The 115343-nt window shown below is 55.4% G+C and carries 94 protein-coding genes, 2 tRNA genes and 2 pseudogenes (1 of these 98 cut by a window edge); 57 read left to right on the top strand and 41 right to left on the bottom strand.

Annotated elements, in window-relative coordinates:
• Positions 1-1507, bottom strand: the 5' portion of a protein-coding gene (locus BG910_RS10740) for a tetratricopeptide repeat protein (RefSeq protein WP_089036834.1). The gene continues 368 nt to the left of window position 1, outside the view; 1507 of the gene's 1875 nt are visible here — the first part of the coding sequence; it begins with the start codon at positions 1505-1507; its stop codon lies off the left edge, out of view.
• 251 nt (positions 1508-1758) lie between these two features.
• Between BG910_RS10740 and BG910_RS10735 the strand changes: the two genes are divergently transcribed.
• Complete coding sequence (locus BG910_RS10735) at positions 1759-2376, top strand: NUDIX hydrolase (RefSeq protein WP_089036833.1); 618 nt, start codon at positions 1759-1761, stop codon at positions 2374-2376.
• 220 nt (positions 2377-2596) lie between these two features.
• Here the strand turns inward: BG910_RS10735 and BG910_RS10730 are convergent, their stop codons facing one another.
• Both BG910_RS10730 and BG910_RS10725 read right to left on the bottom strand, forming a co-directional pair.
• Positions 2597-3427, bottom strand: coding sequence for a GIY-YIG nuclease family protein (locus BG910_RS10730; RefSeq protein WP_157694077.1), 831 nt, complete (start codon positions 3425-3427; stop codon positions 2597-2599).
• 350 nt (positions 3428-3777) lie between these two features.
• Positions 3778-4416 (bottom strand): phosphoribosylanthranilate isomerase, encoded by a 639-nt coding sequence (locus BG910_RS10725; protein WP_089036831.1) that lies wholly within the window; start codon positions 4414-4416, stop codon positions 3778-3780.
• A gap of 82 nt (positions 4417-4498) precedes the next feature.
• Between BG910_RS10725 and mnmC the strand changes: the two genes are divergently transcribed.
• On the top strand, positions 4499-6127 hold the full coding sequence (gene mnmC, locus BG910_RS10720) for an FAD-dependent 5-carboxymethylaminomethyl-2-thiouridine(34) oxidoreductase MnmC (protein WP_089036830.1): 1629 nt from the start codon (positions 4499-4501) through the stop codon (positions 6125-6127).
• Positions 6128-6305: 178 nt separating this feature from the next.
• Here mnmC and BG910_RS10715 read toward each other — a convergent pair whose 3' ends face one another.
• A complete protein-coding gene (locus BG910_RS10715) occupies positions 6306-6887 on the bottom strand; it encodes a superoxide dismutase (protein WP_089036829.1) in 582 nt (193 codons plus the stop codon).
• Positions 6888-7042: 155 nt separating this feature from the next.
• On the opposite strand from BG910_RS10715, the gene dnaB reads away from it, so the two are divergent.
• From dnaB to BG910_RS10685, 6 genes are all read left to right on the top strand, one after another.
• Complete coding sequence (gene dnaB, locus BG910_RS10710) at positions 7043-8449, top strand: replicative DNA helicase (RefSeq protein ID WP_089036828.1); 1407 nt, start codon at positions 7043-7045, stop codon at positions 8447-8449.
• Between the two features lie 227 nt (positions 8450-8676).
• On the top strand, positions 8677-9330 hold the full coding sequence (locus BG910_RS10705; protein WP_089036827.1) for a GspH/FimT family pseudopilin: 654 nt from the start codon (positions 8677-8679) through the stop codon (positions 9328-9330).
• A 24-nt stretch (positions 9331-9354) separates the two neighbouring features.
• Entirely contained in the window at positions 9355-9996 is a 642-nt protein-coding gene (gene pilV / locus BG910_RS10700) for a type IV pilus modification protein PilV (protein WP_089036826.1), read from the top strand.
• 5 nt (positions 9997-10001) lie between these two features.
• Entirely contained in the window at positions 10002-10949 is a 948-nt protein-coding gene (locus BG910_RS10695; RefSeq protein ID WP_089036825.1) for a PilW family protein, read from the top strand.
• Complete coding sequence (locus BG910_RS10690) at positions 10928-11497, top strand: pilus assembly PilX family protein (RefSeq protein WP_089036824.1); 570 nt, start codon at positions 10928-10930, stop codon at positions 11495-11497. The genes BG910_RS10695 and BG910_RS10690 overlap by 22 nt, the downstream gene beginning before the upstream one ends.
• A gap of 10 nt (positions 11498-11507) precedes the next feature.
• The gene (locus BG910_RS10685) at positions 11508-11963 is read left to right on the top strand and encodes a PilX family type IV pilin (RefSeq protein WP_089036823.1); all 456 of its coding nucleotides are present in this window, start codon (positions 11508-11510) and stop codon (positions 11961-11963) included.
• Positions 11964-12050: 87 nt separating this feature from the next.
• Here BG910_RS10685 and ribA read toward each other — a convergent pair whose 3' ends face one another.
• Together ribA and BG910_RS10675 are read right to left on the bottom strand one after the other, a co-directional pair.
• Positions 12051-12647, bottom strand: a complete 597-nt coding sequence (gene ribA, locus BG910_RS10680) for a GTP cyclohydrolase II (RefSeq protein WP_089036822.1) — start codon at positions 12645-12647, stop codon at positions 12051-12053.
• Complete coding sequence (locus BG910_RS10675; RefSeq protein ID WP_089036821.1) at positions 12640-13305, bottom strand: hypothetical protein; 666 nt, start codon at positions 13303-13305, stop codon at positions 12640-12642. The genes ribA and BG910_RS10675 overlap by 8 nt, the downstream gene beginning before the upstream one ends.
• A 156-nt stretch (positions 13306-13461) precedes the next feature.
• Here BG910_RS10675 and BG910_RS10670 point away from each other — a divergent pair.
• The 13 genes from BG910_RS10670 (at position 13462) to purF (ending at position 23837) form a co-directional block, all read left to right on the top strand.
• Positions 13462-13546, top strand: a tRNA-Leu gene (locus tag BG910_RS10670).
• A 142-nt stretch (positions 13547-13688) separates the two neighbouring features.
• Entirely contained in the window at positions 13689-14087 is a 399-nt protein-coding gene (locus BG910_RS10665; protein WP_089036820.1) for an HIT family protein, read from the top strand.
• Positions 14088-14241: 154 nt separating this feature from the next.
• Positions 14242-15429, top strand: a complete 1188-nt coding sequence (locus BG910_RS10660; RefSeq protein WP_089036819.1) for an LD-carboxypeptidase — start codon at positions 14242-14244, stop codon at positions 15427-15429.
• Between the two features lie 129 nt (positions 15430-15558).
• On the top strand, positions 15559-16338 hold the full coding sequence (gene rsmA, locus BG910_RS10655; RefSeq protein WP_089036818.1) for a 16S rRNA (adenine(1518)-N(6)/adenine(1519)-N(6))-dimethyltransferase RsmA: 780 nt from the start codon (positions 15559-15561) through the stop codon (positions 16336-16338).
• Between the two features lie 14 nt (positions 16339-16352).
• Positions 16353-16922, top strand: a complete 570-nt coding sequence (locus BG910_RS10650; RefSeq protein ID WP_089036817.1) for a nucleotidyltransferase family protein — start codon at positions 16353-16355, stop codon at positions 16920-16922.
• 29 nt (positions 16923-16951) lie between these two features.
• Positions 16952-17395 (top strand): YecR family lipoprotein, encoded by a 444-nt coding sequence (gene yecR, locus BG910_RS10645; protein ID WP_089036816.1) that lies wholly within the window; start codon positions 16952-16954, stop codon positions 17393-17395.
• Between the two features lie 12 nt (positions 17396-17407).
• Positions 17408-18136, top strand: coding sequence for an amino acid ABC transporter ATP-binding protein (locus BG910_RS10640; protein ID WP_089036815.1), 729 nt, complete (start codon positions 17408-17410; stop codon positions 18134-18136).
• Between the two features lie 72 nt (positions 18137-18208).
• A complete protein-coding gene (locus BG910_RS10635; protein WP_089036814.1) occupies positions 18209-18568 on the top strand; it encodes a hypothetical protein in 360 nt (119 codons plus the stop codon).
• 83 nt (positions 18569-18651) lie between these two features.
• A complete protein-coding gene (locus BG910_RS10630) occupies positions 18652-19107 on the top strand; it encodes a protein YgfX (protein WP_089036813.1) in 456 nt (151 codons plus the stop codon).
• A 135-nt stretch (positions 19108-19242) separates the two neighbouring features.
• On the top strand, positions 19243-20517 hold the full coding sequence (gene folC, locus BG910_RS10625; RefSeq protein WP_089036812.1) for a bifunctional tetrahydrofolate synthase/dihydrofolate synthase: 1275 nt from the start codon (positions 19243-19245) through the stop codon (positions 20515-20517).
• Positions 20518-20592: 75 nt separating this feature from the next.
• Complete coding sequence (locus tag BG910_RS10620; RefSeq protein WP_089036811.1) at positions 20593-21654, top strand: SPOR domain-containing protein; 1062 nt, start codon at positions 20593-20595, stop codon at positions 21652-21654.
• Positions 21647-22168, top strand: a complete 522-nt coding sequence (locus tag BG910_RS10615; RefSeq protein WP_089036810.1) for a CvpA family protein — start codon at positions 21647-21649, stop codon at positions 22166-22168. The genes BG910_RS10620 and BG910_RS10615 overlap by 8 nt, the downstream gene beginning before the upstream one ends.
• A gap of 124 nt (positions 22169-22292) precedes the next feature.
• Positions 22293-23837, top strand: a complete 1545-nt coding sequence (purF, locus tag BG910_RS10610) for an amidophosphoribosyltransferase (RefSeq protein ID WP_089036809.1) — start codon at positions 22293-22295, stop codon at positions 23835-23837.
• A gap of 278 nt (positions 23838-24115) precedes the next feature.
• Here purF and BG910_RS10605 read toward each other — a convergent pair whose 3' ends face one another.
• Positions 24116-24370: a hypothetical protein gene (locus tag BG910_RS10605; protein WP_089036808.1), complete on the bottom strand. Its 255-nt coding sequence runs from the start codon at positions 24368-24370 to the stop codon at positions 24116-24118.
• Between the two features lie 194 nt (positions 24371-24564).
• Here BG910_RS10605 and BG910_RS10600 point away from each other — a divergent pair, with 194 nt between their 5' ends.
• The 5 genes from BG910_RS10600 (at position 24565) to holA (ending at position 27708) form a co-directional block, all read left to right on the top strand.
• Positions 24565-24765 (top strand): hypothetical protein, encoded by a 201-nt coding sequence (locus BG910_RS10600; protein ID WP_089036807.1) that lies wholly within the window; start codon positions 24565-24567, stop codon positions 24763-24765.
• A gap of 56 nt (positions 24766-24821) precedes the next feature.
• Complete coding sequence (locus BG910_RS10595; RefSeq protein WP_157694076.1) at positions 24822-25112, top strand: LysR substrate-binding domain-containing protein; 291 nt, start codon at positions 24822-24824, stop codon at positions 25110-25112.
• 121 nt (positions 25113-25233) lie between these two features.
• Complete coding sequence (pgeF, locus tag BG910_RS10590) at positions 25234-26019, top strand: peptidoglycan editing factor PgeF (protein WP_089036805.1); 786 nt, start codon at positions 25234-25236, stop codon at positions 26017-26019.
• 221 nt (positions 26020-26240) lie between these two features.
• A complete protein-coding gene (locus BG910_RS10585; RefSeq protein ID WP_089036804.1) occupies positions 26241-26714 on the top strand; it encodes an LPS-assembly lipoprotein LptE in 474 nt (157 codons plus the stop codon).
• Between the two features lies 1 nt (position 26715).
• Positions 26716-27708 carry a DNA polymerase III subunit delta gene (holA, locus tag BG910_RS10580; protein WP_089036803.1) on the top strand — a complete coding sequence of 331 codons (993 nt, stop codon included), beginning with the start codon at positions 26716-26718 and terminating at the stop codon, positions 27706-27708.
• A 185-nt stretch (positions 27709-27893) separates the two neighbouring features.
• Here holA and BG910_RS10575 read toward each other — a convergent pair whose 3' ends face one another.
• Positions 27894-28502, bottom strand: coding sequence for a Maf family protein (locus tag BG910_RS10575; protein ID WP_089036802.1), 609 nt, complete (start codon positions 28500-28502; stop codon positions 27894-27896).
• Between the two features lie 305 nt (positions 28503-28807).
• On the opposite strand from BG910_RS10575, the gene BG910_RS10570 reads away from it, so the two are divergent.
• Positions 28808-30037 (top strand): SLC5/6 family protein, encoded by a 1230-nt coding sequence (locus BG910_RS10570; RefSeq protein WP_089036801.1) that lies wholly within the window; start codon positions 28808-28810, stop codon positions 30035-30037.
• Between the two features lie 16 nt (positions 30038-30053).
• Positions 30054-31436, top strand: coding sequence for an L-serine ammonia-lyase (locus BG910_RS10565; RefSeq protein ID WP_089036800.1), 1383 nt, complete (start codon positions 30054-30056; stop codon positions 31434-31436).
• Between the two features lie 127 nt (positions 31437-31563).
• On the opposite strand, the gene BG910_RS10560 is transcribed toward BG910_RS10565, so the two are convergent.
• From BG910_RS10560 to BG910_RS10545, 4 genes and pseudogenes are all read right to left on the bottom strand, one after another.
• Positions 31564-32097, bottom strand: coding sequence for a gamma carbonic anhydrase family protein (locus BG910_RS10560; RefSeq protein ID WP_089036799.1), 534 nt, complete (start codon positions 32095-32097; stop codon positions 31564-31566).
• Positions 32098-32228: 131 nt separating this feature from the next.
• The gene (gene tehB / locus BG910_RS10555; RefSeq protein WP_089036798.1) at positions 32229-33092 is read right to left on the bottom strand and encodes an SAM-dependent methyltransferase TehB; all 864 of its coding nucleotides are present in this window, start codon (positions 33090-33092) and stop codon (positions 32229-32231) included.
• 183 nt (positions 33093-33275) lie between these two features.
• A pseudogene (locus BG910_RS10550) lies at positions 33276-34339 on the bottom strand (2,3-butanediol dehydrogenase).
• A gap of 214 nt (positions 34340-34553) precedes the next feature.
• Positions 34554-35594: a histone deacetylase family protein gene (locus BG910_RS10545; protein WP_089036797.1), complete on the bottom strand. Its 1041-nt coding sequence runs from the start codon at positions 35592-35594 to the stop codon at positions 34554-34556.
• 184 nt (positions 35595-35778) lie between these two features.
• On the opposite strand from BG910_RS10545, the gene yajC reads away from it, so the two are divergent.
• From yajC to BG910_RS10515, 6 genes are all read left to right on the top strand, one after another.
• Positions 35779-36039 carry a preprotein translocase subunit YajC gene (gene yajC, locus BG910_RS10540; RefSeq protein WP_089036796.1) on the top strand — a complete coding sequence of 87 codons (261 nt, stop codon included), beginning with the start codon at positions 35779-35781 and terminating at the stop codon, positions 36037-36039.
• Between the two features lie 148 nt (positions 36040-36187).
• A complete protein-coding gene (gene secD, locus BG910_RS10535) occupies positions 36188-38041 on the top strand; it encodes a protein translocase subunit SecD (protein WP_089036795.1) in 1854 nt (617 codons plus the stop codon).
• Between the two features lie 3 nt (positions 38042-38044).
• The gene (gene secF / locus BG910_RS10530; RefSeq protein WP_089036794.1) at positions 38045-38983 is read left to right on the top strand and encodes a protein translocase subunit SecF; all 939 of its coding nucleotides are present in this window, start codon (positions 38045-38047) and stop codon (positions 38981-38983) included.
• A 271-nt stretch (positions 38984-39254) separates the two neighbouring features.
• Complete coding sequence (locus BG910_RS10525; RefSeq protein ID WP_089036793.1) at positions 39255-40091, top strand: shikimate dehydrogenase family protein; 837 nt, start codon at positions 39255-39257, stop codon at positions 40089-40091.
• Positions 40092-40282: 191 nt separating this feature from the next.
• Entirely contained in the window at positions 40283-41623 is a 1341-nt protein-coding gene (locus tag BG910_RS10520) for an MFS transporter (RefSeq protein ID WP_089036792.1), read from the top strand.
• A gap of 248 nt (positions 41624-41871) precedes the next feature.
• The gene (locus BG910_RS10515; protein ID WP_089037243.1) at positions 41872-43197 is read left to right on the top strand and encodes an MFS transporter; all 1326 of its coding nucleotides are present in this window, start codon (positions 41872-41874) and stop codon (positions 43195-43197) included.
• A 103-nt stretch (positions 43198-43300) separates the two neighbouring features.
• Here the strand turns inward: BG910_RS10515 and BG910_RS10510 are convergent, their stop codons facing one another.
• From BG910_RS10510 to BG910_RS10490, 5 genes are all read right to left on the bottom strand, one after another.
• On the bottom strand, positions 43301-44767 hold the full coding sequence (locus BG910_RS10510; protein WP_089036791.1) for a DASS family sodium-coupled anion symporter: 1467 nt from the start codon (positions 44765-44767) through the stop codon (positions 43301-43303).
• Between the two features lie 192 nt (positions 44768-44959).
• Positions 44960-45580 (bottom strand): glutathione S-transferase N-terminal domain-containing protein, encoded by a 621-nt coding sequence (locus BG910_RS10505; RefSeq protein ID WP_089036790.1) that lies wholly within the window; start codon positions 45578-45580, stop codon positions 44960-44962.
• 88 nt (positions 45581-45668) lie between these two features.
• Entirely contained in the window at positions 45669-46463 is a 795-nt protein-coding gene (locus tag BG910_RS10500) for a DeoR/GlpR family DNA-binding transcription regulator (RefSeq protein WP_089036789.1), read from the bottom strand.
• Between the two features lie 70 nt (positions 46464-46533).
• Positions 46534-47433 carry a lysine exporter LysO family protein gene (locus BG910_RS10495; RefSeq protein ID WP_089036788.1) on the bottom strand — a complete coding sequence of 300 codons (900 nt, stop codon included), beginning with the start codon at positions 47431-47433 and terminating at the stop codon, positions 46534-46536.
• A gap of 269 nt (positions 47434-47702) precedes the next feature.
• Entirely contained in the window at positions 47703-48548 is an 846-nt protein-coding gene (locus BG910_RS10490) for a PhzF family phenazine biosynthesis protein (protein ID WP_089037242.1), read from the bottom strand.
• 121 nt (positions 48549-48669) lie between these two features.
• Between BG910_RS10490 and BG910_RS10485 the strand changes: the two genes are divergently transcribed.
• Positions 48670-48746 (top strand) — tRNA-Pro (locus BG910_RS10485).
• 110 nt (positions 48747-48856) lie between these two features.
• Here the strand turns inward: BG910_RS10485 and BG910_RS10480 are convergent.
• The gene (locus BG910_RS10480; protein ID WP_089036787.1) at positions 48857-49663 is read right to left on the bottom strand and encodes a cation transporter; all 807 of its coding nucleotides are present in this window, start codon (positions 49661-49663) and stop codon (positions 48857-48859) included.
• Positions 49664-49861: 198 nt separating this feature from the next.
• Between BG910_RS10480 and BG910_RS10475 the strand changes: the two genes are divergently transcribed.
• From BG910_RS10475 to BG910_RS10440, 6 genes and pseudogenes are all read left to right on the top strand, one after another.
• Positions 49862-52000 carry a TonB-dependent siderophore receptor gene (locus BG910_RS10475; protein WP_089036786.1) on the top strand — a complete coding sequence of 713 codons (2139 nt, stop codon included), beginning with the start codon at positions 49862-49864 and terminating at the stop codon, positions 51998-52000.
• Between the two features lie 573 nt (positions 52001-52573).
• Complete coding sequence (locus BG910_RS10465) at positions 52574-53653, top strand: siderophore-interacting protein (RefSeq protein ID WP_089036784.1); 1080 nt, start codon at positions 52574-52576, stop codon at positions 53651-53653.
• 290 nt (positions 53654-53943) lie between these two features.
• Positions 53944-54978: an iron-siderophore ABC transporter substrate-binding protein gene (locus tag BG910_RS10460; RefSeq protein WP_089036783.1), complete on the top strand. Its 1035-nt coding sequence runs from the start codon at positions 53944-53946 to the stop codon at positions 54976-54978.
• 293 nt (positions 54979-55271) lie between these two features.
• Entirely contained in the window at positions 55272-56300 is a 1029-nt protein-coding gene (locus BG910_RS10455; protein ID WP_089036782.1) for a FecCD family ABC transporter permease, read from the top strand.
• Positions 56297-57291, top strand: a pseudogene (locus tag BG910_RS10450) (FecCD family ABC transporter permease). The gene BG910_RS10455 and the pseudogene BG910_RS10450 overlap by 4 nt, the downstream one beginning before the upstream one ends.
• Positions 57292-57364: 73 nt before the next feature.
• Complete coding sequence (locus BG910_RS10440) at positions 57365-58153, top strand: ABC transporter ATP-binding protein (protein ID WP_089036780.1); 789 nt, start codon at positions 57365-57367, stop codon at positions 58151-58153.
• Positions 58154-58412: 259 nt separating this feature from the next.
• Here BG910_RS10440 and recG read toward each other — a convergent pair whose 3' ends face one another.
• From recG to BG910_RS10395, 9 genes are all read right to left on the bottom strand, one after another.
• Positions 58413-60452, bottom strand: a complete 2040-nt coding sequence (gene recG, locus BG910_RS10435) for an ATP-dependent DNA helicase RecG (protein ID WP_089037240.1) — start codon at positions 60450-60452, stop codon at positions 58413-58415.
• Positions 60453-60698: 246 nt separating this feature from the next.
• Positions 60699-62711, bottom strand: coding sequence for an O-linked N-acetylglucosamine transferase, SPINDLY family protein (locus BG910_RS10430; protein ID WP_089036779.1), 2013 nt, complete (start codon positions 62709-62711; stop codon positions 60699-60701).
• 89 nt (positions 62712-62800) lie between these two features.
• Entirely contained in the window at positions 62801-63670 is an 870-nt protein-coding gene (locus BG910_RS10425) for a BPSS1780 family membrane protein (protein ID WP_089036778.1), read from the bottom strand.
• Between the two features lie 109 nt (positions 63671-63779).
• Entirely contained in the window at positions 63780-64595 is an 816-nt protein-coding gene (gene hpnC / locus BG910_RS10420; protein WP_089036777.1) for a squalene synthase HpnC, read from the bottom strand.
• A 139-nt stretch (positions 64596-64734) separates the two neighbouring features.
• Entirely contained in the window at positions 64735-66936 is a 2202-nt protein-coding gene (locus BG910_RS10415) for a LysM peptidoglycan-binding domain-containing protein (protein ID WP_089036776.1), read from the bottom strand.
• A 240-nt stretch (positions 66937-67176) separates the two neighbouring features.
• Positions 67177-68406, bottom strand: coding sequence for an HlyD family type I secretion periplasmic adaptor subunit (locus tag BG910_RS10410; RefSeq protein WP_089037239.1), 1230 nt, complete (start codon positions 68404-68406; stop codon positions 67177-67179).
• Between the two features lie 74 nt (positions 68407-68480).
• Positions 68481-70685 (bottom strand): type I secretion system permease/ATPase, encoded by a 2205-nt coding sequence (locus BG910_RS10405; RefSeq protein ID WP_232462203.1) that lies wholly within the window; start codon positions 70683-70685, stop codon positions 68481-68483.
• A 37-nt stretch (positions 70686-70722) separates the two neighbouring features.
• Positions 70723-71931, bottom strand: a complete 1209-nt coding sequence (locus BG910_RS10400; protein WP_123805187.1) for a TolC family protein — start codon at positions 71929-71931, stop codon at positions 70723-70725.
• A 426-nt stretch (positions 71932-72357) separates the two neighbouring features.
• A complete protein-coding gene (locus BG910_RS10395; protein WP_089036775.1) occupies positions 72358-73143 on the bottom strand; it encodes an inositol monophosphatase family protein in 786 nt (261 codons plus the stop codon).
• 193 nt (positions 73144-73336) lie between these two features.
• On the opposite strand from BG910_RS10395, the gene BG910_RS10390 reads away from it, so the two are divergent.
• From BG910_RS10390 to pepN, 4 genes are all read left to right on the top strand, one after another.
• Positions 73337-74146 (top strand): RNA methyltransferase, encoded by an 810-nt coding sequence (locus BG910_RS10390; RefSeq protein WP_089037237.1) that lies wholly within the window; start codon positions 73337-73339, stop codon positions 74144-74146.
• Between the two features lie 79 nt (positions 74147-74225).
• Positions 74226-75086, top strand: a complete 861-nt coding sequence (locus BG910_RS10385; RefSeq protein WP_089036774.1) for a DUF1853 family protein — start codon at positions 74226-74228, stop codon at positions 75084-75086.
• Between the two features lie 347 nt (positions 75087-75433).
• Entirely contained in the window at positions 75434-76699 is a 1266-nt protein-coding gene (locus BG910_RS10380; protein ID WP_089036773.1) for an RsmB/NOP family class I SAM-dependent RNA methyltransferase, read from the top strand.
• Between the two features lie 361 nt (positions 76700-77060).
• A complete protein-coding gene (gene pepN / locus BG910_RS10375; RefSeq protein ID WP_089036772.1) occupies positions 77061-79775 on the top strand; it encodes an aminopeptidase N in 2715 nt (904 codons plus the stop codon).
• 205 nt (positions 79776-79980) lie between these two features.
• Here pepN and BG910_RS10370 read toward each other — a convergent pair whose 3' ends face one another.
• Positions 79981-80553, bottom strand: coding sequence for an opacity family porin (locus tag BG910_RS10370; protein ID WP_157694074.1), 573 nt, complete (start codon positions 80551-80553; stop codon positions 79981-79983).
• A 371-nt stretch (positions 80554-80924) separates the two neighbouring features.
• The gene (gene hemC / locus BG910_RS10365; RefSeq protein ID WP_089036770.1) at positions 80925-81860 is read right to left on the bottom strand and encodes a hydroxymethylbilane synthase; all 936 of its coding nucleotides are present in this window, start codon (positions 81858-81860) and stop codon (positions 80925-80927) included.
• Between the two features lie 118 nt (positions 81861-81978).
• Between hemC and ybeY the strand changes: the two genes are divergently transcribed.
• Together ybeY and BG910_RS10355 are read left to right on the top strand one after the other, a co-directional pair.
• Positions 81979-82491, top strand: coding sequence for an rRNA maturation RNase YbeY (ybeY, locus tag BG910_RS10360; protein ID WP_089036769.1), 513 nt, complete (start codon positions 81979-81981; stop codon positions 82489-82491).
• 58 nt (positions 82492-82549) lie between these two features.
• Positions 82550-83383, top strand: coding sequence for an HlyC/CorC family transporter (locus BG910_RS10355; protein WP_089036768.1), 834 nt, complete (start codon positions 82550-82552; stop codon positions 83381-83383).
• Positions 83384-83462: 79 nt separating this feature from the next.
• Here the strand turns inward: BG910_RS10355 and BG910_RS10350 are convergent, their stop codons facing one another.
• Complete coding sequence (locus BG910_RS10350) at positions 83463-83900, bottom strand: type IV pilin protein (RefSeq protein ID WP_089036767.1); 438 nt, start codon at positions 83898-83900, stop codon at positions 83463-83465.
• A 324-nt stretch (positions 83901-84224) separates the two neighbouring features.
• Between BG910_RS10350 and BG910_RS10345 the strand changes: the two genes are divergently transcribed.
• The 3 genes from BG910_RS10345 (at position 84225) to BG910_RS10335 (ending at position 88904) form a co-directional block, all read left to right on the top strand.
• Positions 84225-85400 (top strand): efflux RND transporter periplasmic adaptor subunit, encoded by a 1176-nt coding sequence (locus tag BG910_RS10345; RefSeq protein ID WP_089036766.1) that lies wholly within the window; start codon positions 84225-84227, stop codon positions 85398-85400.
• 102 nt (positions 85401-85502) lie between these two features.
• Positions 85503-87440, top strand: a complete 1938-nt coding sequence (locus BG910_RS10340) for a MacB family efflux pump subunit (RefSeq protein WP_089036765.1) — start codon at positions 85503-85505, stop codon at positions 87438-87440.
• A gap of 75 nt (positions 87441-87515) precedes the next feature.
• The gene (locus BG910_RS10335) at positions 87516-88904 is read left to right on the top strand and encodes a TolC family protein (RefSeq protein WP_089036764.1); all 1389 of its coding nucleotides are present in this window, start codon (positions 87516-87518) and stop codon (positions 88902-88904) included.
• A gap of 57 nt (positions 88905-88961) precedes the next feature.
• Here BG910_RS10335 and secB read toward each other — a convergent pair whose 3' ends face one another.
• Positions 88962-89396 (bottom strand): protein-export chaperone SecB, encoded by a 435-nt coding sequence (gene secB / locus BG910_RS10330; protein ID WP_089036763.1) that lies wholly within the window; start codon positions 89394-89396, stop codon positions 88962-88964.
• A gap of 31 nt (positions 89397-89427) precedes the next feature.
• Positions 89428-89685 carry a glutaredoxin 3 gene (gene grxC, locus BG910_RS10325; protein WP_089036762.1) on the bottom strand — a complete coding sequence of 86 codons (258 nt, stop codon included), beginning with the start codon at positions 89683-89685 and terminating at the stop codon, positions 89428-89430.
• Between the two features lie 254 nt (positions 89686-89939).
• Between grxC and rng the strand changes: the two genes are divergently transcribed.
• The 4 genes from rng (at position 89940) to BG910_RS10305 (ending at position 96233) form a co-directional block, all read left to right on the top strand.
• Entirely contained in the window at positions 89940-91433 is a 1494-nt protein-coding gene (rng, locus tag BG910_RS10320) for a ribonuclease G (RefSeq protein WP_089036761.1), read from the top strand.
• A 135-nt stretch (positions 91434-91568) separates the two neighbouring features.
• Positions 91569-92669, top strand: coding sequence for a tRNA 2-thiouridine(34) synthase MnmA (gene mnmA / locus BG910_RS10315; RefSeq protein WP_089036760.1), 1101 nt, complete (start codon positions 91569-91571; stop codon positions 92667-92669).
• A 148-nt stretch (positions 92670-92817) separates the two neighbouring features.
• A complete protein-coding gene (locus BG910_RS10310) occupies positions 92818-94491 on the top strand; it encodes an AMP-binding protein (protein WP_089036759.1) in 1674 nt (557 codons plus the stop codon).
• Between the two features lie 116 nt (positions 94492-94607).
• Positions 94608-96233, top strand: a complete 1626-nt coding sequence (locus BG910_RS10305; RefSeq protein ID WP_089036758.1) for a CTP synthase — start codon at positions 94608-94610, stop codon at positions 96231-96233.
• A gap of 229 nt (positions 96234-96462) precedes the next feature.
• On the opposite strand, the gene BG910_RS10300 is transcribed toward BG910_RS10305, so the two are convergent.
• From BG910_RS10300 to ilvD, 3 genes are all read right to left on the bottom strand, one after another.
• On the bottom strand, positions 96463-97194 hold the full coding sequence (locus BG910_RS10300) for an LOG family protein (protein WP_089036757.1): 732 nt from the start codon (positions 97192-97194) through the stop codon (positions 96463-96465).
• Between the two features lie 111 nt (positions 97195-97305).
• On the bottom strand, positions 97306-97440 hold the full coding sequence (locus tag BG910_RS13050) for a hypothetical protein (protein WP_267897787.1): 135 nt from the start codon (positions 97438-97440) through the stop codon (positions 97306-97308).
• Between the two features lie 85 nt (positions 97441-97525).
• On the bottom strand, positions 97526-99391 hold the full coding sequence (gene ilvD / locus BG910_RS10295) for a dihydroxy-acid dehydratase (protein ID WP_089036756.1): 1866 nt from the start codon (positions 99389-99391) through the stop codon (positions 97526-97528).
• A gap of 262 nt (positions 99392-99653) precedes the next feature.
• Between ilvD and BG910_RS10290 the strand changes: the two genes are divergently transcribed.
• Positions 99654-100172 (top strand): hypothetical protein, encoded by a 519-nt coding sequence (locus BG910_RS10290; RefSeq protein ID WP_089036755.1) that lies wholly within the window; start codon positions 99654-99656, stop codon positions 100170-100172.
• A 47-nt stretch (positions 100173-100219) separates the two neighbouring features.
• Here the strand turns inward: BG910_RS10290 and BG910_RS10285 are convergent, their stop codons facing one another.
• A complete protein-coding gene (locus tag BG910_RS10285) occupies positions 100220-101359 on the bottom strand; it encodes a methyltransferase (RefSeq protein ID WP_089036754.1) in 1140 nt (379 codons plus the stop codon).
• 229 nt (positions 101360-101588) lie between these two features.
• Between BG910_RS10285 and BG910_RS10275 the strand changes: the two genes are divergently transcribed.
• The gene (locus BG910_RS10275; RefSeq protein ID WP_089036752.1) at positions 101589-103379 is read left to right on the top strand and encodes a 2-isopropylmalate synthase; all 1791 of its coding nucleotides are present in this window, start codon (positions 101589-101591) and stop codon (positions 103377-103379) included.
• A gap of 194 nt (positions 103380-103573) precedes the next feature.
• Complete coding sequence (locus BG910_RS10270) at positions 103574-108811, top strand: RecQ family ATP-dependent DNA helicase (RefSeq protein ID WP_089036751.1); 5238 nt, start codon at positions 103574-103576, stop codon at positions 108809-108811.
• A 210-nt stretch (positions 108812-109021) separates the two neighbouring features.
• On the opposite strand, the gene BG910_RS10265 is transcribed toward BG910_RS10270, so the two are convergent.
• The 5 genes from BG910_RS10265 to BG910_RS10245 all read right to left on the bottom strand — a co-directional run bounded on the left by BG910_RS10265 (position 109022) and on the right by BG910_RS10245 (position 114879).
• Positions 109022-109651, bottom strand: coding sequence for a hypothetical protein (locus BG910_RS10265; RefSeq protein ID WP_089036750.1), 630 nt, complete (start codon positions 109649-109651; stop codon positions 109022-109024).
• Positions 109652-109995: 344 nt separating this feature from the next.
• A complete protein-coding gene (locus tag BG910_RS10260) occupies positions 109996-110883 on the bottom strand; it encodes a peptidoglycan DD-metalloendopeptidase family protein (protein WP_089036749.1) in 888 nt (295 codons plus the stop codon).
• A 166-nt stretch (positions 110884-111049) separates the two neighbouring features.
• Positions 111050-111799 carry a 5'/3'-nucleotidase SurE gene (gene surE, locus BG910_RS10255; protein ID WP_089036748.1) on the bottom strand — a complete coding sequence of 250 codons (750 nt, stop codon included), beginning with the start codon at positions 111797-111799 and terminating at the stop codon, positions 111050-111052.
• 175 nt (positions 111800-111974) lie between these two features.
• Positions 111975-113507 (bottom strand): pyridoxal phosphate-dependent decarboxylase family protein, encoded by a 1533-nt coding sequence (locus tag BG910_RS10250; RefSeq protein ID WP_089036747.1) that lies wholly within the window; start codon positions 113505-113507, stop codon positions 111975-111977.
• A 1-nt stretch (position 113508) separates the two neighbouring features.
• Positions 113509-114879 (bottom strand): diaminobutyrate--2-oxoglutarate transaminase, encoded by a 1371-nt coding sequence (locus BG910_RS10245; RefSeq protein WP_089036746.1) that lies wholly within the window; start codon positions 114877-114879, stop codon positions 113509-113511.
• Positions 114880-115343: the final 464 nt, after the last annotated feature.

The following is a 115343-nucleotide window of genomic DNA, read 5'->3' as shown; positions in this document are numbered from 1 at the left end:
TGTAGCCCAAAGCATTCATGCCCGCGGCGCCGTTGGGATTGAGCTGAACCACGCGGCGTAAATCGGCCACCGCTTTTTCAGGCCGGCCGAGCTGTTCGTAAACCATCGCGCGCTGGTAGAGAATATCGGGCAGAAGCTCGTTTCCGCCCCGCTGTTTGGCTGCTTTCGCCGCGAGGCTGTTGAGTTCGGACAGCGCTTCCTGCGGTCGGTCGCTTTTTGCCAGGGCAAACAGGTAAACGCGCTGCAAATCCGCGCTGCTGAAAAAACGCCCCTGCTTCTCGGGCAGCTTTTGCGCGCGGCGCGTTTCCGCCAGTGCGGTTTTCACATCGCCCTGCTCGCCCGCCAGCGAGGCTTTTAAAACGGCTTTGTCAAACACAAAACCCGGTGCCGTGATGCGGCCAACCCAAGTTTGCGCCTGTCTGTACTGTTTCAAATCGGCATAACGCATCGCGCCGACCACCGCCGCACGGCTTTTCTGCTCGCTGTTACCCGCGTTATACGCCTTGTCCAGATAGCCGCTGATGACGGAAATGTCTTCCTTGCGGCTGTTGGCCAACAAGGCCGCCTGAATATACAGATCCGCATTGGGATTGTCGGCCAAGAGTTCCTGCAAACGCGCATAAGCTTTATCGGTCTGCTTCGCCGCCACCAGGCTGCTGATTTCCATTTCCTGCCACACCGGCGAGAGTTTTTTCGTATCCGTATCTTTAAAGAAACGTTGAAGGATTCCGGGATTCTGCTGCGCAACCAAACGCAGCGTCAGCGCAGTCGGCGGCAGGATTTCCGCGTCCACTCTCGCCAGCCGCTGCAAGGCTTTGACCGCGTGGCGCTCGTTGCCTTCCTGCGCACTGTAAATCACATCGGCAATCGCCGCCTCGGGCATTTGCGGATATTTGCCCGCAACTTTGTGCACTTCTTTGCTCGCTTTTTTCGCCAAGCCCTGCTGCTGCACCGCCGCCTGCGCCAAAAGCAGAAAAATGCGGCGGGTCTGTTCTTCCGAAGCGTTTTCCAACACATCGTCCAAACCGCTCAACTTCGCATCGGCCTTACCCAGCAGCAGATTGCGCATCCAGCCCATACGCCGCTGCGCCTCGCCCGGCACAGGCTCGATTTCCTGCCAGCGGCGGTAAATCGCCTCCGCCTGTTCAAACGCATTGAGCGCCACCGACATTTCCAGCGCGCGCTCCGCCACTTCGGGCGATCTCGTGCGCTCGAGCATGACCATGTGCGTCATCAGCGCCACAGCCGCATCGCCTTTCTGCAAAGCCATTTCGCCACCCAACAGCGTAAACACATTGTTCGCACGGTTCACCACAGCGATACGCCGCTGCTGCTCCCGCTCGCGCAACTGCGCAGGCGTCAATCCGGCATCTTTCTCAACAATTCTGACGAAATCTTTGGCAGAATAAGGTTTGGCCAACGGCTGATCCGCCGCGCGAACCTGCCCCGCAAGCAGCAGAACGGCTGCCGCTACCGCAGCACGCAGACGGGAATGTGCAAAAAACATAATAATTCCTCTGATGGTAAAACCGCCGTTTTCAGACGGCCTGAGCAAGGCATAACTTTACCATACCGCACGGCGTTTGTTGATTTAAGCGACCGTAAACCTAATGTAATCGTGAAACCGCACGAACGGCTGCGGCGTTGCTGCACCTTGTTGTACGACCCGTAGTACCATCTACGGCTTGCTGCCTTGCATCCGTTTGCACGGTTTCACGATAAACACCAGCCCGAAATCCAATCCGAAACCCCGAAACCATGACCCGCGACCACCTCACCGACTTCCTCTCACACGCCGCCGCGCTGCCCAGCCCCACCCAGATTCTGCGCAACAGACTGTTTGAACAGCCGCATTTCAAAAAAGCCGCCGTTTTGCTCGCCGTCGTTCCGCAAAGCGGCAGGCCGTCTGAAAACGAATGGGGCATCCTGCTGACCCGCCGTTCCGCAAACCTGCAACACCACGCCGGCCAAATCTCGCTGGCCGGCGGCGGGTTCGAGCCACAGGATGCCGACCTGACCCAAACCGCGCTGCGCGAAACCGAAGAAGAAACCGGCATCCCCGCCCGCCTCTGGCAAACCTTCCTCGCCTTGCCCGCCGGCTTTACCCCCTCCGGTTACGAAGTCCATACCATACCTGCGCTCTGCCGCAACGTTCCCGAAATCCGCACCAATCCCGACGAAGTCGCCGAAGCCTTTTTCCTGCCACTGCCCCTCGCCCTCAATCCCGAAAACTACCAAACGCGCCGTTTCAAGCACAACGGCCAAAGCATGGAAACGCCCGTGTTACCGTATCTGCACCACGACATCTGGGGGTTGACCGCCGTGATTCTATATGGCTTGGCGGAGCGTTACGCAGCTTATAGCCGGAGAAATTAAGTTCTGCTACAGCGTTGGCTCACCTTGCTCAAAGAGGTGCTTGACTAAGCTGCTAAGGCAGCAAGTCAGCCACCCCGTACTACCTGTACCGTCTGCGGCTCGCCGCCTTGTATCAGAACTTAATTTCTCCGGCTATATTCGGCCGGAAACTGAACATGCCGTCTGAAAAATATTTTCAGACGGCATGTTTCAGACGGCATGTTGTATATAAAACCCATTTTTAAAACAACGCATCCAACACATTTTCGTCAGCCCTTGCCTTTCTGACGTCATACAGGTTTGCGGCAAAAATCCAGCCCTCCGCTGCTTTTTCTTCCGTCCGCTTCGCGCAAGCCTTTCCTGCCGCGCCCTCCGGATAGCATGCTTCTCCCGAAAAACGCGCACGGACCCAGCCGTCGCCGGTACGTGTTTTCGGCTGGATTTCAACCGGCCGACCGGCCGGCAAGACCGCGACCGCAGCGCAGCTTGTCGACGGGCAGTTACGCAGTTTGATGTCGGACGCACCGATTTTTTCCATACGGTATTGCGGCGGCTTCACGGCGGAGGCAGAAACGGGTGCAGCATCAAAACCGGTTGCGGCGCCGCTTTCGGCCTCGGCACCGCCGTTGTCCAGCAACCCGAAAACAGCAACAAGCAGGATAGCCAGCACCAGAGCGCCTATCGCCAGATCCCAAGGTCGGGATGCCTGCGTATTGCTTTCAGACGGCATTTCAGGCGGGACGACAGCATCGGAAGACGGCCCTGCCTGCGGATATTCTTCCGAGCTAAAACCGCCGACCGTGCAGGCGCGTATTTCCACCGCTGCCTCGATAACTGTGCAAGCGAAAAAATTCTTCCCGCCGGCTTTCTTTCGGGCCAGGCTCTCGTGTGCTGCGCGTTCAACCTCCTGATAAGCGTTGCAGCAAATCTGATACGCCACGTCAAACAGACAGGTTTTGCCCGTATCCGTCCGCCACCGCATCCGTTTCTGCGGCTGCTTGGCGGAGGCTGCAATTTTAATCAGCCCGGGCATCTGCGGGCTGGTCAGGATATACACCCATCCTTGTTCCAAAATACTTCCTTTCTGATGTCAGGCGGCGGCTTTTTTCCTGTATTTGTTGTCAGCCGGAAACCCGTTGGATTTTCGATATGTAAACAGACGCAAAAGAGACGCAAAAGCGGCTTGGGCTTTACTTTGCCGCGCCATCCGTACCGGCTCTGGCGCACCGCCCTGTATTTTTTATTTTATTTTGCCATACTGCATTATTTTAATGTGCAATTTCCTTATTTTACACATTTACGGCACAATATGCCGAAACCAGCTAGCGGAAGACCGCCTGAAACAGATGCTGCGCAATATAACCTGCTGCCGTTTTCTTTCAGACGGCCTTTTCGTCAGAGACTATTGGCAGCGAAGCGATGTCAACAGCCCCTATCGCCCTCCGAATCCGCCAATGCGCCCAAAAAGGCGGCAAGCAGGGATTCGTCTTTGATTCCGCCCGCGCTTTCCACGCCGCCCGATACGTCTACTGCCGCCGCACCACTGATGCACACGGCATCCGCCACGTTTTCCGCCGTCAGCCCGCCCGCCAAAACCCATGGTTTGCCCGAATAATTTTTCAGCAACGACCAATCGAAACTCAGACCTGTGCCGCCGTATGCGTCTGGATGGTAGGCATCAAACAGAATCGCGCGCGCATTCGGAAAACGGCTCGAGGCCGTCTGAATATCTTCCGCACATTTCACGCGCACGGCTTTCAAATACGGGCGGCCGAACTGCGCACAAAATGCGTCGTCTTCATCACCGTGAAACTGAATCAGATCGACCGGCACTTCGCGCAACACCGCGCGTATCCGCTCTGCCGTCTCATTGACAAACAGCGCCACCACGCTGACAAACGGCGGCAGCGCCGCCACCACTGCTTTGGCCTGCGCCGCCGTTACCGCACGTTTGCTTTTCGCGTAAAACACCAAGCCCACCGCATCCGCCCCCAGCTCCGCCGCCGCGCGCGCGTCTTCGGGGCGGGTAATGCCGCAGATTTTGCTTCGGATTTTGGCCATAACGGTTCTCACTATGATGCTTTCAGACGGCCTATTATAGCGGTTAAAATACCGTCTCCCCCACTTTTCAGACGGCCTTATCGTGAACATTCCCGCCTGGCAAACGCTGCCTCCCCTCGCCGAACTCGCCGCCGCCATGCAAAACCGCGCCCGTCCGCTGCATTTGCTGGTTTGCTTAAACAACCGGAAAATTCCCGAATTTACCGTTTCAGACGTCCTCGACGACACGCAATGCCGTCTGAAAACCGCGCTCGACGAATCCTTAAAATGTATTCAATTCAACAGCATAAATGTGTTTGAACAGCTTCTGCCCGATGTCACGCTCTGGCTCGCACCGCCGAAAACCGTGCCGCGCTTGCAGGAGCATTTCGGCGGGCATAATTTGGATTGGCAGACTGATGCGCCTAAGCAAATTGAAGCCGAAATTCCCGCCCTGAGCAGCGCCGAAGAGGTAAAACCCTGGTTCAGGCCGTCTGAAAACCGCATTCCGCCTGAAAACGTGCTCATCATCGGTGCGGGCATTGCGGGCGCGGCAATGGCGCGGCTGCTGGCGGAACAGGGCGTGCGCACGACTGTTTTGGAAGCCGGCGCGGCGGCGCGGGGCGGTTCGGGCAACCGTCAGGGGTTGCTTTACGCGAAAATTTCGCCGCACAACACCGAACAGACCGAGCTGCTGCTCGCGGGCTACGGCTACACCCGCCGCCTGCTTGCGCGGCTGCTGCCCGGTTCCGACGCGTGGGGCGGCAGCGGCGTGGTGCATCTGAATTACGACGTGGCCGAGCGCAAACGCAATCAGGCGCTGGCGTTGCAGGCACACCATGCCCACCTCTACCGCGCCGTTTCCCAAGCCGAAGCCGCCGAAATCGCGGGTGTGGAACTGTTTTCAGACGGCCTCTACTGGCCTCAGGGCGTGTGGCTCAACCCGCCCGCCGTCGTGCGCGCGCTGCTCGACCACCCGCTGGTTTCGCTGCATGAACACACGCCGCTTCAGCGCGCTGAGTTCGACGGCGAAAACTGGACGGCGCACACGCCGCAAGGCCGTTTCAGCGGCAGCCATATTATTTATTGCACCGGCGCCGACAGCCCCGCCGCGCCCGAACCCAACGCCGCCGCCCTGCCCTACCGCCAAATCCGCGGGCAGACCGGCGTGGCGCAGGCGACGGCGTTTTCCGAACGGCTCAAATGCGCCGTTTCCGGCGAAAGCTACATCAGCCCCGCGTGGCAGGGCAGCCATTGCTACGGCGCGACGTTTGTGTTGAACAGCGCCGACAAAAGCTGGCGAACCGACGAAGAAGCCGCCAACCGCGCCGCTTTGGCACAGCTCAACCCGCCGCTGGCGCAATCGCTGTTTTCAGACGGCCGCAACGGTTTGGAAACCGCAACCGGCCACGCCGCCCTGCGCTGCGACAGCCCCGACCACCTGCCGCTTGTCGGCGCACTCGGCGACATCGCCGCCATGCAGACCGTTTACGCCAAACTCGCGCTCGACAAAAACTACCGCCTCACCGCCCCCTGCCCCTACCTGCCCCGCGCCTATCTCAACACCGCCCACGGCACGCGCGGCCTGGCCACCGCTCCGCTCTGCGCCGCCGCCCTCACCGCCGAAATCCTCGGCCTGCCCCACCCGCTCTCCCGACGCCTGCGCACCGCGCTCCACCCCAACCGAACCGTTATCCGCGCGATTGTGCGCGGGCAGGGTTTGCTTAAATGAAAAAGGCCGTCTGAAAACTTTAAAGTTTCAGACGGCCTTCCGGTATGAAATGTTACCGAATATTCACGCTATAGTTGATTAAAATAAAAATGAGACGAGGCGGCAACGCCCGCAGTGTACGGATAGTACATAAGGGCGTTGGCAACGCCGTATCATTGCGATTTTAATCAACTATATATTAAGCGGCAAAGCGTTTGGCCACTTCGTCCCAGTTGACAATGTCCCAGAAACCTTTCAGGTAGTTGGGACGGCTGTTGCGGTAGTCGATGTAGTAGGCGTGTTCCCAAACGTCGCAAGTCAAGAGCGGGGTGTTTTCGGTGGTCAGCGGGGTTGCGGCGTTGGAAGTGGAAACCAAGTCCAATTCGCCGGCGGGGGTTTTCACCAGCCATGCCCAGCCTGAGCCGAAGGTGCCTGCGGCGCAGGCGTTGAAGGCTTCTTGGAACTTCTCGAAGCTGCCCCATTTGGCGTCGATCGCGGCGGCCAAGTCGCCGGCGGGTTTGCCCTGGCCTTTGGGGGTGAAACCCAGCCAGTAGAAGGTGTGGTTCCAGGTTTGCGCGGCGTTGTTGAAAATGCCGCCTGAAGATTTTTTCACAATCTCTTCCAAAGAGGCGTTTTCAAATTCGGTGCCTTTGATTTGGTTGTTGAGATTGGTGATGTAGGTTTGGTGGTGTTTGCCGTAGTGGTATTCCAATGTTTCTTTAGACAAGTGCGGTGCCAAAGCGTCTAATTCATACGGCAGTTGGGGTAATTTGTGTTCCATTTTTCTTGCTCCTGTGGTCGGTTTGTGTTTTATCGTCCGCCTGTTTAGGGACGGTCTGCGAATTGTACCTGCGCGGCCTTTAAAAAACCAATTAAACTTGCCCTGCGCTATAATAGCCGATTCTTATTCTGCGTCATTTTTTCAGGAAAAACGCCATGAACGACTATACCGATATGCCGTCTGAAGACCGCGAAGTCAGCGCGCTGTCGCTGCCGCCGCATTCGATGGAAGCCGAGCAGTCGGTATTGGGCGGGCTGCTGTTGGAAAACGCCGCCTACGACCGCATCGCCGACGTCGTGACCGGCGAAGATTTCTACCGCCACGAACACCGCCTGATTTTCCGTACCGTTACCGCGCTGATTAATGAAAGCCGCCCTGCCGACGTAATTACCGTGCAGGAAGCGCTGGAGCGCAACGACGAGCTGGAAGCCGCAGGCGGATTCAACTATCTGATTTCACTGGCGCAAAACACGCCATCTGCCGCCAACATCCGCCGCTACGCCGAAATCGTGCGCGAACGTTCCATCATGCGCCAGCTTGCCGAAGTGGGCACGGAAATCGCCCGCAGCGCCTACAATCCGCAAGGCCGCGATGCGGGGCAGCTTCTCGACGAAGCGGAAAACAAAGTGTTCCAAATCGCGGAAAGCACCTCCAAATCCAAACAGGGCTTTTTGGAAATGCCCGCGCTTTTGGAAGAAGTCGTCCAGCGCATCGATATGCTCTATTCGCGTGACAATCCCGACGAAGTTACCGGCATTTCCACCGGCTTCGTCGATCTCGACAAAAAAACCTCCGGCCTCCAGCCGGGCGACCTGATTATCGTCGCCGGCCGCCCGTCTATGGGTAAAACCGCGTTTTCCATCAACATCGCCGAACACGTCGCCGTAGAAGGCAAACTGCCCGTTGCCGTGTTCTCAATGGAAATGGGTGGCGCGCAGCTTGTGATGCGTATGCTCGGCTCGGTCGGCCGCCTCGACCAGCATGTGCTCAAAACAGGCCGTCTGCAAGACGAACACTGGGGGCGCCTCAACGAAGCCGTGGTCAAACTCTCCGACGCACCGATGTACATCGATGAAACCCCCGGCCTGACCGCACTCGAGCTGCGCGCCCGCGCCCGCCGTCTCGCCCGCCAATACAACGGCAAACTCGGCCTGATCGTCATCGACTACCTGCAATTAATGGCGGGCTCCGGCCGCAGCGACAACCGCGCATCCGAACTCGGCGAAATTTCCCGTTCGCTCAAAGCCTTGGCCAAAGAGCTGCAAGTGCCCGTGATTGCGCTTTCCCAGTTGAGCCGAACCGTCGAACAGCGTACCGACAAACGCCCGATGATGTCCGACTTGCGCGAATCCGGCGCCATCGAGCAGGATGCCGACCTGATTATGTTTATGTACCGCGACGAATACTACAACCCCGAGTCCCCCGTCAAAGGGCTGGCCGAATGCATCATCGGCAAACACCGTAACGGCCCCACCGGCAAAGTCTTCCTGACATGGATGGGACAATTTACCAAGTTCGACAACGCCGCCTACATCCCCGAATCCGCGCTGATAGAAGATTAGGCCGTCTGAAAATGCCACGCCGCCGTCTCTTGCGAAACGGCGGCCTTTATTTTTCAGACGGCTGCGTTTACAAACTGTACCGAAATGTAAACACTTACTAAGCCGATTACATAATTTACTATGTGCCGTCCGAACATTTCTATTAGAATAACGCCGATTTAAGCAGGTTCGCAGAAACCCGCACCCGATATACCACATTACCCCAACCCAACGTCGCAAAACCACTCATGAACATCAAACAACAAGGCTTCACCCTTATCGAGCTGTTGGTGACCATCGCCATCGCCGCCATCATGGCCACCATCGCGCTGCCCAACATGACCGAATGGATCGCCTCCCGCCGCGCCGCCTCACAGGCCGAGCAGGTCGCCAACCTCCTGCGCTTCGCCCGCAGCGAAGCCGTCCGCCTCAATCTTCCCGTTTACGTTTGTCCCGCCCAAATTAAAAAAGACGGCAATCCCGACAATGCCTGCAATACAAAATATTCAGGACAAGGCATCGTCGCATTTGTCGATACCAACAACAATAAAATATATGAACGCAGTAAAGATACCGACTTACGCTTTACCGCCATCAATGTCCACAATCAACCCAAACGGCTGAATAACTTCATTTTTACGACTGACTTTAACGGCAACAAAACAAGCGATCAGCAAATCTGGCAGTTCCGTCCGAATGGCACTTTCGGTCATTCAGCATCAATGAGCGATAAATTTACCTTTTCAGACGGCTACGTCAAGATCGTCCTGACCGACGTTTCCGCCCAAGATGACGCCGCCAAAAAAAACAGAGCCACTGTCGTTATCATCGATCCGAGCGGCCGGGCTGAAGTATGTGCCAAATCAGACACCCGCAAAGTTTGCGGATATTCCGAATCCTAAAACCACAAAACTTCTCTGACAAACATGAAAACATTACGACAAACGTCCCACATATCAGGCCGTCTGAAAACCACACAGACAGGTTTAACCCTGATTGAAATCCTGGTCTCTATGATTGTACTCGCCCTCGGTGTATTAGCTTTGCTTTCCGTACAACTCCGGGCAGCATCTAATGTCCGCGAAGCTGAAGGACAAACTGTTGTTTCACAAATTACACAAAACCTGATTGAGGGCATGCTGATTAATCCGACACTGGAAAAAGATAAACAAAAAGAGGCTTGGACAAAAAAACACTATACCGCTTATGAAACAACCGAACGTCAGGTCTCTGCCGCCTGCAACGACACTGCAAGCGGTTCAGATATTAAAAAAGCAGATTTAGCCAAAGCCCAAATCTGTGATTTCCAAAAAAACTTGCGTGCTGCAATGCCTGAAGCCGATATTTACTTTGCCATTTGCAAAGACAATAAAGCAAACCCTCCGGAGATGAAAAGTGGCAGGCGCGAATGGAATTGCGGCGCAAGTACTGACACCGTTACCGTTATTAAAGTTCTTTGGACGGTTGACATGGAAACAGACGCCGACGAAACAACCAAAGCTGCCAACAGCCTCTCCACATCAGACAACAAAGCCGTTTTCACCTACCAAGCGCGTGTAACGGAGTAAAACAAATGAAAAGTAAACGTCTCCCTCAATTTACCCACATGCAGAAAATGCACGGCTTCAGCCTGATTGAATTTCTGGTTGCCAGCGCATTGAGCATGATTGTTTTGATAGCCGCCACATCAGGCTATTTCAGCACGCGCACGCTGAATAATACCGCTTCCGAGCGCATGAATGCCCAACAGGATTTGCGTAATGCCGCCAATATGATTACCCGCGATGCACGCATGGCCGGCAGCTTCGGTTGTTTTAATATGGCAACGCATGAAGCAAAAGACGTTCTCCAAGATAAAGGAGCACAATTCTTCTCCCTGAAAGACCCTTTCCTGCCTGTTAAAGAAGTTGGCAGCTCAGGCTTTACAGAGGGCGGATTTGTTCCGGATACCAAGAATAAGGCTTTGATTTTCCAATACGGCACCGATGACTCTGCAAATGATGCCACCCGGGTGGTTAGCAGCTGCAACGTCCTTGCCCGTACTAACACCGCCATTAAAACCATTGCAGATGCCCGCGCTGCCGACGCATTGAATATTGCAACTGATGATGAAGACGGCACCATCTCAATCATGCGCCATACCGTCAATGCCTACGTTATCGGCACAGCAGGCTCTCAAAAAGGACTGTTCCGTTTCCAGCTTGACGATGACGGCACGTGGAGCAACCCACAATTGCTGATGAAAGGGGTGGATTCTTGGACAATCAACTACACCTATATCAGCCAATGCCCGACAGGCACTGTACCTGAGGAAAAATTTGAACAAACAAACACCTTTAAAAAGACCAATCCAACCGGCTCAACCGTAACCACACCACCCACGCCCGTATTGATCAGCCTGAAACTGAAAGGAAAAGGCACAAACGGTGATATAGCCGCAGGAACAGACAACAACGTCCAAATTTACAACATCAACGCCAACGTAAGGGGAGGCAACACATGCGCAGACCGTGCCGTTTAAACCCACCCAAAGCCTCGTCTCAACAAGGCTTTGCACTCTTTATCGTACTGATAGTGATGATTGTCATCGCCTTACTGGTAGTCGCCGCCGTTCAGGCATACAACACCGAATACCGTATCAGCGCCAACGACTCCGACCGCAAATACGCCATGAGTATTTCCGAAGCAGCCTTGCGCCAAGGCGAACAAGATATTGTTGATTTTGAAACAAAAGCCGCACTGACATTCAAAGACAACTGTGAAGAAGGCCTGTGTCGCGCCGTGGGCGCAACAAATTCCAATGCAGGCAATACCAAAATTACCGTTGACGGCAACTCCACCGAATCCGCATGGAAGAGAACTTGCACAGGCGAAAAACTCTGCATGGAAGAAAACGGCAGAGTTTACCCAAAAAATGCTCAACCGTCAGATGTCCAAGCCCACTACATCATTGAATTTGTCAAAACAGACAAAGCAACCGGCACATCATATTACCGCGTAACCGCCAAAGCGAAAGGCAGAAACGACAATACCACCGTAATCACCCAATCATACGTTGCAGCAGAGTAAGGATAAGGCCATGAAAAGACAGACCGTTCACGGCTTTACCTTGGTCGAGATGATGATCACCATTGCGATTATCGGCATCCTCGCCAGCATCGCCCTGCCCTCGTACAACCGCTACATCGAGCGCGGCTACCGCGCCCAAGCGCATTCGGAACTTGTGGATATTAATAACCAAATTAAAACCTGGTTGTTGAAAAATCCTTCGTCTCTTCCGGCTGACGTACAAACCAAATTGGGAGCGTTCAAAGACTTTAACGACCCACAGTTAAAGACCAAATATACGCTGACTGCGGCCATGGAAGATGTCGCAAAAGGCCGTCGCTATCGTTTATCAGCAACACCGAAAGCCGGCAGCGGCTACAAGTTGTCCGTATGGATGGACAGTAACGGCAATGCCTATTTCTGCGATACTGCTGCCGGTGCAACGGATTACAAAAAAACAAAAACCGACGGCTGTGAACCAAAATAATCCACTGCAAAACCATACCGTTTGTTTTAAAACACGAGGCCGTCTGAAAATTTTCAGACGGCCTCCTCGTTCTCATGCTGCCAATTCCTACTCTTTGCCTAACATATGCCCCAGTTTTTCCGCTTTAGTTTGCAGATACTGCTCGTTTTCCGCATTTTCGCCCACCTGCAAGGCAATGCGTTCGGAGACGTTGATTCCCGCATCCGAAAGCGTTTGGATTTTTTCGGGATTATTGGTCAACAGCTTGACCGCACGCACGCCCAGATAATCGTAAATATGCTTGGCCAAAGTAAAATCGCGGGCATCGACGGGCAGGCCGAGTTTCAGATTCGCCTCAACCGTATCCGCGCCCCCGTCCTGCAAATGGTAGGCACGGATTTTATTAATCAGGCCGATGCCGCGCCCTTCCTGACGCAGATAAACAATTACCCCGCGCCCCTCCTGCTGCACCGCCTGCATAGCCGCCTTAAGCTGCGGCCCGCAATCGCATTTTTTGGAAAACAGCGCATCGCCCGTCAGACATTCCGAGTGGATGCGCGACAAAACCGGCAGGCCGTCTGAAAAATCACCCATCGTCAGCGCAATATGTTCCTGTCCGCCCGGCTCTTCAAAGCCGTGCATGGTAAACACACCCCATTCTGTCGGCAGACGGCAGGCAGCTATAAATTTTAAAGCCTCAGTCATTTTGTATTTCCTCTTCGATGCCCAACAGGGTTTTCAACGGCTCCGACAAAGCCAGCGCCAGCGCCACCCATTCCGTTTGAGCCACCTCATCAGTCTGTTTTTTATCATTAAATTCAACGTGCAACACGCCCAACACCGCGCCGCTTTCCGTGCAGACCGGCGCCGAAAGCTGGCTTTTTCCGCCCTCGTTGCGGCTGCCCTCGATTTCGCCCAAGTCCAGCCAGTAGGGCACATCGTCGGCAAGGTTCAGCCAGCCGCTCTGCGCCGTGCGGCAGGCCAGATAAACACGGCTGTTGTCGTCATTCACATCCAAAAGCGGCTCCAGCATCTCGCCCTGTCGGGTCAGCTGCACCAGTTTCGCGCCGTTTTCAGACGGCATCTGCGCATAAAGCGCCGCGCTGCGGACATTCGCCGTGCGGCTGTATGCCGAATCCAACGCCATAAAAATCTGCCTGAGCAAAGCCTCGTTGGCCGCATCGGCCGCCACATGGTCGGCAAGCCGCCAGCCGCCGTGTTCCGGCCACAAAATCCCACGCTCGATAGACGCCGAGCCCAAATTCATTACCGCCTGCGCCGCCAGATACGCTGCCCGAACATTGTCCGCCGGCAATTTCAAGCCCTGCGTCTGCAAATAATCTTTAATCAGTAAAGCCGGCATCGCCGCTCCTTTATACAATCGTGATGCCGCCTGAAAACCCGTTTCCAAGCATTTCAGACGGCCTTGCCAACAGCCGCAATATCGGGCAAAACCGCCGTATTTCAAGCCTGCCGGTTTGCAGTTTTCATGAAAATGTGTATAATCCCGCTTTCTCACGCGGACGTGGCGAAATTGGTAGACGCACCAGATTTAGGTTCTGGCGCCGAGAGGTGTGAGAGTTCGAGTCTCTCCGTCCGCACCATACTATAAAAATCAGCAGCCTTCGGGCTGCTTTTTTACGTCTGCAACGCCGATCATAAATTTATGTCAAATGCCGTCTGAAAAGATGATTCAGACGGCCGTTTCGCTTAAAATAGCTGTTTCCCAATTCTTGAGGAACTGCCGTGAGCTGCCCCGTCTGCCGTGCCGAAAACGAAGAAATCCTGCTGCAAACGCCCAATCTGCGCGTGATTGCCGTGCACAACGAAGCGGGTGCGCCGGCGTTTTGCCGTGTGATTTGGCAGGCGCATGTGACGGAAATGACCGACCTGCCGTCTGAAAGCCGCGCCGAGCTGATGGATATGGTTTACCGTGTCGAAGCCGCGATGCGCAAAGTGTTCCGCCCCGCCAAAATCAATCTGGCGAGCTTGGGCAACGTCGTGCCGCACCTGCATTGGCACGTCATCGCGCGTTTTGAAAACGACGCCAACTTCCCCGCGCCGATTTGGGTGCCCGCCGTGCGCAACCATGAAATGACACTGCCGGAAAACTGGCCGGAGCAGGTTAAGGCTTTGATTCAGTAGTTTTTCAGACGGCATAAAACTTTTGTAAAATCAAAAAGGCCTCACCGATGTCATTCCCGCGCAGGCCTGCAATCCCGCCTGACAACAAACCTTTTTCAGACGGCCTCTGCCAGGATCATGCCGTCTGAAAACAAACATCAAAAAAGGAAACCCTATGACTTGGCAAACTTCCCGCCGCCGTTTTCTCCAAGCCGCTTCCGCCATTGCGGGCGCGGGTCTGCTTCAGGCCTGCGGCAGCGGCGGTTCTTCTTCTCCTTCCACCAAATCCGCCAATCAGAAAGAAAAACCCGTGCCCCCAAGAAGCACCAACACCGTCCGCTCGGGCGACAATGTTTTGCGCGTCGTCGCGCCCTCCGGTTTTGCCGAATCGGCCGAACGCGCCAACCTCGGCCTGACCCGCCTCTACAACGCAGGCTTTACCGTGACCAACCAGCAGGCCGCTTCGCGCCGTTACCAGCGTTTTGCCGGCACGGATGCCCAGCGCACCGCCGACTTCCAAGACGTCGCCGCAGGCCGCGTGCAAACACCGAAAGTGCTGATGGGCTTGCGCGGAGGCTACGGCGCAGTGCGGCTGTTGGCCGGCATCGATTTCGCGAGTTTGGGCGCACGGATGCGCGAGCGCAACACACTGTTTTTCGGCTTCAGCGACGTTTGCGCCATCCAGCTTGCACTGCTGGCCAAAGGCAATATGCCGAGTTTCGCCGGCCCGATGGTGTACAGCGAATTCGGCAAACCGCAGCCCAGCGTTTACACGATGGACTCCTTTATACGCGGCACAACCAATTCCGCCAACATCGTCGATGTCGCCGCTATACAACGCAAAGACGTGAATGTCGAGGGAACGCTTTGGGGCGGCAACCTGAGCGTATTGGCTTCATTGGCCGGCTCACCCTATCTGCCTGATATTCAAGGCGGAATCCTGTTTCTCGAAGACGTGAGCGAGCAGCCCTACCGCATCGAGCGCATGCTCAACACGCTGCACCTGGCCGGCGTATTGAAAAAACAGCGCGCGATTATTTTCGGCGATTTCCGCATGGGCACCATCCGCGACACCTACGATTCCAGCTACGACTTTACCGCCGTCGTCAACCAAATCCAGCGCGTAACCCAAGTGCCCGTTCTGACCGGTTTCCCGTTCGGCCACATTACCAACAAAACCACCTTCCCGCTGGGCGCGCACGCCAAAGTAAAGTCCACGGGCAACGGCGGTTATACCGTCACCTTCAGCGGCTACCCCACCCTCGCCGCAAACACCCTCAACCTCAACGCACTGCTGCCGCAGCCCGCGTTTGACGGCACGGTTTATACCGCCCCCGCCACGGCAGACGAAGTCAGCGAATAAACCGATTGCCAAAGCACGCCAAAGGCCGTCTGAAAACCGCCGAAACGTTTTTCAGACGGCCTTTCCAATCACAATCTGCGCCGTTTTTCAGTTACAATACCGCCTGAAAAAATTTATTCATTTAGAAGCATGAAAGAACACAAAGCCCGCAAGCGGTTCGGGCAGAATTTTTTGCAGGACACGCGCATCATCGCCGACATCGTCAACGCTGTGCGCCCGCAGGCCGGCGATACCGTGATTGAAATCGGCCCCGGTTTGGCTGCGATTACCGAGCCGCTGGCGAAAAAGTTGGACAAACTGCACGTTTGCGAAATTGACCGCGACATCGTAGGCCGTCTGAAAACCCTGCCGTTTGCCGACAAACTCGTGATTTACGAAGGCGACGTGCTGCAATTCGATTTCAGAAGCGTGGCGGGCAAAAAGAAAATCGTCGGCAACCTGCCGTACAACATTTCCACGCCGCTGCTGTTCAAACTGGCCGACATCGCCGACGAGGTCATCGATATGCACTTTATGCTGCAAAAAGAAGTGGTCGAACGCATGGTGGCCGAGCCGAAAACCAACGACTACGGGCGGCTGGGCGTGATGCTGCAATATTTTTTCGACATGGAAAGCCTGATTGACGTGCCGCCCGAATCATTCGACCCCGCGCCGAAAGTCGATTCCGCCGTGGTGCGCATGATTCCGGTCAAACACCGTATTGGTAAGGCCGACGATTTCGAGCATTTCGCCAAACTGGTGAAACTCGCGTTCCACCAACGCCGCAAAACCATCCGCAATAATCTGAAAGAGCTGGCCGACGATGCGGATTTGCAGGCCGTCGGCATCAACCCGCAAGACCGCGCCGAACACATCGCGCCCGAGCTTTATGTGGCGTTGAGCAATTATCTGGTGAAGAAGGCCGTCTGAAACGGAGCAGGGCAATGGAAAGCAATCTGCACAAAACCGAACGTTTAATCCGCGAAATCAACCGCATCCACGCGCAGTATTCGCAGGACTATTTCGAGACCGGCAAAGTCGAAAAAATCAACCTGAGCCATACGTTGTGTAGCGTGCCGACCGAGCATATTTTGTCTTACCGCCTGAATCTGCACGAAGCGATTAACGATTATTTGGCATTTGCCGATACGCGCGGCATCGACTTTTTCTACCGCGTGAAAACCGCCGAAAGCATACGCGACAAAATCAGCCGTTATCTCGCGCGTGAAAACCAATATCCGGTAAATAATATTCTCAACGACATTTTCGGCGCACGCCTGATTTGGCCGTCTGAAACCGTGTCGGAAATTTTGGAAAAACTCGACGACTGGAAAACCGGATATGGCTTGAAAAACTGGTATTTGCGCGATATAGACGGCTACATCGGCGTGCATATCTATTTCAAAAACAGCAGCAATTTCTACTATCCGTGGGAATTGCAGATTTGGGATGAAAAAGACGCCAAAGCCAATATCGAAAACCACATGGCGTACAAACGTGATTTTGTGCGCTGATATTTCACTTAAAATAAGGAAAACGTAAAATGAAAAAAATGATGGCATTGCTCTTTGCTTTTGCGGTAGTCGGTTGTGCGACACATAAAACAATGGTTCCTATTAGTGGCAGTAAGGCCGATGGAATTGTTAAAATGGCCTATGAATATACTCCATATGAATCTCCTATTGTGAATCAAGATGCTTCACGATTACAGGCTGCAAAGCGTTGTCAGGCATGGGGTTTTTCTGAAGCTGAAGCATTTAGTGCCGGCAGTAAGCAATGTGTTCTCAATTATGGTTTTGGATGTGAAAAATACCGTGTAGTAACAGAATATCAATGTACGGGTCAAAGAACATCGCATACAACCGTTTCTCAGGCTGGATATCATGTGCAAAACCAAAGTCAGCCGATGCAGCAAATTATCATCAATATTCCGAATCCTGCGGTTACTAAAACTGAAACAGCAGTTCAACCTATTAATAGGCACTAATTTTTTAAAAACATGATTAAATTCAAAAACGTACACAAATATTTCAAAGACCTGCATGTCATCAACGGCGTGAATCTCGAAGTAAAACAGGGCGAAGTGGTCGTGGTCTGCGGCCCCTCGGGCAGCGGAAAATCCACGCTGATCCGCACGGTCAACCAGCTCGAAAGCATCGAAAGCGGCGAGATTTGGGTGGACGGCGTCAACGTGGCCGACCCGAAAACCGATTTGAACAAAATCCGCGAGGAAGTCGGCTTTGTGTTCCAAAGTTTCAATCTATATCCGCATCTGACCGTGCTGGAAAACATCATTCTTTCGCCGATGAAAGTGAAAAAGCAAAGCCGTGAGCAGGCGGAGCAAAAAGCGTTGGAACTGCTGGAGCGCGTGGGTTTGGCACATAAAAAAGACGCGCTGCCGAGCCAGCTTTCCGGCGGTCAGCAGCAGCGTGTGGCGATTGCTCGCGGTTTGGCGATGGAGCCGCGCGTGATGCTGTTTGACGAACCGACTTCCGCGCTCGACCCGGAAATGGTGGGCGAAGTGTTGAAAGTGATGAAGGATTTGGCGGTGAGCGGCATGACCATGATGTGTGTGACCCACGAAATGGGGTTTGCCCGCGAAGTGGCCGACCGCGTGATTTTCGTCGATCACGGGCAGATTATCGAAGAGGCAACGCCGGAAGAATTTTTTACCAGCCCGAAACACGAACGCGCCAAGCAGTTTTTGCAGCAGGTAATGACGCATTAATCCACATAAGGCCGTCTGAAAAATCCGCCGTATTTTTCAGACGGCCGAACCATTCATCAAGATTGGAACACTATGTATTTCGTTGACCGCACCGCCGTCGTTTTAAAACCCGCCGCGCCCTTTCTGGCCTGGCTGAAATCGCTCGACGACGGGATTCCCGATTTGACGCTTGAGCAGTTGCGCACCAACTGTTCGGTGTTTTTAATCCCTGAATTTAAAGAGCCCGAAGATGCCGTCGCCTATTTCGACGAGCGCTATCAGGAAATTTTCGCCGCCGAACTTTCCGGCTGGGAAGACGATGAAAAAAAATGGCCGCAAGACATGAGCCTGCAAGCGTTTTGGGAATTTTTCGACATCGAAATCCACGATACGGTTTTGGACATGGAAGACGCCGAAATCAGCGTCGAGCCCGTGTTGGACAACATGAGATAAGCCCCGCCCCAAGCCGGCAGACGGTAAAGTATTAACAGACTATAACCTGCCGCATAATTATTTAACCGATAAAAAACGCTACAATGAACCACCGTTTTATCCTGAAACCGTCAGGCCGTCTGAAAATTCTGGCCGCCGCGCTGCATTTGGCGGCATTGTCGGTATGCATAACGGCTTTTTACGGTTGGATGATGTGGGCGGGTTTGGCCGCAGTTTTATTGAGTTTTGCCTACGCTTGGCAGACGGCAGATTTACGGCGAAAAGATGCCGTTATCCGCATCGACATTGATTTGAACAACCGCGCTTCGCTGCTTTTCCGTAACGCCGCGGAAGACCAAGCCGCTGCGCTTTGCGGCGCTTCCGCCGTTTCGCGCCACGCGCTGTTTCTGCAATGGGATACGGGCAGCCGCAAGGTTTGGCAGGCGGTATTTCCCGATATGCTCGGGCGCGACGATTACCGCCGTTTACAGGTTTGGGCAAGGTGGCATCAAACCAAGGAAAACAACAGGCCGTCTGAAACCGGTTCAAAAATAACCTGACCGCGTTGGCACCGCCTTGCCGTACCACCGTACTGTCTTCGGCGCGCCGCCTTGTCATCTTAATTTTTTTAGACCGGTATAACCAAAGAACGACGGCAAAACCGCCCCCCCTTTTTTCAGACGGCCCCAAACAAAATGAAATCATTAAACGACTGGCTTTCACATTTGGAAACCGCCCACTCGGGCGGCCTGATCGATATGGGTTTGGCGCGCGTCGGCGAAGTGAAAAACCGTATGAATTTAGTGCCGCAATGCCCCGTCGTCGTCGTCGCGGGAACAAACGGCAAAGGCTCGGTCTGCGCCTATCTGTCGCACATTTACGCGCAGGCGGGCTTCAAAGTCGGCACGTTAACCAGCCCGCATTTACTGCGATTCAACGAACGCATCGCGGTAAACACACAGCCCGTTTCCGACGAAACCGTCGTCGCCTCGTTTGAGCGCATCGAAGCGGCGCGGCAGGAAATTTCGCTGACTTATTTTGAATTCAACACCTTAGCCGCCGTAGATATTTTTATCCGCGAACAGGTGGACGTGATGATTTTGGAAGTCGGCTTGGGCGGACGTTTGGACGCGGTCAATGTCTTCGATGCCGACTGCGCGGTCGTCACCGGCGTGGATTTGGATCATCAGGCGTTTCTCGGTGATACGGTCGAACAGGTCGGTTTTGAAAAAGCCGGTGTGTTCCGCAGCGGCAAGCCCGCCGTCTGCGGCCAAAACCCGCCGCCGAAAACGCTGGTGGAACACGCGGAAAAAATCGGTGCGGATTTATTGCTGGTCAAACGCGATTTCGACTACACCACGCTGGAAAACATGCAGTGGACCTACCGCTTCCACCCGCAGCGTTCAGACGGCCTCGCGCGCAACCGTAACGCCCTGCCCTTCCCCGCGCTGCGCGGCAGCTACCAGCTCAACAACGCCGCCTGCGCACTGACCGTGCTGGAATGCCTGAACGACAAACTGCCCGCCGACATCGGCGCGATTAAACGCGGTTTGCTGACGGTGGAAAATCCGGGGCGCTTTCAGGTTTTGCCCGGCCGCCCGACCACCGTTTTGGACGTCGGCCACAACCCCCACGCCGCGCGCGCGCTGCGCCGCAGTCTGATCAATCTGGCCTTTGCGCAAAAGCGCACGGCGGTGTTCAGCATGCTGTCCGACAAAGACATCGGCAGCGTTTTGGAAATCGTCAAAGACCAATTCGACGAGTGGAACATCGCCCCGCTCGATTTGCCGCGCGGCATGGGTGCCGCCGATTTGCAGAATATTTTGGAACATCACGGCATCAGCAAAATCAAGGTATTCGATACCGTCGCCGCCGCCTACCGCGCGGCTGTGGAAACCGCTTCCGAAAACGACCGCATTGTCGTGTTCGGCTCGTTTCATACCGTTGCCGAAGTGATGGCCGTTTTATAAAACCCCGAATACCGTTTTTCAGACGGCCCGATGCCGTCTGAAAAACGGTGTTCACAGCCATAGAGAGGGATTTTTATGTCTGACGACAAACAAAAAGATGTATTGGGCGGCTACGAACAGCTTAAACGCCGCAACCGCCGCCGCTTGGTCACGGCCACAGGCTTGGTCGCCGTATCTGGCGTGATTTTGGCCGCCGTGTTAAACGGCGGTTCTGACAGCAAACCTGCCGGCCAGACCGTTACCATCAACAATCAGGCCGCTTCCGCCGCTTCAATGCCGGCCGGCGAGCCCGCGCCGCAGGTCGAAATGCTGCAACCGCAGTCCGCCGCAGCCTCTATGCCCGCCGGCTCGGACGTGCCTGCCGTAACCATCAACAACGACAGGCTGGACGACAGCGACATCAATGTCCAGCCCGCTTCCGGTGCTGCTTCGCAAACCGCGCAGGCCAAGCCGTCTGAAACGGTGCAAACCGCGCAGACAAGCGCCGCGCAGGAAACCGAACCTTATGTCGAAACCGAAGCGCCGCCCGCAGCTGATGAGCACGATGTCGGCGAAGACGATGCTGCCGCCCAAGCCGCGGCGGCGGCGCAGCGCGCGAAAGCCCGGGAAGCCGAGCAACGCGCCGAACGCCGCAGAGCCGCAGAGCGCAAAGCCGCTGCCGAGCGCAAACAGGCGCAGGAAAAAATCCGTCAGGAAATCGCAAAACGTAAAAAACAGCAGGCCGAAAAAGCTGCCGCAGCCACCGAAAAAAAACGCATTCAGGCTGACGCGGCAGAAGAGCGTGCGGCCAAACTGCTTCAGGCCGAGCGCGTGAAAGACATCGACACGCAAAAAGACAAAACCGCTTGGAAAAAAGCAGACAAACCGGCTGAAAAACCGGCAAAAACTGCCGCCGCGCCTGTCGCAAAAGGCAAACGCGCCGTGATTTTGGCGGGTTATCCCGAAAAAGAGCGCGCCTTAAGCCTGCAGCGCAAAATGAAAGCTGCCGGCATTCAGGCGGGTATTATTGAAATCAACACCGACAAAGGCAAAGTTTACCGCGTGAAAAGCGGTAAATATCCCAACCGCGCCGCCGCCGAGCGCGATTTGAACAAACTGCGCGTACACGGCATCGCCGGACAGGTGATTGATGAATAACCTTCCCATCGCCGATTTGCTGGCGTTCGGCGTCATCGGTATCTGCGCCGTCATTTCCATGATGCGCGGCGCGATTGCCGAAATCGGCTCGCTGCTGACTTGGGTCATCGCCTTTATGGCGGCAAAATGGTTCGCCATCCCCGTATCGGGAATGGCTTTCCAATCAGTCAACCCCGAAGCGCTGGCGCTGGCTTTGGGCTTTGTCAGCGTATTTTTCGGCGTATGGCTGGTTTTGGGGCTGCTGCGTTCGCTGTTGAACGGCGCGGTTTCCGCCGTCGGACTCGGCCCGCTCAACCGCCTGCTCGGCGGCGCGTTCGGCGCAGTCAAAGGCGTGGCGATGGTGACGCTGGCGGTGATGGTCGGTTCGCTGACCGATTTGCCGCACACCGAAGGCTGGCGTTCGTCGGTGAGCATTCCGTATTTCGAATCGCTGGCCGAAATCGCCAAACCCTACCTGCCGTTTGGCGGCAGAAACAGCAACGGGATTACCGATTCGGATACTTCTTCCCTATAAAACGCCGTTTTCAGACAGCCTGATTCAATGCAAGGCCGTCTGAAAACGGTTTGAACTTTTTGATTTGATTTAATTGTTTTAATTTAATCATGCCGTCTGAAAAGCGGCAGCAGGAGAAAACAAAATGTGTGGTGTATTAGGTTTGGTCAGTCATGAGCCGGTCAACCAGTCTTTGTACGACGGATTGCAGATGCTGCAACACCGCGGGCAGGACGCGGCGGGCATCGTCACCGTCGAGGGCAGCACGTTTCATATGCACAAAGGCAAAGGCATGGTGCGCGAAGTATTCCGCACCCGCAATATGCGCGACCTCACCGGCAACGCCGGCATCGCCCACGTCCGCTACCCCACCGCCGGCAACGCCGGCAGCAGCGCCGAGGCGCAGCCGTTTTACGTCAGCTCGCCCTTCGGCATCGTCTTGGCACACAACGGCAACCTGACCAACACCGCCGAACTCTACGAAAACGTCTGCAACAAACACCTGCGCCACATCAACACCAGCTCCGATTCCGAAGTATTGCTCAACGTCTTCGCCCACGAATTGCGCCACGAAGTGTCCGGCAATGCCGGCAAACGCCTGAGCGTCGATAATATTTTCAACGCCGTCGGCGTCGTCAACCGACTCGTGCGCGGTGCCTACGGCGTCGTCGCCATGATTGCCGGCTACGGCATGGTCGCCTTCCGCGACCCCAACGGCATCCGCCCGCTGGTATTGGGCAGCCAAACAGATTCAGACGGCCGCAAATCCTACGCCGTCGCCTCCGAATCCGTGGCCTTCAACGCACTGGCCTTTGATTTGGAACGCGACATCGCCCCCGGCGAAGCCGTCTTCATCACCCTCGACGGCCAGTTTTTCTCACGCCGATGCAGCGGCAAAACCGCCTTAAACCCATGCCTCTTCGAATACGTTTACTTCGCCCGCCCCGACTCCGTCATCGACGGCGTATCCGTGTACCAAGCCCGCCTCGACATGGGCGTTTCGCTGGCCGAAAAAATCAAACGCGAGCTGCCCGTCGACGACATCGACGTCGTCATGCCGATTCCCGACACCAGCCGCCCCAGCGCGATGGAACTCGCCGTCCACCTGCAAAAACCCTACCGCGAAGGTCTGATTAAAAACCGCTACATCGGCCGCACCTTCATCATGCCCGGCCAAGCCACGCGCAAAAAATCCGTGCGCCAGAAACTCAGCCCGATGGAAAGCGAATTCAAAGGCAAAAGCGTGCTGCTCGTCGATGATTCCATCGTGCGCGGCACCACCAGCCGCGAAATCGTCGAAATGGTACGCGCCGCCGGCGCCCGCAAAGTCTATATCGCCTCCGCCGCGCCCGAAGTCCGCTACCCCAATGTGTACGGCATCGACATGCCGACCCGCGAAGAACTCATCGCCAACGGCCGCACCACCGCCGAAATCGCCCGCGAAATCAGCGCCGACGGCATCGTCTTCCAAGACCTGAACGACCTCGAAACCGTCGTCAAAGCCCTCAACCCCGCCATCCAAGCGTTCGACTCCTCCTGCTTCAACGGCGTGTACCTCACGGGTGACATCGACGAAGCCTACCTGCAACGCCTCTCCGCCGAAAAAGCCGGCTGCGGCGGATTGAAAATCCACCCGAGCAAAATGGAACACAGCATCAGCGGCAACGAAAGCGACGACGGCGAAGAATAGTGAAGCAAATACCGTGGAGCTTAATACCTGCAATTCCGCCGCCCCATACGGCCGGTTTTGACCGAACGGCATTTGATGTTTCAGACGGCCTCTGCGCCCTCCGGCGGTTTGGATACAACCGTTTCCAGCAGATGAAACAGAATCAGGCAGGCCGGATATCCTGCAAAAACAGACAAAGGCTGTCTGAACCCCCGCTACATCGGATTTTCAGACGGCCTTTGCCTGTATCAAACCAATTTGAATCTGGACGGACGGCTGTCCCGCCCAAATCAAGCCGCTTAGTCGTTGTTGATCAAACGGGCATGGGTGTCGTTGTAACCGATGTCGCCCGGAGTGCGCACGCCGGTCGGGGTAACGGTAAATTCAACACGGTCGTCTGCTTTGGCAGAGTGGATGGTGGTGTCGTATTTCACTTCGGTCAGACCGGCGATTTCACCCGAGTCATTGGCGTGATTCCATTCGGGCATTGGAGAATCGGCTGCGGCAATGGAAGCGGCTGTTGCGATGATGGCGGCGAATGCAAATTTTTTCATGATGTTCTTTCCTGTAAATAAAGTGTGGTTGTTGAAACAAGGTGCTGCTGTTTGAATCAATGAGTGTATTCTAGGCTGATGCACCGGCGGGGTAAACCGCCATCCGATTAAAACACCATTAACCAAAAGGAAATAATACCCAGTAAAAAATAGATAATTATTGCTTTTATAAACCCTTCGATTAAAGAAAAGCAATGATGTCTGTCCGAACACTCCGAAAAGCGCTTTCAGACGGCCTATTTACCGCCATCGTGCAGGCGGGCAGTTTGCCGGCAGCGGGTGAGAAAACGGGTGTCCGTTTCGACCTTGAGCCGGAAAATGAGCGAATTGGAGCGGGATTTGCAGGTGCAGCTGCCTTTTCCGCCCAATACGGCATGCCGCGTGCACCCGCGTAACTGGCGGCTTTCCTGCTCTACTGGCGGGCCGGGCAGATACCGACGGCAGCCGCTCGGTGCGCGAATTCGGCGCGCAGAAAATCAAATCCGAATATCTGTTTTCCAGCAACGCCAACCGCGCCATTTGGCACTACACGCTGGCCGGTATGGCAATCGGCAAGCTGAGCGACTTGATGGCCGCGCCCTATCTGGCGCGCGGCGAGCTGGTACAGGTGCTGCCCGATTACCCGCTGCCGTGCTATCCGCTGCACCTTATCTACGCCGCCTACCGCCATCCTTTGGCAATTGTGCGGGCGTATGTGGATTTTTGCGCAGCGTGGTTTGAAGAAAACGGCCATGCCGTCTGAAAAAAGCGGCAATCTTAGCAGCACAACTGGCCGGATGTTCCCGACAACACCGTCCGCCGCCCGATATAATCCTTTACACCATCAGGCAATACCGCCCCGTTTACACAAAAGACTCCTGACTATGAGACCCCTATCCCAAAGCCCCGGCATTTCCGCTGCCCAAACCGCCTTTCTCCGAGCCGAATGGCCGGCGCCTGCGAACGTCAAAACGCTGATCACCACCCGCAACGGCGGCGTCAGCGAAGGCGTTTACGCCAGCCTGAACCTCGGCAGCCATGTCGGCGATCTGCCGGAACACGTCGCGCAAAACCGCGCCCTCGTCGAAGCGCAAACCCGCCTGCCCGTCGCCTACCTTAACCAAATCCACAGCACCACCGTCGTCAGCGCCGCCGACGCGCTGGAAACGCTGTTTGACGCCGACGCAAGCGTCGATACCACCGGCCGCGCCGTCTGCGCCGCCATGACCGCAGACTGCCTGCCCGTATTGTTCTGCGACAAAGCCGGCACTGTCGTTGCCGCCGCACACGCCGGCTGGCGCGGCTTGGCCGACGGCGTTTTGCAGAACACCGTTGCCGCCATGCGGATCAATCCGATCAAAATCATGGCCTACCTCGGCCCCGCCATCGGCCCCGACGCATTTGAAGTCGGCCAAGACGTTTACGACCGCTTCTGCGCCGTTCTGCCCGAAGCCGAAAGCGCGTTCACGCCCATCGGCAACGGTAAATACCTCGCCGACATCTACGTCCTTGCCCGTATGGTTTTGCAGCGCGAAGGCGTCGGCATGATTTACGGCGGCACGCACTGCACCGTGCTCGAACGCGACACTTTCTTTTCCTACCGCCGCGACGGCCAAACCGGCCGTATGGTCAGCTTAATTTGGCTGGACAACGGCGCGGAAGCGGAATAACGGCGTATAGGCCGTCTGAAAATCTAAGACGTTTTTCGGCGGCATAGATCAGATTCGGTTGGTCAACACCGTAGGCCGGGTTTTATTGGCGTAGGCTGGGCTGAAGCCCAGCCTACGCCATTCCCCCGCACCGTTCCCTCATTTTCCATCCCCCCCGTTTTTCAGACGGCCTCACAATCCGCTATAATCCCCGCAAGACCCACACCCATGAAAGAGACGCCATGAACAAAATCCTTCTGACCGCCGCCGCATTACTGCTTTCCGCCTGCGGGTTCCACCTCAAAGGCAACGGCGGCATCACCAAACCGCTGCCCTACCAAACCTGGTCGGTCAACGGCAACGTCTTGCAGGAAGCGCTGGAAAACGCGCTGCGCCGCGCCGACGGCAAGCCCGTGGAAACCGGCGCCGAAGCCGGTGTCACCGTAACCGGCATCGAAACCCGCCGCGACATCTACACCATCACCCGCACCGCCCACGTTAACGAATACCTGCTGATTCTGCGCGTCGAAGCACAAGCCACCCGCAACGGCGCCCCCGTCGGCCCCAAACTGAGCGCCTTGGTACAGCGCACCATGGACTACGCCGACAGCGAAGTCTTGGGCAAAGCCGAAGAAGAACAGACCATCTGGTCGGAAATGCGCACCGACGCCGCCGAACAAATCGTCCGCCAGCTCACCTTCCTGCCCAAACAATAATATGAACATCGAGCACATCAGCCCCGACGCCCCGCTTGCGCCGCTCTACGTCATCCACGGCGAAGAAGAACTGCTGCGCATCGAAGCCCTCGACGCGCTGCGCCAATCCGCCAAAGCGCAGGGTTATCTCAACCGCGAAGTCTATACCGCCGACAACAGTTTCGACTGGAACGAACTGCTCCGGTCCGCCGGCAGCATGGGGCTGTTTGCCGATTTAAAACTGCTCGAAATCCACATCCCAAACGGTAAACCCGGCAAAGCCGGCGGCGACGCCCTGCAAGTCCTCGCCGAACGCCTGCCCGAAGACACCGTAACCGCCGTCATGCTGCCCAAGCTCGAAAAAGCGCAACTCCAGGCCAAATGGTTTACCGCACTCGCCGCCAAAGGCCGTGTCTTGGAAGCCAAAGCCGTTACCGCCGCCGCCCTGCCCCAATGGATATGCGGCCGTCTGAAAAAATGGGATTTGGACATCCAACCCGACGCCCTGACCCTCTTTGCCGAACGCGTCGAAGGCAACCTCCTCGCCGCCAAACAGGAAATCGACAAACTCACCCTGATCCACCCCAAAGGCAGCATTTTAGACATCGCCGCCGCCGAAGCCGCCGTCGCCAACGTCGCCCGTTTTGATGTCTTCCAACTCGCAGGCGCATGGATGAAAGGCGACGTCCGCCGCACCGCCCGCCTGCTCGAAGGCTTGGAAGCCGAAGGCGAAGAACCCGTTTTGCTGCTCTGGGCAGTCGCCGAAGACATCCGCACCCTCATCCGCCTCACCGCCGCCCTCAAACAAGGCCAAAACATCCAATCCCTGCGCAACAGCCTGCGCCTCTGGGGCGACAAACAAACCCTCGCCCCCGCCGCCGCCAAGCGCATCCCCGTCTCCCGCCAAATCGCCGCCCTGCAAACCTGCGCCAAAATCGACCGCATCATCAAAGGCGCAGAAGACGGCGACGCCTGGTCGGAATTCAAACAACTCGTCGTCTCCCTCGCCGCGTAAGTTTTTGTCGGAAACGGGTTTTCAGACGGTCTTGAACTTTTTTACCCAAAATTAAAAAAGCCGTCTGAAATCTTTGTCGGCATCGTTCCTACCTAAGCGTGAATGACCGATTTAAGCATTTCAGACGGCCTTTGGCCGGCATTTCAGATTTTCTCGAAGACTCGGATTTTTACCTTTCCAAATCCTCACGCGCCGAATGGCGGCGTTTCCCGGTCCATCGCCCGCAACAGCACGACGGTTTCGAATACGGGCAGCCCCATCACGCCGGTGAAGCTGCCGCGCAGATCTTCCACAAACACGCCGCCCACACCCTGGATGCCGTAGGCGCCGGCTTTGTCCAGCGGTTCGCCGCTCCCGACGTAGGCGCGGATTTCAGCGGCAGACAGAGTTTTGAAGCGCACGTCGCTTTGCTGCATCACGATTTGCGTATCGCCCCGCCAATGGACGCCAACCGCCGTCAACACCTGATGCGTGCGCCCCGAAAGCTGCGCCAGCATGGCTTCGGCATGGGCGGCGTTGTCGGGTTTACCCAAGATGCGGTTGTCCAGCGCAACGGTGGTGTCGGCGGTCAAAACAGGAAACTCGGGCAGGCTGCTGTGTTGCGCGTTCCACAAATTTAACGCGGCGGCGTTTTTCTCGCGCGCCATGCGCTGCACATAATCGGCGGCGTTTTCATCGGGCAGCGGCGTTTCGTCAATATCGGCACTGAGGCGCACGACGGTGTAGCCGAGATTTTCTAAAATCTCGCGGCGGCGCGGGCTGCCGGAAGCGAGGTAGAGAATTTTTTCATTCATATTAACCCTTAAATGATCAAAATTTTATCGTGTTTCGCCTGCTTACCAGCAATAATATTTTCACCTGCATTCTTGCTAATTTCATATTACAAAATAACGGAATATACCATTTTCTAAATAATTATTTTCAATTTACACTTTGCTGTTTATCAATCTTTTATTGGTTTTATGTTGCCGCATTTTCATTATCCATTACTATATCATTGCTTGATTTTGTATAAATGAAAGATTTTCATCTTTAGTGGATTTTTCATTTAAAGTTTGTTCAATCAACAAGGAGATTGAAAATGGCAAGGAGATTGAAAATGGCTACGGACTCACGCAAATTCTCCCTAACATGGGTATTGAGCCTTTTCGGCACCGCAGTAGGTGCCGGCGTTTTGTTTTTGCCGATTAATGCGGGGATGGGCGGTTTTTGGCCGTTGGTCATCATGGCTGTTTTGGTCGGCCCGATGACTTATCTGGCACACAGGGGGCTGATGCGGTTTGTACTGTCTTCCGGACACCCGGGCAACGACATCACCTACGTCGTCCGTGAGGATTTCGGTGAAAATGCGGGTCGTCTGATTACGCTGCTGTATTTCTGCGCCATCTTCCCGATTCTGTTGATTTACGGCGTCGGCATGACCAATACTGTGGCTTCTTTTATGGAAAACCAGCTCCACATCGCCCCGCCGCCGCGTGTCATCCTTTCAGGCGTTTTGGTTGGTCTGATGGTCAGCGTCATGTTGTTCAGTGAAGCCGTAATGCTGAAAATCACCACTTGGCTGGTTTATCCGCTGGTGTTTATTTTGGTAGGCTTATCGCTTTATCTGATTCCCCATTGGAATGGTGCGGCTTTTCAGCAGATTCCAACCACAGGGGATTTTGTTTCGACGCTGTGGCTAACCATCCCCGTGTTGGTGTTCTCGTTTAACCATTCGCCTGCCATCTCGTCTTTCTCACTCTCACAACAGAAATTCTACGGCGATGCGGATACTGCCGAAGCAGCTGCAAGCAGGGTTTTGCGCGCAACATCAACCATCTTGGTGCTGTTTGTGATGCTGTTCGTATTCAGCTGCGTACTGACGCTGACGCCTGCCGAACTGGCCGAAGCCAAATCGCAAAACATTTCCATCCTCTCTTATCTGGCCAATAAATTCGACAACCCGATTATCTCCTACCTCGGCCCACTGGTCGCATTCCTGGCCATTAGCAGCTCGTTCTTCGGCCACTATCTTGGCGCGCGCGAAGGTTTGGAAGGTTTGGTCAACCGCTTTACCGCCCAACCGATTGCCCCCGAACGTTTCAAAAAATATACTGCGGCCTTTTTCTTCCTGACCGTATGGCTGACCGCCGCGCTCAACCCCAGCATTTTGGGGTTTATCGAAAGCCTGGGTGGTCCGGTAATTGCGGTGATTCTGTTTATTATGCCGGTGTATGCCGTGTATAAAGTGCCTGCCCTGCAAAAATACCGTAAACAGGTTTTCAGCAATACTTTCGTCATCGTTACCGGATTGTTTGCCATCTCCGCCATTCTTTACGGTTTTTTCTGAGACTCGGAGCAATACCATGATCAGCATCTTCGACATCTTCAAAATCGGCATCGGCCCCTCCAGCTCCCATACCGTAGGGCCGATGAAAGCCGCCAAACAGTTTTTGGACAGCCTGATTTCAGACGGCCTGCTGGCGCAAACCGATCGCATCATTATCGACGTGTACGGCTCACTTTCTCTTACCGGCCGCGGCCACAACACCGACACCGCCATTGTAATGGGAATGATGGGCTACCTGCCTGACAACGTCGATATCGAGCGCATCGAAGCGGCAATCGCCAACATCAAGCAGCAGCAAACGCTGACGCTGGCCGAAGCCGACAGCAGCGCGGCGAAGACCATCGCCTTTGATTTTTACCGCGATATGCCGTTTCACAGCACTTTTCTGCCGAAACACGAAAACGGCCTGACGTTCCATGCCTTTGCAGGCGAAACGCTTTTGGCTGAAAAAACTTTTTATTCCACCGGCGGCGGTTTTATCGTTGACGACGAACATTTCGGCGAAGAAAAAACCAACACGGCCGAGGTTCCCTTCCCCTACTGCAACGCGGAAGACCTGCTGCGACACTGCAAAGAACAGGGTCTCCCCCTTTCTTCACTGGTGCTGCGTAACGAGCTGGCGTTGCGCAGCCAACAGGAAATTTCCGATTATCTCACGCTCATCTGGAAAACAATGGACGACTGCATCAACCGCGGCCTCCACACCGAAGGGCTGCTGCCCGGCCCCTTGAAAGTCGTCCGCCGCGCCGCCACCCTGCGTTTCCGCTTGGAATCGACAGACATCCTCTCTGACGATCCAATGCAGATTATCGACTGGATCAATATGTTTGCGCTGGCAGTCAATGAAGAAAACGCCGCCGGCGGGCGCGTTGTTACCGCTCCGACCAACGGCGCCTGCGGTATCGTTCCGGCCGTATTGGCCTATTACCGTCATTTCATCTCACCGCAACTGCCACAGGAAGCCTTCGAACGCTTCTTGCTGACCGCGGGCGTCATCGGTACGCTGTATAAAATGAACGCCTCCATCTCCGGCGCCGAAGTCGGTTGCCAAGGCGAAGTCGGTGTTGCCTGTTCGATGGCGGCTGCGGGACTTGCCGAAATAATGGGCGGCACACCCGAACAAGTCTGCATCGCCGCCGAAATCGGCATGGAACACAACTTAGGGCTGACCTGTGATCCTGTCGGCGGACAAGTCCAAGTACCCTGTATCGAACGCAACGCCATCGGTGCCGTCAAAGCCATCAATGCCGCACGTATGGCATTGCGCCGCAGCGGGACACCTCGCGTTTCGTTGGATAAGGTCATTGAAACCATGTACGAAACAGGTAAGGATATGAATGCCAAATACCGCGAAACCTCTACCGGTGGTCTGGCCATTAAAGTTGTACCTTGCAGTTGAATTTGTTGTTTACTGCAAAACAGGCCGTCTGAAAATTTCAACGGTTGGTGGGTGCAGTGGGTTGACTACGCCCACCAACCGTTGAAATTTTCAGACGGCCTGTTTGATTCTGACAACAGCTCCGGCCTCAACCCTCCCCGCCGTGCGCTTTCGCAAGCTTGATGTAATGCGCCGAAGAATAAGTCAGAAACGCTTTTTCTTCGTCGGTCAGTTTGCGCACTTGTTTCACGGGCGAGCCGACGTATAAATAGCCGCTTTCCAGCCGTTTGCGCGGCGGCACGAGGCTGCCGGCGCCGATCATTACGTCGTCTTCGATAACGGCATCGTCCAGAATAACCGTGCTCATGCCGACCAAAACGCGGTTGCCGATGCGGCAGCCGTGCAGCATGACTTTGTGGCCGATGGTGACGTCTTCGCCGACAATCAGCGGCGAGCCGTCGGGCTTTTGCGCGTTTTTATGGGAAACGTGCAACACGCTGCCGTCCTGCACATTGCTGCGCGCGCCGATGCGGATAAAGTTCACGTCGCCGCGCAACACGGCCAACGGCCACACGGAAACGTCTGCCGCCAGCTCGATTTCACCGATGACGACGGCGGTCTCGTCGATAAAGCAGCTTTCGTCAATCTGCGGGGCGTGTTTTTGAAAGGTTCGGACGGTCATGGTTTCTCCTTCGGTATGTTTTTGGTTTGACGGCGTATCCTGGCGGTTTCAGACGGCATCTGCAAAGATTGGGGCCGTCTGAAAAACAGCGGGGGGTTTTCCAGACGGCCTTCAGACTTTATGGCTTTTCTTCACGGCTTTTTCGCCAGCATCGTGACGAATTTAAACTGTATCGGATTACCGAATTCGTCTTTCGCGTGCATAGAGCCGAGTTCTTCTTTGTATTCAACAAGTTCCCAATCTTTGTAATATTCGCGCAACTCGCCTTCCTGAAATTTAAACGGGAACGGCATCGGGCAGGGAAAATCTTCCGTATCCATCGCGGAAACAATCAGGTTGTAGCCGCCAGGGCGGGTGTGTTGCTGCATATTTTCAATGACTTGCGGCACGAATCGCGGTTGCAGAAACATAAACACGACGGTGGCGACGATGTAGTCGAAATCGTCTTGCAGGTTGGCGGCGTTTAAATCGTATTCAAACGCTTTGACGTTCAAATCCTCGATGCGGGCGAGTTCTTCGACATTTTGCACGGCGTGGGGATTGTTGTCCACGGCGGTAACATCGAAGCCTTTCAAACCTAAAAACAAAGCATTACGGCCTTGTCCGCAGCCCATATCGAGCGCTTTGCCGACAGGCACGGTGCCGTCTGCGGCGCGGACGGCGGAATGGGTGGCGCTCATGCCGTATTTTTTGTTGAAATAGTCGGCGGCTTCACAGTAAAACTCAAGCTGGATGGCGGTATCGTCGGTTTGCGGCGTGATTTTGTGCCACTGCTGCGGCTGAATCAGCCATGCTTCGCGCTCGGGCGTCAGCTCGTGTGTTTCCAGCGTATTGCCCGATTCGTCGAGCGCTTCAAATTTCAGACGGCCTGTGTGGACACTCAAACAACCCCATGTGCCCTCGGCGGTATTGTGTTTCGCCAGCAGCGCCTCCGGAATTTCGGCGGCCTGCCATACCGGCATTTGTTTGTAACAGAAAAGCTGCTGCCCGATCATAACGGGCTCCTTGTTTGCGGTTTTAAAGATTCGGATTATAGCAGCTGCCGGTGCCGCTGTCGGATATATTTGACGGGCCGGTTGAAGATCCTTGTTTTGTGAGACATGCGGTAATGTATCCGCAAATAAATCAGGCCGTCTGAAAAAATCATTTTCAGACGGCCTCTTGCTACTCAAAAACCTTTACAGATTAGGGTTCACAATAATCTTAACCGCAGATTCGTTGTTGTGGATCAGACGCTCGAAGCCCTCGGAAACCAGCTCGTCGAGCTTGATGCGCTGGGTGATGAACGGTTCGAGGTTGATTTTGCCTGCTTCCACCAGTTTGATGGTTTCCTGATGGTCGTTGCAGTAGGCGATGGTGCCGCGCACGTCGAGTTCTTTCATTACCACGCTGTGTACGTTAATCGTAGCCGGATGGCTCCAAATCGATACAATCACGAGGTTGGCCGCGGGTTTGCAGGCTTCGACCAGCGTATCCAGCACTTTGTTGACGCTGGTGCATTCAAACGCCACGTCCACGCCTTCGCCGTTGGTAAGTTTCTTCACTTCGGCCACAACATCGACTTCGCTCGGGTCGAGAATGTGGTCGGCCACGCCGGATTCTTTGGCTTTGTCTTTGCGCGCCTTGCTCAATTCAGTGATGATGACTTTGATGCCTTTGGCTTTCAATACCGCCGCCAATAGCAGGCCAATCGGACCCGCGCCGCCGACCAAGGCCACATCGCCTTCTTTTGCGCCGCTGCGTACATAGGCGTGGTGACCGACCGACAACGGCTCAATCAGCGCGGCCTGGTCGAGCGGGATTTTGTCGGAAATCGGGTGTACCCAGCGGCGTTTTACGGCGATTTTTTCCGCCAAACCGCCGCCGCAGCCGCCCAAGCCGATGAAGTTCATGTCTTTGGAGAGATGGTAATTCTGCCCCGGGCCGGTGTCCACATCGTCGCGGATGATGTAGGGTTCGACCACAACGTGCTGGCCGACCTGAATATCGTTCACGCCCTCGCCCACGGCATACACCACGCCGGAGAATTCGTGTCCCATCGTTACCGGCGCCGATTCGCCGGAAATCGGGTGCGGATGGCCGCAGGGCGGAATGAAAATCGGGCCTTCCATAAATTCGTGCAAATCCGTGCCGCAGATGCCGCACCAAGCCACTTTCACGCCGACCGTACCCGGCGCGACCGTCGGCTCGGGAATGTCTTCGATGCGGAGTCGCCTTTATCGTAGAAACGTGCTGCTTTCATGCTAAATCTCCTTAGTTTTGAGACGGGTTGGAAATTAAATTCGTCACGACTTACACCGTCTAAATCTTAACAACGTCCTCTTTTTATTTTTATTTCAACGGGTAAATTTAAGAATCAGACGATTAATTAATAGTGAAACAATCAATCCGATCGTTCATTCTACTGCAACGGCAGGCCAAGATAAACCGCAGGAGTGTAAAGGCCGTCTGAAAACTCACGTCCGCTGCTTCAACCGCCGGTTGTACCGCATCACGTCCACCCCCCTGCCCTTGCCCGCCAAAACGCGGATGTGGGCAGCGGCGGATTTGCCCAGCGGCGTGAGTGTGTAGCCGCCTTCCAAAACAGAAACGATGCGCCCGTTGCAACTTGAGGCCGTCTGAACGATTTTGTGCGTCAGCCATGAGAAATCGGCTTCGTGCAGATTCAGACGGCCTGTTTCGTCGTCGCGGTGGGCGTCGAAACCGGCGGAAAACAGAATCAGCTCGGGTTTGAACGACCCCAGCACGGGCAGCCATTCGTTGCGGATGCGGCGGCGGAAAGTCAGGCTGGAGGCGCCGCGTTCAAACGGGGTATGCAGCATATTCGGGCTGCTGCCGCGTTCTTTTTCCAAATCGGGAAAGGGGAAAAGGTCGGCTTCGAAAACGTTGAGAAACAGGATGCGCGGGTCGTCTTTGAAGATTTCGGTAGTGCCGTCGCCGTGGTGGACGTCGAAATCGATGACGGCGATGCGTTGCAGGCGGTATTCGGCGATGGCGTACATGGCGCCGACGGCGGTGCTGTTGATTAAGCAGAATCCGCCTGCGCTGCCGCTTTTGGCGTGGTGCCCGGGCGGGCGGGCGGCGCAGAAAGCGTTGTGGGCTTTTTTCGCCATGACCATATCGACGGCGGCCACGACGGCGCCGGCTGCAAAACGGGCGGCGGTCATGGAGTCGTGGCTCATCACGGTATCGTCGTCGATTCGGTAGATTTTGCCTTCGGGCGGCTGGTTGGCTTCGAGAAAATGCAGATAGCGGCGCGAATGCACCAGCGCAAGCTGTGTGTCGCTGACTTCGCCGGCTTCTGCGGTTTGCAGGTGGCGCCAGATATTTTGGGCTTTGAGTTCGGCCTCGACGGCGCGGATGCGTTCGGGCGAATCGGGATGACTGCCGCCCGGCTCATGTTGCAGGAAAACGGGATGCGTAAGCCAAACCATGCGGGGCTTGATGCCCAGCAGGCGGCGGATAAAGCGGCGCAGGCGGCGTAGGATTTTTTTCATGAAATGGGAATGCGCAATACCTAATCGGGATTTTCAGACGGCCTTTGGGAAAACTGCTGTCAAATAGCGTTAATCAGTCAGGAAATGCTTGGAAATTTTTCAGACGGCCTTTAGAATAGCCTAATTTTGCGGGCAGGCTCAAGCCCGCTTCTTTCAACTGATTTTTAGAGAACGGAAAAAAACAATGCAACAGGCTTTTGCTCAATTCGCTCCTTTGGTGCTGATTATGGTGGTGTTCTACTTCTTGATCATGCGCCCGCAACAGAAAAAATTCAAAGCCCACCAAGCCATGCTGGCCGAACTGAAAACCGGCGACAAAGTGGTGTTGGCCGCAGGTTTCAAAGGCCGCGTAACCAAAGTCGGCGAGCAGTTTTTTACCGTTGAAATCGGCCGCGGCGTGGAAGTGGAAGTCGAGCGCAACTCGATTGCCTCCAAAGTTGACTAACAGTTTGTTTGAAACGGGCCGCCTTCGGGATTTTTCCGAAAGCGGCTGTTTGTCTTTCATTACTTTCAATTATTTTTAAAACAAGCCGTCTGATACTTCGGCTACGCTCAGTAACCGTTTTTCAGACGGCCTGCAACAAAGGTTTGCCATGAACCGTTATCCTTTATGGAAATACCTGCTGATTGCGTTCACGATTGTATTGGCGATGATTTATTCGCTGCCCAATATTTTCGGCGAAACGCCCGCCGTACAGGTATCGACCAACCGCCAGTCCATTGTGATCAACGATCAAACCCAAGCGCGTGTCGCCTCTGCCCTTCAGACGGCCGGCATTGCCGACGACGGAATGTTTGTCGTCGATAATTCGCTGAAAATCCGTTTTAAAGACGCGGAAACCCAGCTCAAAGCCCGCGACGTGATCGAAAACACGCTGGGCGAAGGCTACATCACCGCCCTCAACCTCTTGGCCGACAGCCCCGAATGGATGGCGAAAATCAAGGCCAATCCGATGTTTTTGGGTTTGGACTTGCGCGGCGGCGTGCATTTCACCATGCAGGTCGATATGAAAGCGGCAATGGTCAAAACATTCGAACGCTATTCGGGCGACATCCGCCGCGAGCTGCGCCGTCAGAAAATCCGCATCGGCAGCATCGCGCAAAACGGCAACAGCCTGACCGTGCCGTTTCAAGACGCGGCCGATGTGCAGAAAGCCCTGCCCGCGCTGAAAAACCTCTTTCCCGAAGCCACGCTGGCGCCGCAGGGCAGCAGCTTGGTGCTTTCGCTTTCCGAGGAAGTGATCAATAAAGTACGTACCGACGCCGTGAAGCAGAACATCAGCACGCTGCACAACCGCGTCAACGAATTGGGCGTGGCCGAGCCGGTGATCCAACAGGCCGGCGCCGACCGCATCGTCGTGCAACTTCCGGGCGTACAGGATACCGCCAAAGCCAAAGACATCATCGGCCGCACCGCTACGCTGGAAGTGCGCATGGTCGAAGACGATCCGGCCAAAGTTCAGGCGGCCTTAAACGGCAACGTCCCCGCCGGTTTCGAGCTGCTTTCGAGCGCCGGCGAGAATCCCGAAAAAGTTCTGGTCAACAAACAGGTCGAGCTGACCGGCGACAACATCAACGACGCGCAGCCGAGTTTCGACGAAAACGGCGCACCCGCCGTCAGCATCAATCTGGACGGCTCAGGAGGCACGATTTTCGGCGAGCTGACCGCGCAAAACGTCGGCAAACGCATGGCGATGGTGTTGATTGATCAGGGCAAATCCGAAGTCGTCACCGCACCCGTGATCCGCTCCGCCATTACCGGCGGCCGAGTGCAGATTTCCGGCAGCATGAGCACCGCCGAAGCCAACGACACCTCGCTGCTGTTGCGCGCCGGTTCGCTGGCCGCGCCGATGCAGATTGTCGAAGAGCGCACCATCGGCCCGTCTTTGGGTAAAGAAAACATCGAAAAAGGCTTTGATTCGACCCTGTGGGGTTTTGCCGTTGTGGCCGTCTTTATGGTGGTTTACTACCGCCTGATGGGCTTGTTCTCAACCATTGCGCTGACGACCAACATCTTGTTTTTGGTAGCGATTCTCTCCGCCCTGCAAGCCACGCTGACCTTGCCCGGCATCGCCGCACTGGCGTTGACGCTGGGTATGGCGATCGACTCCAACGTCTTGATTAACGAACGTATCCGTGAGGAACTGCGTGCCGGCGTGGCGCCGCAGCAGGCCATCAACCTCGGCTATCAGCACGCTTGGGCAACGATTGTCGATTCCAACCTGACCTCGCTGATTGCCGGTATCGCCCTGCTGATTTTCGGTTCCGGCCCCGTGCGCGGCTTTGCCGTGGTGCATTGCCTGGGCATCGCCACTTCGATGTACTCTTCCGTCGTCGTTTCCCGCGCACTCGTTAACCTGTGGTACGGACGCCGCCGCAAACTGCAAACCATTTCCATCGGCCAGGTTTGGAAACCTGAAAACGGTGCGGCTGCCGCCAAGGAGTAAAACATGGAACTGTTCAGAATCAAACGTGACATCCCGTTTATGAGCTACGGCAAACTGACCACGTTTATCTCACTGGTTACGTTTATCGCCTCCGTCTTCTTCCTCGTGACCAAAGGGCTGAATTTCTCGGTGGAATTCACCGGCGGTACCGTGATGGAAGTGCAGTATCAAAAACAAGGCGCAGACGTCAACCAAACCCGCGCCAAACTGGAAACGCTCAAGCTCGGCGAAGTGCAGGTGCAGGCATTGGGTACCAACAAACACCTCATGATCCGCCTGCCCAACAAAGAAGGCGTCGCATCCGCCCAGCTTTCCAACAACGTCATGAACCTGCTCAAACAGGACAACCCCGACGTTACCCTGCGCCAAGTCGAATTCATCGGCCCGCAGGTCGGCGACGAATTGGTCAGCAACGGCCTGATGGCGCTGGGCATGGTGGTCGCCGGCATCATCATCTACCTTTCCATGCGTTTCGAATGGCGTTTTGCCGTTTCCGCGATTATCGCCAATATGCACGACATCGTGATCATTCTCGGCTGCTTCGCCTTTTTCCAATGGGAATTTTCGCTGACTGTCTTGGCCGGTATTCTCGCGGTATTAGGCTATTCCGTGAACGAATCGGTGGTTGTGTTCGACCGTATCCGCGAAAACTTCCGCAAACCCGCCATGCGCGGCCACAGCGTTCCTCAGGTGATCGACAACGCCATCACCTCAACAATGAGCCGCACCGCCATCACCCACGGCTCGACCGAAGCGATGGTATTGTCCATGCTGATTTTCGGCGGCGCCGCCCTGCACGGCTTCGCCATGGCGCTGACCATCGGCATCGTGTTCGGCATTTATTCTTCGGTATTGGTCGCCAGCCCGCTGCTGCTGATGTTCGGTCTGAACCGCGACAACATCGCCAAACCGCAGAAGAAAAAAGAAGAAGCCGTGGTTTGATCCCCTGCCGTCTGAAAAAGAAAGGCCGTCTGAAAGTTTCAGACGGCCTTTTACTATTTTGAAAACCGTTCCCGCTTGGGAATGTATTCAGGCTGTTGCGACAGCATTTTTTATGACAATATGTATAAAAACAGAAATTAATTGCGCAAAACTTCCGATTTAATGCTAAATTACCGAATTACGGCAAAACTTTAACAAACCCGTTTTCAGACGGCCCAAACACTCCCACCGAAGCGTAAGGCCGTCTGAAAACCCGCAGAGGACAAATTTCATGAACATCAACGGCAACACCCAAGTCATCGCCCACATCGGTTACCCCACCCAAACCTTCAAATCGCCGATGATTTACAACCCCTATTTCGAAGCGGCGGACATCAATGCGCTGGTGGTGCCGTTTTCCTCGCAAGCACCTGTTTATCCTGATTTTTTACACGCAGTTTTTAGCTGTGACAACGTCATCGGCGCGCTGATTACCATGCCGCACAAAGTCACCACCGTTTCATTGGTTGACCGCCTCACGCCGACGGCGCAGATTGCCGGCTCGTGCAACGCCGTGCGCCGCGGTGCGGACGGCAAGCTCGAAGGCGATATGTTTGACGGCGAGGGTTTTGTGCGCGGCATCCGCCGCAAGGGATTCTCACCCGAGGGCAAAAGCGCGCTGGTCGTCGGCAGCGGCGGTGTGGGTTCGGCGATTGCTGCCTCGCTGGCGGCGGAGGGCGTGGCGCGGCTCGCACTGTTTGACGTGAACACGGCAGCGGCCGATGCGCTGGCAGGCCGTCTGAAAAAGCATTATCCCGATCTGGTTGTGGAAACCGGCCGCAACGACCCCGCGGGTTTCGATTTGGTATCGAACGCTACGCCGATGGGCATGAACGACGGCGACCCGATGCCGACCGACGTTTCCCGCATCGCGCCGGAAACCTTCGTCGGCGAAGTGGTTTTGAAACACGAAACCACCGCGTTTTTGGCGGCGGTGCAGGCCAAAGGCTGCAAAACGCAAGTCGGCACGGATATGCTGTTCGAGCAAATTCCCGCCTACCTCGAATATTTCGGCCTGCCGACGACGACGGCGGAACATCTGCACGAAGTGGCGCGGGTGGAATATTGATTTTCAGACGGCATCAATAGGCCGTCTGAAAATCCGCCAATCATTTCAAAATTCAATAACCATCTGTTTTAAAATTATTTAGCCCAAAACATCCGCACTCCGAACGTGAGAAGCGGTTTGCTTTTTCAGACGGCCTTGACGGTTTTTGCCAAGCAAAAGGCCGTCTGAAAAAACGGTGACAGGAGAACCCCATGCCGCAAACGCCAAACAACGAAATCAACGTCCGCGCCCTGCTCGACCACCGCGGCGTCAGCCGCTATCAGAAAACAGTCATTTTCCTCTGCTTCCTGATCGTTCTGATGGACGGCTTCGACGTCGTAATCATGGGTTTCGTTGCCCCTTCGCTGAAGGCGGCCTGGAACCTGAGCAACAGCGACCTTGCGCCCGTATTGAGCGCGGCGCTGTTCGGCCTGACGTTCGGCGCGCTGGGCACGGGGCCGCTCGGCGACCGTTTCGGGCGGCGCAAAGTGCTGATTGCCTGCGTGTTCACGTTCGGGCTGTTTACCCTCTTGGTGGCCTTGGCCGCCGAAGTCCGCCAGATGATGGCGTTCCGTTTTATCGCGGGTTTGGCGATGGGCGGCATCATGCCGATGGTGGCGACTCTGGCTAAAGAATATTCGCCGGTCCGGCGCAGCGCGCTTTTGGTTACCGTCGTTTTTGCCGGATTTACCGTAGGCGCTGCGGGCGGCGGTTTTTTAGCGGCCTGGCTGATTCCGCATTGGGGCTGGCACAGCGTCTTCGTCTTCGGCGGCGTGATGCCGGTTTTATTGAGTGTGTACATGATGTTCAAGCTGCCTGAATCGCTGGCATTTATGGTGCACAAAGGGACAGACCGCGCCGAAATCCGCAAAATCGTCGAAGCCTGCGCACCGGGCAGCACCAACGAAAACAGCGTCTTTACCCTGCCCGCAGCGGCTGTACAGACCGATGCCAATCCGATGAAGACCGTGTTCAACAGCCATTACGCCAAAGGCACGCTGCTTTTGTGGATTATTTATTTTTCCCACCTCTTTCTCGTGTACCTCTTGGGCAACTGGATGCCGACCATGATTAACGAATCAGGCATGACGGCGGAACAGGCTTCGGTCATCTCGGCGATGTTCCAACTCGGCGGCCCGCTGGGATCAATCATGCTCGGCTGGTTTATGGACCGTTTCGAGGCGCACCGCATTCTGGCACTCTCCTACTTCAGCGGCGCCGCCGTATTGGTTGTGATGAGCGGTTTGGGCGCGCAATACCTGCTGCTCTGTCTGACCTCGTTTTTCATCGGCGCGGCGTTTAACGGCGGCGGCACGGGCATGAACGCACTCTCCAGCAATTTCTTCCCACTCTCCGCACGCGCCACGGGCAACAGCTGGATGCACGGCGTCGGCCGCACAGGTGCCATCGTTTCCGCATACGCAGGCTCGTGGATGCTGAATATGGGCTGGAACTTCTCCACCATCGCCTTCGCGCTGACCGTTCCTGCCCTCATCATCTCCGCCTCGCTGATGCTGAAATATTCCTTCTACGCCGGAACGGAAAAATCCTGAAACTGCAAAAAACGTCAGGCCGTCTGAAAATTCGTTTTCAAACAGCCTTCAACACCGTAGGTCGGATTCTTGAATCCGACAAAAAATACAACCTCTTCGGAGTATAAAAGGCCGTCTGAAAGTGTTTGTCTGTTCAGACGGCCTTCGGGCAGACGCTTTTATTTTGGCCGATGTCCCGGCCTGACGGTTTTTACAAAATCCCCGCCCTGCTTTATCATCCTGCCGTCCCATCAACCAAACAGACCGCCATGCAGCAGACCGATACCGTCGGCGTTCAGGATTTTCTCAACATCCGCCGTTTTTCCAATTTCCAAAAACTCGTTTTCGCCCTCTGCTTTCTGACCGCCTTTTTCGACGGCATGGACACCGCCGCCGTCGGCTACATCGCGCCCGCGCTGTCCAACGAATGGGGCGTGCAGAAAGCGGCGCTTGCCCCCGTATTGAGCGCGGCCTTGTTCGGTCTGGCCGCCGGCGCCGCCGCATCCGGACCGCTGGCCGATAAAATCGGACGCCGGATAGTATTGACCGCATCGGTGCTGCTGTTTGCCGCGTTCTGCGCCGCATCGGCTCTTGCGGAAAATCTGACGCAGCTGGCTGTTTTGCGCTTTATCACGGGACTAGGGCTGGGCGCGGCCATGCCCAATGCGGTCGCGCTGCTGGCCGAGTTCTGCCCCGAACGCAAGCGCGCGTTTACCGTCAACACCATGTATTGCGGTTTTCCGCTCGGTGCGGCCGCGGGCGGCTTTTTTGCCTCATGGCTGATTCCCGGATACGGCTGGCGGATGCTGCTGTTCTGGTGCGGGCTGATGCCGCTGGCTTTGGGTGTATTTATGATGGTGCTTCTGCCCGAATCCCCTGCCTATCTCGCCGCCAAAGGCCGGCCGCAGGCGCAAATCCGCAAAATCCTCAGCCGCATCGATTCCGCCGCCGCAACAACGGCAGCCGTTTTTACCACCGAACCGCCGCCCACCCGCGCCGAAGCGCCGACGGCGGCCATACTCGGCGCAAAACTGCGTGCGGGTACGCTGCTGTTGTGGACAAGTTATTTTATGGGGCTGATTGTGTTTTATTCCGTTATCAACTGGATGCCGACGCTGTTTAAAGAAACCGGTTTGGGCGCACAGGCGGGTGCACAGATTGCGGGGCTGTTCGCGCTCGGCGGGCTGGGCGCTGCGGCAAATGGTTATCTGATGGACCGTTTCGACGGCAACCGTCTGATTGCGCTGATGTCGCTGCTGACCGCACTGTCGGTTGCCTCCGTCGGCTTCGCGCTCAAAGGCGGGCTGTGGCTTTTGGTCGGTACGGTATTGTTCGCGGGGCTGGCGCACAACACCGCACAAGCCTCCCTGCCCGCGCTGGCGGCGCAGTTTTATCCCACTGCCTGCCGCACCACCGGTATCGCCTGGATGCTCGGCATCGGCCGCATGGGTGCGGTGGCGGGAACGTTTCTGACCGGGCTTCTGCTGGTGCAAAACGTGGAGCTGAGCGCCGTTTTCGCCGTACTCGCCGTTCCCTCCGTTGTCATGGCCGCCTGCCTTTGGCTGAAATACAGGCTTTACCGGAACCAAGCCTGACGCTTGACGGCGGTTTGCAAAAGCCGTCAGGCCGTCTGCAAACGGCACAAACAGAAATGCCGTCTGAACATTTTTCAGACGGCATTCTTCATTCAGACGGCCTCTACCAATAACCCAATACTTTCCACCAAACCCCGCCGATCAACACAAACACGGCAAGATTGACGACGCTCATGATGAAGCCGGCTTTCCACCATTCCGCCAGCGTGGTGTAGCCCGAACCGAAAATCACAGGCGAGGTGCCGGTGGCGTAGTGGGTCAGCGTCATCATGATGCTGGACGCGGCGGCCATCAGCAAGGCGAACAGCATCGGCGGTGCGCCCAATGCGATGCCGGCGGTGTAAAACGCGCCGAGCATGGCGGTGATGTGGGCGGTGGTGCTGGCAAACATATAGTGCGCATACATATAGGCCAAGAGCAGCAGCGCCGATGCGCCCGCCCAGCCCATGCCGGTGTGTTCGATGCCGGTTTGCAGCATGGTGGAAAACCAGCCGATCAGGCCCAGCTTGTTGAGGAAGGTCGCCATCATCACCAGCGCGGCAAACCAAGTGACGGTGTCCCACGCGCTTTTTTCTTTCAGAATGTCGTCCCATTCCAAAACGCCCGTCAGAAGCAGCAGCGACAGGCCGATAAACGCGGTAGTCGTCGCATCAACCACATAAGCCTTGCCCAACATCATCGCGGGAACGCCCGCCCACAACACCAGCAAAACGGCAAAAATGCCGAGCATGATTTTTTCGCCGCGGCTCATCGCGCCCATTTCGGCAAGTTTTTCTTTGGCAAACTGCGCCGCGTTGGGCGTTTCCTTCACTTCGGGCGGATAAAGGAAATACAGAACCAAAGGCATCAGCGCCATCGCTGCCAGGCCCGGCAGCAGCATCGCCAGCGCCCAAGTGCCCCAGCTTAAGTGGATGTCGCTGTTGGTCGCTTTGGCAATCAAATCAACCACCAACGGGTTGGGCGCGGTCGCGGTGATGAACATCGCCGAAGTAATCGGATTGCTGTGGTAGTTGACCAACGCCAGATATTTGCCGATGCGCCCCTGCGTGCCTTTTTCCGGGTCGGAATCGTAGCTTGACGCAATCGCTTTCATCACCGGATGGATAATCCCGCCGCCGCGCGCGGTGTTGCTCGGCGTAACCGGCGCAAGCAGCAGTTCGGACAAGGCCAGGCTGTAACCGATGCCCAGTGTTTTTTTGCCGAACATCGAAATAAAGAGAAAACCGATGCGCGCGCCCAAACCGGTTTTCAAAATCCCGCGCGAAATCATAATCGCCACCCCGATCAGCCAAATCAGCGGACTGGAAAAACTCGAAAGCGCGTCTTTCACCGCATTCGCGGGCTTGTCGGCGGTTACGCCTGTCAGCGCAACCAGCATCACCGCAATAATCGAAACCGCCCCGATCGGCATCGCTTTGCCGATAATCGCCGCAATCACGCCGACAAACATCGCCAAAAGATGCCAAGCCTGCGGTGACACGCCCTCGGGGACAGGAACCGCAAACCAAATCAACAGGGACAAACCCACCGCCACCACCGCCGGCAGCGGCTTGAAACCGAGTTTCTGCATGAGATGCTCCTTTTTGAAAGATAATGTAGTAAATGCCTAATGAACCGAAGTATAGACCCGTCGGCATGGTTTATATTGATTCATCACAAAAAACAGCAAAGGCCGTCTGAAAACATTTAGATTTAAACGGCTGCCTGCCGCAGATAAAAAGGCCGTCTGAATTTTTCAGACGGCCTTTATTGCCCCCAACACTCAAGCCGCGGCATACGGCTTGGTGGATTCCAAACATTCGTAGCGTTTGCACATCTCCTCCGCCCATACCTGCAATTCCTGCATATGCGGCAGTTTGCCCGCTTCGGTCAGGTTGGAGCGGAACAGCAGAAACTGCACGGCGCAGACGGCGTTGATCGTGCCGATATTCAATTCAAACCCGAACGCTTTGGCGGCTTCGAACAGCGCGGGCATAGTTTTGGCGTTGCGCGCCTGAAGCTGGGCGTAGCGGCTTGTCCACCATTCGTTTTCAGGGCGGAGCATTTTTTCGGCGATGATGGGAATGGTGTTTTCCAGCAAACCTTCGGCCAGCGAATGCAGTGCCAAAACTCGCCAACGGCGGCCGTCTTTCGGAAACAGCGTTTCGGCGCCGCCCAAGCTGTCGAGGTATTCGGCAATCAGCGTGCTACCGTAAAGCCATTCGCCGCTGTCAAGTTGCAGCGCGGGCACACGGCCGAGCGGATTATCCTGATTGTGCGGCGAAGCAGGGTCGAACGAGGATTTGACGGTTAACAGCCCGATTTGCCCGCTCAAACCGTGATGGGCGGCAACGGCGCGGACTTTGCGGACAAACGGACTGGTGGTGGAAGACCAAAGTTTCATGATGTTTCCTTTTCGGCAGGTTCAAAAATAGTACACCGACCATTCTACTCCGACCTCGGTCGCTCCGGCGGCAAAATCTAAAATTTGATTATGTCTCCGTTTCAGCCGTTTCAACCGCAGCAGGAACCAGCCATTTGACGCCGGCTTCGGTGAGGATTTTGCGCATATCCGCGTCGGGTTCGCGGTCGGTAAACACTTTGTCAAACTCGGCAATATTACCCAGCCGCACCAGCGCATTGCTGCGGAATTTGGTGTGATCGACGCCGAGATAGCGCACCCGCGCGTTGGCCATCATGGCCTGCATCACGCTGACTTCTTTGTAGTCGTAATCGAACAGCGAGCCGTCGTGTTCGATGCCGTGGGCGCTCAAAATGGCGTAATCGACTTTAAACTGGTTGATGAAATCCACCGTCGCCACGCCCGTGATGCCGCCGTCCACCGGCCGCACCACTCCGGAAGTGATAATCACAGTGTAATCACTGCGGGCGGCGGCTACGGTCGCCACATAAATATTGTTGGTGATGATGCGCAGATTTTTGCGCTGCTTTACTAGCGCGGCGGCCACGGCTTCCATTGTCGTACCGATGCTGACAAACAGCGAGGCATTGTCAGGAATCTGCGCCGCAATCATCTGCGCGATGGTGTGCTTTTCATCCTGCTGGCTGCTGCGCCTGCCCTGCTGAAGCTCGCTCTCTAAAATCCCGCCCATGGTCGCGCCGCCATGATAACGATGCAATACGTTGTTTTCACACAATAAATTAATATCGCGGCGAATGGTCTGCGGGGTAACGTCCAGCGCCTGCGCCAGCGCATCCACCGACATATAATGATGTTCGCGCACCAATTCGATGATTTTTTCGTGGCGTTGGATTTTAAATTTCATGGTGTGTCCTCTTTTTTCTTGTGCGCCGATTCTGCCAAAAACCGTCGGCCTCTTCAATCCGACAGAATCATTAAACCGACGAGAATACCACCATCAAAAACGGGGCGGCCACGTTAACGATAAAGCCGAAACTGATCGCCAGCGGCACTGCCTGCAAACCGCCCGAACTCTGAATCACCGGCAGGGTAAAATCCAAACTCGTCGCCCCGCCCACACCCACCGCCGCGCTCGGATAACGGCGCATAATCATCGGAATAAACGCCAGCGCAAAAAATTCCCGCCCCAAATCGTTCAGAAGCGCGATGCTGCCCCACACCGCCCCGTAAGCCTCCGTCATCACCAGGCCCGAGAGCGAATACCAGCCGAATCCAGACGAAAGCGCCAGCCCCATCGTCCATGAAACTTCGCCCACCAGCGCCGCAAACAGCAGCCCGCCCGCCAACGACGACGCCATCATCCACAAGGCCGTCTGAACACCGCGCCGGTTGACCAACACCTGCGCCAACTTCACGCCGCTGCCGTTGAGCTGGATGCCGATCAGCAACACCAGCGTCATCAGGCAATACATCCCCGCATTTTCAGACGGCAGCCACACCCCCGCCATCAGCTTGCCCGCCACAAAGCCCGCCGCCACGCAGCCGAGCTGTTTCACGCTCCCCCAAATACTCACACGCGGCTTCTTCCCCGACCCCCGCGCCTGCCACGAATAACGGCGGTCAAACCAGGCTAGCGCCGCCAGATTCGCCCCGATCGTACAGGCAAACAGCAGCAGCGCCATCCCCGCAATCGAATCCAACTGCGCCCCCAAGTTCTCCACCCTCGAGAGCGACACGCCGATAAGCAGTAAAACCGCATACACCAGCCACACCAGCGCTTTATCCACCAAAACCAAAAAGCGTTTGGGCACGCGGATAAAAAAACCGAGAATCATCGGCGTCAGTACCGACAGCAGCGTTATCAGACTTTCCATTGTTGTCCTGAAGTTTTTAACTGTTTGAATTGTTTTGAAAACGGGCGGGGTTTTGGTGTGAATGTTTCAGACGGAATTGAAGGGTTTTGTGAAAATCAAAACGGCTGTTTGAAGGCCGTCTGATGCTTTGACTACGCTCAGCAACCGGACTTTAACGGATGTCATTCCCGCGCAGGCGCACTGCTGTCCGGAATAAATTCGTAAGGCCGTCTGAAAAACCGGCTCAAAAATCCATCTTCTCCAAACAGCCCTTCTGTTTTCAGACGGCCTCAAGGCAGCACAAACCGCCCCTGCCCCACTTCCACCACATTCCCGCCGACGGTAATCACACCGTCTGCGTCCACGCTCATCGTCAGGCGGTTCGGCCTGCCCGCCGAGTCGCCCTGCCTGATCGTGCAGGCAAACGGCGCAAGATGCCGGCTGAAATACAGCCCGCCCAAATTGACCGCCGCCGAGCCCGTACCTGTATCCTCGACCACCGCACCGTTTTGCAGAAAAAACATCCGCGACACCACCTCGCCGCCCTGTTCCGCCCATGCATAAAGCTGCGCCACGCCGCGTTCGGCCGTTTCCCGCGCAAACCGCGCCGCATCGGCAATCCCGCAGCACGCCACCGCGTCAAACGATTTCAGGCCGGCCAAAAGCTGCCAAGTGCCCGTGTTCACCCAAACCGGCGCCTCTGCCACGTCGTCCGCCGCCAATCCCAGCAAATCCGCAACCGCCGCCTGCGTCAGCACCGATGAGGCCGTCTGAACGCCGTTGCGCAGCGAAAGCGACACCGCCGAACCCTGATGGCGGATTTCCACTGCGCCCGACAGCGTTTCCAGCGTATAAGTCCCGCCCAGTCCCCAAAGGCCGTGCAAGACAAATGCCGCGCCCAGCGTCGGATGCCCCGCAAACGGCAGTTCGTAATCCGGCATAAAAATCCGCAGCCGCGCCGCATGTTCACCGCGCTCAGGCCGGTGCACAAACACCGTTTCCGACAAATTAAACTGCCGCGCAATCTGCTGCATCAGCGCGCCGTCCAAGCCGTCCGCCTGCGGAAACACCGCCAGCGGATTGCCGCCGAAATGCGTTTCGGCAAAAACGTTAACCAGATAAAAAGGCGTTGCCACGCTCATCGCCTCCTCCAAAGGCCGTCTGAAAATGCGATTATATTTCAGACGGCACGAAGTTTATACAAGGAAACACTTGCCAGCAGCGAAACGCGCGTTTATAATCCGCAACTTCTCAAGTCGGAGTGTGGCGCAGTCTGGTAGCGCACTTGCATGGGGTGCAAGGGGTCGAAGGTTCGAATCCTTTCACTCCGACCAAAAATTAAAAAAACCTGCATTGGAAAATGCAGGTTTTTTTGCGTTTGCAGAGAATCGTAAAAGGCCGTCTGAAAAACCGGTTGCCGTGTACAGCCGATTTCAGACGGCCTTCACTTCGCCAGCCTGATAATCCGCCACGCTCCCGCCGATACGAGCGCAAATACCACTGCACCGACAATCAGGTCGGGATAGCGCGACGAGGTGCCAAGCGTCAGCACGCCGGCGGCGATGACGCCCAGGTTCACCAAAACATCGTTAGACGTAAAAATCATGCTGGCGCGGATATGGCTTTCGCGGCTTTGGCTTTTGTTCAGCAGATGCAGACACCACGCATTGGCGCACAACGCAAACAGGGAAACGGCAATCATCATGCGGAAATCGGGCGTGGCGTCGAGGCCGAGGAAGCGGCGCAGCGTTTCGGACAAACCGATCAGCGCCAAGGCCGTCTGAAAAACGCCCGCCGCCAGCGCCACGCGTTTTTTATACAGTGCGCCCGCCCCGGCCGCCGTGAGCGCGAGCAGGTAAACGAAACTGTCGGCGAGCATATCGAGACTGTCGGCAGCCAATCCCATCGAGTCCGCCCACAAGCCGGCACTGCCTTCTATCAGGAAAAACGCGAAATTGACTGCCAAAACCTGCCGCAGCAGTCTTTTCTCCGTGCCCGCGCCGCCCGCCCTATCTGCATCAGTGCTCCCATCCGCTGTTTTTTCCACGGCAATGATGCTGCTGTCGAAATTCAGCGGTGCCAGCGCGGCGAACACGGCTTCGGGTTCGCATTCGTGAAACGCCGTCATCTCGCGCGCGGCGATGTCAAACGCCAGCCGACGCACGCCCGCCACACCGTCGAGTCGCATCCGTATCAGCCGCTCTTCCGAGGGGCAGTCCATTTTGGCGATTTTGAAACGGGTTTTGTACATGGTTTCTCCTGTATTTTCAGACGGCCTGATAGGTATCAATCAACAGCGTCGTTTGCACAATAAATCGGAAAGGATACTCTCTTACAAAAATGTCCGCATCAGCCAATTTAAAATAAATAGAAATGATTTTTATTTGCTCAAATAGAGATAATTCTATATTATGCTTGGCCTCGATTATTTCCACACAAATGTAAACCCATGAAAACCCCATTCAAGCTGACCTTTATCGCTGTTGCTGTTTCAGCGGCCATGTCCGGCTATGCCGAAGATGATGTTGCCGCCGTGCAATCGCAAAACCTGCCTACCGTCAACGTCATCGGGCAGCGCCTCGATGCGCCCGTCAGCAGCGAAGTGCGCGGCGGATACATCCATACGCGCGGTAAAACCGCCACGGGCATGACCCTTTCTGAAAAAGAAACGCCGCAATCCACAATTACGGTAACACGGCAAAAAATGGACGACCAAAAATCCGAAACGCTGCGCGATACGCTGCAAAACACCAACGGCATCACCGTACAGGCGATTGACCGCGGGCGCAATTATATTTTCTCGCGCGGTTTCGCCATCGACCGCTATCAGGTGGACGGCGCAAACGTGGTGTTTGACAACCAATGGATTGCGGGCGAACAGCTGAACAATATGGCGGTTTACGACCGTGTGGAAGTGGTGCGCGGGGCAACGGGGCTGACCACGGGTTCGGGCGAGCCGTCTGCTCGGGTAAACCTGATCCGCAAACACGCCGACAGCAAAACGCGCCGCACCGTTTTGGAAGGCGGTTTGCAATATCCGTGGGGTTACACCGCCACAATCGACCACAGCCAGCCGCTCAACAGCGACGGCTCGGTGCGCTCGCGCTTTGTCATCAGCCACGGCGACAACAAAACCACGTTTGACCGCGAAAAGGTGGGACAAACCACGCTGTACGGCGTGTTGGACGCGGATCTGACCGACAAAGCCAGCATGTCTTTCGGTTTGAAACACGGCATCAACCGCCAAAAAGCCCTGCTGTGGGGCGGTCTGCCGATTGCAGACGCAAACAACAAAATCATTGATTGGAATAAGAAAACCAATTCCGCGCCCGATTGGTCGTATTGGGACAGTAAGGGCAGCGAAGTCTTTACCAACTGGAAATACAAGTTCAACAATGATTGGAATGTGGAACTGAACGGCAATTACGCGCGCAACACATCTGATTCCGAGCTGTTTTACGCATCGGGCAAAGTGGACGGCAACACCTTAACAGGCGTGTGGCCGGGCAAATTCGAAGTGGTTTCCAAACAAGGCAGTTTGGGCGCGAACTTAAACGGCGCATATCCGCTGCTCGGGCGCAAACACAAGCTGGTGGCGGGTTTGAGCTACACACGCAGCGCTTATACCGCCGATGCGGCAGACGGCACAACATTTCAGGCCGATACCGACATCCGCAATTTCAATGCCTACCCCGAGCCGAATTGGGGCGGCATGAAGCAGCAATATGATTCGACCGCCAAAGAAGTCGGCGCATTCGCCGCCACGCAGCTTAATCTGCACGACCGCTTTAAAGTCGTTTTGGGCACGCGTTTTGCCAATGCCAAGCGCGACCGCCTGTATTACGGCGCGGCATCCAAATTCCGCTCGGGCAGCGTGTGGCTGCCTTATGCGGGCGCAACATTCGACGTTACGCCCAACCACAGCCTGTACGCCGGCTACACCGATATTTTCAAACCGCAGGAACATCAAGATGTTAACGGAAATTATCTTGACCCTGTTAAAGGCAAAAACTACGAAATCGGTTTGAAAAGCCGCTTCATGGACGAGCGCCTGACCGGCCAACTGAGCGTGTTCCGCATCGAGCAGGATAATCTGGCGGTAAAAGACGGCGTGAAAGTGCGCAACAATCCGCTGGCGGACGCGTATCACGCGGAAAAAGGCACGGTGTCTAAAGGTTTTGAATTGGACGTTACGGGCAACATCACCCCGAATTGGCACGTTTCCGCAGGTTACGCGCTGGCGCGCGCCAAAAACAGCAAAGGCGAAAACCTGAACAACCACATTCCCAAACAGACGTTCAAACTGTTTACCACTTACGACTTCGGCGGCACGCTGAAAGGCCTGACCGTAGGCGGCGGCGTAAACTGGTACGGCAGCAGCTTTGTCTCCGTGGGCAACGACAAAGTAACCCGTAAAAAATTCGCGATTGCGGATTTGATGGCGCGCTACCGCGTCAACGACCAACTCTCGCTGCAAGTAAACGCGCACAACCTGTTTGACAAACGCCCCTACAATATGTTCGGCAGCAGCCAAGTCAACTATTGGGACGGGCGCTCGGTGAAGGCTTCGCTTAAGTATGAGTTTTGACGGCTGATGGTTTTCAGGCTGCCTTTTGGGTATGAAAGGCAGCCTGAAAAACTTGTAATACCAATCCATAAAAGTATCCTAAATTCGTAGTAGGTCGGGCAAGGATGCCCGACCTACGCAGATTTTTATTTTGATTTATTTTTATGGATTGCTATAACTCTGTTTATTACATATTCAAAGGCAGCCTGAAACCTAAAACCGTTAATTCAACACCAACCTTTGCCACAATACACCCTAAGCTGCTGGCACAGCCGAGTGGAACACGATTTTTCGGGGAAAAAGGACAAAACTGTTTGAGCGACGAAGTCGCGAGTTTTTTGTCCGCCCGAAAAATCGTGTGGAACGAGGGAAGTTTGGCGTAGCCAAACCTGCAACCGCAGTCGCCTTTCTTTTGCTTACTTTTCTTTGGCGAAGCAAAGAAAAGTAAGTCGCCCGCTGCGATTAGGCGCATCTTTGCCGCTACACAAATGCTAACCACAAAGCACAAACTCCAAGCATGGTACGCGGCAAGACGCGTGTTTTAGCAAAATTGTTGTATAGATGCCAAATATTTGAAACCCCATTACCCAAAAAATGACCCCGCATCCCGACCCCGAAACCGCCCAAGAAATCGCCGCGCATCTGAACGACAGCCACGCAGACGGCGTGCTGAATCTTGCCCGCACCTTTGTATCCCCGAAAATTTCGCAGGCGCAAATCCAAACCGTCCACGCCGACGGCTTGACCCTGCTTGCCGGAAACCAAAGCCGCTTTCTTCCCTTTCTGCTGCGCGATGCCGATACCCGCGAGCAGGTGCATTACCTGATTTTCTATGCCCGCGTGCAACAGGGCGCGTTGATAGACGGCGGCGATTTCCGCTATTTCACCGTGTTGGGCAGCGAGCGCGTTTCGCCCAATATGCAGCGGCTCACGCTGAAAAGCCAATCACCCATTCCCGCAAACGAAGTGGGGCTGGCGTGGTATTTTACGCTGCACGCCGTATCGCCCGACAAGGGCCGTCTGAAAAACCTCAAACACCTGTTCCACCGCATCGTGATGCGGCTGCTGCGCCACACCAACGCCCACCGGCGGCAGAAAATCCTGAATACCTTTTATCAGGGCAAGCGTTACTACACCTTGCGCCGTGTCGAAAAATCTTCGGAAACACAAGCGCTTGAAGACATCGCGCTGGTAGACGTTTTTCTGCACGGCGACACCGCAGGCAGCCAATGGGCGCGGAACATCAAAATCGGCGACACCGTCCGCAGCAGCGCGGAGTACCGCGAGCAAACCGCCCACCTCGCCGCAGGACAAGCCCTGCTGATTGGCGACGAAACCGCGCTGCCCACCGTTGCCGCCCTGCTGGAAAACTGGCAGAACCCCGTTCCACCCATTGTTATCAGCATTACGCAACACCCTGACGACCAAGCCTATCTGCCCGACAGCCTGCTGCCCGAACGCACCACGCTCATCCGCATCAGCGCGGCAGACGACGTTGCCGCCGCCGTTACCGACAACCTGAAAAACATCGGCCAAACGGTTGAAACCGCATGGGGCGCATTGGAAGCCGGCGATGCCAACACCGTGCGCCGGCATCTGAAACAGCAGTTCGGCTTAACGGGCAAACAGGCCAAGATTAAAGGCTATTGGCGCTGGGAAGACGGAAAGGCCTAAACCTTTGCAAAAATAAAAAACGTCCGCCGGATGCCGTCTGAAATAGTCAATTTTTTAACCGACGTCATTCCCGCGCAGGCGGGAATCCGCGTTTTGTTCTCTGAAACTTATTTCAAAACAATATATTGCTTGCTTTTGACCGTGGATTCCCGCCTGCGCGGGAATGACGCCCGTGAAAGTGTCGGACGGCCATTCCGATTTTTACAACGGTCTCAGACCGTCTGAAAACCCCCGCTTCGCAGAAACCCGCTTTATCTGTTTTCAAACCGCCCAAACCGCACACAACCATCATGCTCAGCCGCCGACAATTCTGCCAAACCGCCCTATCCGCAACCGCCCTGCTGCTTTCCGGCTGCCTGCCCGACGGCGCGCGCAAAAGCCGTTTGCACGTTTACCACCCCCAATCAGGACAGGCGTTTCCCGTGCAGATCCGCCACGCGCTCGGCACAACCGCCATCGTCCGCCAACCGCAACGCATCATTATTTTGGGCGTGGAAACCGTCGACATCGCCTACGAACTCGGCGTGATTCCGCTGGCCATAGAAAGCAGTTTTTGGGGCGGCGACAAAGACGGTTATTTGGAATGGTACCGCCAAGCCGTTGAACAATCAGGGCAAAAGCTGCCCGAGTTTATCAATATGTATCCCGAGCCCGATGTGGAAAAACTTATCACCCTGCGCCCCGATGTGATACTCGCGCCCCAATCGGGCATAGATGCCCCGCTGTACCGCCAACTATCCGCCATCGCCCCTGTCGTCGCCTATCCCGACCGCCCGTGGCTCACGACGATAGACGAAATCATCACCCTCACCGCCGCTGCGCTGGGCAAACCCGCCGAAGCCGCCGCGCTGCGTCAAAAAATCGCCGGACACCAAGCCCGAATCAAACAGAAATATCCTCAGTTCCAACGCTATAACTTCGCCTATATTTACGGCAACGCCCGCCAATCCGCGCTCTCGGTTTACCGCGAAGGCGACACGCGCGTAGACGCTTTTACCGACATGGGCTTCCGACTCGCCCCGTTTGTGCAGCAACTGCCCATGCGGCCCGGCAGCTTCACCAGTACGCTGGGCATGGAAAACGCCGACCGGCTCAACGATGTTGATCTTTTGATTACATGGTTCAACACCGAACAGGAACGCGATCAAACCCTAAACCACCCGATTTTCGCCGGCATTCCCGCCGTGAAGCGCGGCTCGTATATCGCGTTTACCGACAAAGCGCTGGCCACCGCCATGTATCAAGGCACCCCGCTTGCGCTCAACTGGGGCTTGCAGCGGTTTTTACCGATGCTGCTGGATGCGCTGGCAAAAGTAGGCAGGTAGATGCTTTTCAGACGGCCTCAAATGCCACAGGCCGTCTGAAAAACTTTGAAACAACTGAAGACTGCTTGAAGGCCGTCTGAAACGCTTAAATCCGTCATTCCCGCGCAGGCGGGAATCCACGGTGAAAGACAGGCAACATTTTGTTTAAAAAATAAATTTCAGAAAATCAAACACAGATTCCCGCCTGCGCGGGAATGACGTCCGTGAAAGTGCCTGCGCTGAGCGTAGCTGGAGCGTAGCTGGAGCGTAGCTGGAGCGTAGCTGGAGCGTAGCTGGAGCGTCAGACGGCTGTTTTGATTTTTTACAAAGGCCGTCTGAAAACCATTTCATACCACATCATGAAAAAACAACTCTTCATCCTATCCCTATTGCTCGCCGCTACCTTGCTGTCCCTGATGCTCGGACTGGCGTGGGGCAGCAAGCCTTTAACCCTCGCAGACGTATGGCAATACTTTACCCGCCCCGGCCAATCCTACGCCGATCTGGTCATCGCCCACCGCATTCCGCGCACGCTGGCCGCATGGCTTTGCGGCGGCGCGTTGGGGCTGGCGGGCGCTTTGATGCAGGGGCTGACGCGCAATCCTTTGGGCGACTCGGGCCTGCTCGGCATCAACACAGGCGCGGCGGCGGCGATTGTCTTGACGGCGTTTTTCCCCGCCGCGGCTGCCGTTTCGTCCTATTGGCCGGCGATCGGCGGCGCGCTGCTGACTGCTCTGCTGGTTTGCCTGCTCGGCCTCACGGGCAGGGCGGAAAACCATTCGCGGCTGATTTTGGCGGGCGCATCCGTATCCGCCTGCTTGGGCGCGTTTGTGAACGCGGTATCGCAGGTAAACATCCGCACTTTCGATTTTCTGCGCTTTTGGGCAAGCGGCTCGTTCGGCGGCGTGGGCTTTGCCGATTTGACCAAATTCCTGCCGTTTTTCATTCCCGCCGCGCTGCTGGGCTTGGCGCTGGGTAAATTTGTCAACATCATCGCGTTGGACAAACACGTTGCCCGCTCGCTCGGCGCAAATGTTGTGGCCATACAAAGCCTTGTGCTGATTGCCGTGGCGGTATTGTCAGCCGCATCGGTTGCGCTGGCCGGCCCGATTGGTTTTGTCGGATTGGCCGCCGCGCATCTGTCGCGCCGTTGGACGGGCAACGACTACCGCTTTCTGCTTCCCGCCGGTTTGCTGTCGGGCGGCAGTCTGCTGCTGCTTGCCGATATTCTCGCGCGCTTGGTGCTTGCACCCGACGAAATCGCCACAGGCATCATGACGGCTTTGCTGGGTGCGCCGATACTTTACATTATGGTGATGCGCGGTGCGAAAGGACAATCATGAAGCAGGACGGTTTTTTTCTTCCCAACCCGCGCACGCGGCTGCTGACGCTGTGTTTTTCCGTACTGTTTGCCGTGCTGCTGCTGGTTTCCGCCACCGTGGGCAAACATCAGAACCTGTTGCCGCACGCGGGCAGCCTGTTTGCCGACGAAACCGGAGTGCCGCATTTTCTGTTTTGGCAGCTTTGGCTGCCGCGCGCGCTGGTTGCCGCGGGCGTGGGGGCGGCTTTGGCGGTTTCAGGCTGCTTTTTCCAACTGTTGAGCCGCAACCCGTTGGGCAGCCCCGATATTATCGGCATCAATGCGGGTGCAAGTTTGGGTGCGGTTGCCGTGAGCCTTGTGTGGGTGAACACGCTGCCTGTGACGCTGGGCGCGCTGATCGGCGCGGTTGCCACGCTGGTTTTGGTATTGCTGGGCAACGGCACGCGCAACAGATTCAGCCTGGAAATCGTCATCGGCGGCTTGGCGGTCAATGCGCTGGCCATGGCCGCCGTGCAATTCGTGCTCACGGGCGTGCGGCAGGAAGATGCCTATTTAATCAGCGTGTGGTTGAGCGGCAGCTTGGCGCAGCGCGGCTGGGGCGAAGTGGCGGTTGTGTGGACAACGCTGCCCGTGTGCGCCACCGCGCTTGCCCTGCTCGGCCGCCCGTTTGCGGTGATGCAGGTCAGCCCTGCCGCCGCGGCTTTTCTCGGCGTTCCGTTAAAAAAATATCGTTTTGGGGTTTGCTCGCCGCCACCATACTCGCCACCGCCGCCGTCGTTGCCGCCGGGCCGATTGCCTTTATCGCCCTTGCCGCGCCGCACCTTACCCGCAAAATTTTCAAAAGCAGCCGCCCGCTGATATTGCCGACCGCGCTGGTCGGCGCATCGCTGCTGCTGTTTTCCGACCTGCTCGCCCGTTTCCTGCCCATGCAGTCCGCCCTGCCCGTGGGCGTGTTTACCGCCGGCGTCGGCGGGCTTTACCTGCTGTATCTGATTTTCAGCGAGCGAAAATAGTTTTCAGACGGCCTGAAATGATTGAAGCAGCCTGAAATCCAACCCCAATCCCAACATTTTTCCAAAACCCGCCATGTTCCAAATTCAAAATCTGACCCTGTCCTACCAAGACAAAACCATCATCAACGACATCAGCTTCACCCTGCCCGAGCAGCAGATTACCGTATTCATCGGCGCAAACGGCTGCGGAAAATCCACCCTGCTCAAAGCCGTCGCCGGGCAGCTTCCGCCCAAGCACGGCGAAATCCTGCTGCACAGCAAAAACGTGTACCGCTACCCCGGCAAAGCCCTTGCGCAACAGCTTGCCATGCTCGCGCAAACCTCGTCCGCCGCAGAAAACATCAGCGTCGCCCAACTTGTCCGCTACGGGCGTTATCCCTATCACAGCCTGGTTTCGCGCTGGACAGACGAAGACGAAAAACAGGTGCAGCGCGCCATGCGGCTCACCCAAACCGACCACCTCGCCGACAATCTGCTCGACAACTTATCGGGCGGACAACGCCAGCGCGCATGGATCGCCATGGCGCTTGCCCAAGATACCCCCTATCTTTTTCTCGACGAACCCACCACCTATCTCGACCTGAACTACCAAATCGAACTGCTGGATTTGCTCAAAAACCTCAACCGCAAACAAAACAAAACCATCGTGATGGTGTTGCACGACCTCAACCTCGCCGCCCGCTACGCCGACTGCATCATCTCTTTAAAAAACGGCAAACTGCTGGCGCAAGGCGCGCCGCAAGAGGTGATTACCGCCGAAAATGTAGAAACCGTGTTCGGCCTGAAAAACCAAATCATCCAAGACCCCGTTTATCACACGCCGATGTGCGTCCCCATCGGCAGCGATGCGCATGAGGTGTAGAAGAAAACCGCGCTGACTGCCCTACCCGAAAATTTTCAGGATATTGAAAATATTTAATATTTCAGAACTGCAGACCTTCAAACGGATGCGAAACCCTCCCCTGCAAACGTTTCCGGAAGATTTCAGTTTTTTGGAAAGGTCTCAGTGCCGCCCCCTTTTGGCGTTTGCAGAAAATCGAAAAAGGCCGTCTGAAACCCCATGATTTCAGACGGCCTCAATTTTTCATCAAATTTCCCACCTGCCGCATTTTTCAGACGGCCTAGACTCCCAAATACCCTTCCCTGCTGCCCAGCCACCTGTCCAAATGTTTCTCCACAATATCCGGCCGCTCTTCAATCAGCTTGGGCGCGATTTCGCGGGCTTGTTCCAAGAGGTGCAGATCTTCCTCGAGATTGGCAAAACGCAGCATGGGCACGCCGCTTTGGCGGGCGCCGAGGAATTCGCCGGGGCCGCGGATATTGAGGTCTTGGCGGGCGATTTCGAAGCCGTCGGTGTGTTCGTAGATGACTTTGAGGCGGGCTTTTGCGGGTTCGCTCAAGGGTTCGGCAAACAGCAAAACGCAATGGCTGGCGGCGGCTCCGCGTCCGACACGGCCGCGCAGTTGGTGCAGTTGTGCCAAGCCCATGCGTTCGGCGTGTTCGATGACCATCAGGCTGGCGTTGGGTACGTCCACGCCGACTTCGATGACGGTGGTGGCGACCAAAACATTCAGACGGCCTGCACTGAAGTCGGCCATGACTTCGGCTTTTTCAGACGGCTTCATGCGGCCGTGGACAAGACCGATGGCGAGTTCGGGCAAGGCCGTCTGAAGCGTCTGCAGGGTTTCGGTGGCGGTTTGCAGTTGCAGGGTTTCGCTTTCTTCAATCAGCGGGCAAACCCAATAGGCCTGCCGGCCTTTGCGGCAGGTGTTCAACACGAAGCCTTCGACTTCGGCGCGGCGCAGGCTGTTGACGAGGCGGGTTTTGATGGGGGTGCGGTTGGGCGGCAGTTCGTCGATAACGGAAACGTCGAGGTCGGCGAAAAAGCTCATCGCCAGCGTGCGCGGAATGGGCGTGGCCGACATCATGAGCTGATGCACGTCCTGCCCTTTGTTTTTCAAGGCCAAACGCTGCGCCACGCCGAAGCGGTGCTGCTCATCGACAATCACGAGGCCGAGGTTTTGGAAAGCGACGTCGTCTTGAAACAGCGCATGCGTGCCGACGGCGATGGGCGCGAGGCCGTCTGAAACGGCGGCTTTGTTGGTTTCTTTTTCTTTTTTGCGCTGGCTGCCGGAAAGCCACGCCACGGCCAGGCCGAGCGGCTCGAACCATTGTTTGAACTTGGCGTAATGCTGTTCGGCCAGAATTTCGGTGGGCGCCATCACCGCCGCTTGGCAGCCCGCTTCGACGGCGGTGAGCGCGGCAAGCGCGGCGACGATGGTTTTGCCGCTGCCGACATCGCCTTGCAGCAGGCGGTGCATAGGGTGGGTTTGCGCCATGTCGGTGCGGATTTCGGCGAGCACACGCTGCTGCGCGGCGGTAAGCGCGAACGGCAGCGCGTTTAATAATTTGTCGGACAGTTTTCCGTTACCGCTCAATGGGTTGGCACTGCCGTTTACACGCTTCTGCCGCGCCAGCCGCATGGAAAGCTGCTGCGCCAAAAGTTCGTCGAATTTCAGCCGCTGCCACGCAGGGAGAGTGCCGTCTGAAAGCTGGTGGATGGTGAAACTCGGCGGCGGCGAATGCAGCAGGCGCAGGCTTTCGGCCAAGTGCGGCAGGTTCAGACGGCCTAACAATTCGTCGGGCAGCGTATCGTGCAGCGGCACGGTATCCAAGGCCGTCTGAACGATGCGGCGCAAAGTCGGCTGGTTCAGGCCGTTCACGGTCGGGTAAACGGGCGTGAGGCTTTCGGCCAAACCGGTATTGTCCGCATCGCGGATTTTCGGGTGGATCATCTCGTCGCCGTGAAAACCGTGCTTGATTTCACCCACCGCGCGGATGCGTTTGCCCACCGCCATCTGCTTCTGATGACTGGCGTAGAAATGGATAAAGCGCAGGTGCAGCACGCTGCCCGAACCGTCGGCAATCTGCACCACCAACTGCTTGCGCGGTTTGAACATCACTTCCTGATGAGTTACGGTTCCCTCCACCTGACACGGCACGCCGACCGGAGCATCGGCAATCGGCATGATGTGGGTTTCGTCTTCGTAGCGCAAAGGCAGGTGCAAAACCACGTCCCACGGCGTGTTGAGATTGAGCTTTTCCAGCTTTTTCGCAGCGGTTTCGGTCACTTTCAAGAGCTTTTGGTAAACGGGCAGCATGGCGGTTTCGGCGGTATTTTTTCCGGAGGGGGAGAGTTCGGGATTATAGCAAAGGGCGATTGGTGTTTCGGCCGGATTCGGCAACCGTTTTCAGACGGCCTTCAGCCTGCGCGGGTGGGTGTAAACCACCATAATTTGAAAACTTCAAATAGACATTTTCCGTTTCAGACGGCATGAAAATGGTGGGTTTACACCCACCCTGCGGTGTTTGCGGAACTTCACACTTTTCAGACGGCCCCGACCGTTTCAGGCCGTCTGAAAATCCCGCCAAACCTGTTTCACCGTTTCACACCAATCCCGCGCAAACTGTTCGGTATCGTAAACAGGGCTTTGCGCGGCCTGCGCGCGCATGGTTTGGCGGACGGCGGCGAGTTCTGCCCAATGCGCTTTATCCGCCCAGTAAAACGCCTGCGTCAGGTAATCTTCCAAGCGGTGTGCGACCCATTCGGGATAGCCTGAGGCCGACATGAGCTGCTGCCCCTGCCGCCCGAGCATGCCCTCGAGGGCGAGGGTAAGGGTGGGAACGCCCATCCACAGGGCGTCGGTGGTGGTGGTGCCGCCGGGAAACGGGAAGGTATCCAAGATTAAATCGACTTCGTGATGGGCGGCGTAATATTGTTCGGAACCGCTGTGACCGTGGAAATGCAGGGTACCGTCTGAAAATCCGGCGGCCAGCAGCCGCTGCTCGAATTCGGTTTGCTCGGTGCTGCCGTTTTCCAGCCGCGCGGATTGGAAACGCCAATGCGCGCTCGGGAATTTTTTCGCCACGGCCGCCCAGGTTTTTAAAACATTGTCGTTGAGTTTGGTGAGGTTTTGGAAACAGCCGAAGGTGATGTAGCCGTTTGTTAACGCGGGTAAGCCGTTGACGGGAATATCGGTTTTCGGCGGCGCCATACACAGGCGCGTGTGCGGCAGGCGGTACACTTTTTCGCGGAACCATTGTTCTTCCGGTTCGGGGACGCACCAGTCGTCGGCCAACACGGCCTGAACGGTCGGCAGGCCGGTGGTGGCGAAATAGCCGAGCCAGGAAATCTGCAAGGGCGCGGCCTGCGCGGCGAAGATGCCCATGCGCGCGCCGGCGGTGTGACCGTTGAGGTCGATGAGGATGTCGATGCCGTCTGAACGGATTTGGCGGACGGCTTCTTCGTCGGATAAGTCTTTGATGTCGCGCCAGATTTGAAACGCGGGGCGGATTTCTTGGCTGAGTTCGTCGTAAATCGGCGAGTTGTGGTAGGCCGCCCATTCAAACTGCAGCGCGGCTTCGGAAAGCAGCAGCCCTTTGGCAAACATACCGACGGGGTGGCGGCGCAGATCGGAAGACACCAGCCCGATGCGCAGTTTGGCTGTCGTTTTTTCAGACGGCATGGCGCTCGGGCGGCCTGCGTCAACCGCCTGCGCGATGTACAAATCGCCCAAACGGAAGCTGTCGGCGGCCACTTCGGCGGCGCGGTTGACGATATAGAGGCGGTTGAGCACCAAATCGCTTTGTGCTTCGATGCTGTCGGGACGCAGCTTGAGCGCGCGGTCCAATGCGCCGCAGGCTTCTTCGTAACGGCGTTGGAAATGCAGCATTTTAGAGAGGCCGACCCATGCGTCGTACACGTCGTCTTGCAGCGCAAGCGCTTTGCGGTAGCTGCGTTCGGATTCGGCATAGTTTTTCAGACGGCGGTGTGCCCACGCGTTGTCGAGCCAGATTTTGAAACGCTCGGGCTGCAAGGCCAGCAGCCGTTTCTGATAAATATCCGCACCCGCGTAATCGCCGCTGTTAAACCGCAGCATCGCCGCATATTCGAGCGCGGCGGCGTGATTGGGCTCGCGCTTCAAAACTTCGTCAAACACTTGTTTGGCTTCGTCTTTTTTATCTGCTTCAAACAGCACCGAAGCAAGATTCTGCCAAATGTCGGCGGCATCGGCTTTGAGTGCGAGCGAACGGCGCAAATGCCGTTCGGCCTCGTCAAAACGCTTGAGCTTGTGGCAGGCGTTGCCCAAATTGCTCCACACCGAATGGCTGCGCCTGTTTTCGGGAATCCGCATCCAAACCGCCACCGCAGCTTCCGTCTGCCCCGTTTGCGCAAAAACGGCGGCTTTGAGGTTGAGCAGGTCCTCCTGCTTGGGATAATGCGCGAGCAGCCGTTCGGCCAGCTTTGAGGCCGTCTGAAAATCCCCGCGCGAATAGGCCGCCGAGGCTTCGGCAAAACCGCTGCGCAGGTCGGGTTTGGCGGGATGTTTTTTAAGCGGAATTCTGTTTTGTGTTTTCATAAGAAGTTTTCCCTATTGTCTTATTATATTTAAGGAAAGGCCGTCTGAAAATTCGCTAACCATTTTTCAGACGGCCCGTTGTTTCAATATTACTTAGCCAGCGGCGGATCTGTCCAAACGCTGCGGTATGAAGTGTAATAGGTAAGCATTACCCAAGTATAAACCATCAAAAAAACCAGCAGATAAAGCGGAATAACCAATAAAATAAGAAATACCGAAGCCTCTCCGCCCCCGCTACTACCTACGGCAGGACCTGCCGCCAGCAGGCCAATAATAACGCCGCCGATGCCGCAGATAACAATCCACACCAGTATATTGATTAAAAAAGCGGGAATGTTGCGCAAACAGGCTTTAAAGCTCATTTTCATAGCCGTCAACGGACGAATGTCATTCAGCGTAATCAACGCCGGGGCGAACCATACCATCATGCCGTTCGGGAGCAACAGAAGAAAGGCCAGCAAACTCCAAAGTATGATTTTGCCGGAATACTGCCCCATTGCCGCTGCATCGCCGGACGATACGGCAGACAGCTCCGGGCTGACTGCCAACGCCGAAACGACTACCACAGTCAGTACCAAAATAGAAATAGCGCCGCTGATTAAGGTCAGGACCAGCAGTTCCATACTTTTATGTTTAAATCCCGAAAAAATATAGCCGAATTTCAGACTGCCACCCTCTGCCAGCGCATCGCAGGAAAAAATATAACCGCCGATAAACAGAAAAGTCATCATGCCGCTGACAATCCCACCTATAAAGGGAATTATCTGCAACAGCATGGAAATCAGTATCATCACAAAAGTCATCCACAACCACATCCCTTTGCGCCGTGAAAACAGAAGCATGGCCTGAGTCACCCAACTGAGCCCTTTACCCGCAGAGACGCGGCGCGGCTCACTCAGAAGCTGCGGAGCATTTTTTGCTTCATTTTCGATGGTGTTCTGAATCCCGGATTGATCCATAATTACTCCTTTACAAATAATAAGTCTCGGAAAAAGCTGATTCATTTAAACAGATATGAGGATAATCTGTCAAAGACGGGGTCTCTGTCGCTACCGGAAAAACCGATGTTTATTTTTTTAATAATGCCCGTTTGACGATAATCAGCCAGTCTTTCTTATCTAAAACAGGACGTTGTTCGAAAACATTGTATTTACAGCCGTCGAGTTTTTGCAGAATCAATTGTCCGCCGACAATAATCATACGCAGCTCGAAGCCGATACGGCCTTTGAGCGTTTTACCCAACGGCGAGCCGCCTTTAAGCATCTGAAATGCGCGTTCGCACTCGTATGCCATCAGTCGTTGAAACGCAAAATCCGCCTGTCCGCCGGAAATTTGCGCTTCGCTGACATTAAATCTCGTCAAATCGTCCTGCGGGATATAAACGCGGTCTTTCTGCCAATCTACAGCTACGTCCTGCCAAAAATTAATCAGTTGCAAAGCTGTGCAGATACCGTCGCTTTGCGCAATACTTACGGGGTCGGTCTCACCGTAAAGATGGAGCATTATTCTGCCGACGGGATTCGCCGAACGGCGGCAGTAATCCACCAGCTCGCCGAAATTCTGATAACGCTTTTTGACCACGTCTTGATGAAATGCGGAAAGCAAATCGTAAAACGGCTCAAGCGGCAGCGAAAACGGCCGGATTGCTTCATTCTGCAAACGCTGCATCAGCGGGGTTTCCGGCTTTTTCCCGTTACGAATCAAATCCAATTCGTTTTCTAAATGATCCAATCCTTGCAGACGTTCTGCATCTTCAGCATTACCCTCATCCGCAGTGTCATCTGCGGTGCGCGCAAATGCATAAATGGCGTGCACCGGTTTACGGAGGCGGCGCGGCATTGCCAGCGATCCGACCGGAAAATTTTCATAGTGGTTTACAGACATACTGTTTTTCTCATACGCAAACAGCCTGAGTTTTGATTTTCAGACAGCATTACCCTCCCCCACTGTTTCAAAAATTCATCTCAGATTTTTGCGTTTCCAAATATGAAAGAGGCACCGTCTTGCCGATGCCTCTTTTAAATCAACTACCCATCAGTTTCAAGCGCTGACCTGGATTGACTGTACGGGTATTCCGATTCCAACGGCGGATATCGTTAATATCCACATTAAAACGGCTGGAAATCGTATTCAAAGTATCACCTTTGCGCACTGTGTAAGAAACATTGCGGATATTGCTTTGCTTAGCTTTATTCGGCGCAGAAGCGCTGACTTTGAGCAGCTGGCCTTTACGGATATTGTTGCCTTTAATATTGTTGGCAGTAATCAAATCCGCAACGCTTAAATTATAACGCTTGGAAATATTGAACAATGTATCGCCATCTGCCACTCGGTGCATACCTGATGCAACCTGTTCGCTACCGCCAGACTGCCCGCCTGCGCGCGCGAGTCGGCTATTCAAGCGTTTTTGCTGTTTCACACGGTTTTCAGCAATCCGCACCGTACGAGCTTGCGCAGCTGCCTCACTTGCTACAGCGACTTGCTGATTTGCAGTCTGCGCAGCGCCGTCATCAAAGCGGACGGAAGATTTCTCAACCAAAGCCATCAAGGAGTCTTCAGCCGTCTCAGCCACATTTCCTCCGTGATCAACTTTGGTCGGCAGAGGCAAAGGTTCGCTTACCGCCACCGTAGTGACAGCTTGGCTGTTTTGTGCAGACTGAACCGGTGCAGCATTTACAGTTGTTGCGACAGCCGAAGCAGGTTTGGCATCATTTTTAACTAAGCTGGAAGCAAGACTGATAGGCTTGGACTCCGTCTCGGCCTTTGCAATCTCTGACACAGGTGCTTCAACAACCGTTGACACAACGGCAGGTGAAGCAGAAGCAACCTGCGCCGATTTGGCTTGGGCATCAGCTTGAACTGTAACCGTAGCAGCTGATTTGGTGCGGTTGATAAAATCAACCGGCGCAACAAATCGTGGGGAAACCTCAGCAACCACAGGTATATCAACTTTAACAAATTGTTTTGCCGCATCAACTTTTACGGCCTTAGCCACCTGAACAGGCGCATACTCAGGTTTGCTTGCGCGATAGGAATCAGGGGTATAGGAGATATCAGAAACATTAGCTGCATTTTGCGCAACCGAACCGGCAGGAATACTGTTTTTCGATACCAAAATATTACGGCCTGCGGAAAGCGTATTACTGCTGATACCATTCAAGCGTTTGATTTCAGAAACACTCATATTCGTTTCTGAAGCAACTGTATTCAAACCGGTATTACCATAAGATTTATAGACATCCCAAGACAATAAGGAATCAGGATTTGCCGAGCGGTAATTTTTCTCAAATGTAGCAACCGAATCAGCAGGCAGCAACAGCTTGCGATTATTTTTAGGAATAAAAACAGGCGCATTAAATGCAGGATTCAGGGCCAAAAACTCACTCTCACTGATATTGGCCAAACGTGCAATGACGCTGTTATCAATCGGCCTGTCAACGCTAACAGCTTTAAAATACGGGCGGTTGCCGATGTCACTGATATGCATACCAAATGACTGCGGGCTGGATACAATATTACGGACAGCCAAAAGTTTGGGCACATAATTCCGCGTTTCATCAGGCATCCGCAGATTTTCGTAAGTCGGTTCCAATCCTTGCGCACGCGCACGGTTAACAGCACGACCGACGTTACCTTCACCCCAGTTATAGGCAGCAAGCGCCAAAGACCAGTCGCCAAACATACCGTGCAGATATTGCAGATAATTCAAAGCAGCGTCGGTTGCCGCATAAACATCATGACGTCCGTCGTATAAAGCGCTTTTTTCCAAGCCGTAATGGCGACCGGTAGACGGCATAAACTGCCACAAACCGGAGGCACCCACATGGGATTTGGCTTTAGTTACAAACGCGCTTTCAATAAACGGCAGCAAGGCAATTTCAGCCGGCATATTGCGTTTTTTCACCTCATTCGCAATATGATACATATAGGGCTTACTGCGGTTGATTGTGCGGTCAAAATACGCGCTGTTGGCACTGAATTTGCTTTCATGGCGGCGAACCAGCTCTGCATTAACTTCGCCGATACGGAAATCTTTGCGCAGATTTGCCCATAAGCTGCCCGAACCGAATACTTGGGATTTAGCCTGATCAAGCAATGCAGAATTAAGGCGCATCATAGACATACCGATTTGATTCGGGGTCGCATTTGAATTTTGCGCATGGGCAGCGCCAGAGATTGCGGAGAGACCTGAAACGGTCAGAGCGATGGTCTTCAGTTTTGCCATGATAAAGAAATAATTAAGTAGTTGAATAGGGGAGATTTTTCACCTAAATGTTAATATCTGATGATGTTAACGTCAAGTTTATTATGGTTTATTTACTTAAGCTGTTGTCTTGACACCCGCTCCGGCAAGCGGCTGAAAGCAAATCTTTTCATTGCATAATTGCAAACAAACGACTTTCCTAAAACATGCAGGCCGTCTGAAAACTGCTTTTTTTCAGACGGCCTGCTTTACTTTAAAACATCAGCGTTCGCTCATTGCCTGTTTCATGCGTGTAATCGGCTTAATGAGATATTGGAAAACGGTTTTTTCACCAGTTTTCACGTCAACTGTTGCGACCATACCCGGAATAATCGGCATCGGTTTACCGTTTTTATCCTTCAGGCTGTTGCTGTCGGTTTGCACCAAAATCCGGTAATAAACTTGATTCGGATCAAGTTTCAAATCGTTGGTACGGTTCTGCATAGAATTGCTGACCGTATCAGGACTGATTAAGGTTACCTTACCGTCTAAACCGCCGTAAATAGCGTAATCATAGGCGCTGATTTTCACAACTGCCGGCAAGCCCGGTCTTAAGAAAGCAACGTCTTGCGGACGGATATAAGCCTCGACCAATAATTTATCGTCCAGAGGCACAATCTGCATAATGTCCTGGCCGACATTGACCACACCACCAACCGTGTTGATTTGAATATCTTTTACGATGCCGCGCATAGGGGCACGGATCAAGGCGCGATCCACAGGGTCGGCGCGCATTGCCATATTTTCTTTTGCTTGTGCCAATTCCGATTCCGCCTGCACCAATTCGTTATTGGCATCTGCCATATAGCGGTTTTTACGTTCGGCAATTTGCAGGGTCAATTCGCTTGATTCGCGGCGCATACGCAGTAATTCAACTTCGGAAACAACACCTTGGGCTACCATTGGCGCTGTAATTGCAATTTCCTTATCCAAAGTTTCCTTACTCAACTGTAAGCTGCGAACGGCATCCGTTACGGCGCGGCGGCGGGCATCAAAAGCGGCCTGTTCGCGTTGGCGTAAATCTTTGCTGACGTTTGCAGGGAAAGAAAGAACGGTTCCGTAAGATTCCGCTTTCAAGCGGGCGATCATTGCCTCCAAATTTTGAACTTTGGCCTCACTTTCACGCAAAATAGCCGAACTGCGGGTATCGTCCAATTTCAAAAGAATTTGGCCTTTTTCAACGATATCACCCTCTTTAACCAAAATTTCGGTAATGATACCGGGGTCAAGGCTTTGTACGACTTGTTCGCGACTACTCGGAATCACATTACCGTTTCCTCGGGTCACTTCTTCAATCGGGCTGTTGTATGCCCAAATAACAAAGACGACCAAAAAAACGAAAAACAGAATAATGACCCAAAATTGCCCGCTGTGCTTTTCTTTTTGCAACGCTGCATTCAAGTCATTAATTAGATGCAGGTCTTTTGATTTTACGTTGTTTTCACTACTCATAATGATGAACCCCAAAAGGTTTTGGTTTGAGGCCGTCTGAAAAACGGACGGCCGTTTATTATTTCTAATCCGTATTAATTAGCTGCCTGCGCGCCGCCGACCTGCACATTGGCATTTTGATTGCGGACGGTTGCACTTCCGCCGGCCGGCTTGGCTCTGTTTTGCTCATTCTGCATCAAGTTCTGCAAAACCAAATCGCGCGGGCCGTCCATCACAACTTTGCCGTTATCCATCACAATAATGCGGTTGACGATTTGCAATACCTGCGGACGGTGCGTTACCAAAATCATCGTACGGTCTTTACCCCATTGCGCAATGGAATTCAAAGCCATGCGCTCGGTTGCCTGATCCAAGCTGGTAGTCGGTTCGTCCAACAATACAACTTTCGGGTGACGCAAGGTCATGCGCGCCAACGCAATAATCTGTTTCTGACCGCCGGACAAGCCTAATCCGTCTTCGCCCAACGGCATATCCAAACCGCGCGGGTGGCTGCGGATAATTTTATCCAAGCCGAAACGCTTCAATGCAACCAGTAAATCCTGATCGGTCGAGTAACCGTCGGCACGCGCCAAATCCATGTTTTCACGCAATGTTCCCAAAAACAGCCGCGGAGACTGGCTTAACAAAACCACTTGGTTGCGCAGGAAATTCGGATCAAGCTGGCGCATGTCCACGCCGTCTAAGGTGACATTGCCTTTTTCCGTATCATACAAACCGCTTGCCAGTTTCAGCATGGTACTTTTACCGCTGCCGATACGTCCTAAGATACCGACTTTTTCTCCCGGATTGATGGTAATGCGCAAATCGCTGACGGCAGCATTGCTGTCGGCCTGATATTTGAACGATACGTTTTCAAACGTAATCGCACCCTGCACATTATCCAGTGTAATGTATTTGCGCTCCGGGTTGCGCTCAATCGGGCGCGATACGATGTCGTTCACACCGCGCAATGCCAACTTAGCCTGCTGGAAGCGAGTTGCCAAACCTGCAATCTGAGCCAACGGCGCCAATGCGCGACCGGACAGGATAACGGAAGCAATCAGCGCACCCATGGTAATCCGGTCTGTGGGATTTTCTGCGTGAATCAGATAAGTACCGACCACAACCAAGAAAACGGTATTTAACTGCTGCATGGCAACGGCAAAGTTAACCATCAAGTTGCTGGTATCTTTGACTTTAATAGAGGACGCTGAAGTTTTCGCGGTGTATTCGTCCCAGCGCTGCTGTGCCCACGAAGTTGCATTATTGGTTTTCAGCGTTTCGATACCCTCGATGGCTTCGACCGCCAAGCCGGAACGTTGCGAACTTTCCTTCATGGATTCGTTGATATAGCGGGAAAGCGGGCGCTGAACCAACAAGCCGATAATGACGACGATGGGAATAATGGTGAGCGGCACCAATGCCAGCTTACCGCCCACAATGCCGATAACGGTAATAAACAGCAGCAAAAACGGCAAATCGACCAAAGTCAGCAAACTGGCGCTGGTCATAAATTCACGCACTGATTCAAACTCGCGCAGATTGTTGGCATACGAGCCGGAAGATGCCGGACGATCAGCCAACCGCAATGCCATCACGCGGCGGAACAGCGCCGAGCTGATAATCAGGTCAGCTTTCTTACCGGCAATATCTGTCAAATGGCCGCGAATCATTTTGGCCGCAAACTCAAACAAAACCGCCAGCACCACACCGATGCTCAATACCCACAGCGTTTCGTAGGCTTGGTTCGGAATCACACGGTCATACACATTCATCACATACAGCGAGCTGACCAAAGCCAAGAAGTTGATAATGAACGTCGCCAAAATAACCTGATAATAATAGCCGCGGAAACGCCAAATCACCTTCCAAAACCATGCTTTCGGTAAATGATATTCCGGCAGCTCGGAACGGTTGTCCGAAACCATTTTCGGTTTGATAAACCAGCAAAATCCCAAATAAAGAATGGAAAGCTGTTCGTAATCGAGCACCTGCTCCAAGCCATCTGCCTGAACGACATGGTATTTCCGGTCTTTGCCTGAACCCTCGATCTTGGTAATTACCAGCGCTTCTTCGCTGTGTAAAACCGCCAAAACCGGCACAGCCAGCGAAGGAATGTCTTCCAGCTTCCGTTTTGAGAGCGTGTTTTCAAAACCGTGGCTGCGCAAAACTTCCGTCAGCGAATGGTAATTGATGTTCAGTTTTTTATCCCGCACCACTTCTGCCGACAGCGCAGCTTCAGACACAGGCGCCCCAAGCAGACGGGTAACCAGCGCGATATGTTCGATAATAGCTTTCATGATGTTAATTCGCGTAATGAGATTGAATTTTCTAAAGTTATTGTTTTACACCAGCCCAATTTGCCATTTGAGACTGCGTAACCAAATACTGCAAAGCCGCGTCGCGGAAATCGTTATGTGCGGCAACATTTTCCTGCTCGATTCCCGCGAGCTCGTTATAGGCACCTAAAACGTCAGTCAGCGTGCGGCGGGCGATTTTGAACTGCAACTCGTAGGTTTTGACGACATCTTTTTGCGCGGCAATATGGCGGGAAGTAATTTCCGCCCGCTGCTTGCTCTGCTGCATATCGATTTCGGCGGTTTGCGCTTTTTCGCTGACATCGCGCAGAATCTGCTCCGACTTCGATTCCGCCGCAACCAGCGCATGAGCGTTTTTCTGAACATTATTGCGCGCGGCGATATCCAAAACATTCCAAGCCATATTCAGGTAAACCTGTTTGGTATCGCGGCTTGCCGTACCTTCCAAATTGATCGACGGCAGTCGTTGGGCTTTGGAAACATCCAATTCGGCCTTAACGCTCTGCTGTTCGGCCACTTGCGCGCGGTAAGACGGATTGAGGTTCTTATCTGCATTTTTATAACGCTTGACCAATGATTCGGCCGTCTCGCCGCCAAACGGATCCTCCAAATCGGCCGCCACTAATTTTTTTCCCGTATAACGTGACAAGCGGCTCAAATACAATTCCATCGTGCGCTGTTGTTGGGAAATTGCCGTTTCCACCTGAAGCTGGCGGGCACGGGCTTCAATCAGCTCGGAACGGCGGCCTCCGTCGTATTTGACGATAACATTCAAATCTTTCAACAGATTATTATGGCGCACCAGACTTTTCTGATTAATCAGCAGCATTTCTTTTGCACGCAAAGCGCCCAGATACAGCTTGCCGATTTCGCTGCCAAGCTGCTCTTGGGTTTCAAAATATTTGTATTTGAAATATTCCTCTTTGCTTTTATCGCGGCGGACGGCCGACTGGATACCGCCCCAAGAATAGAGGTTCAAGCTGCCGCGCACACCGAGGCCGCCGTCGAGGTCGTTACTCTCATATTTGTTTTTCTGCGCCAAAACCTGCGTGCCGGTCAGCGTCAGCACGGGATAGTGGCCTGCGCGGGTAGCTTTGGTGGCGCTTTTTGCCGAATCCTCGTTGGCTTTCGCCTCCAAAACATTGGGGTCGGAAACCATGGATTTTTTGAGAATGTCTTTCAAGCCGTACGCTCCTGCTGGGACGCAAAGTGCACAGCAGACCGACATGACTGAAATTTTTATTAAAAAGCCGCGCCCCAAGCGGGACGGTTTTTTACTGAATCGGGAATTTGACATAGGGATTACAACAGGTGTTGTCCGTTAATGTGTAAGGCCGTCTGCGGGTTTATTCAGAAAAGAAAGCAGCCTACTGCTTAATGAAGACAGCATACCACTTTATTTAACATTTTCCATCATTTCAGGGACAAACGGTATGAATAAACGACCGAAAGGCGATAAAATTTTACATTATCTCGTTAGTTACCATAACAAACGTCATATAATTTGCATTAAAAACTGTATAAATACCTGTTTATTTACAACAAGTTAGAAACCAAATCACTTTTTGTTAATATGTGTTGCACGAATACCAACAAATAAAAACCAAAGGCCGTCTGAAAACCACCTTCCGTTTTCAGACGGCCTTTGCGGCATTTACTGATGCGCCGCAATAATCTGCAACATTTGCGCCAACACTTTCGGGTTGCCCGCAACCACATTACCGCTTTCCAGCCAGCCCTCATTGCCCTGCATATCGGTGACGATGCCGCCGGCTTCTTTCACGATCAACGCGCCTGCCGCGATGTCCCACGGTTTGAGGTTAAACTCGAAAAATCCGTCCAAACGCCCTGCCGCCACGGCGCACAAATCCAGCGCAGCCGCACCTTCTCTGCGACCGCCTGCGGTTTTTGAGAGAAAATCCTTCAAGATTTCCAAATACTTGTCCATCATGCTTTGATCGACCACAGGAAAACCCGTACCAATCAGACAGCGGTTCAACTCGATGCGGCCGGAAACACGGATACGGCGGTCGTTCAACAGTGCGCCCTTACCGCGCGACGCCATATAAAGGTCGTTGCGCTCAGGCGCGTACACCAGCGCTTCCTGCAACACACCTTTGTGCAGCAGTGCCATAGAAATTGCGTATTGGGGATGGCCGTGTAAGAAATTGGTCGTGCCGTCGAGCGGATCGATAATCCACTCGTATTCGGCGTTGGCCTTGCCGTGCGAACCGCTTTCCTCGCAAGTGATTTTATGGTGCGGATAAGCCTCTTTGAGCGCATCGACCAAAATCATTTCCGACTCGCGGTCAACATTGGAAACAAAATCGTTGAATGCCTTGCTGTCCACCTTGACGGCATCCAAATTGCCGCCGGCGCGGATCATCATCTGGCCGGCCTTGCGCGCAGCCTTAAAAGCAGTGTTTAAAATCGGGTTCATGGCTTTCTTCCTAATCGGGTACAATACCGCCTGACGCCGCACGGATGCAGCGCCAAACACACAACGTTTTCACGTTTCCAATGCTGTTAAAGAACTTTATCAAAGACATTTCAGACGGCCTCTGCAACACGCAGGCCGTCTGAAAAAACAGATGCCGCATTATAACCGATTGACTGCCGTTCCGAAACAAAACATGACCCTTTCCAAACCCAATCTTCCCGACTATTTACAGAACATCCGCGTCATTTTGACCCGCACCAGCCACCCCGCCAACATCGGCTCGGCGGCGCGCGCCATGAAGACGATGGGGCTGACCAGACTCATCCTCGTCGCCCCCAACCTCATCGCCACCCCGATGACCGGAAACCCGCCCGCATTCGACCCGCAAAACCCGCAGGCGTTTGCCCTGCCCGAAGAAAGTTTCATCCTTGCCTCAGGCGCAGCCGACGTTTTGGAACACACCGAAATCACTTCGACGCTCGACGAAGCCCTTGCCGACACCACAATCAGCTGCGCCCTCACCAGCCGCCGCCGCGAAATCACCGTACCGCTGCAAACCCCGCGCCAACTCGTTCCCGAGCTTTTACAGGCCGCGCAGCGCGGCGAAACCGTCGCCCTCGTCTTCGGCAACGAAACCTTCGGCCTGAGCATCGAAGAAGTCCAAGCCTGCAACCGCCTGATGACCATCAACGGCAATCCCGACTACTTCTCGCTCAACCTCGCCCAAGCCGTGCAAGTCGTCTGCTACGAAATCTTCAGCCAAACCGACACCCCCATGACCCATCTTCAGCAGGAAGACCGCGCCGCCACCCACGCGCAAATCAGAGGCATGGTCGAACACATGGAAAGCCTGATGAACGACGTGGACTTTTTCAGACGGCGCAACAGCGAACGCCTCATGCGCCGGATGCAGAGCTTGTTTGGCCGCGCCAACCCCCAAACCGAAGACATCGACATCCTGCGCGGCTTCTTCAGCACCGTCAAACAGCATTTGAAAGACTGAATTTTCAGACGGCCCGGTGTACCAATCAGGCCGATACCCTTACAAAAATCAAAGAGGCCGTCTGAAAACCAAACCGCCTATGAACTACGCCCTCGACGCCCTTTGGTGGAAACTCACCGACCGCCCCGTGCGCGACCTCGCCGCCCTGCTGACCGCCCCGCCCTTGTGGGCAAGCGGCTGTGAATTGGGCGTGCGCCAACTTTTGGGCGAACGCGGTTTCCGCTACCTTTTGGATTTAGACGCCGACCCGCAGCCGCTGGCCGACTACCTCGCCGAACACGCCCCGTTTGCCCACCGCTTGGGGTTGTATGCCGAACACCTTTTGGCGTTTTGGTTCAATCACGCACCGCACGCCGAACTGTACGCCCACAACCTCCCCGTCGTTTCAGACGGCCTCACCCTCGGCGCCGCCGATTTCGTCGCCTCGCTCAACGGCAAGCTCTACCACATCGAGCTGGCCTGCAAATATTACGGCAGCGCAAACGGCAGATTGGACGATATGTGCGGACTCAACCGCAGCGACCGCATGGCCGACAAAGGGGCCAAACTGCCGCAACAACTGATGTTGCTCAAACTTTCAGACGGCCTCAAAACTTTGAAAAACAACGGTTTGCAGTTTGACGACCTACAGCCCGCTTCCATCGTACGCGGCATCGGCTTTTTCCCGCCAAACACCGCACCCGAACCGCCGCTAAATCCCCACGGCTGGCACGGCCTGTATCTGACCGATTGGCGCGAATATCCGTTTGACAATCCGAACGCCCGTTTCTATAAAATCGGCCGCATGGACTATCTCGCCCCCGCCCGCGTCAGCGAAACCGAAACCCTGACCACCGACGCCGTTACGCAGATTTCAGACGGCCTCATCGCCGTATTGGAACACCGCCCCGACGGCTTTTGGCACGAAGTTTTGCGGATTATGAAAACAGAGGCCGTCTGAAAAATAATTTGGAATAACACCCGCAGACCGAGCTGATTGATGAGCCTGTCGGACCACCGGCCCGGGACCTTTGCAAAATTTACAAATACCGTTCAAAAGCCGTCTGAAACGCTAAACCCAACATTCCCGCCGACAAACTTTCAGACGGCCTACGAGTACCCGTAGGCTGGGCTTCAGCCCAGCAAAACCAAATAAAATAAGTTTCAAATGACAAAATGCTGGGCTAATGGTTCGACAAGCTCACCAACCGGGCCCAGCCTGCATAATTTCCTCACTTCAACCGACAACCTTTCAAACAGCCCCCAATGCCGTCTGAAAAACCCGACCCCATCCGAAAAAGACCGCCCATGAATATCCTCCGACTCGACCATACCGCCTCCCTGCTCGCCGAAATGCTGACATTCAAACAACCCGCCGACGCCGTGCTTTCCGCCTATTTCCGCGAACACAAAAAACTCGGCCGCCAAGACCGTCACGAAATCGCCGAGACGGCGTTTGCCGCACTGCGCCATTACCAGAAAATTTCCGCCGCGCTGCGCCGTCCGTACGCCCAGCCGAAAAAAGCCGCGCTGGCGGCGCTGGTGCTCGGGCGCAGCGTCAACATCAGCAGTTTGAAAGACATGATTGACGACGAGGAAACCGAGTTTCTCAGCCGGCTCAAAGCGCGCAAACAGGAATTTTCAGACGGCCTCAACACCGCCGCCGAGCTGCCCGAATGGCTCGTCGCCCAACTCAAAAAACATCACGGCGACGACGAAATCCTCCGCTTCGGCCGCAGCATCAGCCAGCCCGCGCCGCTGGATTTGCGCGTCAACACGCTCAAAGCCAAGCGCGACAAGGTTTTGGCGGCACTGCAAGACGAAGGCTTACGCGCCGAAGCCACGCCGTTTTCGCCGTGGGGCATCCGTTTGCGGGACAAAACCGCCATCAACCACCACAGGCTGTTTTCAGACGGCACACTCGAAGTGCAGGACGAAGGCAGTCAGCTGCTCGCCCTTTTGGTCGGTGCCAAACGCGGCGAAATCGTCGTCGATTTCTGCGCCGGCGCGGGCGGAAAAACGCTGGCCGTCGGCGCGCAAATGGCCAACAAAGGCCGCATCTACGCGTTCGACATTGCCGAAAAACGCCTAGCCAACCTCAAACCGCGCATGACCCGCGCCGGCCTGACCAACATCCACCCCGAGCGCATCAGCAGCGAACACGACCCGCGCACAGGCCGTCTGAAAGGCAAAGCCGACCGCGTTTTGGTCGATGCCCCCTGCTCTGGCTTGGGCACGCTGCGCCGCAATCCCGACCTCAAATACCGCCAGTCGCCCGAAACCGTCGCCAAATTATTGGAACAGCAAGCAAGCATCCTTGCTGCCGCCGCCGAACTGGTCAAACCGCAGGGCCGCTTGGTTTACGCTACGTGCAGCATTCTGCCCGAAGAAAACGAGTTGCAGGTCGAACGTTTCCTCGCCGGACATCCCGATTTCACGCTGCTTGACTGCGCCGAACTGCTGAAACAGACCAAGGTGGATTTGGACACCGGCAAATACCTCCGCCTCGATTCCGCCGCACACCAAACCGACGGCTTTTTCGCAGCAGTGATGCAGCGCAAGGATGCGGTTTGATAAACCGATGATTTGTCTTTAAAAATGTTGAACGGATTTGGCCGTGGTTTTCAGACGGCCTAAAAATCAAGATGGCCGTCTGAAACTTTTACGGACGTCATTCCCGCGCAGGCGGTAATCCACGCATAATTTTCTAAAACTTGTTTTAAAACAATGTATTGCTTGTTTTCAACCGTGGATTCCCGCCTGTGCGGGAATGACGGCACTTGAAGAATTCACCGTTTCAGACGGCCGTTAGGCAGGCGTTTCTTATTTTTGCAACGGTCTCGTCCTTTTCCTGCCTTTTAATTTGCCCCTATTGATTTCAGGCCGTCTGAAACCATATCCCCGACATTATCTTTGTTATTTCCGAAAGTCCGCCATGAGCAAAACCGTGCATTATTTGAAAGACTACCGCGCGCCTGTGTTTGAAGTGCGTAAAACCGACCTGCATTTCGATATTTTCGACGACTTCACCATCGTGAAATCGCGCCTGCTGGTGAATCCGAAAACGGCGGGCGTGCCGCTGGTGTTGGATGGTTCGGCGGAACTGTTGTCGCTGAAAATCGACGGCGCGGCGGCGGACTTTGTGTTGGATACGGAAAACGAGCGGCTGACGGTCAATGATGTGCCGTCTGAAAGTTTTGTCATCGAGGCGGAAACGCGCCTGAGGCCGTCTGAAAACAAATCGCTGATGGGGCTTTATGCCAGCGGCGGCAATCTGTTTACCCAATGCGAACCCGAGGGTTTCCGCAAAATCACGTTTTATCCCGACCGCCCTGATGTGATGTCGAAATTTACCACGGTGATTACGGCGGACAAGAAACGTTATCCCGTTTTGCTTTCCAACGGCAACAAGGTTGACGGCGGCGAAACTTCAGACGGCCGCCATTGGGTGAAATGGATCGATCCGTTTGCCAAGCCGAGCTATCTGTTTGCGCTGGTGGCGGGCGGTTTGGCGGTGACGAAAGACAGTTTCACCACGAAAAGCGGGCGCAGGGTAGCCATCGCGTTTTATACGACTGAGGCGGACAAGGCGAAAGTGCCGTTTGCGGTGGAATCGCTGAAACACGCGATGGCGTGGGACGAGACGCGCTTCGGTTTGGAATACGATTTAGATGTGTTTATGGTCGTGGCGGTCGGCGATTTCAACATGGGCGCAATGGAAAACAAGGGCTTGAACATTTTCAATACCAAATATGTGCTGGCCGACAGCCAAACCGCTACCGACGCGGATTTCGAGGGCATCGAATCGGTTATCGGCCACGAATATTTCCACAACTGGACGGGCAACCGCGTGACCTGCCGCGATTGGTTTCAGCTCTCGCTCAAAGAGGGGCTGACCGTGTTCCGCGATCAGGAATTTTCGGGCGACCGCGCCGGCCGTGCGGTGCGCCGCATTGAAAACGTGCGCCTGCTGCGCCAGCACCAGTTTCCCGAAGATGCGGGGCCGACCGCCCATCCCGTGCGCCCCGCGAGCTATGAGGAAATGAACAATTTCTACACCATGACCGTGTATGAAAAAGGCGCGGAAGTGGTGCGGATGTACCATACCCTGCTGGGCGAAGAAGGCTTCCAAAAAGGTATGAAACTTTATTTCAAACGCCACGACGGGCAGGCCGTCACCTGCGACGATTTCCGCGCTGCGATGGCAGATGCAAACGGAATCAACCTCGACCAATTTTCGCTGTGGTACAGTCAGGCGGGCACGCCCGTTTTAGACGTTTCAGGCCGTCTGAAAGACAACGGCGGTTTTGAATTGACGGTCAGACAGACCGTTCCCGCCACGCCCGATATGGCGCAAAAACAGCCGATGATGATGCCGCTGAAAGTCGGTTTGCTCGACAAACAAGGCACGGCGGTCGAATTTGATTATCAAGGAAAACGCGCGACCGAAGCGGTTTTGCTGCTCACCGAAGCCGAACAAACCTTCACGCTCGGCGGTGTCAACCAAGCCGTCGTGCCCTCGCTGCTGCGCGGTTTTTCCGCGCCCGTACACCTCAACTATCCGTACAGCGACGACGAGCTGACCCTGCTGCTGGCGCACGACAGCGACGAATTTGCTCGCTGGGAAGCCGGCCAAACCCTGTTCCGCCGCGCCGTCGCCGCCAACCTTGCCGCGATTGAAAACGGCACGCCGCTGCCCGAACACCGCGGCCTCACCGCCGCCATCCGCCGCGTGCTCGCCGATACAAATCTCGACCCCGCGTTTAAAGCCGTTTTGCTCGGCATGCCGTCCGAAAGCGAATTGTGGGACGGCGCGGGCAACATCAACCCGCAGCACTACCACCAAGCCCGCGAACGCCTCGCCGACCAAATCGCCCGCGAATGCCTCGCCGAACTGGTCGAAGCGCGCACTTGGGCGCTGGCGCAGGAAACCGCCAGCGGCATCGAAAAGCCCTACGAATACCACCCGCAGCTCGCCGGCGTGCGCGCCCTGCTGGCCGCCGTGCGCCTCTACACCATCCGCGAAGAGCAGCACGCCAAAGTCGCCGCCGCAGCCTACGACGGCGAACAGCCCGCCGCGCCCGGCCAAACCGTGTGCGCCCGTTTGCAGGATTTCATTTCCCGCTACGAGCAGCTCACCCCGAATATGACCCACGAAATCAGCGTGTTAAACACCGTCAACCACCTCGAAGAAGACGGCCGCAACCGCCTGCTCGAACGCTTCGCCGACCGCTACGCCGACGACGCGCTGGTAATGGACAAATATTTCGTCCTCATCGGTTCCAGCCGCCGCAGCGACACCTTGGCACAGGTTCAGACGGCCTTAAGCCACCCCAAATTCAGCCTTGAAAACCCCAACAAAGCCCGCTCGCTCTTGGGCGCGTTCAGCCGCAATGTCCCGCATTTCCACGCCGAAAACGGCAGCGGCTACGCCTTTATCGCCGACAAAGTGATCGAAATCGACCGCTTCAACCCGCAGGTCGCCGCACGGCTGGTACAGGCGTTCAACCTCTGCCCCAAACTCGAACCGCACCGCAAAAGCCTGATGACCGGCCAACTGCAACGCATCGCCGCGCAGAAAGACGTGTCGAAAGACGTGGGCGAAATTGTCGGCAAGATTCTGGCGCAGGCAGGACAGAATGCCGCTTGATAGAGGGAAACAGGAGAAGTCTGAATCTTTTAAGTGCGCGGAAAAGGCCGTCTGAAAGCCACATTGCCGTTATTTCTGCTTACTCAGAAACAACGGCAATGAAGTTGTCGGCCGTTTCAAACCGTTTTCTGTTTCTTAAAAATAAACAGGCCGTCTGAAAACGGTTTAACGTTTTCAGACGGCCTGTTTTATCGGCTGCGTCCGCTTAGAAGTTGTAACGCAAACCTACATTGGCGCCGTATTGGCTGAATTTCACATCGTCAACTTTGCCCAGGTAGTTGTATTCGATACCGGTATTCACCGCGAATTTGTCGTTGATGCGGTATTGTACACCGGCCAACGCACCGACGCCGACTTTGGTTTTGCGGAAGGTGTAAGAGTCAGACCGGCCGTCGCCGCGTTCTTTGAAATCCAAGTGCAACACGTTTACGCCGACACGCGCACCGACGTAGGGGGTGAGGCGGGATTGGTTTTTGAAGTCGTAAACAGCGCTGAGGCCGACGGAATGCGCATCCAGCTTGCCTTCATAACTGTAGGTGCCGTACGGAGAGTTTTCGCTGTCTTTGATTCTGCCGAAATAGGTGTAATCCACGCCGTAACGCACGGATCCGGCTTCACGGCCGAGCGCGACACGGGCACCGACGTTGCCGTCGGAAATTTTGCCGTCTGCTTTGGCTTGCAGTTTGGTGTAACCGACATCGCCTTGGACATACAGACCTTCTGCGGCGGCAATGCCGCTCAAGCCGGCCAATACGGCGGCCAATACGATTTTTTTCATGACTGCCTCCTTGTGGGTAAAACGGGAAACCCGTTGTGTAAATTGTTCCAAACACTGCTTGGAATACTCCCGAATATCATAATTCATTTATCCTTTATATCATATTCTTTAGGTTAAACGGTCTTGAAACAGAACTTAACGGCAACAATACCGAAAGCCGGCGGCCGCGGATTTTGCACGCTGAAGCTCCTCACGTATCGTTTTTTTATCTTTCACGCAGGATGCCGGCAAAACAGTTCAGACAGCTTTTATGAAGCCTTTTCAACATATTAAAACTTCAGGCCGTCTGAAAACCTTACCCAAGATTTTTCAGACGGCCTTTAATGTTTTCAATACGCTGTTTTTAAAACAAAATAATCAAAATCCCAAGCTCAAGCCTGTTCCGCCAACACCGCGGCAATCAGCTCTTCTGCGCCGTCATCGGCCAACTTTTTCGCTACCGCGCGGCCGAGCGCGTCGGCGTAGTCGGCGGGAGCTTGGGCGTCGGCCTGCAATAAAACCGAGCCGTCGGGGTGGCCGACCAGTCCGCGCAGGGTTAACAGGCCGTTTTCTTCGGTGCAGTAGGCGGCGAGCGGCACTTGGCAGCTTCCGCCCAATGCGCGGGCAAGGGCGCGTTCGGCGGTGACGCAGGCGCGGGTTTGGTCGTGGTTGAGCGGTTGCAAAACTTCCATCAAATCTTCACGGTGCGCTGCGATTTCGATACCGAGTGCGCCCTGCCCTGCGGCGGGCAGGCTGTCAGCAGGAGAGAGAATCAGGCGGATGCGCCCGTCCAGCCCCAGCCGCTGCAAGCCTGCGGCGGCAAGGATAACCGCGTCGTATTCGCCCTCATCGAGCTTGCGCAGGCGGGTTTGCACGTTGCCGCGCAGCGGTTTGATCTGCAAACGCGGATGGCGGGCGCGCAACTGCGCTTCGCGGCGCAGGCTGGATGTGCCGACCACTGCGCCGTCAGGCAGGTCTTCCAGCCGCGCGTAATGATTGGAAACAAACGCGTCAAACGGGTTGGCGCGCTCGCCCACCGCCGCCAGCGCGAAGCCCTCGGGCAACACCATGGGTACGTCTTTAATCGAGTGCACGGCCAAATCCGCACGCCCGTCTTGCAGCGCCTGTTCCAATTCTTTGACAAACAGCCCTTTGCCGCCGATTTTCGACAGAGTTTTGTCCAAAATCTGATCGCCCTGCGTGGTCATGCCCAAAATGGAAACTTCGCAGTCGGGATAAAGGGTTTTCAGACGGCCTTGAATGTGTTCGGCCTGCCACATCGCCAACAGGCTTTCGCGGCTGGCGATGACTAATTTTTTCGGGCTCATAATGTCGGCTCGGGTAGTTTGCAAACGGCGCAAGTCTATCATATTTCGGCGCGTTTTTTCAGACGGCCTCACGCGGATATGGTATATTTGACGGCAGAACGCCAACCCGCAAACCACCATGAAACGCGCCAAACACTATCCTTTTTTAAAGCTGCAACAGCAGCGTTTCCACCTTCATTTTGAAAACGCCTCAAGCATCGCGGCCGTGCCGTCTGAAAAAGATTTCTACCGCTGGATCTGGCAGGCGGTCAAAACCGCGCACCGCCGTGCCGACATCAGCCTGATTCTGCTCGACGAAGACGAAGCCCGCGCCTACAACCGTGATTACCGCGGCAAAGATTACGCCACCAATGTTTTGAGTTTTGCGCTCGACGAGGGCGAAACCCTGCCAGAGCAAGTTTCAGACGGCCTTAGCGGCGATTTGATTGTCTGCCCGCAGGTCGTCGCCAAAGAAGCCGCCGAACAGGGTAAAACCGCCGCGCAGCATTTCGCCCACCTCGCCGTCCACGGCACGCTGCATCTGATGGGTTACGACCATATCGAAGATGCCGAAGCCGAAGAAATGGAAGCGCTGGAAATCCGCATTCTGGCCGAACTGGGCTTTCCGAATCCGTATCAGGACGACGTTTAAACCGCGTTTTTTGTTCCCAGTAAAACTTTCCCCACCCATAAAAAGGACACATACCGAAATGGACGATACCCCGTCGAAACCCAATTTTTTCGAACGCCTCGTTTCCCGCCTCGCGGGCGAACCCGATTCCGCCGAAGACGTCGTCAGCCTGCTGCGGCAGGCGCACGAGCAGGAAGTGTTTGATGCCGACACGCTTTTGCGTTTGGAAAAAGTATTGGATTTTGCCGAACTCGACGTGCGCGATGCAATGGTCACGCGCGCGCAGATGAATGTGGTCAAGGAAAACGACAGCCTCGAGCGCATCGTCGGCTACATCATCGAGACCGCCCATTCGCGTTTTCCCGTGATTGCGGGCGACAAAGACGAGGTTTTGGGCATTCTTCATGCCAAAGATCTGCTGAAATATATGTTTGCCCCCGAGCAGTTCGACCTCAAAGCCATCCTGCGCCCTGCCGCGTTTGTGCCCGAAAGCAAGGGGCTAAACGCGCTTTTGAAAGAATTCCGCGAACAGCGCGGCCATATGGCGATTGTGGTGGACGAATACGGCGGCGTTTCGGGGCTGGTAACGTTTGAAGACATCATCGAGCAAATCGTCGGCGACATCGAAGACGAATTCGACGAGGACGAAAGCGCCGACAATATTTCCGCTGTTTCCGCCGAACGCTGGCGGATTAAGGCCGTGACCGAAATCAAAGACATCAACGCCTTTTTCGGCACGGATTTCAGCGACGAAGAAGCCGATACCGTCGGCGGTTTGGTGATTCAGGAATTGGGCCGCCTGCCCGTGCGCGGCGAAAAAGTCGTCATCGGACCGCTCCAGTTTACCGTCGCCCGCGCCGACAACCGCCGCCTGCATACGCTGATGGCGGTGAGGGGAAAGGAAGAAAAATAGGTTTGGGGCAATATCAAAGGCCGTCTGAAAAATTCAGACGGCCTTTGCTGTTTTGCGGATTCAGATTTGAAAGATTGGTTTAATCACTGAGTTTGTCGTAACCCGGGCAGGCTTTAGTATCATCCGAACTGACCGCCCAGAAAAGTCCGCTGTCATTGAGATAAACGGTACAGGGTTCATCTTTATTCTTCGGCTCAGCCCGCAAAACGAAACCTGCCGCCGTTGGATCGACCTTAATCGAGTTTTTTGTATTGTTTGTATCAGGCTTACCAAACGAAATATCAAAATGATCATTCTGCGCTAAAGAAGACGGAGAAAATCCCTCAAACGTATGTTTCTGCGCATAATACCGCTCCAGCATTTGCGCGTTTTTCACCAGCGTGGCGCGCACGTTAGACAGGCGCGACTGGCGGACTTGTTCGGTGTAAATCGGGTAGGCGATGGTGGCGAGAATGGCCAGGATGGTGATGACGATGAGCATTTCAATCAGCGTAAAGCCGCGTTGGGGGTGTTTCATAACAATGAGTGCCGTAATATCAGGGTTGTTTTAGATGCAGATTGCACTGCGTTATTTCATCCGTCATTATAAATTTTTCCTGCGCGATTATGTATAAATAAATCTGCTCTTACGGAAAATATGTAAATACGGTGTAATTTTTTGGAAAACGGCTGTTTATAATTTGTTTATAAAACAGCCGTTTAATATTTTAATCTTTTTCTCCCGCCCTTTGCCTTGGCTCGCATATCCAGTACAATCCGCCCCGATTCTCCTATTTCCATTCATCACTGTTGGTATTATGCGACAAAACGCACGCCGACAGTACACTTCGGGTTTAACGCTATGGCAAAAAAAATCAAATGGGTAGTCGGCGCCGTCGTTTTGGCGGGGCTGTGCTACGGAGCTTGGAGTTATTTCCAGCCGAAAGACACCGTAAACTATCTGACCGAACCGGTCGGACGCAAAGATTTGAAGCAGACGGTAACGGCAACGGGCGAAATTTCCGCCGACAAACTGATTCAGGTCGGTGCGGAAGCGTCGGGACAGATTAAAAAGCTGCACGTCAAAATCGGCCAGCAGGTGAAAAAAGGCGATTTGATTGCCGAAATCGACTCGCGTACGCAAACCAACACCCTCAACACCAAACGCGCCGAGCTGGATACTTTCCAAGCCAAACTCAGATCGCAGCAAATCGCGCTGAAATCCGCGCAAACCCAGTATAAACGCGAAAAAGCTCTGTGGGCGGAAGATGCGACTTCTAAGGAAAATCTGGAAACGGCGGAAAACAATCTGGCCGCCGCCAAAGCGTCGCTGGAAGAAATCCGGTCGTCCATTAAGCAGACGCAGATTTCCATCAATACCGCCGAAAAAGAATTGGGCGACACTAAAATCACCGCGCCTTCAGACGGCACGGTCGTGGCGATTCCCGTTGAAGAAGGCCAGTCGGTCAACGCCGTGCAGAGTACGCCGACCATCGTCCAGCTTGCCGATTTGAGTGTGATGCTGAACAAAATGCAGATTGCCGAAGGCGACATCAGCAAAGTCAAAGCGGGAATGCCGGTTTCGTTTACCGTGTTGTCCGATTCCGACAAAGTGCGTACCGGCAAGCTCGATTCCGTCGATCCCGGCCTGACCACCATGTCGCAGGGCAGCTACACCACTTCCACCGACACCACTTCCACCGCCATCTACTACTACGCGCGCGCGCTCGTTCCCAATGAAGACCGCTCGCTGCACATCGGCATGACCACGGAAAACACCATTACCGTCAATGAAGCGAAAAACGTGCTGACCGTGCCCGTATTGGCGGTGAAACCGAAAAACGGCAAACGCTTCGTGCGCGTGCTCGGCAACAAAAACAAGCCGGTTGAAAAAGAAATCGGCGTCGGCTTGAGCGACGGCACCAACATCCAAGTGACCAAAGGCTTGGCAGAAGGCGAGAAAGTGATTGTTTCCGAAGCCGATGCCAATGCCAAATCCAACAATATGCGGGGCGACCCGGGCGGCCCGCCGATGTAAAACCGACTCATCCGGCAACACAGGCCGTCTGAAAAACCGCCTGCCGAACGCAGCCGCAACTTTTCAGACGGCCTTTTCCGAACCTCCCCACCGGTACACATCATGAGCTTAATCGAATGTAAAAACCTCAACCGCTACTTCGGCAGCAGCGCCAACCGCGTCCACGTTTTGAAAGACGTCAGCCTGTCGGTAGAAAAAGGCGATTTCGTCGCCATCATCGGCCAGTCCGGCTCGGGCAAATCCACGCTGATGAACATCTTGGGCTGCCTCGACACCGCCTCGTCCGGTTCGTATAAAATCGACGGCACCGAAACCGCGCAAATGGGCGCCGACCAACTCGCCGCGCTGCGCCGCAAACGTTTCGGCTTTATTTTCCAGCGTTACAACCTGCTGAGCTCACTGACCGCGCGCGACAACGTCGCCCTGCCCGCCGTTTACGTCGGCGTTGAAGGGGAAGAGCGCGCCAAGCGCGCCGACAAACTGCTGCACGACTTGGGTTTGGACGGCAAAGAAAGCAACAAACCCAGCGAACTTTCAGGCGGCCAGCAGCAGCGCGTTTCCATTGCCCGCGCCCTGATGAACGGCGGCGAAATCATCTTCGCCGACGAACCCACCGGCGCGCTCGACACCGCCAGCGGCCAAAACGTGATGGAAATCATCCACGAGCTGCACGACGCCGGCCACACCGTCATCATGGTCACGCACGACCCCAACATCGCCGCCAACGCCAACCGCATCATTGAAATCCGCGACGGCGAAATCATCTCCGACACCAGCAAAACCAAAGACATCAAGCCCAGCCAAGTCAAAGCGGTAGAAGAAAATTCCTCATGGCTTTTCTTCAAAGACCAATTTATGGAAGCCTTCAAAATGTCGATTCAGGCTATTTTGGCGCACAAAATGCGCTCTCTTTTGACCATGCTCGGCATCATCATCGGCATTACATCCGTCGTTTCCGTCGTCGCACTGGGCAATGGCTCTCAACAGAAAATCCTCGAAGACATCAGTTCGATAGGCACCAACACCATCAGCATCTATCCCGGACGCGGCTTCGGCGACCGCCGCAGCAGCCGCGTGCGCACCCTGACCATCGGCGATGCCGAAGCCATCGCCAAGCAGGCCTACGTTGCCAGTGTCACCCCCATGACCTCGCAAAACGCCACCCTGACCTACCGCAACACCGATTCCACCGCCCAACTCTACGGCGCGGGCGAACAGTATTTTGATGTTCACGGCATCAAGCTGGCGCAAGGACGGCTGTTTGACAGCGACGACGTCAAACAAAGCAATTCTGTCGTCGTCATCGACGACAACACCAAAAACAAACTCTTTTCAGACGGCACCGACCCGCTGGGCAAAACCATCCTCTTCGGCAAACGCCCGCTGACCATCATCGGCGTTGCGCAGAAAGAAGAAAGCCCGTTCGGCAACAGCGAAAACCTGCAAATGTGGGCGCCCTACACCACCGTCATCAACAAAATCAACGGCCAGCGCTACATCAACTCGATTACCGTCAAAGTCAAAGACGACGTCAGCTCCGACGCCGCCGAAAACGGCCTTAAAGCCCTCCTGCTCTCGCGGCACGGCAAACAGGACTTCTTCACGCAAAACAGCGACAGCATCAAACAAACCATCGAATCGACCACCGGCACGATGAAACTGCTCATCTCCTCGATTGCCGTCATTTCGCTGGTAGTCGGCGGCATCGGCGTAATGAACATCATGCTGGTCTCCGTTACCGAGCGCACCAAAGAAATCGGCATCCGCATGGCCATCGGCGCGCGCCAGAGCAATATTTTGCAGCAGTTCCTCATTGAGGCCGTAATGATCTGCCTCATCGGCGGCCTGACCGGCGTCTTGCTCTCCATCAGTATCGGCCTCGTGTTCAACCATTTCGTGACCGATTTCCCGATGTCGTTTTCCACCTTCTCCATCATCGCCGCTGTGTTAAGTTCCACCGCCATCGGCGTCGTCTTCGGCTTCATGCCCGCCAAACGCGCCTCGCAGCTGAACCCGATTGATGCGCTGGCGCAGGATTAGGGAAACCCAAAATTTTCAGACAGCCCCAACGCCCGACAAAGGCCGTCTGAAAAAAACAACCGAACGGAAAAATCCATGAAAACCAAACCCCATTTTCAGACGGCCTTAAGCCTCGCCGTCGCCCTTGCCCTCGGCGCCTGCGCCGTTAATCCCAAAGTCGATGCCCCGACCGTCGAAAGCAGCGGCCACATCATCAGCGCCGCCGAAACCGCCGATCGTTACAACGTCAGCGAAAACTGGTGGGAAACCTACCAAAATCCGCCGCTCAACGCCCTGATCAATCAGGCGTTCGCCAACAATATCGACCTCAAACAGGCCGCGCTCAACGTCAACAAAGCGCTGTATCAGGCCAAAATCCTGCGCGCCGATTTGGTACCCTCGTTCAGCGGTTCGCTCGGCGCCTCCACCTCGAAAAACCTCAAAACCGGCGGTAGCCCCAGCGACAGCTTCAGCAGCCAGCTCGGTCTGAGCTACGAGCTGGATTTGTGGCAGAAACTGCGCGCCAGCGCCAACGCCCAGGCTTGGGAATACCGTGCCACCCAAGAAGACCTCGCCAACACCCGCCTCACGCTGGCCAACAACGTCGCCGACGCCTATTTCAACATTGCCTACCTCAACGAAGCGATTACTTTAACGGAAAAAACCGTCAAACAATACGAAGCCGTCGCGCGCATTTCCAATACCAAATACCGCCTCGGCAAATCCGATTCCAGCGAGCCGACCCAGTCCAACCAATCGCTTTTGGGTGCACGCAGCAGCCTCCTGACCCTGAAAACCAACCGCGACACGCTTGAGCAGACCCTGCGCAACCTGCTCAACCTCAAGCCCGGCGAAGCGCCTGCCGTCGCACCCGCGCAATACCGCCTGCCCGCCGCCAAAGGCGTGGATTTGAACGTACCGATTTCCGTATTGGCCAACCGCCCCGACCTGCGCGCTGCCGAATACCGCCTGCAATCGTCCGTGCAGTCGCTGGCCGCACAAAAACGCAGCTGGTATCCGAGCATCACCCTCGGCGCCAGCCTGAGCACGTCGTCCGACAAAGCCCGTTCCACCTTCAACATCCCCGTTTTGGGTGGCTCCGCGCAAATCAACCTGCCCTTCCTCAACTGGAAAACCCTGAAATGGAACGACAAAACCGCCGAAGCCAATTACGAGGCCGCCAAGCTCGACTTTGAAAAAGCGCTCACCACCGCGCTCAACGAAGTCGACACCAACTACCTCGCCTACCAAAACGCCCAAGCCACGCTGAAAAACCAGCAGCAGCGCTACGCGCTCGACCGTAAAAACAGCCGCTACTACCAAGTGCGCTACCAATACGGCAAAAACGAGCTGAAAGACTGGCTCGAAGCGCTCAACACAGAATACGGTTCCGCGCAAAACCTGCTCAACCAGCGTTACGAAGTGTTGAAATACGAAAACATGATTTATAAAGCGATGGCCGGCCGTTATACCGTGAAGCGCTGAAAATCAAAGAGGCCGTCTGAAAGTTCAGACGGCCTCTTTGATTCTACGGAAAACGGATTAAGCGTTGCCTTCCTGCTGTTGCTGGTACATCGCTTCAAAGTTAATCGGCGCGAGCAATACCGGCGGGAAGCCTGCGCGGGTAACGGTTGAAGAAATGGCTTCGCGCGCGTAGGGGAACAGGATGTTCGGGCAGGCGACGCCGAGCAGCATTTTGATGTCTTCTTCGGGGATGTTTTCCAAACGGAACACGCCGCTTTGGGTCACTTCGTTTAAGAACATGGTACGGTTTTCGTCGAGTTTGGCGGTAACGGTAACGGTCACGTCAACCGAGTAGATGCCGTCTTCCAGCGTTTCGCTGCCGGTAGAGACACGCATATCGACTTCGGGCTCGCCCTGTTCCAGGAAAATATGCGGGGCGTTGGGTACTTCCAAAGACAAGTCTTTGACATACAGACGTTCGATGCTGAATACGGGTTGCAATTCTTCGCTCATTTTGTTTTCCTGTTTGAAGGTTGGTTAAAAATCAAGGGTTGAGAAGGGAATCCAAGCGGCCTTCTTGTTGCAGCTTGTGTAAATCGGTAAAACCGCCGACGTGGGTGTCGCCGATAAAAATCTGCGGAATACTGCGCCGGCCGCTGCGTTGCTGCATTTCGGCGAATTTTTCCGTGTCTTGGTCGATGCGGATTTCGTTGATTTCGGTGACGCCGATTTCGGCCAGCAGCTTTTTCGCCATCGTACAATACGGGCAGAAGAGGCCGGAATACATGGTTACGGTTTGCATGGTTTGCTGTAGTGGTTTTAATGTTTTGATGCGGGCTACTATATAGGCGCTTGCAGCTTTTTACAAGGGGGCGGGACAGCGGTTTTTTTCAGACGGCATGATGCGTTGCAGACGGCCTTTCAGCGGCGGCAGGCAATGGCGGCGGCAGGGCTTTTCCAGTATCATAGCCACCCGTCGGCGCGAAACTGCTTTTGCCATCGGTTTTTATGCAGAGAATTGATTGCAAAAGTATTTTTAAATAACTTAGGAACATCATGTTAGCCGGAATCCCCATTCCCAAAGACACCGTCCGCCTGCCCGAGACGGTGTTGGTCAACATTACGCCGCAGGAAACGCGTGTGGCGGTGTTGGAAGAAAACAATATATGCGAGCTGCACATCGAGCGCAACAGCGGCCACAGCCTGGTCGGCAATATTTATCTCGGCGTCGTGCGGCGCGTTTTGCCCGGCATGCAGAGCGCATTTATCGACATCGGACTCGAGCGCGCGGCTTTTCTGCACATCGTCGATATTTTGGAACAGCGCCGCAATCCCGACGAAACCCAGCGCATCGAGCACATGCTGTTTGAAGGCCAGTCGGTATTGGTTCAGGTCATCAAAGACCCCATCAACACCAAAGGCGCACGGCTTTCCACCCAAATTTCGCTGGCCGGACGTTTCCTCGTACATCTGCCGCAGGAAGAACACATCGGCATTTCCCAGCGTATCGAAGACGACGGCGACCGCAACGCCCTGCGCGAGCGCCTGCTCAACCTGCTGCCCGAAGAAGCCTGCCACGGCTACATTATCCGTACCAACGCCGAAAACGCCAGCGACGAACAGCTTCAGGCCGACATCGGCTACCTGACCAAAGTGTGGGAACACATCCAGCACCAAGCCAAAACTCAACCGCCCGAAACCCTGCTGTATCAGGATTTGCCGCTTGCCCTGCGCGTCTTGCGCGACATGTTCAGCCCCGACACCCGGAAAATCCTCGTCGATTCCACCGAAAACTACCGCCGCATGATGAGTTTCGCCGAACAATACGTTCACGGTGCCGTCGACAAAATCGAGCTGTTTAAAGGAGAACGCCCGCTGTTTGAAACCCACAACGTCGAACAGGAAATCAGCCGCGCCCTGCAACCGCGCGTCAGTCTCAACTTCGGCAGCTACCTCATCATCGAATCCACCGAAGCGATGACCACCATCGACGTCAACACCGGCGGTTTCGTCGGCGCGCGCAACTTCGACGAAACCATCTTCCGCACCAACCTCGAAGCCTGCCACACCATCGCCCGCGAACTGCGCCTGCGCAACCTCGGCGGCATCATCATCATCGACTTCATCGACATGGCGCAGGAAACCCACCGCGAAGCCGTGTTGCAGGAATTGGCCAAAGCGCTCAGTTTCGACCGCACCCGCGTTACCCTCAACGGCTTTACCAGCCTGGGGCTGGTCGAACTGACCCGCAAACGCGCCCGCGAAAACCTCAGCCAAGTCCTCTGCGAGCCCTGCCCTGCCTGCCAAGGCAGAGGCCGTCTGAAAACCCCGCAGACCGTGTGTTACGAAATCCAGCGCGAAATCGTACGCGAAGCCCGCCGCTACGACGCACAATCATTCCGCATTCTCGCCGCGCCCAGCGTCATCGACCTGTTTCTCGACGAAGAATCGCAGTCGCTGGCGATGCTGATCGATTTTATCGGCAAACCGATTTCGCTGGCGGTGGAAACGGCTTATACGCAGGAGCAGTATGATATTGTTCTGCTTTAAGCCGCAGACAGGATAATGCCGTCTGAAAACCTGCCGCATCACGCAGCCGGGTTTTCAGATGGCCTTTTCTTGGTTTGCCGCAAACCATGCTAAAATCCATTTTTAAAAATCCGTTTTCCCCCAATATCTTCCGCCATGAACGCAGAAAATCCCCAAAACATCATCGTCGGCCTTTCCGGCGGCGTCGATTCGTCCGTAACCGCCGCCCTGCTCAAACAGCAGGGCTGCAAGGTGCGCGGCGTATTTATGCAGAACTGGGAAGACGACGACAACGACGAATATTGCAGCATCAAGCAGGATTCTTTCGACGCGATTGCGGTGGCCGACATCCTCGGCATCGACATCGACATCGTCAACTTCGCCGCCCAATACAAAGACAACGTATTTGCTTATTTTTTACAGGAATACAGCGCAGGGCGCACGCCGAATCCCGATGTTTTGTGCAACGCCGAAATCAAGTTCAAATGTTTTTTGGACTACGCGGTCGGACAGGGTGCGGAAGCGATTGCCACGGGGCATTACGCGCGCAAGGAAGTGCGCGGCGGCGTCCACTACCTGCTCAAAGGTTTGGACGCCAACAAAGACCAAAGCTATTTCCTCTACCGCCTCAAACCTTTCCAACTCGAGCGCGCGCTGTTCCCGCTCGGCGCATTGGAAAAGCCCGAAGTGCGCCGGCTGGCTGCGGAATTCAAGCTGCCGACTGCGGCGAAAAAAGATTCGACCGGCATCTGTTTTATCGGCGAACGGCCGTTTCGCGAGTTTCTGCAAAAATACCTGCCTACCGACAACGGCAAAATGGTTACGCCCGAGGGAAAAACCGTCGGCGAACACGTCGGTCTGATGTTTTACACCTTAGGCCAGCGCAAAGGCTTGGGCATCGGCGGCGCGGGCGAACCTTGGTTTGTGGCCGCCAAAGACATGGTGAAAAACGAACTCATCGTCGTGCAGAGTCACGACCATCCCCTGCTCTACACCCAAAGTCTGGTGATGGACGATTTGAGCTTTACCCTGCCCGAGCGCCCGCAACCCGGCCGTTATACCTGCAAAACCCGCTACCGCATGGCCGATGCCGCCTGCGAACTGCACTATTTAAACGACGATACCGCCAGGCTGGTTTTCGACGAACCGCAATGGGCGGTAACGCCCGGCCAGTCCGTCGTGCTGTACGATGGCGATGTCTGCTTGGGCGGCGGCATCATTACCGCCACCGACAAGCCTGTAATTATTACCGGATAAGGGTTTAGGGCTTCCTGACAATTCATCACGCAGCGGCTTTTCTGCCAAAATCCGCTCACGGATGAAATGTCAGACAGCCCGCCCGCCCCATGCCGTCTGAACATTTTCAGACGGCCTCAAACCACTTTGCAATCAAGAGTTCACTTACATGGAAAAAATCTGGCTCCAGAGCTACGAACCGGGCGTTGCCCACGAAATCGACGTCAACCGCTACCGCTCGATTAATGAAGTGTTCGCCCAAAGCGTAAAAAAATTCGCCGACAAACCCGCATTTCAAAACATGGGCAAAACGCTGACCTACGCCGAAACCGCGCGCATGGCCGAGGATTTCGCCTCTTATCTGCAAAACGTGTTGAAACTGCCGCGCGGCGAGCGTGTGGCCGTGATGATGCCCAATGTATTGCAGTATCCCGTCGCCCTGTTCGGCATCCTTCAGGCCGGCATGATTGCGGTCAACACCAACCCGCTCTACACCCCTCGCGAACTCGAACACCAGCTCAACGACAGCGGCGCAACCGCGATTGTGGTTTTGGAAAACTTCGCAAACACGCTCGAGCTGGTGCTGCCGCGCACCAAAATCAAACACGTCATCGTCGCCTCCGTCGGCGATATGTTCGGCCTGATTAAAGGCACGCTGATGAATTTCGTCGTGCGCAAAATCAAAAAATTAGTACCCGAACACCGCATCCCCAACACCATCAATTTTCAGACGGCCATGCGCAAAGGCCGCGGGCACAAATTTGCCCCCGTCGAAATCAACCGCGACGACATCGCCATTTTGCAATACACCGGCGGCACAACCGGCGTCGCCAAAGGCGCGATGCTGACACACGGCAATATCTGCGCCAATATGCTGCAAGGCCGGGAATGGATCAACACCACGCTCAAAGAAGGCGAAGAAGTCGTTATCGGCGCGCTGCCGCTTTATCATATTTTCGCACTGACGGTAAACATGATGATTTTCACCAACGTCGGCGCCAAGCTCATCCTGATTACCAATCCGCGCGACATGAAAGGCTTCATCGCCGACATGAAAGCCGAAAAAATCTCCATTTTTGTCGGCGTGAACACGCTGTTTAACGGCATGGTCAACCGCAAAGAATTTGCCGAAGTCGATTTTTCCGGCCTCAAGCTGACGCTCGGCGGCGGCATGGCCACGCAGAAAGCCGTAGCCGAAAAATGGAAAAAAGTGACCGGAACGCCCATCGTCGAAGCCTACGGCCTGACCGAAGCCAGTCCCGGCGTGTGCTGCAATCCGCTTAAAATCGAAGCATACAGCGGCGGCATCGGCCTGCCCGTTCCCTCCACCGAAATCGAATTGCGCGACGAAAACGGCAACGAAGTCGCGCAGGGCGAAGCGGGCGAAATGTGGGTGCGCGGCCCGCAGGTGATGAAAGGCTACTGGAACCGCCCCGAAGAAACCGCTAAAGCGATTGATGCACGCGGCTTTCTGGAAACCGGCGACATCGCCGTGATGGACGAAAAAGGCTGGTTCAAACTGGTTGACCGCAAAAAAGACCTGATTGTGGTTTCCGGCTTCAATGTTTACCCGAACGAAATCGAAGAAGTCATCGCCCATCACGACAAAGTTTTGGAAGTCGCCTGCATCGGCGTTCCCCACCCGAAAACAGGTGAAGCGCTAAAAGTGTTCGTGGTCAAAAAAGACCCCTCGCTGACCGCCGAAGAGCTGCTCGCTTTCTGCCGCACCGAGCTGACCGCGTATAAAATGCCGCGCAGCATCGAGTTCCGTGACGAGCTGCCGAAATCCAACGTCGGCAAAATCCTGCGCCGCGAATTGCGCGAGCAGGAAACGGGCAAGTAAAGCATCGCAAAGGCCGTCTGAAAACAAGCGCAACCCCTGTTTTCAGACGGCCTCGTCCGTTTGCCAGCCGCTAAGCTTCACGGTAAAATCACGCATTCCAACACGGGTACAGCATCATGACTAAATTTATTTTCGTAACCGGCGGCGTCGTCTCTTCATTAGGAAAAGGTATCGCCGCCGCTTCTATTGCCACCATCCTCGAATCGCGCGGGCTCGACGTGACCATGCTCAAGCTCGACCCCTATATCAACGTCGATCCCGGCACCATGAGTCCGTTTCAGCACGGCGAAGTCTTCGTTACCGACGACGGCGCCGAAACCGACCTCGACCTCGGCCACTACGAGCGTTTCATCAACGCGACCATGACCCGTAAAAACAGCTTCTCCACAGGCCAGGTGTACGAAAACGTCATCATGAAAGAGCGTCGCGGCGACTACCTCGGCGGCACGGTCCAAGTCATTCCGCACATCACCGACGAAATCAAACGCCGCATCCACGAAGGCGCGGCCAACCACGATGTCGCCATTGTCGAAATCGGTGGCACCGTCGGCGACATCGAATCGCTGCCCTTCCTCGAAGCCATCCGCCAGATGCGCAGCCAGCTCGGCCGCAACAATACGCTGTTTGTCCACCTGAGCTACGTTCCCTATATTGCCGCCGCCGGCGAAATCAAAACCAAGCCCACCCAGCATTCCGTAAAAGAACTGCGCGAAATCGGCATCCAGCCCGACGTTCTCATCTGCCGCATGGACCGCATCCTGCCCGAAGACGAACGCCGCAAAATCGCCCTCTTCTGCAACGTCGAAGAGCGCGCCGTGGCCGGCAGCTACGACGCCGAAAGCATCTACGAAATTCCCGAAATGCTGCACAACCAGGGCATCGACAACATCATCTGCGAACAGCTCCAACTCAACGTCCGCCAGGCCGATTTGACCGAATGGAAAAAAATCGTCCACGCCATCAAAAACCCGAAACACACCGTCAAAATCGCCATGGTCGGCAAATACGTTGATCTGACCGAGTCCTACAAATCGCTGATCGAAGCCCTCAAACACGCCGGTATCCACACCGAAACCGACGTCCAAATCAGCTTCATCGACAGCGAAACGCTGGAAAGCGACGGCACAGGCCGTCTGAAAGAATTTGATGCCGTGCTCGTACCCGGCGGCTTCGGCGTACGCGGCGTAGAAGGCAAAATCGCCGCCGTCCGCTACGCCCGCGAAAACGAGGTTCCCTATCTCGGCATCTGCCTCGGCATGCAGATTGCTCTGATCGAATACGCCCGCAACGTCGCCGGCCTCGAAGGCGCGACCTCCACCGAGTTCGACCTCAAAGCCAAATACCCCGTCATCGGCCTGATCGACGAATGGCAGACCGCCGACGGCAGCGTCGAAACCCGTGACGAAAGCGCCGACCTCGGCGGCACCATGCGCCTGGGCGCGCAGGAAGTCGAGCTCAAGCCCGACAGCCTCGCCGCCAAAATCTACGGCAGCACCCGCATCCGCGAGCGCCACCGCCACCGCTACGAAGTCAACAACAACTTCGTTCCGCAACTCGAAGCCGCAGGCTTGGTTATCGGCGGCGTCTCCGCCGGTCGCGAGCGATTGGTCGAAACCATCGAGCTACCCAACCATCCGTGGTTTTTCGCCTGCCAGTTCCACCCCGAATTCACCTCCAACCCGCGCAAAGGCCACCCGCTGTTTACCGCCTTTGTCAAAGCCGCGCTGATAAATAAAAACTGATGCTGTCACTAAAGAGGCCGTCTGAAATTCAGACGGCCTCTTTTTTTATTTATTACAACCCGATGACACGGGCCGAGACCGTTGCGAAAATAATAATGGCCGTCTGAAACTTTTATGTTCGGAAAATCAAACGTGGATTACCGCCTGCGCGGGAATGACGTCGATTGAGGAGTCAACCATTTCAGACGGCCTTTAGGCGGATATTTCTGATTTTTGCAAAGGTCTCGGGCTACAAACCCAGCAGCCAGGTATCGTTTCCGACTTCGGCCAAATCCTCCAAACGGTTTTCGTAATGCGCAAAAATGTGCTCGATAATTTCGTCTTCGTTATCAATGATTTGAATCAGCTCCAGATCAGCTGCGGCAATCAGGCCGCGCTTGAGCAGGACATCGCCGACCCACTCAATCAGCCCCGACCAAAATTCCCTGCCGACCAGAATAATCGGACGGCTGGGCGTTTTACCCGTCTGCACCAGCGTCAGGCTTTCAAACAATTCGTCGAGCGTACCGAAGCCGCCAGGCATCACCACATACGCCACCGCGTGTTTGACAAACATCACTTTGCGCGGGAAAAAATGCTGGAATTTCACCGACAAATCCTGATACGGATTGGCCTTCTGCTCGTGCGGCAGCACAATATTCAGCCCCACCGCAGGACTTCTGCCCGCGAAGGCGCCCTTGTTTGCCGCTTCCATAATCCCCGGTCCGCCGCCGGAAATCACCGAAAATCCTGCATCGGAGAGTTTGCGCGCCAAGCGTTCGGTAAAGGCGTAATCTTCGTGCGTCTCGGGAATGCGCGCGCTGCCGTAGATACTGACCGCCGGCTGGATTGCCCGCAACTCTTCGCCCGCTTCGACAAATTCGGAAATAATCTTCAAAACATGATACGACTCCCGCGCCTGAATTTCGCGGCGGGTTTCATCGGGCAGCATGGGCTGCGGCATTTTTTTGTGCAGGCTCATCGGGGTTCCTTTTTTAAATAATTCGGCGATTGTAGCCGATTTTAATTGAAAAGGCCGTCTGAAAACTTCATTGCTTGCTGAAGTTTTCAGACGGCCTTTTACGGCGGCAGACTATTTTTTCGGTTGGGTTTGGAACGCATCGGGATGTTTTTTAAAATAATCCGTCGCCAAAAATCCGCCGCCGATAATGATCATCAGCGCAACAGCCAATGCCACCATTGCCCAGATAAATTTATCCGAATCCATCGCCGTATCCTTTCACATTCTAAAGGCCGTCTGAAATCCGGATACCCAGTACACCGGAATTTTCAGACGGCCTTTGCCGGTTTCATCAATCCTTGCGCCCGATTTGGGAAACGTCGCGCACAGCGCCTTTGTCGGCGGAGGTCGCCATCAGACCGTAGGCGCGCAGTGCTTGGGAAACGTAGCGGTCGCGGTTGACCGGCTGCCACGCTTTGACGCCGCGGCTTTCCATTTCGGCACGGCGTGCGGCCAGCTCTTCATCGGAAATTTTCAGGTTGATGCTGCGGTTGGGGATGTCGATTTCGATGGTGTCGCCTTCATGCACAAGACCGATTGCGCCACCCTCCGCCGCCTCTGGCGAAGCATGACCGATAGACAGACCCGAAGTGCCGCCTGAAAAACGTCCGTCGGTCAGCAAGGCGCAAGCTTTGCCCAAACCTTTTGATTTCAAATAGGAAGTCGGATACAGCATTTCCTGCATGCCCGGGCCGCCTTTAGGGCCTTCGTAGCGGATAATCACGATGTCGCCCTCCACGATTTGGTTCGCCAAAATGCCTTCAACCGCCGCGTCTTGGCTTTCAAACACGCGCGCGCGGCCGGTGAATTTGAGGATGCTGTCGTCCACGCCGGCGGTTTTCACCACGCAGCCCCGCTCGGCGATGTTGCCGAACAACACCGCCAAGCCACCATCTTGCGAATAAGCGTGTTCGACGCTGCGGATACAGCCTTTTTCGCGGTCGAGGTCAAGCGTTTTCCACATGCGGTTTTGCGAAAACGCCTGTGTCGTGCGTACGCCGCCGGGCGCGGCTTTGAAACGTTCGATGGCGACGGTGTTTTCGGGGTTGGTCACGTCCCATTGTTTGATAGCGTCTCCCAAAGTCGGCGCGTGGATGGTGTGCACATCGGTGTGCAGTTTGCCCGCTTTTTCCAACTCTTTCAGGATGGCGAAAATGCCGCCGGCACGGTGCACGTCTTCCATGTAGTAGTCGTGGTTGTTCGGCGCGGTTTTGCAGATACACGGCACGACGCGGCTCAGGCGGTCGATGTCGGCCATTTTGAAATCCACGCCCGCTTCGTTGGCCACGGCCAACAGGTGCAGAATGGTGTTGGTGCTGCCGCCCATGGCGATGTCCATGGTCATGGCGTTTTCAAACGCTTTTTTGGTGGCGATGCTGCGCGGCAAAACGGTTTCGTCGTTCTGTTCGTAGTAGCGGCGGGTGATGTCCACAATCATGCGGCCGGCTTCGAGGAACAGCTCTTTGCGCCCCGCGTGTGTGGCTAAATAAGAGCCGTTGCCCGGCAGCGACAAGCCCAGTGCTTCGGTCAGGCAGTTCATCGAATTGGCGGTGAACATACCCGAGCAGGAGCCGCAGGTGGGGCAGGCGTTTTGCTCGACTTCGTTGATTTGCGCGTCGGAAACATTGTCGTCCGCCGCTTCGATCATCGCGTCGATTAAGTCCAAGCGGCGGCCGTCGGCGATGTTGATGGCGCCGACCACTTTGCCCGCTTCCATCGGCCCGCCGGAGACGAAAATCGTGGGAATGTTCAGGCGCATGGCGGCCATCAGCATTCCCGGCGTAATTTTGTCGCAGTTGGAGATGCACACCAGCGCGTCGGCGCAATGAGCATTCACCATGTATTCGATGGAATCGGCAATCAAATCGCGGCTGGGCAGGGAGTACAGCATGCCGCTGTGGCCCATGGCGATGCCGTCGTCCACGGCGATGGTGTTGAATTCTTTGGCAATCGCGCCGGCTTTTTCAATTTCGCGGGCAACGAGCTGACCCATATTGTGCAAATGGACATGACCCGGTACGAATTGGGTGAACGAGTTGGCGATGGCGATAATCGGCTTGCCGAAATCGGAATCGGCCACGCCGGTGGCGCGCCACAATGCGCGCGCACCCGCCATGTTACGGCCGTGGGTGGAGGTTTTGGAGCGGTAGTCGGGCATTTTTTATGTTCCTTATATAACAGATGATGCCGTCTGGAAATCCGCAAACTTTCAGACGGCCTGTGAATCATGGGTTTGGCTGCCATTTTATACCAATTTGCGCAGCGATTGTTGACAATAAAAGATGTGTTTGCTTCTACTGCATTTACATCCATAAACCATAATCTGCGCAACAGGCAGGAGTGCACAAAATTTATACGATGCAGACGTTTTTTAACCTATAATCCAAACGCAACCTTTCAACAACCAAACGGAGAATCCAATGAAAACACGCTATACCGCCCTCGCCGCCTGTCTGGCCGCCCTTGCTCTGACTGCCTGCGGCAGCACATCGTCGGGAAACGTCCCGCAAACCGCTTCTGCCGCCCCGGCCACTGATTCCGGCGCGTGCCGCCTGCTGGCCAACAATGAAGGCAAGGGCAAAAACATGGTTTACCGCTGCAACGTCAGCCGCGTTCTGGCTACGCCCGACGCCCGCGCCGCACTCGACAGCAATATCCCCGTCAGCTTCGGCGCAGGCGGCAAATACCGTACCAACGCTTCCGCCCGTTCGTTCGGCCGCGACGAAGCCGCAAGCTGCGAACGCGCCGTTGTCAATGCTGTTAACAATCTGCAAGTCCGCGTTAAAAAAGACGGCGGCAAACGCCTGACCAACGTCGAAAGCTATGCCGCTCAAAACAACGGCCGTTTCGACCGCAACCGTATGCTGCCCGCCGGAGAGGCCGACTGCATCGTCGCCACGTTCCAAACCCGCGTCGTGATGCGCGGCAGCGTGCGTTAAGCGCAGGCCGTCTGAAAAAAAACACCGCAAATCTGCGGTGTTTTTTTTCAGACGGCCTTTTTCAAACGGTACAGCGACGTCACTTCCCTGCCCCGCGCAAACGCCAGCGGGTCGTTTTCGTCCGCTGCTTTCGCGTGTTTCGGCCGGGTTTGCAACACTTCGGCAATTTCCAAAGAGGCCGTCTGAAAACATTGAGGCAGAAAATCCTGTTCGCGCAAATGCAGGTGTTCGGCCAAGTCGGACATCACCAGCCAGACTTCTCCGCCGTCGTTTAAATGCGCTGCCGCACCGTTTAAAAAGCCTTCCAGCATACGGCTTTCGGGATCGTAAAGCGCAGCTTCGACGGCGGACGACGGCTTGGCGGGCAGCCACGGCGGATTGCAGACGATCAAATCGGCGCAGCCGGCAGGGAACAAATCGGTTTTCTCGATGACGATATTGTCCAAATCCAAGCGGCAGAAGTTGGCACAGGCGCAGGCAACAGCGCGGGGGTTGGTATCGGTGGCGGTGATTTTCGGAACGCCGTGTTTCGCCAGCAGTGCGGCGATGATGCCCGATCCGGTACCGATGTCGAAGGCCGTCTGAAATTTACTACCTGCCAGCGCCGCCGCAATCAAATCCAAATATTCCCCGCGCAAAGGCGAAAATACGCCGAACGGCACATGAATCCGGCCGCCGAGCGCGGGGATTTCCACTCCTTTTTTGTGCCATTCGTGCGCACCGATAAAGCCGAGCAACTGATTGAGCGGCAACAGAAACGGCGCATCGTTCGGCTTGCCGTACACATCGGCCAGCGCGGCTTTCACATCGGGCGCGCGCGGAATGTCCAGCGTAAAGCCCGCGCCGATTTCCACCGCCAGCATGTTCAAAATCCGGCTCTGTTGCGCCTGCTTCATGCGGTGGGCGTGAAAGGCCGTCTGAATGTTTCGACTGCGCTCGGCAACAGCATCGCCGCCTCCTGCCCTTTTCTTTTCAGACGGCCTTTTCACGCGTTTTTTCATTGCCGCGAGCACCTGCTTGGCGTTGTGGAAATCGCCCGTCCAAACCGTTGCCGTATGCTCATAAGCGGCTTTCAGGATTTTGTCGGCATTGGCCTCAGCCGGATAAACCGCCGCTTTCGGCGGTTTTTGCGTACTTTCGTTGCGCCATTCGATGTCGGTGCGGCCGGTAGGAATCAGATTAGACATTTCACAACCCGAATATTCAGACAGCCGCCAGTTTACCCTATTTCAAACGGCCTGCGGCGTATTCTGTGTTTCCTCCTCTTCAAGCAGACAGACAATTTGTCTAAAAAATAAAAGGTCGTCTGAAAAATTTCCGTAAAAAATCAAAAAACCGTTGCCTGTTTGTCCAATCTGCGTATAATCGGCAGCAAGAGACATCCTCTTCCCGATTTGTTTTAGACAAAGGAACACCATGCAATTAGACATCGCCCGTTTGGTTGCCTATTTCGGCGGCGTCAACGCGCTGGCCGAAGCCCTGAAGCAGCGAGATCCTGAAAACGCCGCTTCCACCGCCGCGATTTACAAGTGGCGTACGCGAGGTTCGCTGCCGCTGGCGCAACTGCAAAAATTAACCACCCTAGCGGAAGCGCAAGGCAGACCATTGGATTTAAACGCTTTTATACAAAAACAACCCAGTTTGGAGAAAAACGAAATGACACAAACCAACCGCGTAATTATTTTCGACACCACCCTGCGCGACGGCGAGCAGTCGCCCGGCGCCGCCATGACCAAAGAGGAAAAAATCCGCATCGCCCGCCAGCTTGAAAAAATGGGCGTGGACGTTATCGAAGCAGGCTTCGCTGCTGCCAGCCCAGGCGATTTTGACGCGGTTCATGCCATCGCCAAAATCATCACCAAATCAACCGTCTGCTCGCTCTCGCGCGCCATCGAGCGCGACATCCGCCAAGCCGGCGAAGCCGTTGCGCCCGCGCCAAAAAAACGCATCCATACCTTTATCGCCACCAGCCCCATCCATATGGAACACAAGCTGAAGATGAAACCCAAACAAGTCGTCGAAGCCGCCGTCAAAGCCGTGAAAATCGCGCGCGAATATACCGACGACGTCGAATTTTCCTGCGAAGACGCGCTGCGCAGCGAAATCGGCTTTCTCGCCGAAATCTGCGGCGCGGTCATCGAAGCCGGCGCGACCACCATCAACATTCCCGACACCGTCGGCTATTCCGTTCCCCACAAAACCGAAGAATTTTTCCGCGAACTCATCGCCAAAACGCCCAACAGCGGCAAAGTCATCTGGTCGGCACACTGCCACAACGACTTAGGTCTGGCCGTTGCCAACTCGCTGGCCGCATTGAAAGGCGGAGCGCGCCAAGTGGAATGCACCATCAACGGCTTGGGCGAGCGTGCGGGCAACGCCTCCGCCGAAGAAATCGTCATGGCCTTGAAGGTTCGCCGTGACCTGTTCGGCCTCGAAACCGGCATCGACACCACCCAAATCGTGCCCGCCTCGAAACTCGTTTCCACCATTACCGGCTACCCCGTCCAGCCCAACAAAGCCGTGGTCGGCGCCAACGCCTTCGCCCACGAGTCGGGCATCCACCAAGACGGCGTGTTGAAACACCGCGAAACCTACGAAATCATGTCGGCCGAATCCGTCGGCTGGGCCACCAACCGCCTCAGCCTCGGCAAACTCTCCGGCCGCAACGCCTTCAAAACCAAACTTCAGGAGCTGGGCATCGAACTCGACAGCGAAGAAGCGCTCAACGCCGCGTTTGCCCGCTTCAAAGAATTGGCCGACAAAAAACGCGAAATCTTCGACGAAGACCTGCATGCCCTCGTTTCCGACGAAATGAACGTTGCCCAGGAACACTACAAATTCGTTTCGCAGAAAATCACCACCGAAACGGGCGAACTGCCGCTTGCCGAAATCGTCTTCAACGCCGGCGGCACCGAACACCGCGCCACCGCCCACGGTTCCGGCCCCGTCGATGCGATTTTCAAAGCTATCGAATCCGTCGCCCAAAGCGGCGCCGCCCTCCAGCTTTATTCCGTCAACGCCATCACGCAGGGCACGGAAAGCCAGGGTGAAACCAGCGTCCGCCTGCAACGCGGCGACCGCGTGGTCAACGGTCAGGGCGCAGACACCGACGTCCTTGTCGCCACCGCCAAAGCCTACCTCTCTGCCTTGAGCAAACTGGAATTCGGCCAAGCCAAACAGAAAGCGCAAGGCAGCGGTACGATCTAAGTGACTGTTTGAAAACCGCTTAAACAAATACTGAGGCCGTCTGAAAAGTTGGAATGCTTTTCAGACGGCCTGAAGTTTTTTCTTCCCGGCAAAAATCCAAAATAACCCGCAGGCCGTCTGAAACACATTCCGCCGATTGCCCGAATGTTCCGCCTGTGATATTTTCACGGCATTCCCTATTCCCCGTCTTTTCTATGAAACCCGCCGTTCTCATCGTTGATCTGGAAGTCAATCCGCAAACCGGTACCGTATTCAAACTCGGTGCCTACCGCCCCGATTTGGATCAGGGTTTCGAGAGCGGTCTGTTGCGCAGCCACAGGGATTTTCAGACGGCCTTAAATGCCATCGGGCATCTGACCGACGGTGCGGAATACCTGATGGGGCACAATATTCTGGCGCACGATTTGCGCTATCTCACCGAAGCCGCCCCCGAGCTGCCGTGGCTTGCGCTGACTGTTATCGACACGCTGCGTCTCTCGCCGCTGGCGTTTCCGCAAAATCCCTACCACCGCCTGATTAAAAACCACAAAATCGTCTCTTCCGCTGCCAATTCGCCCGAAGCCGACTGCCGCGCCGCGTGGCGGCTGTTTCAAGACCAATGCGCCGCATTCGGCAGACTGCGTATGGAAAAGCCCGACGTATTTGCCGTGTATTGCGGCCTGTACGGTGCGCTGCCCTATGCGCTTTCAGACGGCCTGATGGTGCTGCCCCGACTGCCGTCTGAAAAAACCGATCCGAAAACGCTGATTCCGAAGATTTGGGATATGGTTCATGACGATGCGGAACAAGGCCGTCTGAAAGTCTGCCGCACGCGCTTTAAAAAGCTGATGCAGGAAGACGTGTACCAAACCGCCCTCCATCCCGCGCTGGCCTACGCCCTCTCTTGGCTGACCGTATCCGGCGGCAATTCGGTCTTGGCACCGTGGGTGCGCCACCAGTTTCCCGACACAGCGCGCCTGATCGACGAAATGCGCGACCGCGACTGCGGCGATGCACAATGCCGCTACTGCGCCGATACGCTCAATCCGCGCGCGCAGCTTGCCCGCTATTTTCCCGGAATGGACGGATTCCGCGCCGTCAAAGGTTTTGAGGGCGGGCAGGAAGCTGTTGTCAAAGCGGGAATGAACGGCGGACACGTTTTGGCGGTACTGCCCACGGGCGGCGGCAAATCGCTCTGCTACCAGCTTCCCGCGCTCAACCGCTACCACCGCAACGGCGGTCTGACCATCGTCGTTTCGCCTTTGCAGTCGCTGATGAAAGACCAGGCCGACGGCTTGAAAAAGCGCGGGGTTAGCTGCGCTGCCGCGCTCAACGGCATGCTTTCGGTTACGGAGCGCGCCGATGTTTTGGACAAGATTTCACTGGGCGACATCGGCATTCTGTTTGTTGCGCCCGAGCAGTTCCGCAACGCAGGCTTCATCAAAGCCATCTCGCAGCGCCAAATCAACGGCTGGGTTTTCGACGAGGCGCACTGCCTGTCCAAATGGGGGCACGACTTCCGCCCCGACTACCTCTACGCCGCCAAATTCATCAAAAACCATTATGCCAAACACCCCGACCTCGCCCCCGCACCCATAAGCTGTTTCACCGCCACCGCCAAACCCGACGTTCTGCAGGAAATCACCGGGCATTTCCGCGAAGAATTAGGCATCGAATTCAAACAGTTTATCGGCGACAACCGCCGCGAAAACCTGAGCTATGAAGTATTGGAAGTTTCAGACGGCCTGAAAAACGAACGCATCCACGCGCTGCTTTCACGCGAACTTGCGTATCAGACGGGCGGCGCGGTGGTGTTTGTGGCGCGGCGCAAAAGTGCGGAAGCCTACGCGGATTTCCTCAAGCAGAAAGGCTGGGCGTGTGCGCATTTCCATGCGGGGCTGGAGCCGAACGAAAAAGCGGAAGTGCAGGAACACTTCATCAACGGCAACCTGCGCGTCATCGTCGCCACCAACGCTTTCGGCATGGGCGTGGACAAACCCGACGTGCGGCTGGTGATACACGCCGAAATCACGGGTTCGCTGGAAAACTACCTTCAGGAAGCGGGGCGGGCGGGGCGCGACCAGAAAGACGCCCGCTGCGTTTTGCTGTTCGACCGCGAAGACGTCGATACCCAGTTCGGCATCAGCCGCCGCTCGCAGCTTGAATTGCGCGATTTGAAAACAGTCTGGAAAAAGCTCGGCTTTCTCAACGCCAAAATCCGCGCCGCAGACGGCGAAACCGACCCCGCACTGGTTATCACGGGCAGCGAAATCCTGCGCGACAGCGAAGACTTTATGAGTTTCGACCGCGACGACCGCCAATCGGACACCAAAGTCAAAACCGCGCTGGCCTGGCTGGAACGCTCCGGCCTGCTCGAGCGCACGGAAAACCAAACCAAAATCTTCCCCGCCCGTTCAGGCCGTCTGAATTTGGAACAGGCGCTGGCAAAAATCGAAAAAGCCGGTTTGGGCGAACGCAAAAAAGCGCTGTTTCAAAACATCGTCGAGACTGTTTACGCCGCCAAAGACGACGAAATCCTGAGCACCGACGAATTGGCCGATTCGACGGGCTGTTCGTTTGCCGAGCTGCGCGGCTTTCTGAAAGATTTGGAAGAGTTGGGCATTCTCGACAACGATACCCGCCTGACCGTCAACCTGCGCACCGACCATCTCAGGCCGTCTGAAAAACAGCTCGCGCAAAACGCCGTCTGCGAAGAAGCGCTTTGGAAACTGCTGAAAGAGGAAATCCCCGACGCCGACCGCGGCATCTGGCAAAACCTTTCGCTGACCGCCGTCTGCCGCCGGCTCGCCGGCACTGCGCCTGATAAAGTTCCGGCCGACTGGAAAACGCTGGTTTACGCGCTGGCCGACGACAAGGCCGCCGACAGGGAGCAGAGCGGCGGCAATCTGGAAATACGCGATGCGGGCAATGATGTGTTGCGGCTGCGCTTCAAATACGGCAGCGGCACTTGGGAACAAATCCTCAACGATGCGGCTCAGCGGCGCAATGTTTGTGCTGTTATTTTGGCGCATCTGGTGGAAAAAGCCGGCGGCGTGCGCAATAAAGACGTGCAGGTGGAAACGGGGTTTAAGAATTTGACCGCACTGATTGCCGCCGACTTGGCGCTGGCCGCGCAAATTCCGGAAAAACGCCGCGAAATCCTTATCCGCCAGTCGCTGCTGTTTATGCACAAGCTGAAAATCATCCGTCTCAACCACGGCATGACCATATTGCGCCACGCCATGACGGTCAGGCTCAATCCCGCTGCGTTGGCGGAAAAACGCCAGTATGTGCAGGCCGATTTCCAGCCGCTCAAAGTGTTTTACGGCGGGAAAAAGTTCCAAATCCACGTCATGCAGGAATATGCCCTGCGCGCGTTGAAAAGCCTGGAAACTGGCTTGACGCTGGTGCACGACTATTTCAACAGCAGCGAGAAAGACTTTAAAAACAAATGGTTCAAAGGCCGTTTTCCCGAGCTTGAAGAAGAAGTGTCGGGCGGTACGCTGAAAAAGATTACAGACGGCCTCAATGCGCAGCAGAAAGCCGTCGTAACCGACAAAAGCGGGCGCAACCGTTTGGTTTTGGCCGGACCGGGTTCGGGCAAAACGCGTGTCATCGTCCACCGCGCCGCTTATCTGCTGCGTGTGCAGCACGCCGATCCTGCTTCCGTGATTATTCTGGCGTTCAACCGGCTGGCCGCACAGGAAATCAAACGCCGCCTGTTTGCGCTGGTGGGCAGACAGGCGGCGGCGGTAACTGTGTTGACCTACGACGGCATGGCAATGCGGATTTTGGGCGTTCGCTTTGAAGACATCCGCAAAGACGACGGCAGCGACGGGGAAAACCGTTTCAAACAATGGTGCCGACAAGCCGCCCGACTGCTTTCAGACGGCCTCGGTGCCGACGGCGAAGACAGCGCCCGCGACCGCATTCTGGCAGGTTTCCGCTATATTCTGGTGGACGAATACCAAGACATTACCGCCGAACACTACGCCCTCGTTTCCGCCCTGGCCGGCCGCCGTGCGGACGAAGACGACAAACTGACCATTCTGGCGGTCGGCGACGACGACCAGAATATTTATTCCTTCAACGGCACCAGCAACGAATACATCCACCGCTTCCGTGCCGACTACGGCGTAGAAACGCCCGACTACCTGACCCTCAACTACCGCAGCACGCAACACATCGTCAGCGCCGCCAACCGCTTGATCGGCGGCATGGAAAGCCGTCTGAAAACCCTGCATCCGATTGCCGTCAACCCCGAACGGCAGGCCGAAGCCAACGGCGGCAGATGGGCAGAGATTGACCGCGAACGGCAGGGGCGCGTGCGCATTATCCGCCTGAACCCGTCCGCCTGCCGCGCCAATGTCCAAGCGCAGGCCGTTATCGCCGAAATCGCACGGCTGCGGCAGATTGAAGACATTCCGTTTCGCGACATCGCCGTTTTGAGCCGCGAAAACGCCGCACTCAAACCGCTTCAGGCATGGTGCGAACGCGACGGCATTCCCTACTTTCTCGCCAAAGACCGCGAAAACGGCATCCGCCTGCGACAAACGCGCGAATTTGTGCGTCTGGCCGACGAAATCTGCCGACACAACAAAGAGCGGACAACGGCGGAATTTACCGCCCTGCTCAATCGTCAGGACGTCTGCGCCACATGGCGGGATTTCCTGAAGCTGATGTCCGCCGATTTCGCGCGCGAATACCCGATGCCGTCTGAAAACCAAGCCGAAGCCCGCCGCCATCCGGCAGCCTTTCTCAAAAACTGGCTGTACGACTACGTCGGCAACCGCAGCGAAAACCGTTCAGACGGCCTGTTCCTCGGCACGGCGCACTCGGCCAAAGGTTTGGAGTTCAAACACGTCTTCATCTTAGACGACCAATGGGCAAAATATTGGCACGGCGACACCGATGCCGAACGGCGGCTGTATTACGTTGCCATGACCCGCGCCGTCGAAACGCTGACCCTGATCGGCCAAACGCCGCACCACCGCTTTATCGAAACCATGCCGTCTGAAAGCGAAACCGTCACGCAACAGTTTGCCCCGCTTGCCGCGTTGGACACCGAATACCGCGTTTTGACGCCCGAAGAATTGGATTTGGGCTTTGCCGTGCGCTGCCCCGCCGACCGACCGCCGACGCGCCAAACCGTCATGCCGCGCCTGCTTGCCCTCAGCCGTCTGAAAACGGACGACCCGCTGCAATGGCGGCGGCTGGAAGACGGGCGTTACGAATTTCTTTCAGACGGCATCCCCGTCGCCCGCACCTCAAGGAAAGCCCGGCTGCCCGAACTTTCAGACGGCTGCCGCGCCAGCGCCGCCGCATTTTTCGTCCGCTACCGCGCGCAGGAAGATGAAACCTTCGCCGCCCGTTATCCCGCCGAAGTGGAAAAATGGACGGTCGTCATGCCGCGGCTGGTTATCCATGCAGACAAAGATGCAAACGGGAAATGATTCAGGCCGTCTGAAAAGTCGGAATGCTTTTCAGACGGCCTGAATCATTTCCCGTTTACGCCCTTCCCTCATATAGTGAAATAAAATAAGAAAGATACAAGGCGGCAAGGCGCAGACAACACGGTTAGTACGGGACAGATGAACTTGGCGCTTCGGCGCCTTAGTGAATCGTCTTCTTTGAGCCCGGCTGCAGCCAACGAAGTAGATTTTTTATTTTAATTCACTATACTGCGGAAACAGCGCGCGGAACACCCAGTCTATCCGCTGATGGACGGCTTCGTCGGTCAGCAGGTCGGGAATTTTGCTGCGGATGTCGTCCGACAAAATACCGAACGCTTCATAGCGCGAGTTCATAATCATCGGCGTGAACACCGCACCTTGCAGAAAATCGTATTCGTTCAGCAGTTCGACATCGGAAACTTCCTGACTGCCGTGGCAGTTGCGCATGATTTCCATCAGCCCGAGCGCCATTAATCCGTTTTGGAATTTCAATGCCTTGCGGATAATGACAACGCCTGCGGCGCTGTCGAGCAGCATTCTGTGTATCCACGGCAGGTTGCTGCGGATGCTGACGGCCAGCCGCCAGATGATTTGGCGCAGACGTTCGATTTCGGAAAGGTGGGGCGAAAAATCAAACGATACCCGCCCGAGCGCGCGTTCGCGGTATTCGAATAAAACGGCTTTGACAAAAGCGTCTTTGTCGGCAAAGGCGCTGCGGAAGTCGTCTGCACCGGCGTTGATATGGCCGGCAACGGCTTCTTCGGAAAGGCCGTGGTAGCCGCAATGGGGATAGAGCTGGATGCCTGCGGAAACGAACTGCGCGGTTTTGGCGTTTTTCATGATTTTCTCCTTGCTTCCCTGATTTGGTTTTTTTGAAAATATACGCCGCCCGATAATGACAGGCAACCGCTATCAGCCCGATTAAACATGTTTTTATAGTGAATTAAAAAAAGAAATCTACAACGTTGGCTGCGGCTGAGCTCAAAGAGAACGATTCACTAAGGCGCTGAAGCGCCAAGTTCATCTCTGTCCCGTACTACCTATACTGTCTTCGGCTTGCCGCCTTGCATCTTTCTTTTTTAATTCACTATACCCCATATCTATATCCGCAAAAAGGCCGTCTGAAAACTCGGTTACTGAGCGTAGTCGAAGTATTCAGACGGCCTTTGTTTGATAAGTTCGGATTAGAACGAAACGTAAGACGCAGGATTAACCGGTTTGCCGTTTTGGCGGACTTCAAAGTGAAGCTGGGTACGGCTGGCGTCACTGTTGCCCATTTTGGCGATGGTCTGGCCGCGTTTCACGGTTTGGCCTTCGTTGACCAGCAGGCTTTGGTTGTGGCCGTAGGCGGTCAGGAAGGTTTTGTTGTGTTGGATGATGACGAGGTTGCCGTAACCGCGCAAGCCCGAACCTGCGTAAACGACTTTCCCGTCGGCTGCGGCGACAACGGGTTGACCGGGTTGGCCGACGATGTCCACGCCTTTGCTGCTGCCGCCGAAGTTGGTGACGACTTTACCTGCGGTCGGGCGCATCAGGCTGATACCGGAAGCGCTTGGGGCAGGCGCGGCACTTGAGACTTTGGGCGCGGGGGTGTAGGTTGACGCGGGTTTGCCGGCCGGTGCGGAAACGGCAGGCGCAGATGCGCTTGATGCGGGCGCGCTGTAACCGGCGGGTTTCACGCGCAGGGTTTGGCCGACGCTGATGGTGTTGTCGGCCATGTTGTTCCATGCGCGCAGGTTGTCTTGGGTGATGTTGTAGCGTTTGGAAATGTTGTAAACGGTATCGCCGCGCACGACGGTATGGGTAGCGGCGTTGATGTCGACGGGCGCGTTAGACGGAATGTATGCGCCGCCTGACGATGCGGACGCAGACTGCGCGGGCGGGGGGGTATAGGGGGTTTCGGCATTGCCGGCCGCATTCGGGTTGTAGGGTTCGGCGCCGTAGGGGTTGCTTGCAGAAGTCGAGCCTGAGGCGTTGCCTGCGGTCACGGGAGCAGGCTGCTGGCTGGCACACGCGGCCAACATCAGGGCCAAGACTGCGGGTACGGCATGGAATGCGGTTTTTTTCAACATATTGATGACCTTCTGTGTATGGGTTTATTTATACCGAGGCGTATCATAAATCAAAATACGCCCTGTTCTCAAGCCTTAACGGCGTTAGCGTCTGTTAACATTTCAATATTAACCAAACAGAATAATACGGGTCTGTGAGGCCGTCTGAAAAGGTTTGCAGCGGTTTTCAGACGGCCTTTTGCCAAAATGCGCCGACGGCTTCGGTTTCGTCATAAGCGGTCAGATCGATTTGCAGCGGGGTGACGGTGATGAAGCCGGCTTCGCATTCGCCGAAATCCGTGCCCTCTTCGCGGTCGGAAACGGCGCCGACGGGGCCTATCCAGAATATCGGCTCGCCGCGCGGGTTGTGCATGGGCACGACGCTTTGGGTGTGGTGGCGCCGCCCCAGCCGCGTGATTTTGATGCCTTGAATGTCGTCGGGTGCTACGGCGGGAATGTTGATGTTCCACAAAACGGGTTTTTGCGGCGGATTTTTCAGAAGATGCGACAACAGCAGCCAGGCGGCTTTTTCGGCAGTTTCCCAAAAGCGGCCGCTGTGGTCGTTGAGCGAAACGGCAACGGCGGGGATGCCCATCAGATAGGCTTCGGTGGCGGCGGCGACGGTGCCCGAATAGAGGGTGTCGTCGCCCATATTGGCGCCGTTGTTGATGCCGGAAAGTACCAAATCGGGTTTGAAATCCGGCAGGGCGTGCAGACCGATGTGGATGCAGTCGGTGGGCGTGCCGTTGACGTAGTAAAAGCCGTTTTCCGCCTGACGGATGTGCAGCGGGCGGTCGAGTGTGAGCGAATTGCTGACGCCGCTGCGGTCGCGTTCGGGCGCCACCACGCGCACATTGGCAAATTCCGCCGCAACCCGCGCCAAAACGGCGATGCCTTGCGCAAGATAACCGTCGTCGTTGCAGATAAGGATGTTCACCGGCTTGCTCCTGTTGTTTGCTTGGATGGGAATTTTTCAGACGGCCTTTTCTGCATTGATGCCGTCTGAAAAACTCTGCAACGATACTGCATCCGCCACTCCGCCGCAACCGCTGCGGCTGCGGCACAAGGCAGCATGGTTCTTTTTTTCAGACGGCCTTTCTTCATTAAACCCCTCAATCAATCGGCGGGGTATAACGCCCCTCGGCAATCGCGTCTTTAATCCGCGCTGCTTCGGCGACAACCTGCGCAAGCAGGTTTTTTACGTCGTCTAAGGTGGCGACGGGGCTGAGCAGGGTCATTTTCAGAGATTGAACCTTGCCGACTTTGGTTACGCCGATGTTGGCCTCGCCGCGGGCGAAGAGTTCGTCGGCGGCGTTTTGGTTGAGGCTGTCAAGGCCGGCTTCGGGATAGCCTGCGGGCTTGACGCGGAAGAGTACGCTGGCGAACTGCGGTTCGACCAATAATTCCAAGCTGTCGGTCGCTTTGATGTAGCCGGCGGCTTGGCGGGCGAGCGTGATGCCGTGGTCTATCATCGAGCCGTAACGGGTTTCGCCCAGCGCTTCGATGGTCAGCCAGAGTTTCAGCGCGTCGAAGCGGCGGGTGGTTTGCAGCGATTTGGAAACGAGGTTGGGTACGCCGTGTTCTTCGTCATAGGCGGAATTGAGGTATTCGGCTTCGTAGTGTATGAAGCGGTAGTTTGCCTCGTCTTTGAGCAGAAACGCGCCGCAGGAGATGCTTTGGAAATAGTGTTTGTGGAAATCCAGCGTAACCGAATCGGTCAGCCCGATGCCGTCGAGCAGGTGGCGGTATTGTTTGGACAGCAACAACGCGCCGCCCCATGCGGCATCCAAATGCAGCCATGCGCCGCAGCGGTCGGCGAGCGCGCGGATTTCGCGCAGCGGGTCGATGGCGCCTGCGTCGGTCGTGCCGGCTGTGGCGACGATGCAGGCGACGATTTTGCCTTGCGCGGCCAAGTCGTTCAGTGTTTTTTCCAGTGCGGCAACGTCCATCTGCGCGTTTTGGTTACACGGCACGGTCACGACGGATTGGAAACCCATGCCCATCATCGCCATATTTTTCTGCACGGAAAAATGCGCGTTTTCAGAGCAGACGACTTTCACTTTCTGCAAGGCGTCGGCGGGAATACCATCGCGCTGCACCGACCATTCGAGGCCGTCTGAATTTTTCCAATGCTTGGCGATACAGGCGTCGCGCGCGAGCAGAACCCCCATCAGGTTGGACTGCGTGCCGCCCGAGGTGAATACGCCCGCGCTGCCTTTGCCGTAGCCGGTTTTTTGGCGCAGCCAGTCTATCATCTGCACTTCCATCAGCGAGCCGGCGGGGCTTTGGTCCCAAGAATCCATCGACTGGTTGGTCGCGTTAATCAACACTTCCGCCGCCTGCGAAGCGACCATCGTCGGGCAGTGCAGGTGCGCCAGCGAATGCGGGTGGTGCACTTTCAGGCTGTTGGCGAGGAACAGATCGACCAGCCGCGTTAAGGCCGTCTGAAGCCCCATGCCGTTTTCAGACGGCATGAAGGCGATTTTGGCGCGCAAATCCTTAATGCTGCCGCCGGTGTACATTTTTTCGCTGCGCAGCCAATCGGAAACAGCTTTCACCGCGCTGTCCATCGCCGCCTGATAATCGGCGACCGACTGCACATCATTGCAGAGCAGCGCGCGTTTGTGTTCGGGAAAATCAACCATATCAGCCCCTTACCGTTTTCAGCGCATCGGCTACGGATAAGCGGAAGCGTTTGATAAATTCCGCGCACTCGTCTTCCGTAATAATCAGCGGCGCGAGGATACGCACGACGGTGCCGTTGCGGCCGCCGCGCTCCAGCAATAATTTATTGGAGAAACAGGCTTTTTGGATTTCCGCCGCCAACACGGCATCGGCCGGCAGAGAACCCATGCGGTCGGCGGGCAGGCGTTCATCGACGATTTCGATGCCGATCATCAGGCCGCGTCCGCGAACATTGCCGATGCAGGGGAATTCCTGCGCCAGTTTTTTCAATTCGGCTTGGATAAAGTCGCCGCGCGCTTTCGCATTGCCCGCCAAATCCTGTTCGCGCATCACGCGCAGCGAAGCGTAACCGGTCGCCATTGCCAACTGGTTGCCGCGGAAAGTGCCGGTATGGCCGGCAGGCTGCCAGGCGTCGAATTCTTTTTTGATCGCCAACACCGCCAGCGGCAGGCTGCCGCCGACCGCTTTCGACATAATCACGATGTCCGGCTCGATGCCGGAATGTTGGAAGGCAAACATTTTGCCCGAACGGCAGAAACCGGCCTGAACTTCGTCCACAATCATCAAAATGCCGTGGCGCGCGGTCACTTCGCGGATTTTTTTCAGCCACTCGGTCGGGCCGACAACCACGCCGCCCTCACCCTGAATCGCTTCCAAAATCACCGCCGCAGGTTTGACCACACCGCTTTCCACGTCTTCGATGAAGTTCTCAAAATAATAAGCCAACGCCTGCGCGCCCGCTTCGCCGCCTATACCCAGCGGGCAGCGGTATTCGTGCGGATACGGCAGAAACTGCACGCCCGGCATCAGATTCTGCACCGCGTTTTTCGCGCCCAGATTGCCCGTGAGCGCCAGCGCGCCCTGCGTCATGCCGTGGTAGCCACCGGAAAAACTGATGACGTTGCCGCGTCCGGTGAATGTTTTCGCCAGTTTGACCGCCGCTTCGGCCGCATCCGCTCCGGTCGGGCCGGTAAATTGCAGGCGGTAGTTTTCTTTGCCGCCCGGAAAATGCGCCAGCAGCGCTTCGGAAAACGCGTCTTTCAAAGGCGTGGTAATGTCCAGCGTATGCAGAGGCAGACCGCTGGCCAGCGCATCCTGAACCGCTTTGATGATTTCGGGGTGGTTGTGCCCCAAAGCCAGCGTACCCGCGCCGGCGAGGCAGTCGAGATAATCATTGCCCTCGACGTCGGTAATCCAGCAGCCTTGCGCCTTGGCAATCGCCAAAGGCAGCTTGCGCGGATAACTGCGCACGTTGGACTCCATCTCGTTCTGACGGGTCAGGTAATGTTCGTTTGTTGCTTGGGGAATGGGATGAAAAGGTGTAACGCTCATATCGGATTACCATCTCTGATAAGGGTTATGGCTGCGAAACCTGCTGCCTTGTCTGGCGACAGCGTTCACAACCTGAGCCGCTTAAGAAGAAAATGCAGCTCTTGAAGAACAGGCTTCGGGCGGAATCCGAAGCCCCCACAATGGGTGTTAACAGCAAAAAAACTGCACACCCCATGCAGTACGCGGTCTTAGAAAAGAAAGAACGCCCGGAATCGGCTGGCGACCCGTAGCGTACTGGCAAGTGGCGCGGATTTTACACTTTTTTCGGGAAAAGGGAAGCCTTTTTTAAGTATTTACTCGGAAATTCTATTTAAAACCAAATTGATAATATATTTATATTTTATTTAATAAAAACAATTTCCTAAAATATTTTGTTTTAAGAATCCAAATCAACCATAGTTGGATAGGTCTTACCGCTCTTCGCTGTGCGTCTTTGTACAGGAGAGTTATATTGCGTGCGTTGA

Origin of the sequence: Neisseria chenwenguii (assembly GCF_002216145.1) — a bacterium.
Classification (GTDB): Bacteria; Pseudomonadota; Gammaproteobacteria; order Burkholderiales; family Neisseriaceae; genus Neisseria; species Neisseria chenwenguii.
Note: the sequence above shows the minus strand (reverse complement) of the source record. Positions and strands in the feature narration are given on the sequence as shown.

Bases quoted from the DNA above. Each gene is read 5' to 3' on its own strand.
- BG910_RS10735 (WP_089036833.1), top strand. From the start codon at position 1,759: ATGACCCGCGACCACCTCACCGACTTCCTCTCACACGCCGCCGCGCTG.
- BG910_RS10725 (WP_089036831.1), bottom strand. From the start codon at position 4,416: ATGGCCAAAATCCGAAGCAAAATCTGCGGCATTACCCGCCCCGAAGAC.
- BG910_RS10715 (WP_089036829.1), bottom strand. From the start codon at position 6,887: ATGGAACACAAATTACCCCAACTGCCGTATGAATTAGACGCTTTGGCA.
- dnaB (WP_089036828.1), top strand. From the start codon at position 7,043: ATGAACGACTATACCGATATGCCGTCTGAAGACCGCGAAGTCAGCGCG.
- BG910_RS10705 (WP_089036827.1), top strand. From the start codon at position 8,677: ATGAACATCAAACAACAAGGCTTCACCCTTATCGAGCTGTTGGTGACC.
- pilV (WP_089036826.1), top strand. From the start codon at position 9,355: ATGAAAACATTACGACAAACGTCCCACATATCAGGCCGTCTGAAAACC.
- BG910_RS10695 (WP_089036825.1), top strand. From the start codon at position 10,002: ATGAAAAGTAAACGTCTCCCTCAATTTACCCACATGCAGAAAATGCAC.
- BG910_RS10690 (WP_089036824.1), top strand. From the start codon at position 10,928: ATGCGCAGACCGTGCCGTTTAAACCCACCCAAAGCCTCGTCTCAACAA.
- BG910_RS10685 (WP_089036823.1), top strand. From the start codon at position 11,508: ATGAAAAGACAGACCGTTCACGGCTTTACCTTGGTCGAGATGATGATC.
- ribA (WP_089036822.1), bottom strand. From the start codon at position 12,647: ATGACTGAGGCTTTAAAATTTATAGCTGCCTGCCGTCTGCCGACAGAA.
- BG910_RS10675 (WP_089036821.1), bottom strand. From the start codon at position 13,305: ATGCCGGCTTTACTGATTAAAGATTATTTGCAGACGCAGGGCTTGAAA.
- BG910_RS10660 (WP_089036819.1), top strand. From the start codon at position 14,242: ATGACTTGGCAAACTTCCCGCCGCCGTTTTCTCCAAGCCGCTTCCGCC.
- rsmA (WP_089036818.1), top strand. From the start codon at position 15,559: ATGAAAGAACACAAAGCCCGCAAGCGGTTCGGGCAGAATTTTTTGCAG.
- BG910_RS10650 (WP_089036817.1), top strand. From the start codon at position 16,353: ATGGAAAGCAATCTGCACAAAACCGAACGTTTAATCCGCGAAATCAAC.
- yecR (WP_089036816.1), top strand. From the start codon at position 16,952: ATGAAAAAAATGATGGCATTGCTCTTTGCTTTTGCGGTAGTCGGTTGT.
- BG910_RS10640 (WP_089036815.1), top strand. From the start codon at position 17,408: ATGATTAAATTCAAAAACGTACACAAATATTTCAAAGACCTGCATGTC.
- BG910_RS10635 (WP_089036814.1), top strand. From the start codon at position 18,209: ATGTATTTCGTTGACCGCACCGCCGTCGTTTTAAAACCCGCCGCGCCC.
- BG910_RS10630 (WP_089036813.1), top strand. From the start codon at position 18,652: ATGAACCACCGTTTTATCCTGAAACCGTCAGGCCGTCTGAAAATTCTG.
- folC (WP_089036812.1), top strand. From the start codon at position 19,243: ATGAAATCATTAAACGACTGGCTTTCACATTTGGAAACCGCCCACTCG.
- BG910_RS10620 (WP_089036811.1), top strand. From the start codon at position 20,593: ATGTCTGACGACAAACAAAAAGATGTATTGGGCGGCTACGAACAGCTT.
- BG910_RS10615 (WP_089036810.1), top strand. From the start codon at position 21,647: ATGAATAACCTTCCCATCGCCGATTTGCTGGCGTTCGGCGTCATCGGT.
- purF (WP_089036809.1), top strand. From the start codon at position 22,293: ATGTGTGGTGTATTAGGTTTGGTCAGTCATGAGCCGGTCAACCAGTCT.
- BG910_RS10605 (WP_089036808.1), bottom strand. From the start codon at position 24,370: ATGAAAAAATTTGCATTCGCCGCCATCATCGCAACAGCCGCTTCCATT.
- BG910_RS10600 (WP_089036807.1), top strand. From the start codon at position 24,565: ATGATGTCTGTCCGAACACTCCGAAAAGCGCTTTCAGACGGCCTATTT.
- pgeF (WP_089036805.1), top strand. From the start codon at position 25,234: ATGAGACCCCTATCCCAAAGCCCCGGCATTTCCGCTGCCCAAACCGCC.
- BG910_RS10585 (WP_089036804.1), top strand. From the start codon at position 26,241: ATGAACAAAATCCTTCTGACCGCCGCCGCATTACTGCTTTCCGCCTGC.
- holA (WP_089036803.1), top strand. From the start codon at position 26,716: ATGAACATCGAGCACATCAGCCCCGACGCCCCGCTTGCGCCGCTCTAC.
- BG910_RS10575 (WP_089036802.1), bottom strand. From the start codon at position 28,502: ATGAATGAAAAAATTCTCTACCTCGCTTCCGGCAGCCCGCGCCGCCGC.
- BG910_RS10570 (WP_089036801.1), top strand. From the start codon at position 28,808: ATGGCTACGGACTCACGCAAATTCTCCCTAACATGGGTATTGAGCCTT.
- BG910_RS10565 (WP_089036800.1), top strand. From the start codon at position 30,054: ATGATCAGCATCTTCGACATCTTCAAAATCGGCATCGGCCCCTCCAGC.
- BG910_RS10560 (WP_089036799.1), bottom strand. From the start codon at position 32,097: ATGACCGTCCGAACCTTTCAAAAACACGCCCCGCAGATTGACGAAAGC.
- tehB (WP_089036798.1), bottom strand. From the start codon at position 33,092: ATGATCGGGCAGCAGCTTTTCTGTTACAAACAAATGCCGGTATGGCAG.
- BG910_RS10545 (WP_089036797.1), bottom strand. From the start codon at position 35,594: ATGAAAAAAATCCTACGCCGCCTGCGCCGCTTTATCCGCCGCCTGCTG.
- yajC (WP_089036796.1), top strand. From the start codon at position 35,779: ATGCAACAGGCTTTTGCTCAATTCGCTCCTTTGGTGCTGATTATGGTG.
- secD (WP_089036795.1), top strand. From the start codon at position 36,188: ATGAACCGTTATCCTTTATGGAAATACCTGCTGATTGCGTTCACGATT.
- secF (WP_089036794.1), top strand. From the start codon at position 38,045: ATGGAACTGTTCAGAATCAAACGTGACATCCCGTTTATGAGCTACGGC.
- BG910_RS10525 (WP_089036793.1), top strand. From the start codon at position 39,255: ATGAACATCAACGGCAACACCCAAGTCATCGCCCACATCGGTTACCCC.
- BG910_RS10520 (WP_089036792.1), top strand. From the start codon at position 40,283: ATGCCGCAAACGCCAAACAACGAAATCAACGTCCGCGCCCTGCTCGAC.
- BG910_RS10515 (WP_089037243.1), top strand. From the start codon at position 41,872: ATGCAGCAGACCGATACCGTCGGCGTTCAGGATTTTCTCAACATCCGC.
- BG910_RS10510 (WP_089036791.1), bottom strand. From the start codon at position 44,767: ATGCAGAAACTCGGTTTCAAGCCGCTGCCGGCGGTGGTGGCGGTGGGT.
- BG910_RS10505 (WP_089036790.1), bottom strand. From the start codon at position 45,580: ATGAAACTTTGGTCTTCCACCACCAGTCCGTTTGTCCGCAAAGTCCGC.
- BG910_RS10500 (WP_089036789.1), bottom strand. From the start codon at position 46,463: ATGAAATTTAAAATCCAACGCCACGAAAAAATCATCGAATTGGTGCGC.
- BG910_RS10495 (WP_089036788.1), bottom strand. From the start codon at position 47,433: ATGGAAAGTCTGATAACGCTGCTGTCGGTACTGACGCCGATGATTCTC.
- BG910_RS10480 (WP_089036787.1), bottom strand. From the start codon at position 49,663: ATGTACAAAACCCGTTTCAAAATCGCCAAAATGGACTGCCCCTCGGAA.
- BG910_RS10475 (WP_089036786.1), top strand. From the start codon at position 49,862: ATGAAAACCCCATTCAAGCTGACCTTTATCGCTGTTGCTGTTTCAGCG.
- BG910_RS10465 (WP_089036784.1), top strand. From the start codon at position 52,574: ATGACCCCGCATCCCGACCCCGAAACCGCCCAAGAAATCGCCGCGCAT.
- BG910_RS10460 (WP_089036783.1), top strand. From the start codon at position 53,944: ATGCTCAGCCGCCGACAATTCTGCCAAACCGCCCTATCCGCAACCGCC.
- BG910_RS10440 (WP_089036780.1), top strand. From the start codon at position 57,365: ATGTTCCAAATTCAAAATCTGACCCTGTCCTACCAAGACAAAACCATC.
- recG (WP_089037240.1), bottom strand. From the start codon at position 60,452: ATGCTGCCCGTTTACCAAAAGCTCTTGAAAGTGACCGAAACCGCTGCG.
- BG910_RS10430 (WP_089036779.1), bottom strand. From the start codon at position 62,711: ATGAAAACACAAAACAGAATTCCGCTTAAAAAACATCCCGCCAAACCC.
- BG910_RS10425 (WP_089036778.1), bottom strand. From the start codon at position 63,670: ATGGATCAATCCGGGATTCAGAACACCATCGAAAATGAAGCAAAAAAT.
- hpnC (WP_089036777.1), bottom strand. From the start codon at position 64,595: ATGTCTGTAAACCACTATGAAAATTTTCCGGTCGGATCGCTGGCAATG.
- BG910_RS10415 (WP_089036776.1), bottom strand. From the start codon at position 66,936: ATGGCAAAACTGAAGACCATCGCTCTGACCGTTTCAGGTCTCTCCGCA.
- BG910_RS10410 (WP_089037239.1), bottom strand. From the start codon at position 68,406: ATGAGTAGTGAAAACAACGTAAAATCAAAAGACCTGCATCTAATTAAT.
- BG910_RS10405 (WP_232462203.1), bottom strand. From the start codon at position 70,685: ATGAAAGCTATTATCGAACATATCGCGCTGGTTACCCGTCTGCTTGGG.
- BG910_RS10400 (WP_123805187.1), bottom strand. From the start codon at position 71,931: ATGTCGGTCTGCTGTGCACTTTGCGTCCCAGCAGGAGCGTACGGCTTG.
- BG910_RS10395 (WP_089036775.1), bottom strand. From the start codon at position 73,143: ATGAACCCGATTTTAAACACTGCTTTTAAGGCTGCGCGCAAGGCCGGC.
- BG910_RS10390 (WP_089037237.1), top strand. From the start codon at position 73,337: ATGACCCTTTCCAAACCCAATCTTCCCGACTATTTACAGAACATCCGC.
- BG910_RS10385 (WP_089036774.1), top strand. From the start codon at position 74,226: ATGAACTACGCCCTCGACGCCCTTTGGTGGAAACTCACCGACCGCCCC.
- BG910_RS10380 (WP_089036773.1), top strand. From the start codon at position 75,434: ATGAATATCCTCCGACTCGACCATACCGCCTCCCTGCTCGCCGAAATG.
- pepN (WP_089036772.1), top strand. From the start codon at position 77,061: ATGAGCAAAACCGTGCATTATTTGAAAGACTACCGCGCGCCTGTGTTT.
- BG910_RS10370 (WP_157694074.1), bottom strand. From the start codon at position 80,553: ATGAAAAAAATCGTATTGGCCGCCGTATTGGCCGGCTTGAGCGGCATT.
- hemC (WP_089036770.1), bottom strand. From the start codon at position 81,860: ATGAGCCCGAAAAAATTAGTCATCGCCAGCCGCGAAAGCCTGTTGGCG.
- ybeY (WP_089036769.1), top strand. From the start codon at position 81,979: ATGAAACGCGCCAAACACTATCCTTTTTTAAAGCTGCAACAGCAGCGT.
- BG910_RS10355 (WP_089036768.1), top strand. From the start codon at position 82,550: ATGGACGATACCCCGTCGAAACCCAATTTTTTCGAACGCCTCGTTTCC.
- BG910_RS10350 (WP_089036767.1), bottom strand. From the start codon at position 83,900: ATGAAACACCCCCAACGCGGCTTTACGCTGATTGAAATGCTCATCGTC.
- BG910_RS10345 (WP_089036766.1), top strand. From the start codon at position 84,225: ATGGCAAAAAAAATCAAATGGGTAGTCGGCGCCGTCGTTTTGGCGGGG.
- BG910_RS10340 (WP_089036765.1), top strand. From the start codon at position 85,503: ATGAGCTTAATCGAATGTAAAAACCTCAACCGCTACTTCGGCAGCAGC.
- BG910_RS10335 (WP_089036764.1), top strand. From the start codon at position 87,516: ATGAAAACCAAACCCCATTTTCAGACGGCCTTAAGCCTCGCCGTCGCC.
- secB (WP_089036763.1), bottom strand. From the start codon at position 89,396: ATGAGCGAAGAATTGCAACCCGTATTCAGCATCGAACGTCTGTATGTC.
- grxC (WP_089036762.1), bottom strand. From the start codon at position 89,685: ATGCAAACCGTAACCATGTATTCCGGCCTCTTCTGCCCGTATTGTACG.
- rng (WP_089036761.1), top strand. From the start codon at position 89,940: ATGTTAGCCGGAATCCCCATTCCCAAAGACACCGTCCGCCTGCCCGAG.
- mnmA (WP_089036760.1), top strand. From the start codon at position 91,569: ATGAACGCAGAAAATCCCCAAAACATCATCGTCGGCCTTTCCGGCGGC.
- BG910_RS10310 (WP_089036759.1), top strand. From the start codon at position 92,818: ATGGAAAAAATCTGGCTCCAGAGCTACGAACCGGGCGTTGCCCACGAA.
- BG910_RS10305 (WP_089036758.1), top strand. From the start codon at position 94,608: ATGACTAAATTTATTTTCGTAACCGGCGGCGTCGTCTCTTCATTAGGA.
- BG910_RS10300 (WP_089036757.1), bottom strand. From the start codon at position 97,194: ATGAGCCTGCACAAAAAAATGCCGCAGCCCATGCTGCCCGATGAAACC.
- BG910_RS13050 (WP_267897787.1), bottom strand. From the start codon at position 97,440: ATGGATTCGGATAAATTTATCTGGGCAATGGTGGCATTGGCTGTTGCG.
- ilvD (WP_089036756.1), bottom strand. From the start codon at position 99,391: ATGCCCGACTACCGCTCCAAAACCTCCACCCACGGCCGTAACATGGCG.
- BG910_RS10290 (WP_089036755.1), top strand. From the start codon at position 99,654: ATGAAAACACGCTATACCGCCCTCGCCGCCTGTCTGGCCGCCCTTGCT.
- BG910_RS10285 (WP_089036754.1), bottom strand. From the start codon at position 101,359: ATGTCTAATCTGATTCCTACCGGCCGCACCGACATCGAATGGCGCAAC.
- BG910_RS10275 (WP_089036752.1), top strand. From the start codon at position 101,589: ATGCAATTAGACATCGCCCGTTTGGTTGCCTATTTCGGCGGCGTCAAC.
- BG910_RS10270 (WP_089036751.1), top strand. From the start codon at position 103,574: ATGAAACCCGCCGTTCTCATCGTTGATCTGGAAGTCAATCCGCAAACC.
- BG910_RS10265 (WP_089036750.1), bottom strand. From the start codon at position 109,651: ATGAAAAACGCCAAAACCGCGCAGTTCGTTTCCGCAGGCATCCAGCTC.
- BG910_RS10260 (WP_089036749.1), bottom strand. From the start codon at position 110,883: ATGTTGAAAAAAACCGCATTCCATGCCGTACCCGCAGTCTTGGCCCTG.
- BG910_RS10250 (WP_089036747.1), bottom strand. From the start codon at position 113,507: ATGGTTGATTTTCCCGAACACAAACGCGCGCTGCTCTGCAATGATGTG.
- BG910_RS10245 (WP_089036746.1), bottom strand. From the start codon at position 114,879: ATGAGCGTTACACCTTTTCATCCCATTCCCCAAGCAACAAACGAACAT.